Source organism: Pseudoroseicyclus sp. H15 (assembly GCF_054353345.1).
On the sequence record NZ_JBTHJE010000006.1, the window covers coordinates 1 to 112366 of the forward strand.

At 68.1% G+C, this 112366-nt stretch carries 103 protein-coding genes, 2 tRNA genes and 1 pseudogene (1 of these 106 cut by a window edge); 54 read left to right on the forward strand and 52 right to left on the reverse strand.

The window, feature by feature from the left end; all coding sequences use genetic code 11:
• Positions 1-330 (forward strand): LysR substrate-binding domain-containing protein (locus ACXN5S_RS13925; protein WP_458606063.1); only part of this gene is annotated, 330 nt, incomplete at its 5' end.
• Positions 331-474: 144 nt separating this feature from the next.
• On the opposite strand, the gene ACXN5S_RS13930 is transcribed toward ACXN5S_RS13925, so the two are convergent.
• From ACXN5S_RS13930 to ACXN5S_RS13985, 12 genes are all read right to left on the reverse strand, one after another.
• The gene (locus ACXN5S_RS13930; RefSeq protein ID WP_458606064.1) at positions 475-687 is read right to left on the reverse strand and encodes a cyanase; all 213 of its coding nucleotides are present in this window, start codon (positions 685-687) and stop codon (positions 475-477) included.
• Between the two features lie 19 nt (positions 688-706).
• On the reverse strand, positions 707-1051 hold the full coding sequence (locus ACXN5S_RS13935) for an SAM-dependent methyltransferase (protein WP_458606539.1): 345 nt from the start codon (positions 1049-1051) through the stop codon (positions 707-709).
• Between the two features lie 30 nt (positions 1052-1081).
• A complete protein-coding gene (gene mmsB / locus ACXN5S_RS13940) occupies positions 1082-2314 on the reverse strand; it encodes a multiple monosaccharide ABC transporter permease (protein ID WP_458606065.1) in 1233 nt (410 codons plus the stop codon).
• 18 nt (positions 2315-2332) lie between these two features.
• Positions 2333-3850, reverse strand: coding sequence for a multiple monosaccharide ABC transporter ATP-binding protein (gene mmsA, locus ACXN5S_RS13945; protein WP_458606066.1), 1518 nt, complete (start codon positions 3848-3850; stop codon positions 2333-2335).
• A gap of 55 nt (positions 3851-3905) precedes the next feature.
• Positions 3906-4946 carry a multiple monosaccharide ABC transporter substrate-binding protein gene (gene chvE, locus ACXN5S_RS13950; protein ID WP_458606540.1) on the reverse strand — a complete coding sequence of 347 codons (1041 nt, stop codon included), beginning with the start codon at positions 4944-4946 and terminating at the stop codon, positions 3906-3908.
• A gap of 539 nt (positions 4947-5485) precedes the next feature.
• A complete protein-coding gene (locus ACXN5S_RS13955; RefSeq protein ID WP_458606067.1) occupies positions 5486-6430 on the reverse strand; it encodes a nucleoside hydrolase in 945 nt (314 codons plus the stop codon).
• A gap of 23 nt (positions 6431-6453) precedes the next feature.
• Positions 6454-7359: an ABC transporter permease gene (locus ACXN5S_RS13960; protein ID WP_458606068.1), complete on the reverse strand. Its 906-nt coding sequence runs from the start codon at positions 7357-7359 to the stop codon at positions 6454-6456.
• A complete protein-coding gene (locus ACXN5S_RS13965; protein WP_458606069.1) occupies positions 7356-8396 on the reverse strand; it encodes an ABC transporter permease in 1041 nt (346 codons plus the stop codon). Before ACXN5S_RS13965 ends, ACXN5S_RS13960 begins: the two co-directional genes overlap by 4 nt.
• On the reverse strand, positions 8396-9907 hold the full coding sequence (locus ACXN5S_RS13970) for an ABC transporter ATP-binding protein (RefSeq protein ID WP_458606070.1): 1512 nt from the start codon (positions 9905-9907) through the stop codon (positions 8396-8398). The genes ACXN5S_RS13965 and ACXN5S_RS13970 overlap by 1 nt, the downstream gene beginning before the upstream one ends.
• A 6-nt stretch (positions 9908-9913) precedes the next feature.
• Complete coding sequence (locus tag ACXN5S_RS13975; protein WP_458606071.1) at positions 9914-10915, reverse strand: BMP family ABC transporter substrate-binding protein; 1002 nt, start codon at positions 10913-10915, stop codon at positions 9914-9916.
• A 36-nt stretch (positions 10916-10951) separates the two neighbouring features.
• Positions 10952-11776: an SDR family NAD(P)-dependent oxidoreductase gene (locus ACXN5S_RS13980; protein ID WP_458606072.1), complete on the reverse strand. Its 825-nt coding sequence runs from the start codon at positions 11774-11776 to the stop codon at positions 10952-10954.
• Between the two features lie 613 nt (positions 11777-12389).
• A tRNA-Ser gene (locus ACXN5S_RS13985) sits at positions 12390-12479 on the reverse strand.
• Positions 12480-12783: 304 nt separating this feature from the next.
• Here ACXN5S_RS13985 and ACXN5S_RS13990 point away from each other — a divergent pair.
• The 7 genes from ACXN5S_RS13990 to ACXN5S_RS14020 all read left to right on the forward strand — a co-directional run bounded on the left by ACXN5S_RS13990 (position 12784) and on the right by ACXN5S_RS14020 (position 19390).
• Positions 12784-13617 carry an SPOR domain-containing protein gene (locus tag ACXN5S_RS13990; RefSeq protein WP_458606073.1) on the forward strand — a complete coding sequence of 278 codons (834 nt, stop codon included), beginning with the start codon at positions 12784-12786 and terminating at the stop codon, positions 13615-13617.
• 116 nt (positions 13618-13733) lie between these two features.
• Positions 13734-15008: a D-alanyl-D-alanine carboxypeptidase family protein gene (locus ACXN5S_RS13995; protein WP_458606541.1), complete on the forward strand. Its 1275-nt coding sequence runs from the start codon at positions 13734-13736 to the stop codon at positions 15006-15008.
• Positions 15009-15013: 5 nt separating this feature from the next.
• A complete protein-coding gene (tmk, locus tag ACXN5S_RS14000) occupies positions 15014-15658 on the forward strand; it encodes a dTMP kinase (RefSeq protein ID WP_458606075.1) in 645 nt (214 codons plus the stop codon).
• 89 nt (positions 15659-15747) lie between these two features.
• Positions 15748-16860, forward strand: a complete 1113-nt coding sequence (locus ACXN5S_RS14005; protein ID WP_458606076.1) for a DNA polymerase III subunit delta' — start codon at positions 15748-15750, stop codon at positions 16858-16860.
• A gap of 27 nt (positions 16861-16887) precedes the next feature.
• Positions 16888-17661 carry a TatD family hydrolase gene (locus tag ACXN5S_RS14010; protein ID WP_458606077.1) on the forward strand — a complete coding sequence of 258 codons (774 nt, stop codon included), beginning with the start codon at positions 16888-16890 and terminating at the stop codon, positions 17659-17661.
• Positions 17661-18464, forward strand: coding sequence for an MBL fold metallo-hydrolase (locus ACXN5S_RS14015; protein ID WP_458606078.1), 804 nt, complete (start codon positions 17661-17663; stop codon positions 18462-18464). Before ACXN5S_RS14010 ends, ACXN5S_RS14015 begins: the two co-directional genes overlap by 1 nt.
• On the forward strand, positions 18461-19390 hold the full coding sequence (locus ACXN5S_RS14020; RefSeq protein WP_458606079.1) for an AEC family transporter: 930 nt from the start codon (positions 18461-18463) through the stop codon (positions 19388-19390). The genes ACXN5S_RS14015 and ACXN5S_RS14020 overlap by 4 nt, the downstream gene beginning before the upstream one ends.
• A 258-nt stretch (positions 19391-19648) precedes the next feature.
• Here the strand turns inward: ACXN5S_RS14020 and ACXN5S_RS14025 are convergent.
• The 12 genes and pseudogenes from ACXN5S_RS14025 to ACXN5S_RS14080 form a co-directional block, all read right to left on the reverse strand.
• Positions 19649-20473, reverse strand: a pseudogene (locus tag ACXN5S_RS14025) (ABC transporter permease); the annotation flags it as partial.
• 79 nt (positions 20474-20552) lie between these two features.
• Positions 20553-22061, reverse strand: a complete 1509-nt coding sequence (locus tag ACXN5S_RS14030) for an ABC transporter permease (RefSeq protein ID WP_458606542.1) — start codon at positions 22059-22061, stop codon at positions 20553-20555.
• A 194-nt stretch (positions 22062-22255) separates the two neighbouring features.
• The gene (locus ACXN5S_RS14035; RefSeq protein WP_458606543.1) at positions 22256-23356 is read right to left on the reverse strand and encodes an extracellular solute-binding protein; all 1101 of its coding nucleotides are present in this window, start codon (positions 23354-23356) and stop codon (positions 22256-22258) included.
• Positions 23357-23452: 96 nt separating this feature from the next.
• Positions 23453-24553 carry an ABC transporter ATP-binding protein gene (locus ACXN5S_RS14040; protein WP_458606080.1) on the reverse strand — a complete coding sequence of 367 codons (1101 nt, stop codon included), beginning with the start codon at positions 24551-24553 and terminating at the stop codon, positions 23453-23455.
• Between the two features lie 182 nt (positions 24554-24735).
• On the reverse strand, positions 24736-26169 hold the full coding sequence (locus tag ACXN5S_RS14045; RefSeq protein ID WP_458606081.1) for a calcium-binding protein: 1434 nt from the start codon (positions 26167-26169) through the stop codon (positions 24736-24738).
• A gap of 180 nt (positions 26170-26349) precedes the next feature.
• The gene (locus ACXN5S_RS14050; RefSeq protein ID WP_458606082.1) at positions 26350-27501 is read right to left on the reverse strand and encodes a calcium-binding protein; all 1152 of its coding nucleotides are present in this window, start codon (positions 27499-27501) and stop codon (positions 26350-26352) included.
• A gap of 93 nt (positions 27502-27594) precedes the next feature.
• Positions 27595-27975: a Na+/H+ antiporter subunit G gene (locus ACXN5S_RS14055; protein WP_458606083.1), complete on the reverse strand. Its 381-nt coding sequence runs from the start codon at positions 27973-27975 to the stop codon at positions 27595-27597.
• A 7-nt stretch (positions 27976-27982) separates the two neighbouring features.
• Complete coding sequence (locus tag ACXN5S_RS14060; RefSeq protein ID WP_458606084.1) at positions 27983-28252, reverse strand: K+/H+ antiporter subunit F; 270 nt, start codon at positions 28250-28252, stop codon at positions 27983-27985.
• On the reverse strand, positions 28249-28740 hold the full coding sequence (locus tag ACXN5S_RS14065) for a Na+/H+ antiporter subunit E (RefSeq protein WP_458606085.1): 492 nt from the start codon (positions 28738-28740) through the stop codon (positions 28249-28251). Before ACXN5S_RS14065 ends, ACXN5S_RS14060 begins: the two co-directional genes overlap by 4 nt.
• Positions 28737-30413 (reverse strand): monovalent cation/H+ antiporter subunit D, encoded by a 1677-nt coding sequence (locus tag ACXN5S_RS14070; RefSeq protein WP_458606086.1) that lies wholly within the window; start codon positions 30411-30413, stop codon positions 28737-28739. The genes ACXN5S_RS14065 and ACXN5S_RS14070 overlap by 4 nt, the downstream gene beginning before the upstream one ends.
• On the reverse strand, positions 30410-30838 hold the full coding sequence (locus tag ACXN5S_RS14075) for a Na+/H+ antiporter subunit C (RefSeq protein WP_458606087.1): 429 nt from the start codon (positions 30836-30838) through the stop codon (positions 30410-30412). Before ACXN5S_RS14075 ends, ACXN5S_RS14070 begins: the two co-directional genes overlap by 4 nt.
• Before the next feature lies 1 nt (position 30839).
• A complete protein-coding gene (locus ACXN5S_RS14080) occupies positions 30840-33725 on the reverse strand; it encodes a monovalent cation/H+ antiporter subunit A (RefSeq protein WP_458606088.1) in 2886 nt (961 codons plus the stop codon).
• Between the two features lie 223 nt (positions 33726-33948).
• On the opposite strand from ACXN5S_RS14080, the gene ACXN5S_RS14085 reads away from it, so the two are divergent.
• A complete protein-coding gene (locus ACXN5S_RS14085) occupies positions 33949-34866 on the forward strand; it encodes a hypothetical protein (protein WP_458606089.1) in 918 nt (305 codons plus the stop codon).
• Between the two features lie 50 nt (positions 34867-34916).
• On the opposite strand, the gene ACXN5S_RS14090 is transcribed toward ACXN5S_RS14085, so the two are convergent.
• A tRNA-Leu gene (locus tag ACXN5S_RS14090) sits at positions 34917-35003 on the reverse strand.
• A gap of 205 nt (positions 35004-35208) precedes the next feature.
• Here ACXN5S_RS14090 and ACXN5S_RS14095 point away from each other — a divergent pair.
• The 4 genes from ACXN5S_RS14095 (at position 35209) to ACXN5S_RS14110 (ending at position 39149) form a co-directional block, all read left to right on the forward strand.
• A complete protein-coding gene (locus ACXN5S_RS14095; protein WP_458606090.1) occupies positions 35209-36018 on the forward strand; it encodes a LytTR family DNA-binding domain-containing protein in 810 nt (269 codons plus the stop codon).
• Positions 36011-36670, forward strand: coding sequence for a lipoyl(octanoyl) transferase LipB (lipB, locus tag ACXN5S_RS14100; RefSeq protein WP_458606091.1), 660 nt, complete (start codon positions 36011-36013; stop codon positions 36668-36670). The genes ACXN5S_RS14095 and lipB overlap by 8 nt, the downstream gene beginning before the upstream one ends.
• A gap of 207 nt (positions 36671-36877) precedes the next feature.
• The gene (gene ctaD, locus ACXN5S_RS14105; RefSeq protein WP_458606092.1) at positions 36878-38554 is read left to right on the forward strand and encodes a cytochrome c oxidase subunit I; all 1677 of its coding nucleotides are present in this window, start codon (positions 36878-36880) and stop codon (positions 38552-38554) included.
• A 7-nt stretch (positions 38555-38561) separates the two neighbouring features.
• Positions 38562-39149: a DUF2244 domain-containing protein gene (locus tag ACXN5S_RS14110; RefSeq protein WP_458606093.1), complete on the forward strand. Its 588-nt coding sequence runs from the start codon at positions 38562-38564 to the stop codon at positions 39147-39149.
• Positions 39150-39242: 93 nt separating this feature from the next.
• Here the strand turns inward: ACXN5S_RS14110 and ACXN5S_RS14115 are convergent, their stop codons facing one another.
• A complete protein-coding gene (locus ACXN5S_RS14115) occupies positions 39243-39701 on the reverse strand; it encodes a GatB/YqeY domain-containing protein (RefSeq protein ID WP_458606094.1) in 459 nt (152 codons plus the stop codon).
• A 210-nt stretch (positions 39702-39911) separates the two neighbouring features.
• Between ACXN5S_RS14115 and carA the strand changes: the two genes are divergently transcribed.
• Together carA and ACXN5S_RS14125 are read left to right on the forward strand one after the other, a co-directional pair.
• A complete protein-coding gene (gene carA / locus ACXN5S_RS14120; protein ID WP_458606095.1) occupies positions 39912-41093 on the forward strand; it encodes a glutamine-hydrolyzing carbamoyl-phosphate synthase small subunit in 1182 nt (393 codons plus the stop codon).
• Positions 41094-41162: 69 nt separating this feature from the next.
• Positions 41163-42941, forward strand: coding sequence for a glycosyltransferase family 2 protein (locus ACXN5S_RS14125; RefSeq protein ID WP_458606096.1), 1779 nt, complete (start codon positions 41163-41165; stop codon positions 42939-42941).
• Here the strand turns inward: ACXN5S_RS14125 and ACXN5S_RS14130 are convergent.
• A complete protein-coding gene (locus tag ACXN5S_RS14130; protein WP_458606097.1) occupies positions 42892-43548 on the reverse strand; it encodes a GntR family transcriptional regulator in 657 nt (218 codons plus the stop codon). The two genes, ACXN5S_RS14125 and ACXN5S_RS14130, sit on opposite strands and share 50 nt — an antisense overlap.
• A gap of 93 nt (positions 43549-43641) precedes the next feature.
• On the opposite strand from ACXN5S_RS14130, the gene ACXN5S_RS14135 reads away from it, so the two are divergent.
• The 5 genes from ACXN5S_RS14135 (at position 43642) to pdeM (ending at position 50322) form a co-directional block, all read left to right on the forward strand.
• Complete coding sequence (locus tag ACXN5S_RS14135) at positions 43642-44304, forward strand: pyrimidine 5'-nucleotidase (protein ID WP_458606098.1); 663 nt, start codon at positions 43642-43644, stop codon at positions 44302-44304.
• 9 nt (positions 44305-44313) lie between these two features.
• On the forward strand, positions 44314-45492 hold the full coding sequence (locus tag ACXN5S_RS14140) for an FAD-dependent oxidoreductase (RefSeq protein ID WP_458606099.1): 1179 nt from the start codon (positions 44314-44316) through the stop codon (positions 45490-45492).
• 211 nt (positions 45493-45703) lie between these two features.
• Positions 45704-47017, forward strand: a complete 1314-nt coding sequence (locus ACXN5S_RS14145) for an ATPase (protein ID WP_458606100.1) — start codon at positions 45704-45706, stop codon at positions 47015-47017.
• A gap of 178 nt (positions 47018-47195) precedes the next feature.
• A complete protein-coding gene (locus ACXN5S_RS14150; RefSeq protein ID WP_458606101.1) occupies positions 47196-49580 on the forward strand; it encodes a ligase-associated DNA damage response DEXH box helicase in 2385 nt (794 codons plus the stop codon).
• A 46-nt stretch (positions 49581-49626) separates the two neighbouring features.
• Positions 49627-50322, forward strand: a complete 696-nt coding sequence (gene pdeM / locus ACXN5S_RS14155) for a ligase-associated DNA damage response endonuclease PdeM (RefSeq protein ID WP_458606102.1) — start codon at positions 49627-49629, stop codon at positions 50320-50322.
• Positions 50323-50324: 2 nt separating this feature from the next.
• Here pdeM and ACXN5S_RS14160 read toward each other — a convergent pair whose 3' ends face one another.
• From ACXN5S_RS14160 to ACXN5S_RS14175, 4 genes are all read right to left on the reverse strand, one after another.
• Positions 50325-51221, reverse strand: coding sequence for a LytTR family DNA-binding domain-containing protein (locus tag ACXN5S_RS14160; protein ID WP_458606103.1), 897 nt, complete (start codon positions 51219-51221; stop codon positions 50325-50327).
• A gap of 105 nt (positions 51222-51326) precedes the next feature.
• Complete coding sequence (gene folD / locus ACXN5S_RS14165) at positions 51327-52220, reverse strand: bifunctional methylenetetrahydrofolate dehydrogenase/methenyltetrahydrofolate cyclohydrolase FolD (protein ID WP_458606104.1); 894 nt, start codon at positions 52218-52220, stop codon at positions 51327-51329.
• On the reverse strand, positions 52220-53893 hold the full coding sequence (locus tag ACXN5S_RS14170) for a formate--tetrahydrofolate ligase (protein ID WP_458606105.1): 1674 nt from the start codon (positions 53891-53893) through the stop codon (positions 52220-52222). The genes folD and ACXN5S_RS14170 overlap by 1 nt, the downstream gene beginning before the upstream one ends.
• A 175-nt stretch (positions 53894-54068) precedes the next feature.
• The gene (locus ACXN5S_RS14175) at positions 54069-54653 is read right to left on the reverse strand and encodes an MOSC domain-containing protein (RefSeq protein WP_458606106.1); all 585 of its coding nucleotides are present in this window, start codon (positions 54651-54653) and stop codon (positions 54069-54071) included.
• Positions 54654-54859: 206 nt separating this feature from the next.
• Here ACXN5S_RS14175 and ACXN5S_RS14180 point away from each other — a divergent pair, with 206 nt between their 5' ends.
• The 5 genes from ACXN5S_RS14180 to cyoD are packed head-to-tail and all read left to right on the forward strand — an operon-like array spanning position 54860 to position 61099.
• Positions 54860-57157, forward strand: a complete 2298-nt coding sequence (locus ACXN5S_RS14180; protein ID WP_458606107.1) for an FdhF/YdeP family oxidoreductase — start codon at positions 54860-54862, stop codon at positions 57155-57157.
• A gap of 30 nt (positions 57158-57187) precedes the next feature.
• Positions 57188-58045 carry a cytochrome ubiquinol oxidase subunit II family protein gene (locus ACXN5S_RS14185; RefSeq protein ID WP_458606108.1) on the forward strand — a complete coding sequence of 286 codons (858 nt, stop codon included), beginning with the start codon at positions 57188-57190 and terminating at the stop codon, positions 58043-58045.
• A complete protein-coding gene (locus ACXN5S_RS14190; protein ID WP_458606109.1) occupies positions 58042-60153 on the forward strand; it encodes a cbb3-type cytochrome c oxidase subunit I in 2112 nt (703 codons plus the stop codon). Before ACXN5S_RS14185 ends, ACXN5S_RS14190 begins: the two co-directional genes overlap by 4 nt.
• A complete protein-coding gene (locus ACXN5S_RS14195; RefSeq protein ID WP_458606110.1) occupies positions 60150-60761 on the forward strand; it encodes a cytochrome c oxidase subunit 3 in 612 nt (203 codons plus the stop codon). Before ACXN5S_RS14190 ends, ACXN5S_RS14195 begins: the two co-directional genes overlap by 4 nt.
• Positions 60758-61099, forward strand: coding sequence for a cytochrome o ubiquinol oxidase subunit IV (cyoD, locus tag ACXN5S_RS14200; RefSeq protein WP_458606111.1), 342 nt, complete (start codon positions 60758-60760; stop codon positions 61097-61099). Before ACXN5S_RS14195 ends, cyoD begins: the two co-directional genes overlap by 4 nt.
• On the opposite strand, the gene ACXN5S_RS14205 is transcribed toward cyoD, so the two are convergent.
• Positions 61065-62066 carry a LysR family transcriptional regulator gene (locus ACXN5S_RS14205; protein ID WP_458606112.1) on the reverse strand — a complete coding sequence of 334 codons (1002 nt, stop codon included), beginning with the start codon at positions 62064-62066 and terminating at the stop codon, positions 61065-61067. The genes cyoD and ACXN5S_RS14205 overlap by 35 nt on opposite strands.
• A gap of 123 nt (positions 62067-62189) precedes the next feature.
• Between ACXN5S_RS14205 and ACXN5S_RS14210 the strand changes: the two genes are divergently transcribed.
• The 5 genes from ACXN5S_RS14210 to ACXN5S_RS14230 all read left to right on the forward strand — a co-directional run bounded on the left by ACXN5S_RS14210 (position 62190) and on the right by ACXN5S_RS14230 (position 68018).
• Complete coding sequence (locus ACXN5S_RS14210; RefSeq protein ID WP_458606113.1) at positions 62190-62660, forward strand: TRAP transporter small permease; 471 nt, start codon at positions 62190-62192, stop codon at positions 62658-62660.
• Positions 62657-63952, forward strand: a complete 1296-nt coding sequence (locus ACXN5S_RS14215) for a TRAP transporter large permease (protein WP_458606114.1) — start codon at positions 62657-62659, stop codon at positions 63950-63952. Before ACXN5S_RS14210 ends, ACXN5S_RS14215 begins: the two co-directional genes overlap by 4 nt.
• A gap of 41 nt (positions 63953-63993) precedes the next feature.
• A complete protein-coding gene (locus tag ACXN5S_RS14220) occupies positions 63994-65025 on the forward strand; it encodes a type 2 periplasmic-binding domain-containing protein (protein ID WP_458606115.1) in 1032 nt (343 codons plus the stop codon).
• A 37-nt stretch (positions 65026-65062) separates the two neighbouring features.
• Positions 65063-66694: an alkaline phosphatase family protein gene (locus ACXN5S_RS14225; protein WP_458606116.1), complete on the forward strand. Its 1632-nt coding sequence runs from the start codon at positions 65063-65065 to the stop codon at positions 66692-66694.
• A 220-nt stretch (positions 66695-66914) separates the two neighbouring features.
• Positions 66915-68018 (forward strand): serine hydrolase domain-containing protein, encoded by a 1104-nt coding sequence (locus ACXN5S_RS14230; protein WP_458606117.1) that lies wholly within the window; start codon positions 66915-66917, stop codon positions 68016-68018.
• Positions 68019-68071: 53 nt separating this feature from the next.
• Here the strand turns inward: ACXN5S_RS14230 and ACXN5S_RS14235 are convergent, their stop codons facing one another.
• From ACXN5S_RS14235 to ACXN5S_RS14250, 4 genes are all read right to left on the reverse strand, one after another.
• The gene (locus ACXN5S_RS14235) at positions 68072-69826 is read right to left on the reverse strand and encodes a SulP family inorganic anion transporter (RefSeq protein WP_458606118.1); all 1755 of its coding nucleotides are present in this window, start codon (positions 69824-69826) and stop codon (positions 68072-68074) included.
• A gap of 64 nt (positions 69827-69890) precedes the next feature.
• Complete coding sequence (locus ACXN5S_RS14240; protein WP_458606119.1) at positions 69891-70808, reverse strand: MBL fold metallo-hydrolase; 918 nt, start codon at positions 70806-70808, stop codon at positions 69891-69893.
• A complete protein-coding gene (locus tag ACXN5S_RS14245) occupies positions 70805-71245 on the reverse strand; it encodes a DUF6691 family protein (RefSeq protein WP_458606120.1) in 441 nt (146 codons plus the stop codon). The genes ACXN5S_RS14240 and ACXN5S_RS14245 overlap by 4 nt, the downstream gene beginning before the upstream one ends.
• A gap of 11 nt (positions 71246-71256) precedes the next feature.
• Positions 71257-71685 carry a YeeE/YedE family protein gene (locus tag ACXN5S_RS14250; RefSeq protein WP_458606121.1) on the reverse strand — a complete coding sequence of 143 codons (429 nt, stop codon included), beginning with the start codon at positions 71683-71685 and terminating at the stop codon, positions 71257-71259.
• A 96-nt stretch (positions 71686-71781) separates the two neighbouring features.
• On the opposite strand from ACXN5S_RS14250, the gene ACXN5S_RS14255 reads away from it, so the two are divergent.
• Complete coding sequence (locus ACXN5S_RS14255) at positions 71782-72081, forward strand: ArsR/SmtB family transcription factor (RefSeq protein ID WP_458606123.1); 300 nt, start codon at positions 71782-71784, stop codon at positions 72079-72081.
• Between the two features lie 42 nt (positions 72082-72123).
• Here the strand turns inward: ACXN5S_RS14255 and ACXN5S_RS14260 are convergent, their stop codons facing one another.
• The 3 genes from ACXN5S_RS14260 to ACXN5S_RS14270 are packed head-to-tail and all read right to left on the reverse strand — an operon-like array spanning position 72124 to position 75076.
• Positions 72124-73365, reverse strand: coding sequence for a hydroxysqualene dehydroxylase (locus ACXN5S_RS14260; RefSeq protein WP_458606124.1), 1242 nt, complete (start codon positions 73363-73365; stop codon positions 72124-72126).
• The gene (locus ACXN5S_RS14265) at positions 73362-74204 is read right to left on the reverse strand and encodes a squalene/phytoene synthase family protein (RefSeq protein ID WP_458606125.1); all 843 of its coding nucleotides are present in this window, start codon (positions 74202-74204) and stop codon (positions 73362-73364) included. The genes ACXN5S_RS14260 and ACXN5S_RS14265 overlap by 4 nt, the downstream gene beginning before the upstream one ends.
• A complete protein-coding gene (locus tag ACXN5S_RS14270) occupies positions 74204-75076 on the reverse strand; it encodes a squalene/phytoene synthase family protein (protein ID WP_458606126.1) in 873 nt (290 codons plus the stop codon). Before ACXN5S_RS14270 ends, ACXN5S_RS14265 begins: the two co-directional genes overlap by 1 nt.
• A 130-nt stretch (positions 75077-75206) precedes the next feature.
• On the opposite strand from ACXN5S_RS14270, the gene crtI reads away from it, so the two are divergent.
• From crtI to ACXN5S_RS14290, 4 genes are read left to right on the forward strand one after another with little or no spacing between them, the layout of a single operon-like run.
• Positions 75207-76781 (forward strand): phytoene desaturase family protein, encoded by a 1575-nt coding sequence (gene crtI / locus ACXN5S_RS14275; RefSeq protein WP_458606127.1) that lies wholly within the window; start codon positions 75207-75209, stop codon positions 76779-76781.
• Positions 76778-78307, forward strand: coding sequence for a phytoene desaturase family protein (locus tag ACXN5S_RS14280; RefSeq protein ID WP_458606129.1), 1530 nt, complete (start codon positions 76778-76780; stop codon positions 78305-78307). The genes crtI and ACXN5S_RS14280 overlap by 4 nt, the downstream gene beginning before the upstream one ends.
• Entirely contained in the window at positions 78291-79088 is a 798-nt protein-coding gene (locus tag ACXN5S_RS14285; protein ID WP_458606130.1) for a lysophospholipid acyltransferase family protein, read from the forward strand. The genes ACXN5S_RS14280 and ACXN5S_RS14285 overlap by 17 nt, the downstream gene beginning before the upstream one ends.
• The gene (locus tag ACXN5S_RS14290) at positions 79085-80221 is read left to right on the forward strand and encodes a glycosyltransferase family 2 protein (protein ID WP_458606132.1); all 1137 of its coding nucleotides are present in this window, start codon (positions 79085-79087) and stop codon (positions 80219-80221) included. Before ACXN5S_RS14285 ends, ACXN5S_RS14290 begins: the two co-directional genes overlap by 4 nt.
• Here the strand turns inward: ACXN5S_RS14290 and ACXN5S_RS14295 are convergent.
• From ACXN5S_RS14295 to ACXN5S_RS14340, 10 genes are all read right to left on the reverse strand, one after another.
• Entirely contained in the window at positions 80218-81576 is a 1359-nt protein-coding gene (locus tag ACXN5S_RS14295) for an aldehyde dehydrogenase family protein (RefSeq protein WP_458606133.1), read from the reverse strand. The two genes, ACXN5S_RS14290 and ACXN5S_RS14295, sit on opposite strands and share 4 nt — an antisense overlap.
• Complete coding sequence (idi, locus tag ACXN5S_RS14300; protein ID WP_458606135.1) at positions 81573-82085, reverse strand: isopentenyl-diphosphate Delta-isomerase; 513 nt, start codon at positions 82083-82085, stop codon at positions 81573-81575. Before idi ends, ACXN5S_RS14295 begins: the two co-directional genes overlap by 4 nt.
• The gene (locus ACXN5S_RS14305) at positions 82082-82846 is read right to left on the reverse strand and encodes a hypothetical protein (protein ID WP_458606137.1); all 765 of its coding nucleotides are present in this window, start codon (positions 82844-82846) and stop codon (positions 82082-82084) included. The genes idi and ACXN5S_RS14305 overlap by 4 nt, the downstream gene beginning before the upstream one ends.
• 346 nt (positions 82847-83192) lie before the next feature.
• Positions 83193-84080 (reverse strand): DUF6282 family protein, encoded by an 888-nt coding sequence (locus ACXN5S_RS14310; protein WP_458606138.1) that lies wholly within the window; start codon positions 84078-84080, stop codon positions 83193-83195.
• Positions 84073-84984, reverse strand: coding sequence for a hypothetical protein (locus ACXN5S_RS14315; RefSeq protein ID WP_458606139.1), 912 nt, complete (start codon positions 84982-84984; stop codon positions 84073-84075). The genes ACXN5S_RS14310 and ACXN5S_RS14315 overlap by 8 nt, the downstream gene beginning before the upstream one ends.
• A gap of 16 nt (positions 84985-85000) precedes the next feature.
• The gene (locus ACXN5S_RS14320) at positions 85001-85765 is read right to left on the reverse strand and encodes an HpcH/HpaI aldolase family protein (RefSeq protein ID WP_458606140.1); all 765 of its coding nucleotides are present in this window, start codon (positions 85763-85765) and stop codon (positions 85001-85003) included.
• 106 nt (positions 85766-85871) lie between these two features.
• Positions 85872-86312 (reverse strand): PaaI family thioesterase, encoded by a 441-nt coding sequence (locus tag ACXN5S_RS14325; RefSeq protein WP_458606141.1) that lies wholly within the window; start codon positions 86310-86312, stop codon positions 85872-85874.
• Positions 86309-87220: a beta-keto acid cleavage family enzyme gene (locus ACXN5S_RS14330; RefSeq protein WP_458606142.1), complete on the reverse strand. Its 912-nt coding sequence runs from the start codon at positions 87218-87220 to the stop codon at positions 86309-86311. The genes ACXN5S_RS14325 and ACXN5S_RS14330 overlap by 4 nt, the downstream gene beginning before the upstream one ends.
• Positions 87217-88095 (reverse strand): helix-turn-helix domain-containing protein, encoded by an 879-nt coding sequence (locus ACXN5S_RS14335; protein WP_458606143.1) that lies wholly within the window; start codon positions 88093-88095, stop codon positions 87217-87219. The genes ACXN5S_RS14330 and ACXN5S_RS14335 overlap by 4 nt, the downstream gene beginning before the upstream one ends.
• A 123-nt stretch (positions 88096-88218) precedes the next feature.
• On the reverse strand, positions 88219-89427 hold the full coding sequence (locus tag ACXN5S_RS14340; RefSeq protein WP_458606144.1) for an MFS transporter: 1209 nt from the start codon (positions 89425-89427) through the stop codon (positions 88219-88221).
• Positions 89428-89662: 235 nt separating this feature from the next.
• Between ACXN5S_RS14340 and ACXN5S_RS14345 the strand changes: the two genes are divergently transcribed.
• Together ACXN5S_RS14345 and ACXN5S_RS14350 are read left to right on the forward strand one after the other, a co-directional pair.
• Complete coding sequence (locus ACXN5S_RS14345; protein WP_458606145.1) at positions 89663-90481, forward strand: amidohydrolase family protein; 819 nt, start codon at positions 89663-89665, stop codon at positions 90479-90481.
• Between the two features lie 14 nt (positions 90482-90495).
• Entirely contained in the window at positions 90496-90978 is a 483-nt protein-coding gene (locus ACXN5S_RS14350) for a nuclear transport factor 2 family protein (protein ID WP_458606146.1), read from the forward strand.
• 61 nt (positions 90979-91039) lie between these two features.
• Here the strand turns inward: ACXN5S_RS14350 and ACXN5S_RS14355 are convergent, their stop codons facing one another.
• Positions 91040-92041 carry a dienelactone hydrolase family protein gene (locus ACXN5S_RS14355; protein WP_458606147.1) on the reverse strand — a complete coding sequence of 334 codons (1002 nt, stop codon included), beginning with the start codon at positions 92039-92041 and terminating at the stop codon, positions 91040-91042.
• Between the two features lie 227 nt (positions 92042-92268).
• On the opposite strand from ACXN5S_RS14355, the gene ACXN5S_RS14360 reads away from it, so the two are divergent.
• From ACXN5S_RS14360 to ACXN5S_RS14375, 4 genes are all read left to right on the forward strand, one after another.
• Positions 92269-93246: a tripartite tricarboxylate transporter substrate binding protein gene (locus tag ACXN5S_RS14360; RefSeq protein ID WP_458606148.1), complete on the forward strand. Its 978-nt coding sequence runs from the start codon at positions 92269-92271 to the stop codon at positions 93244-93246.
• Between the two features lie 67 nt (positions 93247-93313).
• Positions 93314-93766, forward strand: coding sequence for a tripartite tricarboxylate transporter TctB family protein (locus ACXN5S_RS14365; RefSeq protein ID WP_458606149.1), 453 nt, complete (start codon positions 93314-93316; stop codon positions 93764-93766).
• A 28-nt stretch (positions 93767-93794) separates the two neighbouring features.
• The gene (locus ACXN5S_RS14370; RefSeq protein ID WP_458606150.1) at positions 93795-95318 is read left to right on the forward strand and encodes a tripartite tricarboxylate transporter permease; all 1524 of its coding nucleotides are present in this window, start codon (positions 93795-93797) and stop codon (positions 95316-95318) included.
• A 129-nt stretch (positions 95319-95447) separates the two neighbouring features.
• On the forward strand, positions 95448-96485 hold the full coding sequence (locus ACXN5S_RS14375) for a zinc-dependent alcohol dehydrogenase family protein (RefSeq protein ID WP_458606151.1): 1038 nt from the start codon (positions 95448-95450) through the stop codon (positions 96483-96485).
• 10 nt (positions 96486-96495) lie between these two features.
• Here ACXN5S_RS14375 and ACXN5S_RS14380 read toward each other — a convergent pair whose 3' ends face one another.
• Positions 96496-97428, reverse strand: coding sequence for a lysylphosphatidylglycerol synthase transmembrane domain-containing protein (locus ACXN5S_RS14380; protein WP_458606152.1), 933 nt, complete (start codon positions 97426-97428; stop codon positions 96496-96498).
• Between the two features lie 80 nt (positions 97429-97508).
• Between ACXN5S_RS14380 and ACXN5S_RS14385 the strand changes: the two genes are divergently transcribed.
• Positions 97509-98264: an endonuclease/exonuclease/phosphatase family protein gene (locus ACXN5S_RS14385; protein ID WP_458606153.1), complete on the forward strand. Its 756-nt coding sequence runs from the start codon at positions 97509-97511 to the stop codon at positions 98262-98264.
• On the opposite strand, the gene ACXN5S_RS14390 is transcribed toward ACXN5S_RS14385, so the two are convergent.
• Positions 98261-98827 (reverse strand): cytochrome b, encoded by a 567-nt coding sequence (locus ACXN5S_RS14390; protein WP_458606154.1) that lies wholly within the window; start codon positions 98825-98827, stop codon positions 98261-98263. The two genes, ACXN5S_RS14385 and ACXN5S_RS14390, sit on opposite strands and share 4 nt — an antisense overlap.
• 101 nt (positions 98828-98928) lie before the next feature.
• Between ACXN5S_RS14390 and ACXN5S_RS14395 the strand changes: the two genes are divergently transcribed.
• From ACXN5S_RS14395 to ACXN5S_RS14450, 12 genes are all read left to right on the forward strand, one after another.
• Entirely contained in the window at positions 98929-99708 is a 780-nt protein-coding gene (locus ACXN5S_RS14395; RefSeq protein ID WP_458606155.1) for a CDP-alcohol phosphatidyltransferase family protein, read from the forward strand.
• Positions 99705-101333 (forward strand): alkaline phosphatase family protein, encoded by a 1629-nt coding sequence (locus ACXN5S_RS14400; protein WP_458606156.1) that lies wholly within the window; start codon positions 99705-99707, stop codon positions 101331-101333. The genes ACXN5S_RS14395 and ACXN5S_RS14400 overlap by 4 nt, the downstream gene beginning before the upstream one ends.
• Positions 101334-101560: 227 nt before the next feature.
• Positions 101561-103153 (forward strand): glucan biosynthesis protein, encoded by a 1593-nt coding sequence (locus tag ACXN5S_RS14405; protein WP_458606157.1) that lies wholly within the window; start codon positions 101561-101563, stop codon positions 103151-103153.
• Complete coding sequence (locus tag ACXN5S_RS14410; RefSeq protein ID WP_458606158.1) at positions 103150-103326, forward strand: hypothetical protein; 177 nt, start codon at positions 103150-103152, stop codon at positions 103324-103326. The genes ACXN5S_RS14405 and ACXN5S_RS14410 overlap by 4 nt, the downstream gene beginning before the upstream one ends.
• Entirely contained in the window at positions 103319-105106 is a 1788-nt protein-coding gene (gene mdoH, locus ACXN5S_RS14415; protein ID WP_458606159.1) for a glucans biosynthesis glucosyltransferase MdoH, read from the forward strand. The genes ACXN5S_RS14410 and mdoH overlap by 8 nt, the downstream gene beginning before the upstream one ends.
• Positions 105093-106307: an OpgC family protein gene (locus ACXN5S_RS14420; RefSeq protein ID WP_458606160.1), complete on the forward strand. Its 1215-nt coding sequence runs from the start codon at positions 105093-105095 to the stop codon at positions 106305-106307. The genes mdoH and ACXN5S_RS14420 overlap by 14 nt, the downstream gene beginning before the upstream one ends.
• 184 nt (positions 106308-106491) lie before the next feature.
• Positions 106492-107121: a helix-turn-helix domain-containing protein gene (locus ACXN5S_RS14425; protein ID WP_458606161.1), complete on the forward strand. Its 630-nt coding sequence runs from the start codon at positions 106492-106494 to the stop codon at positions 107119-107121.
• Entirely contained in the window at positions 107114-108067 is a 954-nt protein-coding gene (locus ACXN5S_RS14430) for an ABC transporter permease (protein WP_458606162.1), read from the forward strand. Before ACXN5S_RS14425 ends, ACXN5S_RS14430 begins: the two co-directional genes overlap by 8 nt.
• Positions 108064-109257: an ABC transporter permease gene (locus ACXN5S_RS14435; protein WP_458606163.1), complete on the forward strand. Its 1194-nt coding sequence runs from the start codon at positions 108064-108066 to the stop codon at positions 109255-109257. The genes ACXN5S_RS14430 and ACXN5S_RS14435 overlap by 4 nt, the downstream gene beginning before the upstream one ends.
• Positions 109254-110267, forward strand: a complete 1014-nt coding sequence (locus ACXN5S_RS14440; protein ID WP_458606164.1) for an ABC transporter ATP-binding protein — start codon at positions 109254-109256, stop codon at positions 110265-110267. The genes ACXN5S_RS14435 and ACXN5S_RS14440 overlap by 4 nt, the downstream gene beginning before the upstream one ends.
• Positions 110264-111271: an ABC transporter ATP-binding protein gene (locus tag ACXN5S_RS14445; RefSeq protein WP_458606165.1), complete on the forward strand. Its 1008-nt coding sequence runs from the start codon at positions 110264-110266 to the stop codon at positions 111269-111271. The genes ACXN5S_RS14440 and ACXN5S_RS14445 overlap by 4 nt, the downstream gene beginning before the upstream one ends.
• A 4-nt stretch (positions 111272-111275) precedes the next feature.
• Positions 111276-112366, forward strand: the 5' portion of a protein-coding gene (locus ACXN5S_RS14450) for a peptide ABC transporter substrate-binding protein (protein WP_458606166.1). It continues 472 nt past the right edge of the window; the window shows 1091 of its 1563 coding nt (coding positions 1-1091); its start codon is at positions 111276-111278; its stop codon lies off the right edge, out of view.

Sequence of the window (112366 nt, forward strand, 5' to 3'; positions counted from 1 at the left end):
CCATTCCGGATCGGAGATCGCGAGAGCGAGCTGATGCTGTCCGCTGGCATCACGGTCGATGCGAGCGAGGCGCTGGTGGCGTCGGTCGTGGCCGGAGGCGGCATAGGGATGCTCTCGACCTTCGTCGCGGCGCCGTTCGTGAAACGAGGGGAGTTGGCGCCGGTTCTCTCCGAGTTTGCCGTTGAGCGCAGCAACATCACGGCTCTCTGGCCCGAGAGCCGGCGAGCCAACCCGGCCGTGCGCGCTTTTCTTGCCATGTTGCAGGGCTTGCCTGCCGGAGAACCGCCGTCTGGATCTCGCGCTATCCGTTCGGCCCACGCGGGGCTGTAACCGTCGGGCCCGCATCCAACCTGACCCATGACCTTCGCTTGAGGCGCGGACCTGCCGGGCTTTGCGCAGTCTCGACAGACCGACGCCTGAAAACTGGTTCTCACAAGGGGGCACGCCTTTCGGCCCCCTTGTGACTGGCGGCCATTACCAGCTGTTGTAGCCTAGGTACTTCCCGGACATCTCGATCTTGACCCGGTCGCCCTTGGGGTTCTCGACCCGGGTCACGGACATGTCGAAGTCGATCGCCGACATGATGCCGTCGCCGAACTTTTCATGAACCAGCGCCTTGATCGTCGGGGCGTAGACGCCGACGACTTCGTAAAGGCAGTGCAGCGCGCGGGCGAGCGCGGCATTCATCCAGTCGCGAACGCCCGAGTCATAGCCCCGCGACGGGCGATAGGTCAGCCGGCGCTGATCGGCGCGCGAGCGGATGCGGGCAACATCGGCGCCGTAGGGCAGACGGCCGGTGAGCAGGTCGTAGACGACCGCCGCCAGCGCGTACTGATCGGACCGCCATTGGCATATCGGTGTCTCCCCTCTCGGTCAGGGTCCGCATCAGGCTGGAGGCGGCGGTGATGCCCGGCACGATCTCGACCTCGATCCCCGCCGCGCGCGCGGCCGCGACCTCTTCGGCGGCGCGTCCGAAGATCGACGGATCGCCCGACTTGAGCCGCACCACGCGCTTGCCCTCCCGCGCGGCGGCGACGATCAGGCGGTCGATATGCTCCTGCGGCCAGCCAAGGGCCCGGCCCTACTTGTTCTTGTTGTAGACGTCGAAGATCACGGCGGCGAGCAGCACGAGGCCCTTGATCACCTGCTGGTAATCGATGCCGATGCCGAGGATCGACATGCCGTTGTTCATCACCCCCATGATGAAGGCGCCCACCACGGCCCCCACGATCCGCCCGACACCGCCCGACATCGAGGCCCCGCCGATGAAGACGGCGGCGATGACGTCGAGCTCGAAGGCGTTGCCGGCCTTGGGCGTCGCCGTGTTTAGGCGGGCCGCGAAGATCAGCCCCGCCAGCGCCGCCAGCATCCCCATGTTGACGAAGGTCAGGAAGGTCAGCCGCTCGGCCTTGATGCCCGAGAGCTTGGAGGCCTTGAGGTTGCCCCCCACCGCATAGATGCGCCGGCCCAGCGTCGTGTTCTCCGTCATGAAGGCGTAGAGCACGATCAGCACGCCCATGGTGATGAGCACGTTGGGCAGTCCGCGGAACGTCGCCAGCTTCCACGCGATGAAGACGATGGCGCCGGCCACCAGCACGTTGCGCAGCGCGAAGAAGGCCATCGGCTCGATATCCATGCCGTAGCGCGCCGATTGCCGGCGGGTGCGCAGGCCGCTGAGCACCAGCGCCGCGGCGAGGACGACCCCGACGACGACGGCGAAGCCGTTGAGCCGCTCCATGCCGAGGAATGTCTTCACGAAGGGCAGGAAATCCGGGATGAACCCGGTGGAGAGCGACTGGAAGGACCGCTCGAACGGGCCGACGGACTGCCCCTCCAAGAGCCAGAGCGAGGCGCCGCGGAAGACGAGCATCCCCGCCAGCGTCACGATGAAGGAGGGGATGCGCCAGTAGGCCACCCAGTAGCCCTGCGCCGCGCCGATGGCGGCGCCGACGAGCAGGCAGGCGGGGATGGTCATCCAGACCGCCCAGTCCCAGCTGACCATCATCACCGCTGCCAGCGCCCCGACGAAGCCGACGACGGAGCCGACCGACAGGTCGATATGCCCGGCCACGATGACCAGCAGCATGCCCAGCGCCATGATGATGATGTAGCTGTTCTGCAGGAAGAGGTTGGTGATGTTCACCGGCTTCAAGAGCGTGCCGTCGGTGGCGATCTGGAAGAAGGCCATGATCGCGATGAGGGCGAAGAGCATCCCGTATTCGCGCAGGTGGCTGCCGAGGAAGGCGCCGATGCCGCTGGGATGCTCGGCGGGGCGCTCGTCGGCCACGCCGGTATTGGGTTCGCTGGTGCTCATGTCTTGCCTATTGCCCCCTCATTCATCGGCCAGGATGCGGCCCATGATCGCCTCCTGACTCGCCTCGGACGCGGCGAGCTCGCCCACGATCCGGCCCTGGTTCATCACGTAGATGCGGTCGCACATGCCGAGCAGCTCGGGCATCTCGGAGGAGATCATGACGACCCCCCTGCCCTGCGCCGCGAGGTCGTTCATGATGCCGTAGATCTCGAACTTCGCGCCCACGTCGATGCCGCGCGTCGGCTCGTCGAGGATCAGCACCTCCGGCTCGGCGAAGAGCCATTTCGACAGCACCACCTTCTGCTGGTTGCCGCCGGAGAGGTTCACCACCTTCTGGTGCACGTTGGGCGTGCGGATGTTCATCGCGCCCCGGTAGCGCTCCGCCACCTGCTGCTCCTCGCCGCTGCTGAGGACGCCGCCGTTCGAGACGCCGGCGAGGTTGGCGAGCGTGATGTTGCGCACGATGGGCTCTTCGAGGATGAGGCCCAGCTCCTTGCGGTCCTCCGTCACGTAGGCGAGCCCGGCCTGGATGGCGCGCGGCACCGTCGAGGTATCGACGGGCTGGCCCTTCATGCGGACGTCGCCGCTGATGTTGGTGCCGTAGGAGCGGCCGAAGATGCTCATCGCCAGCTCGGTGCGGCCGGCGCCCATCAGCCCGGCGATGCCGACGATCTCCCCGGCGCGGACGGTCAGGTCCGCCCCGTCGATCACCTTGCGGTCGGCCTGCTCGGGGTGCCAGACCGTCCAGTCCTTCACCTCCATCAGCGTCTCGCCGATCTTCGGCGTGCGCTGCGGGTAGCGATGCGCCATATCGCGGCCGACCATGTCGCGGATGATCCGGTCCTCGGTGAGGTCGGCGTTGGGCATCGTGCCCACCGTGGCGCCGTCGCGCAGGACGGTCACCCGGTCGGCGACCTTGCGCACCTCGTTGAGCTTGTGGCTGATGATGATGGAGGTGACGCCCTGCGCCTTCAGCTCCAGGATGAGATCGAGCAGCTTGGCGCTGTCCTGCTCCTGCAGGGCCGCCGTCGGCTCGTCGAGGATGAGCAGGCGCACGTCCTTGGCGAGCGCCTTGGCGATCTCCACCAGCTGCTGCTTGCCGACGCCGATCTTGCCGACCAGCCGCGTCGGCGGGTCGCTGAGGCCGACCTTGGCGAGCAGCTCCTCCGTGCGCCGGTAGGTGGCCGGCCAGTTCACCACGCCGCCGCGGGCCTGCTCGTTGCCGAGAAACAGGTTCTCGGCGATCGACAGGAGCGGCACCAGCGCCAGCTCCTGGTGGATGATGACGATCCCCGCCGCCTCGCTGTCGGCGATGTCGCGGAAGCGCGCCTCGGCGCCGTCGTAGAGGATCTGCCCCTCGTAGCTGCCATGCGGGTAGACCCCCGACAGCACCTTCATGAGGGTGGACTTGCCGGCGCCGTTCTCGCCCACAAGCGCGTGGACCTCGCCCTCCTCGACGGTGAAACTCACCTCGTCGAGCGCGCGGACCCCCGGAAATGTCTTGGTGATCGCCTGCATCTCCAGCAGTGCGGCCATGTGCGTGCCCCCCTGTCGCGCGGCGGGGCCCCGGCTCGGGGGCCCCGCCATTGGCTCACTGCAGCTGGTCTTCGGTGTAGTAGCCGGACCCGAGGAGCACGTCCTCGTAGTTCGAGCTGTCCACCGACACCGGCTCGAGCAGGTAGGACGGCACGACCATCACGCCGTTGTCGTAGGTCTCGGTGTCGTTGATCTCCGGCTCGCCGCCTTCCAGCAGCGCCTGCACCATGCCGACGGTGACCCGCGCCAGCTCGCGCGTATCCTTGAAGACGGTGGAGTACTGCTCCCCGGCCTGCATCGACTTCACGGAGGGGATCTCGGCGTCCTGCCCGGTGACGATCGGCATGGGCATGTCGCCCGAGCCGTAGCCCACGCCCTTGAGCGAGGAGAGGATGCCGATGGACAGCCCGTCGTAGGGCGACAGCACGCCGTGGACCTGCTGGTCGCCGTAGTTGGCGGAGAGCAGGTTATCCATGCGCGACTGCGCCACCGCGCCGTCCCAGCGCAGCGTGCCGACGACGTCCATCCCCGACTGGCCGGAGACAACGTTGACGCTGCCGTCGTCGATGAGCGGCTGCAGCACGCTCATGGCGCCGTCGTAGAAGAAGTAGGCGTTGTTGTCGTCCGGGCTGCCGCCGAAGAGCTCGACGTTCCACGGCTCGACATCGGGGAAGCGCTCCTCGAGGCCGGCGACGAGGCTTTCCGCCTGCTGCACGCCGACCTGGAAGTTGTCGAAGGTGGCGTAGTAGTTGACGTTGGCGCTGTCGCGGATCAGCCGGTCATAGGCGATGACCGGGATGCCGCTGGCGGCGGCGTTTTCCAGCGCGTTCGACAGCGTGGTGCCGTCGATGGCGGCGATCACCAGCGCGTCGACGCCCTGGGTGATCATGTTCTCGACCTGCGCGAGCTGCGTCGGGATGTCGTCCTCGGCATATTGCAGGATCGTGTCGTATCCGGCTTCCTCGAATTGCTCGACCATCGAGTTGCCGTCGGAAATCCAGCGGGACGAGGATTGCGTGGGCATCGCGATTCCGATGGTGCCCATGTCCTGCGCGAAGGCTGGAACGGCGGCGAGGGTGGCGGTGGCCAGGCTCATGGCCAGGGCCGCACGGCGGGTCAGTCTCACGTGATCGTCCTCCTTAGACGTGTCGGCGCACGGGGCGGCGCCGTTCCTCCCTTGTCCGACACGGGGGGTCATGACCCTCTGCCGGAGGCATGATCGACCCTTGCGAGCCGACTGCCCGAGATAAGTAATATAGTATGCCTTTTATCGCGCAAGCCTGATTGAATGGGCGCGGCAAAGCAGCCAGCGTCTTCCAGCTGGAAGCGGATCTGTTGCACAAAGCTGTTGAGGGATTCATTTCGCGAATCCAGCGGGGTAGCTGGGATGCACGAGCAGGCTCACATCCCCGAGCTAAACGACCAAGAACTGGCCGGCATACCCGTCACGGAGCCGCGGGATAAGTCCGTTCGGGAAGAGAGGAGCTCTGGCGAGCACCCGAATAAAGCAACAGAGCCTCGGCGGGAGATACGTGCGCAGGACGGAATGGCTTGATGGGCCATGATCGCAACCCGCTCAGCTTCCCTGTTTGAAGCTGAGCGGCCTGGCTCCTTCGCCACCCCGGCGCGGGCGGCTCACATCAGCATCGTCTCGTGGAACATCGCTTCGAAGCGCGGCGCATCCACCCCCATCGCCACCTCGCAGTTGGCGCGCTCCAGCCCCATCGGCCTGCGGTCGGGGATGGCCTGGCCGCGCGTGAGGGCGCCGGAGAGCTCGATGTCGATGCGCAGGCGCTCGCGGGTCAGAAGGGCCGGCGCGTGGCAGGCGGCGACGGCGAGCGGGTCGTGCAGGGGGCAGCCTTTGATGCCGGGGTGCATCTGCTCGTAGGAGCGCACGTAGAACTCGGTGATCTCCATCAGCACCCGCCCCGCCTCGGTGCCGTTGGCGCGGATATCGTCCATCATGTCGCGCGACATCAGCGTCGTCATCGTGGCGTCCATGCCGACGAGCGTGATCGGCGCGCCCGATTGCATGAGGATGTGGGCGGCCTCGGGGTCGTTGTGGAAGTTCGCATCCACCATCGGGCGGGCCACGCCGTGGATGCCGGGATGGGCGAGGGTCGAGCCCATGACCACGATCTCCTTGACCAGGCCCGCGATCTCGGGCGCCTTGGCGAGGGCGAGGCCGATGTTCGTCATCGGGCCAACGGGGCAGAGCGCGATCTCGCCGGGGCTTTCCTTCACCATGCGGATGATGAAATCGGCGGCGTGCTCGCCTGTCGCCTTGGCGGCCGGCTCCGGCAGCTCGATGTCGCCGAGACCGTTGGACCCGTGCACGTAATCGGCCTCGCGCGTGTAGGGCCAGAGGAGCGAGCGGGCCGCGCCCATGGCGACGGGCAGCTCGGGGCGGCCGGCAAGCTCGAGGATGCGCAGCGTGTTGACCGTGGCGATATCGACATCGGTATTGCCGAAGACGCAGGTGAAGCCGACCGGCTCCAGCTCGGGGTGGCGGAGCGCGTAGTAGATGGCGAGCGCGTCGTCGATGCCGGTGTCGACATCCAGCAGGATCTTCTGGGGCATGGGTCTTCTTCTTGAACGGGGGTCTAGACGGGGGCCATCCGGCGGCGGCGGCCCCGCAGGGCGCCGATGACGAGGGCGACGAGGGTGATCACGTAAGGCACCGCGTCGGTCAGCTGGTTGGGCAGGCCCTGCGCCTGAAGCTGCACCGAGAAGGTATCGGCGATGGCGAAGAGCAGGCAGACGGCGGCGGCCCAGATCGGGTTGTCGCGCGCCAGCATGACTGCGACGACGGCGATCCAGCCGCGCCCGGCGCTCATGCCCTCGGCGAAGATGCCCACCGTGCCGATGGAGAGCTGCGCCCCGGCCAGCCCGCAGAGCGCGCCGGCGGCGATCACCGTCCAGCGCCGGGTGCGGCCGACGTCGATGCCGAGCGTGGTGGCGGCCTCGGGGTTCTGCCCGATGCCGCGCATCCGAAGGCCAAGGGGCGTGCGGAAGAGCACGATGGCCACGACGATGACGAGCAGCCACGACAGATAGGTGATCGGCGTCTGCCGCGAGAAGATCCAGCCGAGCCAGGGCACCGTGTTGATCGCGGGGATGACGATGCGGTCGACCTCGGCGATCGCGGGGTCGGAGAAGACCCCCGCCTGCCCGAAGATCTGGCGGAGCAGATAGGCAGTGAGGCCCGAGGCGAGCAGGTTCATCCCGATGCACAGCACGATGCTGTCGCCGCGAAACCGCGTGACGCCATAGGCGAGGATCGTCGAGAACAGCATCGTCGCCAGCACACCGCAGAGGACGCCGCCAAGGGCGGAGCCGGTGAAATAGCTGCCGACGATAGCGAAGAAGGCGCCGATGAGGATCTTGCCCTCCAGCGCGATGTTGAAGACGGCGACCCGCCCGCAGAGCACGCCCGCGAGCGCGGCGAGCAGGATGGGGGTCATGCCGCCGATGGTGGCGTTGACCGTGTAGGCGTTGAGCATGTTCATGGCCGGTCCTTCGGCCCCCGGCCGCCTCCCACCCCGTAGCGCAGCGAGACGAAGAGGATGATGATCGCCTGCAGCACCATCGACAGCACGCGCGGCACCTGTATCTCGCGCTGCATGGCGAAGCCGCCGGTCTGCAGCGCAGCGAAGAAGAAGCCCGCGAGCACGGCCCGCGCCGGGTTGCCGCCGGCCAGCAGCGCCGCCATCAGCCCCGACCACGTGTAGCTCGGCGAGACCAGCGCGCCGTTCTGGAAGCGGTGATGCACCTCCAGCACCACGATGGCGCCGACGAGCCCGGCGATGGCGCCGCTGGCGAACATCGCGCCCAGCGCCTGCCGCTCGGTGCGCACGCCGCCGTATTCGGCGAAGCGCCGGTTGAGGCCGCGCATCCGCAGCTCGTAGCCGGGCACGGTGCGCCGGTCGACATAGATGACGGCGGCGACGACGATGGTCATCAGGACGAGGCCCATCGTCACCGGCCCGAAGAGCTCCGGCAGTTCCGCCCCCGGCGGCACCGGGCGCGTCTGGGTGAGGCCGGTGGAGGTATCGCGGAGGGGAAAGCCCGTCGCCCACGAGGTGAGGCCGATGGCGGGGTAGCTGAGGAGCAGCGAGGAGATCAGCATCGGGATGCCGAGCCGCGTCTCTCCCAGCGCCGCGAGGGCCGCCCAGAGGCCCGCGGCGAGCATGGCGGCGAGTATGGCGATGGTGGCGAGCAGGAACCCGGGCAGCGGCAGCGCGTCGGCGAGGTAGACGGGCACCACGGCGGCGACGAAGCCGCCGATGACGATCTGCCCGTCGCCCCCGAGGTTCACCATGCCGCCCCGCAGCGGGATGGCGGCGGCGAGCGACATGCCGACGAGCGGGATCGCCCAGCTCAAGGTATTGGGCCAGTTGCGGGGGGCGAAGGCGCCCTCGACGATCTCGCGGTAGGCGACGAGGGGATTGTCGCCCGATATCAGCAGCATCAGCGCCCCAATGACGAGGCCGGAGAGGATGGCGAGCGGCACGGGGCCGGGGCGGAGGAACTTCAGGCGCTCCATCACGCGGCCTCGCTGGTGCGGCCGGCCATGAGCAGGCCGAGCTGCGCTTCCGTCGCCTCGCTGGCCGGCAGCTCGGCAAGGATACGGCCCTCGTACATCACGAGAATGCGGTCGGAGAGGCCGAGGATCTCGGACATCTCGGCAGAGACGAGCAGCACGGCGCGCCCGGCATCGCGCTCGGCCACGATGCGGGCGTGAATGGCCTCGATGGCGCCCACGTCGACACCGCGCGTGGGCTGCTCGGCGATGAGCAGCGGCGCCTCGTGATCGAGCTCGCGGGCGATGACGACCTTCTGCAGGTTGCCGCCCGAGAGAGTGCCGACCTTCGCCCGCTCGGAGGAGATGCGGATGTCGTTCTGCGCGATCAGGCGGCGTGCCCGCTCGGAAATGGCGGGAAGGTTGAGGAGCCCGCCGCGCGCCAGCGCCGCGTCGCCCTGCCGGCCCATCAGCAGCGTCTCGGCGGCGGTCGCGCCGGCGGCGGTACCGGTGGCGGCGCGGTCCTCGGGGATATAGGCGAGACCCGCCTCGCGGCGCTCGGCCACGCGGAGGGAGGCGATGTCCCTGCCCTTCAGCGTGACCCGGCCCGAGGCGGGGCGCAGGCCCGCGATGGCCTCGATCAGCTCGCTCTGCCCGTTGCCCGCCACCCCGGCGATGCCGACGATCTCGCCGGCCCGCACGGTGAGGGAGACATCGGCGACGGCGGGCTTCGGCCCCTGCCCCACCGTGAGGCCCGCCACCTCCAGCACCGTCTCGCCGGGCGTCGCCGGGCCCTTGGCCACGTCGAGGCTGACGGAGCGGCCGGTCATGGCGGTGATGATGGCCTCGGGCGTGCTCTCCTTCGTCGCCATCCGCTCGGTCACCCGGCCTTGCCGCAGGACGGTGACGGTGTCGGTGATCTCCATCACCTCGTGCAGCTTGTGGGTGACGAAGAGGATCGTGCGACCGTCGTCGCGCAGTGCGCGGATCACGGCAAAGAGCCCGTCGCGCTCCTGCGGGGTGAGCACGGCCGTCGGCTCGTCGAGAATGAGGATCTGCGCGTCGCGGTAGAGCGCCTTGAGGATTTCGACCCGCTGGCGGATGCCGACGGAGAGATCGCGCACCCGCTGTGTCACGTCAACCTTGAGGTCATAGCGCTCGGCGAGCCCAGCGACGGATGCGATGGCCCGGCGCCGATCGAGAAAGCCGCGGGGGGCCGGCTCGGCGCCCATCACGATGTTCTCCCAGACCGTCAGCTCCTCGAAGAGCTGGAACGCCTGGTGGACCATGCCGAGCCCGTGGCCGATGGCATCGAGGGCGGAGGTGAAATGCACCTGCCGCCCCGCGATGAGGATTTCGCCGTCATCCGGCTGGAGGAGCCCGTAGAGCATCGACATCAGGGTGGATTTCCCCGCGCCGTTCTCTCCCATCACGGCATGGACCTCGCCCTTCTTCACGCGCAGGTCCACGCCCTCGTTGGCGGTGACCGGGCCGAAGCGCTTGGTCACGCCGATGGTTTCGAGCTCCCATTGCATTCCGGCTTACTCGGCCATCTGCATCGGGTCGGCGACCTCCAGCTCGCCCGCGACGATCTGGTCGCGGAGCGCGGCGACCTGCTCGATCACCTCGGGGTAGTCGGCGATGAGGCACTCGCTGTCCTCGACGCCGGGCTTGAGGCTGGTGAGCGTCATGCCCTCGTCGGCAAGGCCCAGCGCCACGACGGCGGGCTGGGTGCCCTCGATGATGCCGCGCACGCCCATCTCGACCACGATGTCGGTGTTCTTCTCGACGTTGTCCATCACCACGCCCGGCGCCTGCAGGCACTGGTTGATGTCCACCCCGAAGCCCGCCGCGCCGGGGAAATCCTCCAGCGCGCGGAAGACGCCGCCATTGGTGCCCGAGGCCGCCGTCAGGATGCGGTCGGCGCCGCCCGAGGCCATGATCGTGGCCCGCTGCTGGCCGCGCGCCGGGTCGGCGAAGGGGTTGTCGCCGCCGATCCAGAGCGTCGGCGCCACCTCGATCTCGGGCATGACATGCTCGGCGCCGGCGATGAAGGCGTCGGTGTAGCGGTGGATGAATGGGATATCGAGCGCGCCGATGGCGCCGATCGTGCCCGTCTCGGAGGTCAGCGCCGCCACGGCGCCGGCGAGGAAGGCCGTCTCGTATTCGCGGAAGACCGAGCAATGCACGTTCTCGGGCGCATCGGGCGTGCAGCTGTCGACCTGCAGGAACTGCGTTTCGGGGTAGTCACGCGCCACGTCGGCGAGGATCTCGTCGAACTCGAAGGTGATGGCGACGACGATGTCGGCTTCCTGCGCGGCGGCCTCGAGGTTCTGCAGCTTCACCGTGGGGTCGGAGCTTTCGAAGATCTTCGCCTCGAGCCCCATCTCCTCGGCGATGCGCATCGTGCCGTCGGCGCCGAGCTGCAGGAAGTCGTTGATGCCCACCGGGTTGGGCGAGACGTAGATGATCGACTGGTACTCCTGCGCGGCGAGGGGCGCGGAGAGGGCGAGGAGGGAGGCGGCAGCGAGGGGGAATTTCATCAGGGGTATCCTTGTCGAGTGAGCCTTGGGGAGGGGTCAGTAGGGCGTGTCGCCGGCATCGGCGTTGATGGCCTGCCCGCGCACGAGCATGGCGTCGTCCGTCAGCAGGAAGGAGATGACGGCGGCCACCTCGGCGGGCGCGATGTGGCGGCCGAGTTGGGGCATGGTCATCTGCGAGAAGACGGCCTCGGGGTCCTCCCCTGTGACCTTGCTGTAATCCTCCGCCACCTGCCGCAGCATGGGCGTCGCGACTCCGCCGGGGCAGACGCAATTGACGTTGATGTCATGCGGCGCCAGCCGGGCGGCGAGGATGCGCGTCCACGAGATGACGGCGGCCTTGGAGCTGGAATAGGCGAGGCTGTCGAGATGGCCCTTCTTGCCCGCCTCGGAGGCAAGGGTGACGATGGCGCCGGGCTTGCCGGCGTCGATCATCATCTTGGCGGCGGCGACGGCCATGTCGTAGGCGCCGAAGACGTTGACCCTGTATTGCAGCTCCCAATCCTCGCGCGGGATCTCCAGCGGGTCGGTATGGCGCACGATGGCGGCGCAGTTCACGAGGCCGTCGAGGGGGCCGAGCTTGGCGGCCACCTCGGCCATGGCCGTCGCGATCGCGTCGGGATCGGCCACGTCGCAGGCGACGGCTTGCGCGCCGATCTCCTCGGCGGTGCCGGTCAGGCGGTCGGAGGGCAGGTCGGCGATCATGACGCTGGCTCCCTCGGCGACCAGTCTCTCGGCCACGGCGCGCCCGATGCCGCTGGCGCCGCCGGTGACCAGCAGGGCCCGGCCTGAGTGACGCTGGGGAACGGGGGCGGCCCGCTCCGCCAGTCGGTGGTCGGATCGGAGTGTCTTGTATTCGCCCATGAATTCGTCCTGCAGCAGATCTGTCCGTCGGTGGTAGACGCCACGCCTACAGCCGCGCGCGGTCAAGGCGAGGCGGGGGCGCGGGCCGGCGGTTTGAGTGCCAAAGAGGCGAAATCGGGCGATTAGGCTGACTTTTAGGCAGTGTGAATCCGCGGTTGCCGGGATGCTCGGTTCAGGGACTCTCGGAAGGCCAGCCGCGCCGTCGCGAAGGGCCGACTCTGCCGAGGCCAGCACTTCCGAGCCTCCCCTGCCGTCGCCCGCTACATATCGGGTTCGGGCACGGGCACGGGCACGGAGGAGAGGCTGGTGGCGGGGGCCGGTGATCCGGCCTAGGCTGATCTAGACGCCTAGAAGAGCGGTTTCTCTGTTCCTTTACTTAGGGAATCTCTCTGTAAGTCATTGTTATTTTATGCCTTTCCGCACGCCAACTTCGCGCGCAATTCGCCGGTGCAAAAACCGCGCCGAGGCCATCAGCGATTTGAGACTTGGAGGAGGATCGGGGGGCCTAGACGGCCGCAGATCCGGTCTCTTAATTGGCTACGCGCCGCAAGAGCCCCGAAATCTGGGAAGATTTCAGCCATAAAGCGGCAGATCACAAACTGTGCGGGGCAGGTGGCGGAGGAGGTGGGATTCGAACCCACGGTACGCTCTCACGCACGCCGGTTTTCAAGACCGGTGCATTCAACCGCTCTGCCACTCCTCCGGCGGGGCTGCTTATCGCGCTCCGCCCCGCCCGCTGCAAGTCGCAAGCGTCAGCGGAAACAGGCAGGCGGCGCGTGGGTGGCCTTTCATTGCGCAGGCGGCGCCGCTATGCTCTGCGCCAAAGGCCGGGCCGTCCGCAGCGGGCGGGCCGGGTAAGAGGGGCGAGCAGGCCCGCCAGATCGCATAGGCCGGCAGCATGGCCGCCGGCAGAGCCGGCCAAGCGGGGCGCGACGATCCTCGCGGGCAGGCTGGCGACAGGGCCAAGGCAGGCAGGGCGGAACGACGTGAGGGGATCGATGACAGGCATGGCCGAACGCCGCAGGGTGTGGCTGGCGCTGGCCATGATGGCCGGGCTTGCGGGATGCGAAGAGGGTCTGCAGATGCCGGCCTTCCTGACCTCGCAGGAGGGCGCCGCTGCAGCCCCCGCCGCGGGCGGCACCACAGAGCTTGTCGACATCGATGTCGAGGCGCCAGAGGTTTTTCAGGTCACCGAAGAAGGCCTCTGGGACGGCCGGCCGAGCCTCGGCGGCGTCTGGGTGGCCCATCCTGACGTGAGCGATCCCGAGCGGGTCATCATCCGGAATACCGAAAACGGCCAGTTCGTCATCGGGGCCCTGTTCCGCCGCGAACGCGAGAGTGTCGGGCCGGCGCTGCAGGTCTCTTCCGATGCCGCCGATGCGCTTGGCATGCTCGCCGGCGCGCCGGCGATGCTGAACGTCACCGCTCTGCGGCGCGAGGCGGCCTCTGAGCCCGCGCCCACCGATGCGACGGCGCCCGAGGCGCTGCTCGACGAGGCCGAGGGCGAGATCACCACCGCCGAGCTCGATGGCGCGCTGGCGGCCCCTGCCCCGGCGCCCGCCGCCGCCGTGCCTTCCCCCATGGCCGCGCCCGCGGCGAGCTCCAGCCTCGACCGGCCCTATATCCAGATCGGCATCTTCTCGGTCGAGGCGAATGCCGGCAACGCTGCCACCGCGATGCGCTCGAACGGGCTGGAGGCGCGGGTCGTCGAGCAATCGAGCCAGGGCACGACTTTCTGGCGGGTCATCGTCGGCCCCGCGGCCAGCGAGAGCGAGCGCGCCGCCGATCTCGAAACGGTGAAGGGGCTCGGCTTTACCGACGCCTATTTCACCCGCAATTGACGCCCGGGCCGCGGGGCGCCCGACGCCCCGCCCCCTGCAGGCCGACATGGCCGCGACTTGAGAGGGAAGATGCGATGAGACGCCCGATAGCCGCTGCAATCACCTTTGGCCGCCGGATGCGCCCGGCCCGCTTGCTGCGCGGGACGCTGGCCGGTGGCCTGGCCGCCACGCTCGGCCTCAGCGCCGCGCCGGCGCTGGCCCAGGCGTTCGACACGCCGGCCCGCGCCGCCTGGGTCTATGACCAGACCTCCGAGACGGTGCTGCTGTCGAAGGATGCCGACACGCCGATCCCGCCGGCTTCGATGTCGAAGCTGATGACGCTCTATCTCGCCTTCGAAGCCATCGGCGCCGGGCGCCTGTCGGTCACCGAAGAGCTGCTCGTGTCGGAGCATTGCTCGGCCTACGACGGCTCGTCGATGTTCCTGCGCTCCGGCGAGCGCGCCAAGGTGGAAGACCTGCTTCGCGGCGTGATCGTCCTTTCCGGCAACGACGCCTCCTGCGTGCTGGCCGAAGCGCTCAGCCCCGATGGGTCAGAGGCCGGTTTCGCGCGGATGATGACAGAGCGGGCGCCCGATCTTGGCATGACCGGCTCAACCTTCGCCAATTCCAACGGCTGGCCTGCCGTGGGCCACCGGATGACGGCGCATGACCTTGGCCGCCTTGCCGACCATATCATCCGCGACTTTCCCACCTTCTACCCGCTCTTCGCCGAGCAGGAATTCCTGTTCGACGGGCGCGTCCCCTCCAACAGCCAGAACCGCAACCCGATCCTCGGGCTGGGCATCGGGGCCGACGGGTTGAAGACCGGCCATACCTCCGAGGCGGGCTACGGGCTTGTCGGCTCTGCCAAGCAGGGCGACCGGCGCATCATCTTCGTGATCACCGGGCTCGACACGCAGGAGCAGCGCCGGGAAGAGGCTGAGCGCATCACCAACTGGGCCTTCCGGCAATTCTCCGAAGCGTCGCTGGCCGAGGCCGGCACCCGCATCGCCGCCGCCAGCGTCTGGATGGGCGCGCAGTCCGAAGTCGGGCTGGTGCTGGAGGACGATCTGACCCTGCTGATGCCGGTGACCGGCGGCGGCGAGGCCGAGATCGAGGCGATCTGGCAGCAGCCGGTCGAGGCGCCGATCACCGAGGGCCAGGTCTTGGGCGAGCTGGTCGTCACCCGCGAGGGCCTGAGCGAGGTGCGCCTGCCGCTGGTGGCCGAGCGCGCCGTGGCGCGCGGCGGCTTCGGCGAGCGGCTGCGCATCGCGGGGCTCGTGCTGCTCAACCGCTTCGCCCCGCAGGCGGCGGCGGAGCTGGAGCCGGCCTTCGGCAATGGCGCCTCTCTCGAGGTGCCGTACAGCGACGAGACAGCTGCCGCCGCGCCTGCCCCGGCCGACGGCGCCTGAGGGCCATGGCAGCCGGCACGCGCGCCCCGGGGCGCTTCTTCACCTTCGAGGGCATCGACGGCTCGGGCAAATCCACCCAGGCGCGGCGTCTGGCTGCCGCGCTGGCAGCCGAGGGCCACGAGCCGGTGCTGACGCGCGAGCCGGGCGGCGCGCCGGGCGCCGAGGCGATCCGAGAGCTGGTGCTGACCGGTGCGCAGGATCGCTGGTCACCCGAGACCGAGATCCTGCTCTTCACCGCCGCCCGCCGCGACCATCTGGAGCGGCTGATCCGCCCTTCGCTGGAGGAGGGCAAACTGGTGATCTGCGACCGCTTCGCCGATTCCACCCGCGTCTATCAGGGGCTGACGCGCGGAGACCTTATCGCCAAGGTCGACGCCCTCCACGATCTGATGATCGGGATCGAGCCGCATGTGACCTTCCTTCTAGACGCCGACCCCGCCACCTCGCTGGCCCGCGGCCTGAAGCGCGGCGGCGAGCTGCGCTTCGAGGGGTTCGGTCTCGAGATGCAGGAGCGGGCGCGGGCGGGCTTCCTGGCCCTCGCCGATGCTGCGCCAGAGCGCTTTCGGGTGATCGACGCGAACCGGCCCGAAGAGGCGATCGCGGCGGATGTGCTCAGCGCGGCGAAGGCGGCTCTGGCGATGGCGGGCTGAAGCCCGCCCTACGAGGCGCTCCCCGCCTTTCCCACCGCCCGGTTTCCCCATACGCTCCCCCACGCGCCCCGCCCTGCCGAAAGCCGCCCATGCCCGACCCCGCCGATCTGCCAGACCCGACCCAGGTGGAGGGCGCCGCCCACCCCCGTGAGGCGACGGCTCTGCACGGCCATGCCGAGGCCGAGGCGGCGGTCGCCGGGGCCATCGCCTCTGGCCGGCTGCATTCCGGCTGGCTGATCACGGGGGCGGAGGGCATCGGCAAGGCCACCTTCGCCTACCGGATGGCGGGCACCCTGCTCTCCGGCGAGACGCCCAAGGCAGGCCTTTTCGGCGAGGACCCTGCCCTCGGCCTGCCCGCTGACCACCCCGATGCCCGCCTGATCCGCGCCGCTGCCCACCCGCGGCTTGCCGTCGTCAAGCGCGGCCCGAACGACAAGGGCGACCGGCTGTCGGCCGAGATCCGCGCGCAGGACGTGCGCAAGCTCAAGAGCTTCTTCCACCTCTCCAGCACCGATGGCGGGCGCCGGGTGGTGATCGTCGATGCGGCCGACGACATGAACGTCACCGCCGCCAATGCCGTGCTGAAGGAGCTGGAGGAGCCGCCGGCCCGCACCACCCTGCTGCTGATCTCGCACCAGCCCGCCCGCCTTCTGCCCACCATCCGCTCGCGCTGCCGCATGCTGCGGCTGGAGCCGCTCGGCGCCGAGGATCTGGCCGCCGTCCTCGCCGAACAGGGCGTCACCACCGATGCGCCCGAGGCCCTGGCGGTGCTTGCAGGCGGCTCGGCTGGCCGGGCCGTGCGCCTTGTCGCCGACGATGGCCTGCAGCTCTATGCCGAGATCGTGCGCCTGTTCGAGGGCATACCCGGTTTCGACCGCGCCGCCGCCATCGCCTTCGCCGAGAAGGTCGGCGCGCGCGGGGCCGAGGGGCGCTTCGAGCTGGCGCTCGGCCTGATCGACCTGTTCCTCGCCCGCGCCGCCCGCGCCGGCCTGGTCGGCGAGCCCGAAACGCAGGGCGCACCGGGCGAGGCGAGGCTGCTCGCCCGCCTGTCGCCGCATGACCGGGCGGCGCGCGGATGGGCCGACCTCGGCCAGCATCTGAGCGCCCGCGTCCGCGCCGCGCGGGCGGTCAACCTTGACCCTCCCTCGCTGATCCTCGATATGCTTTTCAGGATCGAAGAGGCGGCGCGCGCCGCGGCCTGAAACTCACGCTCCAGCCATCGGATCTTCATGCTCGTCGACGCTCATTGCCATCTCGACTTTCCCGATTTCGAGGGTGAGGTCGAAGACCTCCTCGCGCGGGCACGGGATGCCGGCGTGGGCAAACTCGTGACGATCTGTACCCGGCTCGACCGTGAACCCGCCGTGCGCGCCATCGCCGAGGCGAATGACACCGTCTATTACGCCGCCGGCACCCACCCGATGAGTGCCCATGAGGTGCCGCTGGTCAGCGTGGACGAGCTGGTCGAGCTGGCCCGCCACCCCAAGTTCGTCGGCATCGGCGAGACGGGGCTCGATTATCACTACACCGCCGAGAGCGCCGAGGTGCAGAAGACCTCGCTGCGCATCCATATCGAGGCCGCGCAGGAAACCCAGCTGCCGCTCATCATCCATGCTCGCGACGCCGATAGCGACATGGCCGCGATCCTGGAAGAGGGCTTTGCCCGCGCCCCCTACCCCTTGATGATGCATTGCTTCTCCTCCAGCCCCGAGCTGGCGGAGCGGGCGCTGGCGATCGGCGGCTATCTCTCGATGTCGGGCATCGCGGCCTTCCCGCGCAGCAAGGATCTGCGCGAGATTTTCGCCAAGGCGCCGCTTGAGCGCATCCTGGTAGAAACCGACAGCCCCTATCTCGCCCCGCCGCCCCATCGCGGCAAGCGCAATGAGCCGGCCTTCGTGGCCGAGACCGCTAAGGTGGGCGCCGAGGTCTTCGGCCTGAGCCCCGAAGATTTCGCCGCGCAGACGACCGAGAACTTCCACCGCATCTTCGCGAAAGCCGCCTGATGGCGCGGCTGACGGTACGCATCCTCGGTTGCGGCTCGTCCGGCGGGGTGCCGCGGCTCGGTGGCCATTGGGGCGATTGCGACCCCGAAAACCCCAAGAACACCCGCAGCCGCTGCTCGATCCTGCTGACGCGCGAGGATGAGGGCGGCGTAACCCGCGTGCTGATCGACACCTCGCCCGACATGCGGGCGCAGCTGCTGGCTGCCGGCGTGGGCGCGCTGGATGCGGTGGTCTACACTCACCCGCATGCCGACCATGTGCATGGCATCGACGATCTGCGCATGATCGTCTTCAACACCCGGCGGCGCATGCAGGTCTGGGCCGACGGGCAGACCTCCGACATGCTGCTCGAGCGCTTCTCCTATGTCTTCGCGACGCCCGAGGGCTCGTCCTATCCGCCAATCTGCGATCTGAACCTGATCGAGGCGCCCTTCACGGTGAGTGGCGCGGGCGGGACCCTCAGCTTCGAGCCGCTGCGCGTGCAGCACGGCGACATCACCGCTCTTGGCTTCCGCATCGGTGGGCTGGTCTATCTGCCGGATGTGAACGGCATCCCCGAGCGCGTCTGGCCGCGCCTCTCAGGCCTCGACTGCCTGATCGTCGATGCCCTCCGCCGCAAGCCCCACCCCAGCCATGCCCATCTGGAGCAAACGCTGGAATGGATCGCGCGCGCCAAACCTCAGAGAGCGGTGCTGACCAACATGCATGTCGATCTCGACCATGCGGCGCTGGAGGCGGAGACGCCCGACCATATCTCGGCCGCCTATGACGGGTTGGAGCTGGAGCTGGACGCCGGCCCATGATGACCTCGCTGCCGGTCATCCTGCCGGTCTTCATCGTGCTGGCGTTCGGATGGGTGGCACGTTGGCGCGGGTTTCTGAACGACGACCATATCGACGGGCTGATGCGCTTCGCTCAGGGCTTCGCCATCCCCTGCCTGCTGTTCCGCGGCATCTCCACGCTCGACCTTTCGGCGCATTTCGAAGCGCCGATGCTGATCGCCTTCTATGCCGGCGCGCTCACCAGCTTCGCGCTGGGGCTGCTCGGCGCGCGGCTGATCTTCAAGCGGAACTGGGAAGACGCGGTGGCCATCGGCTTCGTCGCGCTCTTCTCCAACTCGCTGCTCCTCGGCCTGCCGATCACCGAGCGCGCCTATGGCCCCGATGCGCTGCAGGCAAACCTCGCCATCATCTCGATCCACGCGCCCTCGCTCTATGCCATCGGCATCACGGCGATGGAGCTGGCCAAGGCGCGGGGCGAGAGCCTGGCGCGGCTGCCAGCGAAGGTTCTGCGCGCGATGTTCCGCAATGCGCTGGTGGTGGGCATTCTTCTGGGGCTGGCCGTGAACCTCTCGGGCCTGACGCTGCCGACGATCCTCGCCGACGCGCTCGACCTGATGGTGCGTGCAGCGTTGCCGGCGGCTTTGTTCGGGCTTGGCGGGGTGCTGTTCCGCTACCGGCCCGAGGGCGACATGCGGACGATCCTCTATGTCTCGGCCCTGTCGCTGATCGTGCATCCGGCGGTAACCTTCGGGCTGGGCCGCTGGTTCGGGCTGGATGTCGAGGCCTACCGCTCGGCAGTGGTGACGGCGGCGATGGCACCGGGGGTGAACGCCTATCTCTTCGCGAACATGTATGGTGCCGCGCGGAGGGTGGCGGCCTCGTCGGTGCTGATCGCGACTGGTCTGTCGATCTTCACCGCATCGGCCTGGTTGCAACTGTTGCCGTAGGCGGCAAGACCGCCCGCCTCAGGCAGCAACCTCGCACGCCGGCCCATGGGGTGGCGCCCCTCTCTACCCGCTACAGCGCCTTATGCCGGCCACGCCCCTACCAGCGGAGAGCTCGGCACCGCCTTCACCAAAGCGCCAGCCCGCCGGGACGGGCCGGCGCTCGCGCGTCGGCCTGAAGGCCTTCATTCCGCGCCCGGCAAAGAGCGGTGACGTTGGGGGCAGGACGGACAGGCTACATACCCACCCGTCCCCTCAATCTCAGCCCGGGCTTAGCCCGCGCAGGCGCTCCGACCGGCGCCGCAGGATCTCCAGCGTGGCCAGCAGCAGCACCGAGATCGTGATCAGCACCGTCGCCGCCGCCAGGATCGTCGGCGAGATCTGCTCGCGCAGGCCCGTGAACATCTGCCATGGCAGCGTCTTCTGGCTGGCGGAGCCGACGAACAGCACCACGACCACCTCGTCGAACGAGGTGATGAAGGCGAAGAGACCACCCGAGATCACGCCGGGCAGGATCAGCGGCATCTGCACCTTGAAGAAGGTCGTCACCGGATTGGCGCCCAGATTGGCCGAAGCCCGCGTCAGCGAATTGTCGAAGCCTACCAGCGTCGCCGTCACCGTGATGATGACGAAGGGAATGCCGAGCGCGGCGTGGGCCAGAACGACGCCTACATAGGTGCCCTGCAGGCCGATGCGCGAATAGAAGAAGTACATGCCGGCGGCCGAGATGATCAGCGGCACGATCATCGGCGAGATCAGCATCGCCATGATCGCCCGGCGGAACGGCACATGCGGCTGGCTGAGGCCGATGGCCGCCAGCGTGCCCAGCGACACCGACAGCAGCGTCGCCGCCGGGGCGATCTTCAGCGAGTTCCAGAGCGGGCCCTGCCAGTTCGGGTTCGTGAAGAAGTCCTGGTAGTGCTTCAGCGAATAGCCTTCGGGGTCGAGGCGCAGCATCTCCGGCGTGAAGGTGAAGAAGTTCTCCGCATTGAAAGACAGCGGCACGATCACCATGATCGGCGCGATCAGGAAGAAGAACACCAGCCCGCAGATGACACGAAAGCCGTAGTGCCAGACCCTCTGGCCCGTGGAGGCATAGGGGGGAATAGCGCTCATGTCCGTCCTCCATTGAGAAGCTGAAATTGCGTGTGATCCATCATGGCACTCATCCCAGCTTCACATTGTCGATGCCGACCAGCCGGTCGTAGACCCAGTACAGCGCCAGCACGACGACCAGCAGGATGGTCCCCAGCGCCGCGGCCAGGCCCCAGTTCAGCGAGGTCGAGATGTGGTAGGCGATCCGGTTCGAGATGAAGACACCTTTGGTGCCACCCACGATTTCCGGCGTGATGTAGTAGCCGATCGACATGATGAAGACGAGGATCGAGCCCGCGCCAATGCCCGGCACAGAGAGCGGGAACCACACGCGCCAGAAGGCTGTCCAGTCCTTCGCGCCAAGGCTGCGCGCGGCGCGCATGTAGCTGGGCGGGATGGTCTTCATCACCGAATATAGCGGCAGGATCATGAAGGGCAGCAGGATATGCGTCATGGCGATGATCGTGCCGGTGGCATTGTTGATCAGCGCCAATCGGTTGGCATCCGAGACGATGCCTATCCAGACCAGCACGTCATTGATAACCCCCTGGTTCTGCAACAGCACCTTCCAGGCCGAGGTTCGCACCAAAAGCGATGTCCAGAACGGCAGCAGCACGAGGATCATCAGAAGGTTCGCGTGCCTCGCCGGCAGCGTGGCCAGCAGGAACGAGACCGGATAGGCCAGCAGGATGCAGGAGAAGGTGATGACGAGGCTCATCCAGAGCGTCCGCACGAACAGCGTCATGTAGACACGCTGGCTTTCGGGGCGCATCTCGACACCGTCGCCGGTGTCCTGCAGGTCCACGGCGTTCAGGAAATAGCCCTCGGTATAGCGCGGGCTGTAGGCCAGAATGGTCGACCAGACTTCGGGGTCGGCCCAATCCTCGTCTTCCTCGATGAAGAGCTCGCGGATCGAGACGGTCTCGAAGCCGGACACATCCACCTGCGGGAAAGGCGCGGGCGGCGTCGCGCCAGCCGCGAGGTCGCGATAGAGCGCGGTGTAGACGACGTCTGCGGGGTCTTCCTCTGCCGGGACGTCCTCATCCACGGTCACCGTGATGTCGGCCCAAGTGTCGTAGGCATCGGCCGTCAGGGGCAGGGCGTCGCGGATCGCGCTGTCGTCCATCCACGAGGCCCAGGCGGCCGGGTCTTCGAAGGCGGCATCGGCCTCTTCGAACTGGTCGGTATAGATGTCGGTGTCGAAGCGCCCCACAGAGCGGCCGGTGCCGCGGAAGAGCGAGGACAGGCCCGACATCTCGTAGTTGAGGCGGCTGCCGAGGCGCGTGTGTTCTTTGCGTTCTTCGGCGGCCCAAAGGTCTGTGTAGAATTGCGCGAAGGTCTCCTCGGTGGGGACCCCGTCTTCAAGCGGGTCGTTGCTCAGCGCCACCACAGTGCGCGGCAGCGTATCGGCAACGATATCGTTCTGAACCGAGCGGAAGAGCATATCCACGATCGGTGCGGCGAAGCTGACGATGATGAACACCAGCAGCGGCGCAATCAGCATCAGCGCCCTCAGCTTCTCGCGGCGGAGCGCACGGGACAGGCTCACCTTCAGCGGCTTGCCGTCAGCGGCCAGCATCGGGCCGTCACTCTCCCGGTCGGTCACCTCGCCCCCTGGCACGGCTGCGACGGGGGTTTGAGGGCTTTCAGGGCGCCCGGATGCCGTCTGGTCGCTCATAATCTCTCCCGTTTCGGCGGTGGCGGGCGGGGCCGAGGGGCTCCGCCCGCCGCTTTGCTAGGTCAGGTCACGGCCGGATGGCCGCGAAGCCTCGCTTATTGCGCGAGCCAGGCCTGGAACTTGGCGTCGATGTCGTCGCGGTAGTCAGCCCACCAGGTGTAGGCGTAGACGAAGGAGTTCGACGCGTTCTCCGGGTTGGTCGGCATGTGCGGCGCCATCTCGATGCCGAGATCGGCGTGCGTGCTGACCAGCGGCGCCGAAGAGGCACGGGCCGGACCGTAGGAGATGTACTGGGCCTGATCGGCCAGACGCTGCGTATCCGTAGCGAAGTACAGGAAGTCCTTCACGCGGGCGAGCGTGGCGTCGTCGAGACCCTCGGGGATGATCCAGCCGTCGAGGTCATACATCTGGGCGTCCCAGAGCATGGCGACGGGCTGGTCCTGCTCTTCGATCAGGCTGAACAGACGACCGTTGTAGGTCGAGCCGATCACCACTTCGCCGTCGGCGAGAAGCTGCGGCGTGTCGGCGCCGGCCGTCCACCAGACGACATCGTCCTTGATGGTGTCGAGCTTGGCGAAGGCGCGCTCCTGGCCTTCATCGGTCTCGAGCATGTCGTAGACGTCTTCCATCGCGACACCGTCGCAATAGAGGGCCCATTCCATGTTGCCGATCGGGCGCTGCTCGAGGCTGCGCTGGCCGGGGAACGTTTCGGTATCGAACACGTCGCAGATTTCGGTCGGCACTTCGCCGCCCCATTCTTCCACGTCGGTGCGGTAGCCGAAGGTCGTCGAGTAGGCGATCTGCGGAATGAAGCAATCGCTCACCAGCATGTCGCCGAAGTCATCCTCGGGCGAGGAGCCATCGTCGCCGGGGGCCAGGACTTCGTCGAAGTCCACTTCCATCGCCAGGCCTTCGTCGCACAGACGCATGGCGTCGGCGGCGGTCACGTCGACCAGGTCCCAGGTGATGTTGCCGGCTTCGTCCATGGCGCGCAGGTTGGCCACGGCCTCGCCCGAGCGCTCGTCCCAGGTCACGTCCACTTCGGGATGCATCTCGAGATAGGGCTCGACGTAAGCGCGGAGCTGGCTTTCCTGGTAGGCACCGCCCCAGCTGACGATCGTCATCTCGTTGGACATCTCTTGCGCCACGGCGGTCGTGCCAAGAGCGGCAACGGCGGTGGCGGACATCATAAGCATCTTTTTCATCGGTAAATCTCCCTGTATTTCAGGTTCCGGCCTCGGGGTATGTCTGTTGAGGGCGCCGCCGGGGGGCACCCTCACCCTGTCCGGCGCTCAGGCTTCGAGCGCTCGGCAATCTTCCGGCATCCACCCGATCTCGATCTGCTGGCCGGGTTTGAGCCGGGGCTGATCGGGGGCGTTGCGGGTTTTCATAACGAAGTCTTCGTGGCCGGCGACGCGCAGGCGGGTGCGATAGATGTCACCCATGTAGATGAACTCCAGCACCTCGGCCTTGAGGGTAAAGGCACCCTCCTGCAGGCGGTCCATGTTCATCTCGACCCGCTCAGGGCGGATCGATACGCGGGTACGCTCCCCGACTTCACTCACATTCACCGGCTTGGCGAGGATCAGCTCGCCGCTCTCCAGACGCACCTTGCAGGTATCGCCCTGGATCTCCTCGACCTTGCCGAGCAGCGTGTTGTTCTCGCCGATGAACTGGGCGACGAAGGTATTCTCGGGCTCTTCATAGAGCTTGTCTGGCGGGGCCAGCTGCTGGATGCGGCCATCGTCGAACACGGCGACGCGGTCAGACATCGTCAGCGCCTCCGTCTGGTCGTGCGTGACGTAGACGGTGGTGATGCCAAGCTGGTGCGCCAGGCGCGTGATCTCGAACTGCATGTGCTCGCGCAGCTGCTTATCGAGCGCGCCGAGGGGTTCGTCCATCAGCACGAGTTCGGGCTCGAACACCAGCGCGCGGGCCAGCGCGATGCGCTGCTGCTGACCGCCGGAAAGCTGGCCGGGCCGGCGGCCGCCGAACTCGCCCATCTGCACCATGTCGAGCGCGCGCTTGACCTTGGCCTCGCGGTCGCTCTTGCCGATCTTGCGCACTTCGAGCGGGAACGAGAGGTTCTCGGCCACGCTCATATGCGGGAAGAGGGCGTAATTCTGGAAGACCATGCCGATGCCGCGCTTGTGCGGCGGGATGTTGTTGATCGACTGGCCGTCGAGTTTGATCTCGCCGTGGGTGGCGGTCTCGAAGCCGGCCAGCATCATCAGGCAGGTCGTCTTGCCCGAGCCCGACGGGCCGAGCATGGTGAGAAACTCTCCACGCGGCATCGACAGGTTGAGGTCTTTGACCACAAGCGTGTCGCCGTCGTAGCTCTTCTGCACACGCTCAAAAGCTACAAATGCGTCTGCGCTTCCTGTTCCGTCCAAGGCGATCTCCCCGTGTTATCCGTTGAGAAGGCCGAGCGAACCCAGCCCTGCCGCTTTCCGCAGCAATTGCCCATAACATTCCAAAGCGCTTCGAGTATTGCAACCGGGTCACCCGGAGAAATGCCGAAGAAGCGGGCCAAAGCCCTTGGAACAGGCAGGATTCGGGGGGTGCTTACGCTAAGTCAGACGAAGAGCAGCTGCGCCAAAGCCGTGTCGATATCGTCGTAGCCATAGAGCGTCAGACGATTGCCGTCGCCGAAGTTGAAGCTGACGAAATCGCCGGCCTGATCGGTGCCTTCGTAGCTGCCGAGCGGCGTCAGTTTCACGCGCACGGTCTCGTGCCCGGCCCAAAGGTCGGTGATCGCCATGTCGCCGCCTTTATAGAAGAATTCGTCGATCCCGCCCTGCCCCGAGACGGTGGATTTGCCGTAGAGCGAGGTGAAACTGTCGTCTTCCCCGCCGCCCACGGCGACCAGCCCATCGGCGGCGCGGATGATGAAGGTGTCCTCGCCGCGGCCGCCCTGAACGCGCGAATAACCGCCGCTCTTCACCTCGAACCAGTCGTCGCCGCCGTTGCCGTAAACGTTCGAAGCGCCGTTTGTTCGTAAAATAAAGGTATCGGCGCCGGAATTGCCCTGAACGCGGCTGTCAAGCCCCCCATCCAGGAAGATTCGGTCGTCTCCATAGCCGCCGTAGACGTCGGCCTTGTCGCTGACGAAGATGGTGTCGTCGCCATTGCCACCCATCATGGATTCGCCGTTGCGCATGATGTCGTCGCCATCGTTGCCGAACATCTTGTCGCGCCCGGAGCCGCCGTCGATGCTGTCGTCGCCGTTGGTGCCCTTCATGAAGTCGTTGCCGCCACCGCCATAGAGCGTATCGGCATTCAGGCCGCCATAGATCCGGTCATCGCCGCGGTCGCCGTACAGGATGTCGCCACCGGCATTGCCGCTGATCTTGTCGTTGCCGTTACCGCCGTAGATCACGTCGTTGCCATCGCCGCCGCCGAGCGTGTCGTTGCCGTCAGCCCCGTAGATCGTGTCTTTCTGGGCGGCGCCGTTGATATCGTCAGAGCCCGAGCCGCCGAACAGCATGTCGCGCCCGTCACCACCGCGGATGACGTTCTTGCCGGCATCGACGCCGATCCAGTCGTCGCCATCGTCACCGAAGAAGGTGTTGTTCCCTTCGGTACCGTAGTCCTGCAGCCAGTCGTTGCCGCCGCCGAGATGCACGTAATCGGAGCCGCCGGCATCGAATACGGAATCGTCGTTGTAGCCGGCGTCGACCAGGTCATCGCCCGGCCCCATGTAGATCTTGTCGTTGCCGGCGCCGCCGAAGAGCGTGTCGCCCTGCCCGTCGTCGATCGCGTCGGTATCGGTATAGGCGTTGTTGCCGACGATGGTGTCGTTGCCGTCGTCGCCGCTCAGCCGGTCAGAGCCGCCGCCGCCATAGACGGTATCGTCGCCGCCCAGCATGTCGATGACGTCGTCGCCGGGTGTGCCGTTGATGCTGTCGTCGCCCTCGGTGGGCGTGGCGGAAATGCCGGCATAGGCCGGGCCCGCGAGGGCGCCCACCAGGGCGGGATCGACGAGGATGGACGACTTGCGCATGGTCATGACCTGCTGCTCCTTGTTAACGGCGGCCGCCCCCTGGCCGGATGTGCCTTGTGCTGGCATCCTTGGTTAAAAGCAGCGCTACTGGCCAGCCCGCGACCGGTCAACAAAGCGATAGATGGCAATCGAATGGCCGCGCCCGCGCTGGCGCTTTTGCAACGGCAGGCTGGCGCAGGGCACGGCTCAGAGGAAGTAGAAGGTGATGTCCCTCACATCCTCCATGTCGAGCCCCACAAGCAGGATCTTGTTGCCCAGCCCCAGCTCGAACTGAACGCCATCAGGCACGTCCCGCGCCAAATCTCGTATCTCACTCGCAGTCCGGTCGCCGCCGCCCCAGGCAGAGCGGAAGATCACGAGCATGTCCTCGCTGGTGTCGAAATCCTCGATCTGGTCGACGCCGATCACGAAGGCGAAGAAGTCGCCATCGGCGCCGCCGGTCATCGTGTCGTTGCCGGCATCGCCAAGCAAAATGTCCCTGCCCGCCCCGCCGTAGAACGTGTCCTGCGATGCGCCGCCCTCGATGTAGTCGTTGCCGGCATCGCCATAGAGCTCGTCACGCTCATCGCCGCCATAGAGTTCGTCGATCCCGGCGCCGCCGTACATCGTGTCGTCGTCGTTGCCGCCATACATCGTGTCGAGCCCATCGCCGCCGAAGGCAAAGTCGCGGCCGTTATCGGCGCTGATGTCGTCGTCGCCATCGCCGCCCGCGATCTGGTCGGTGCCGTCGCCGCCGCTGAAGGTATCGTTCCCCGCGCCGCCGTAGAGCTCGTCGTCGCCCGAATGGCCGAGCACCTCGTCGTCACCGTCGCCGCCATAGGCCTCATCGTCACCGCCGAGGCTTGAGAGCCTGTCATTGCCGGTGCCGCCGTAAAGAAAGTCGCCACCGCGATCGCCGATGAGCGTGTCGCGATCGGCGCCGCCGATCAGCGTGTCAGTGCCATCGCCGCCGCTGAGGATATCGGTGCCGTCGCCGCCGTCGAGGTAGTCGAAGCCGTCGCCGCCGAGCAGGTAATCCAGCGCCTCGCCGCCATAGAGCGTGTCGTCGCCATCTTCCCCCACCAGCATGTCCATCGCACCGTCGCCCGACAGATAATCCCCGTCGGCGCCGCCATAGAGGATATCGATATCGTGGCCGCCGTAGAGAGTGTCAGAGCCCAGGCCGCCGTAGAGCATGTCGAAACCGGCAAGCCCGTAGATCAGGTCGTTGCCGGCGAGGCCTGTATAGATGTCATTTTCCGCCGTACCGTCGAAGGTGTCATCACCCTCGCTGCCCGTCTCTTCGATGGACAGGGCGCGCGCGACCACGCGGTGCGGGCGCAATCCGTAAATCGCCATGCGTCTCGTTCCTCAAGACCATCCGACCCACGCGCCCCGCGGCCAGACTAGCCTTGCGCCTCCCCCTTCGGCACCCGCCGAAAATGGGGAGGCTCAGAGATCTGCCGGGTCTTTCGGCGGGTCGTGATAGATCGCCCAGCCGTATTTGGTGCCCGTCGGCGGCAGATCGCTCTCTTCGACGCGGTGCACGAGATAGGCCTTGGCGATGAAATTCGCTGTCAGCGGCGCGGTGAGGAACAGGAAGATGGTGATCAAGAGCTCGTGGAACGACACCTGATCGTCGGAGAAGCCGAAGTAGATCATCGAGGCAATCAGCACCCCGCCGATGCCCAGGGTGGTGGCCTTGGTCGGCGCGTGCAGGCGCTGCATGCATTCACGCAGCCGCACCAGCCCGAAGCTGCCGACCAGCGCGAAGAGCCCGCCGACGACGAGGAAGAACGAGACGAGGATTTCGACGATCAGGTCCAGGTCCATCAGAGCCTCACTCGATGATGTCGCCGCGCAGCAGGAAGCGGCAATAGGCGACGGTGGAGACGAAGCCGACCATGGCGATCAGCATGGCAGCCTCGAAATAGACCTGCTGGCCGATGAAGATGCCGTAGATCACCAGAAGGCCGATGGAATTGATGACCATCGTGTCGAGCGCGAGGATTCGGTCGGCCGAATGCGGGCCCCGGATGACGCGCCAGAGTGTGAAGAGCAGGCCCACGCCGAAGCAGGCGAAAGCGAACCAGAGGGCGTAGTCGATCATGCGAACAGCTCCTTCAACCGGCGCTCGTAGCGGTGTTTGATGGCGTCGCGCACGCCATCGGGGTCATCCGTGTGCAGGCAATGCACCAACAGACAGCTCGCATCGGCCGAAAGCATGGCCGTCACGGTGCCGGGCGTCAGCGTGATGGTGCCGGCGAGCACGGTGATCGCCTCGGGCGAAGTCAGCTCCAGCGGCACCGTCACCCATTGCGAGTGGATCTTGTCGCGAGGCTTGAACAGCACGATCAGCGCCACCTCGACATTGGCGATGACGATATCCCACAGCACGATGAGCACATAGGTGACGCCCAGCATGGGGCGGCTCAGCCGGGCACGGTTGGGCCAGTAGGGCTCCGTCACCGCTGGCACGATGAACGACAGAAGCACGCCGAGCACGAAGTTGCCGGGCGTGATCTTGTTGACCAGCAGGAACCAGATCACCACCAGCATCAGGCTCAGCAGCGGGTGGGGGAAGAGGCGCTTCATCATTCCTGCGCCTCCTCGATGGTGCCGAGCGCCGGCTCATCGCCCAGCTCCAGTGTTACATCTTCATGCGCCGCTTCCTCTGCCTCGCCGGCGGTGGCCGGGTCGACAGAGCGATCACCGTCTTCAGGCGGGGCGAGCACAGCGGCGATGTAGCCTTCGCGGTCGTAAAGCTGGGCGACGGCCACGCCAAGGTAGCGCGTCACCGGCCCGGCAAGGGCCGCGAGCAGCGCCATCATCAAAATGCAGATCGCCGCGGGCGTCAGCGCAAGAGCGGTGGCGGGGCGCGTCGTCTCATCCTCTTCGGGCAGCTCGTCCTCGCGGTCTTCGGCCTCTTCCACCGGCAACTCGGTCGACTTCCAGAACAGCACCGAGCCTGCGCGCGCGAAGCCGACGATGGTGAAGAGCGAGCCGAGCAGGATGAAGACCCAGGCGATCTCCATATGCTCCCATGGCATCAGCGCCTTGAGGATCACCAGCTTGCCAAGGAAGCCCGACAGCGGCGGCAGCGCCGCCATGCCGATGGCGGCGGCGAAGAACATCGCGGCGAAGAGGCCGTTCTGCACGGTCGGCGGTGCCGCCTTCAGCAGATCGCCCGAGGGCCGTCGCGAAAGGATGTGACAGGCCAGCAGGAACAGCGCCGCCGCCGCGAAGGTGGAATGCAGCAGGTAATAGAGCGCCGCCAGCGTCGCTTCCGGCGTGAAGGCGCTGACGGCCATCATCAGCGTGCCCATCGAACCGACGACGGAGAAGGCGATGGTCGACATCAGCCTTCGAGAGCCAATCACCCCGACCGCGCCAACGGCGATGGTCACCACCGAGCTGGCGAAGAGCCATTTCTCCGGCAAGGTGCCGGTGGCGGCGACATCGGGGCCGAAGACGATGATGAAGACCCGCAGGATCGCATAGGCCCCCACCTTGGTCATTACCGCGAAGAGCGCGGCGACGGGCGCGGGCGCGTTGGAATAGGTGCCGGGCAGCCAGAACTGCACGGGGAATAGCGACGCCTTGATGGCGAAGACGATGAGCAGCAGCATCGCCGCCACGCGCACGAGTGCTGCATCCTCCGGCGGGATCTCCCGCACCTTCACCGCGAGGTCGGCAAAGTTGAGCGTGCCGACCGAGGCATAGAGCGTGCCGAGCGCGAAGAGGAACAGCGCCGAGCCGGCGAGGTTCATCACCACGTATTGCAGGCCCGCCTGCATCCGCACGCGGCCGCCGCCATGGATCATCAGCCCGTAGCTGGCGATCAGTAGGATCTCGAAGAAAACGAAGAGGTTGAAAGCGTCGCCCGTCAGGAACGCGCCGCAGATGCCCATGAGCTGGAACTGGAAGAGCGCGTGGAAATGCCGCCCCCGCTTGTCCCAGCCCGTCGCCACCGCATGGATCAGCACGATCAGCCCCAGCACCGTGGTGAGCAGCACCATGGCGGCGGAGAGGTGATCGAGCACCAGCGTGATGCCGAAGGGCGCCGGCCAGTCGCCGAGGCGATACACCTGCTCGCCCGAGCCGGCAGCGAGGTTGAGCAGGCCTATGGCGATGGCCACCAGCGCCCCTGCCCCAGCCAGCGAGGCCGAGCGGGCGAGCACGATGTCATGCCGCATCACCCAAGCCAGCAGCGGCGCCAGCATGGCCGGCAGCACGACGGGCGCGATGATCCAGTGCGTCGCGGCGATCATGGCTCGAACCTCACGGGTTCATTCTCATCGAAATCGTCATCCGGTTGCGGCGTTTGCGTGTCGCGGCCCTCGACCCCCTCCATCTCGCCCTCGGGCAAGGCGTTGCGCATGTCGATGTGATCGTCGCCGATGTCGAGATAGGCGCCGAGCGCGATCATCACGAGCACGGCCGTCATCCCGAAGGAGATGACGATGGCCGTCAGCACCAGCGCCTGCGGCAGGGGATCGGTGTAGTGGCCGATGCCGTGATCTTCGAGGATCGGCGCGGCGTTGATCGAAAGACCGCCTGTCGAGAACAGGAAGACATTCACCGCGTAAGAGAGCAGCGCCAGACCCAGGATCACCGGGAAGACGCGCAGGCGCAGCATCAGATAAACGCCCGCCGCCGTCAGCATGCCCACCGAGCTGGCCACAACGATTTCCATCTCAGCTCTCCTCTTTCGCGGGCCGGCTGCTGCCGGTGGCCGGTTGCGGAGGCTTCTGCGACGGGTCGTAATCCATCGGCTCTAGGTTCACCGTCTCGCCGGCATAGCGGGCCATGCGGCTGAGCGAGTAAAGCATCAGCATCACCGCGCCGAGCACGGCGAGGAAGACGCCGATGTCGAAAGCCATGGCAGTGGCCCATTCGAACTCTTCGATCCACGGCCAGTCGATATAGCCATAGGCCGAGGTCAGGAACGGGCGCCCGGCGATCCAGCTTCCCATGCCGGTGAGGCCGGCGATGATGACGCCCCAGCCGATCAGGGAGTGATATTCCCAGCGCTGGCGATCCATCGTCCACGAGAAGCCCGAGGCCATGTACTGCATGAGCAGCGCGATGGAGAAGACGAGCCCCGCGACGAAGCCGCCGCCCGGATTGTTGTGGCCGCGCAGCAGAATGTAGATGCCGACGAGCAGCGCGATGGGCAGCATCACGCGGGTGCCGACCACCATCATCAGCGGGTGGCGGTCATGGCTGCGGTCATCGGAGAAGGCCCAGTTGCGCAGGCGCCGCCCGGCCCGGCCGCGCAGAAGCTGCTCCATCAGCGCGAAGATGATCACGCCTGCAATGCCAAGCACGATGATCTCGCCGTAGGTGTCATAACCCCGGAAGTCGACGAGGATGACGTTGACGACGTTGTGCCCGCCGCCGCCCTTATAGGCATTGGCGAGGAAGTAATCCGAGATCGAGCTCACGTCGCGCCGCATGAAGGTATAGGCCAGCGCCCCTACCCCCGCGCCCGCGGCGATGCCGATGATGCCGTCGCGAACGCGCAGGCCGACACTGCTGTCGGCGGGCGTCGTCTTCGGCAGATAATGCAGCGCGAGCAGCAGCAGCAGGATCGTCACCGTCTCGACCGTGATCTGCGTCAGCGCGAGGTCGGGGGCAGAGAGATAGACGAAGCCGATGGAGACCATGAGCCCGCAGATCGAAATGACGATCAGCGCCAGGAAGCGCCGGCGGTGCAGCAGCACCACACCCAGCGTCGCCGCCAGCATAAGCACCCAGCCCACGCCCGCCAGCAGCGGGATCGGCAGCATCGGCCGGCTGACAGGCGCCAGCCCCCTCCCGAAGAAGGCGATGAGCGCCGAGCCCAAAGTCGCCACCACGAAGACGGCGAGATAGCGCGAGATCGAGCCGTTATGCGTGCCCTCGGCGATGGCGCGTGAGCCGCGCACGGTGGCCGACATCAGCCGGTCGAAGATCGCCTTGGCCTCGGGCCGGCGCATGGCGAGCCAGACTCGGTCGAGCGGGGCAAAGAGCGCCAGCAGGATCAGGCCGCCCACGATGGCGATGATCGACATGATCAGCGCAGGCGTGACGCCGTGCCAGATGGCCAGATGCGTATGCACTTCGGTCTGCGTGACGGCGGACGAGGCCATATCCACCAGCGGGCCCGCCACGAAGGCCGGGAACAGGCCGGAGGCGACGACCAGCGCCGTCAGAATAGCCGGCGGCAGCCACATGCCGAAGGGCGGGTCATGCGGATGGTCGATGGTGGTGTCGCGCTGCTTGCCGAAGAAAGTTTGCACGATGAAGCGGAAGGAATAGGCCACCGAGAGCAGCGCCCCCAGCGTCGCCAGCACCGGAACGATCCAGGTGTTGTCCCACCAGACGGTGTGCGACGCCTCTTCCAGCATCAGCTCTTTCGACAGGAAGCCGTTGAAGAGCGGAATGCCCGCCATAGACAGGCCCGCCAGCAGCCCGATCACCCCGGTGATCGGCATCAGCATCATCAGCCCGCCGAGCCGCTTGATGTCGCGCGTATGGGTGGCGTGATCAACGATGCCGGCCACCATGAAGAGCGAGGCCTTGAACGTCAGGTGGTTGAAAATGTGAAAGACCGCCGCAATCGCCGCTGCCTTGGTGCCGAAGCCCAGAAGCAGCGTGAGCAGGCCGAGATGGCTGACGGTCGAGAAAGCCAGCAGCGCTTTCAGGTCGTCTTTGAACAAGGCGATGAGCGCGCCCAGCACCATCGTCACCATGCCGACGCTGGCCACGATGTAAAACCACGTCTCGGTCCCCGCCAGCACCGGCCAGAGCCGCGCCATCAGGAAGATGCCGGCCTTCACCATGGTGGCCGAGTGCAGATAGGCGGAAACGGGCGTTGGCGCCGCCATCGCGTGCGGCAGCCAGAAGTGGAAGGGGAACTGGGCGCTCTTGGTAAACGCGCCGCCGAGGATGAGCAGCAGCGCCGGCAGGTAGAGGGGGCTGGCCTTGATGGCATCGCCGGCCTTCAGAATGTCGGTCAGCTCGTAGCTGCCTGCGATATCGCCGAGGATCAGCATCCCCCCGATCATCGCCAGCCCGCCCGCGCCTGTGACAGTCAGCGCCATGCGCGCGCCCTGCCGACCCTCGGGCAGATGCGTCCAATAGCCGATCAGCAGGAAGGAGGTGAGCGAGGTCAGCTCCCAGAAGATCAGCAACATCAGGATGTTGTCGGACAGAACGATGCCCAGCATCGCGCCCTGGAAGAGCAGCAGGTAGGTGAAGAACTGACCCGCCGGGTCCTCGTTCGACAGGTAAAAGCGGGCGTAGAGCGTAATCAGCAGCCCGACGCCGAGGATCATCATGGCGAACATCAGGCCGAGCCCGTCGAGCATGAAACTCGCGCGCAGGCCGAGCGCCGGGAACCAGGCGAAGCTCTTCTGGATCACCACGCCGTCGAACACCTGCGGCGCCAGCGTCAGCAGCATCAGCAGGGCCAGAGCCGTGGGAATTGCCGTAAAGGTGGCCGCGGCATTGCGCCCGGCACGCACCATCACCCCCGGGACAAGTGCCCCGAGGAACGGAAGGATCGCTATGATCGGAAGGAGGCCCGCGCCGCCCATGCCTACCTCTCGGTCGAATCGTTCCGATCTGTTCTAACGGCTGGAACGAGGGGTGAAAATGACAACCGGTGCTCAGCAGTGCGACCAATCCGCCGCACCGCTGTGCGACGGGTAGCAGGCCACTCACAGATCGCCGGTCAGCCGGCCAATTTCGTGACAATTGCGCCAGCCGGGCGCAAAGCGACTATAAGGCAACAGCACCAGCCGACCGGAGAACTCCCCGATGCCGAAATCGCTGATCATGGGCTTCGCCACCAATCAGGAGCCGGCGGCGCTTGAGGTGTTTCTAAAATCTGCACGCCGCGTCTATGCACCCGATGAGTGCGACATCGCCCTGATCACCAATTCTGTCAGCGGGATAGAGGGCATTCTTGCCGAAACCGGGGCAAAGGCGATCAATACGCCCAGCGTTTATTCCAACCGGCAGAGCCGCCTAGCCAAGGTCTACAACCGGCTGTTCCTGCAAAGCCTTCGCGCGCTCTCCCGCGCTGGTCTGCTGGCGGGGGCACCCGAGATCACCGCCGGCTACCACCAGTTGCTGGAGACCTGGCACCACCCTCATTTCGCCCGTTGGTTCGCCTACAAGCGCGTGATGCAGACATTTCCCGCCTACGACCGCATCCTGCTGGCCGACACGAAGGACGTCCTGTTCCAGGCCCCGGTCTTCGGCGAGGTCGGCCCCGGCCGGGTGACGCTTTTCGAGGATGGCGAGAGCTTCGCCCCCGAGGGCTGGAACGCCCGCTGGGTGATCGACGCCTACGGCCAAAAGACCTTTGAGACGATGGCGAACCGCCAGCCCATCTGCATCGGCGTTCTGGCCGGCGAGACGGCGGCGCTGCGCGGGTTTCTCGATGAGCTCTGCGCGGCCATCGCCCGCCACCCCTTCGGCCGCATCGAGCAGGCAATCTTCAACAAGATGTACTTCGGCGGCGAGTTCCAGACCGAGTTCACCGTCGTGCGAAACGCCGAGGGCGCTGTTCTCACCATGGCAGGCGAGGGGCTGGACGGGCTGATGGAAGAGCGGGAAGGCGAAATCCGCGACAAGCGAAGCGGCGCCCTCTACCCCGTCGTGCATATGTACGACCGGCAAGAACCGATCCGCGCGGCCGCGCGGGCCCGATACGCAGGCGGTCTGCAGTAAGGGGAAGGAGGCCCGCCCCGCTCGGGGGGCGCCGGGCCTTACCTGCCAGATGGTGCGGTCGAGAAGACTCGAACTTCCACGGGAGTTACCCCACAGCGACCTCAACGCTGCGCGTCTACCAATTCCGCCACGACCGCACTGTCTTGGCTGGTGCGCGGCTCTCTAGCCAAGCTGCGGAGCGATGTGAAGAGGGAAAGCACCGGCTTGCGAGATTTCCTTCGCCGCCCCCTCCCGGGACGCCGCCGGCCAGCCTCATCTTAACGTGAAATCGCGTTGGGGGATTGCGAACCCTGCCCCGGGGTTTCTAGGTTCAACAGCCTAGAGAGCTGCAATGAGGCGCCGGTGACGATCAGCACCATGCAATTCGCGCATCGTGAGAGGGTTGGCTCCCTCATCACGCCGCGCCGCATCGCGATTGTCCTTGGGCTGACGACCGTGCTGGCGATTGTGGGGCCTTACGAGACTCACGAGCTGCTAACGCCGCTGCAGCGCTTCGTCTTCTGGCTGCTCGTCATCTGCCTGTCGTGGCTGGTGGGGCGGGCCACGCCCCTTCTCATCCGCCGGATGCTCCCCGACCTTTCGCTGCCCTTTCATGTCACGCTCGTGGCGCTCGGCACCGCCACCGCGATGCTGCTCCTCGTTTTGATCATCAACGCCATCTGTTTCGGCGTCAGGCCGGGCGAGCCGGGCTACATGCGGATGATGATGTTCACCGTCTTCGGGGTGACATTCATCCTCAGCTTCCTGCTCTACTGGCATGAACAGACACATCTTCCCGCCGCCACGGCCGATTCAGCGCCACCCGTCGACACCGTGCCCGCCGAGCCGCCGCGCTTGCTGGAGCGGCTCGACGAAGCGCTGCGCGGCGAGCTCATTTCCATCTCGGTTGCCGATCACTATGTGAACGTCACCACAACGAAGGGGACGGGGGCGATCCTGATGCGGCTGAGCGATGCTATGCTGGAAACCGGCGATGTGTGCGGGCTGCAGATTCACCGCTCGCATTGGGTGGCGCTCGGCCATGTCACCAAGGTGCAGCGCGAGCGCGCCCGGGCCGTTCTGACAGTGAGCGACGGGCGCGAGCTGCCCGCCAGCCGCACCTATCTGCCCGCGCTTCGTGAAGCGGGCCTGCTGCCGGCGCATCATGGTTGAATGGCGCACATCGACCGGCCTTGTTGCCTATGACGAGGCTCTCGCATTCATGGAAGCGCGGGTGGATGCCATTGCAGCCGGCGAGGCCGACGAGCTGATCTGGCTGCTCGAACACCCGCCGCTCTACACCGCCGGCACCTCGGCCCGCGACGAAGACCTGCTCGACGCCCGATTCCCGGTGCATCAGGCCCGGCGCGGCGGCCAGTACACCTATCACGGGCCGGGGCAGCGGGTGATCTACGTGATGCTCGATGTGGGCAAGCGCGGGCATGACGTGCGCCGCTTCGTGCAGGAGCTTGAGGCCTGGGTGATCGCGGCCCTCGCCGAGTTCAACGTCACCGGCGCGGTGCGCGAGGGGCGCGTCGGTGTATGGGTCGAGCGGCCCGAGAAGCCCCCCCTGCCCGACGGCGCCCCGCGAGAGGACAAGATCGCCGCCATCGGCATCCGCCTGCGCAAGTGGATCTCGTTCCACGGCATTTCGATCAACGTCGAGCCGGATTTGTCGCATTTCTCGGGCATCGTGCCCTGCGGAATCAGCGGCCATGGCGTGACCTCGCTCGTCGACCTCGGCCTGCCGGTCACGATGGACGATCTCGACCTCGCCCTGCGCCGCAGCTTCGCCGAGGTCTTCGAGGCCGGGCTGCCCGCCTGACCGCGGCGATTCGAGCCCGCCGACCCTCTAAGCCTCCTGCCGCGACGACTGGCCGCGCCCGATACACCGCGTAACCCCTTGTTCACCCGGACAGGGCAGGGTCACGATCAAAGTCGCAATATTGCCCTTCGGTCGCCATCCCCTTAGAAGGCGACCAAGAGACCGGCGCATCAACCGCGCCCGCCCCATGTTTTGCAGGAGACCCTCATGGCAGACGCGGCCATCCACGGTTCGGAGCACCACGACGAACGCGGGTTCTTCACCCGTTGGTTCATGTCCACCAACCACAAGGACATCGGCATTCTTTATCTGCTGGTGTCTGGCGCGGCGGGCTTCATCGCCGTGCTCTTCACCGTGTACATGCGCCTCGAGCTCATGAACCCCGGCGTGCAGTACATGTGCATGGAAGGGGCGCGCCTCTTCTCTGCCGCTGATCCGGGCGAATGCACCCCGAACGGCCACCTGTGGAACGTGCTGATCACCTACCACGGCGTGCTGATGATGTTCTTCGTCGTCATCCCCGCGCTCTTCGGCGGCTTTGGCAACTACCTGATGCCGCTGCAGATCGGCGCGCCCGACATGGCATTCCCGCGGATGAACAACCTCTCGTTCTGGATGTACGTGGCCGGCCTGTCGCTGGGTGTCGCCTCGCTCTTCGCCCCCGGTGGCGACGGTCAGCTCGGCTCGGGCGTGGGCTGGGTGCTCTACCCGCCGCTGTCGACCTCCGAACCTGGCATGTCGATGGATCTCGCGATCTTCGCGGTGCACCTGTCGGGCGCCTCGTCGATCCTCGGTGCGATCAACATGATCACCACCTTCCTCAACATGCGCGCTCCGGGCATGACGCTGCACAAGGTGCCGCTCTTCGCCTGGTCCATCTTCGTCACCGCATGGCTGATCCTTCTGGCCCTGCCCGTACTGGCCGGCGCCATCACCATGCTGCTGACCGACCGGAACTTCGGCACCACCTTCTTCCAGCCCGATGGCGGCGGTGACCCGATCCTCTACCAGCACATCCTGTGGTTCTTCGGCCACCCGGAAGTCTACATCATCATCGTGCCGGGCTTCGGCATCATCTCCCACGTCATCGCGACCTTCTCGAAGAAGCCGATCTTCGGCTACCTGCCGATGGTCTACGCCATGGTCGCCATCGGCGTGCTGGGCTTCGTCGTCTGGGCGCACCACATGTACACGGTGGGCATGAGCCTGTCGCAGCAGAGCTACTTCATGCTGGCGACGATGGTCATCGCCGTGCCGACGGGGGTGAAGGTCTTCAGCTGGATCGCCACGATGTGGGGCGGCTCGGTTGAGTTCAAATCGCCGATGCTCTGGGCCTTCGGCTTCCTCTTCCTCTTCACCGTGGGCGGCGTTACCGGCGTCGTGCTTTCCCAGGCCGCCGTCGACCGCGCCTATCACGACACCTACTACGTCGTGGCGCACTTCCACTACGTGATGAGCCTCGGCGCCGTCTTCGCGATCTTCGCGGGCATCTACTTCTACTTCCCCAAGTTCACCGGCAAGATGCTGCCTGAGTGGGCCGGCAAGCTGCACTTCTGGGCCATGTTCATCGGTGCGAACCTGACCTTCTTCCCGCAGCACTTCCTCGGCCGTCAGGGCATGCCGCGCCGCTACATCGACTACCCCGAAGCCTTCGCGCTCTGGAACAAGGTCTCGTCGATCGGCGCCTTCATCGCCTTCGCCTCGTTCGTGTTCTTCATCATCGTGGTGTTCTACACCCTGTTCGCCGGTCGCCGGATCACCGTGAACAACCCGTGGAACGAGTATGCGGACACGCTGGAGTGGACGCTGCCCTGCCCGCCCCCCGAGCACACGTTCGAGATCCTTCCCGAGCAGAAGGACTGGGACAAGAGCCACGCTCACTGAGGACCTTATGCCCTACAGTTGGGTCAAGGATTTCGACACGGCCCCGGAGAGTGACTCCGGGGCCGTTTCGCATCGCAGCGCAGCCGCCGGCGATGAGCCATGGTGCGAGCTGCGCATCTGGGCGAACAACTCGCTGGCGCCCTCGGGCTTTGTCACCTTCGTCGCCGCCACCGCCGTGCTGATGGCGCTGCCGCTGCTGGCCCTGCTCGGCAAGCCGGTGCTCTGGGTGGTGCTGCTGTTCCTGGCGCTCGCCCTCGCGGCCACGTGGTGGGCGATCCGCTACAACCAGTCGAGCCGCGAGCGCACGGTCGAGCGGCTGTGGCTGTGGGAAGACAAACTCCGCCTCAACCGGCAAAACCCGACGGGCGACGACCGTCTCTTCGAGGCGAACCCCTACTGGCTGCGCGTGACGATCCACAAAGAGGACGGGCCGGTCGAGGACTACCTGACACTGCAGGGCGGCCCCCGCGTCGTCGAGCTGGGCGCGTTTCTGGTGCCGGAAGAGCGCCGAAGGCTCGCGGGCGACCTCGAGCTGCGCCTCGCCCGGCTCCGCCACGTCACGGGCGATTACGGCAAGCTGCCGCCCGAAAGCTGATCGCCGCTGCGGGGGTGCCCCGCCCGACAAGGCCAGCCCCGGCGCACGGGTTGGGTGGGCGGGAGCGGGCCGGGGCTGGCCGGCCCGGGGAGGCTAGCCCAGGCGGGCTTTCACCTTGGATCCGGCCTTGCCGAAATCCATGCGGCCGGCGAAGCGGCTCTTCAGCTCGGCCATCACCTTGCCCATGTCTCGGATGTTGTCGGCGCCCACTTCGGCAATGGCGTCGTCGACGGCCTTGTCGGCCTCGGCATCCGAAAGCGGCTTGGGCAGGAATTCCTCGATCACCTTGATCTCGGCCTCTTCCTTGGCGGCCAGCTCGACGCGGCCGGCCTCGGCATAGGCGCGGGTGCTTTCCTGCCGCTGCTTGACCATCTTGCTGAGGATGGCCGTGATCTCGCTGTCGGGCACACCGCCATCGTCGCCTTCGCCGCGTGCGGCGATGTCGCGATCCTTGATGGCGGCGTTGATCAGGCGCAGGGTCGACAGGCGGTCCGCCTCTCTGGCCCGCATGGCATCCTTGAGCGCCCCATTGATGCGGCTGCGCAAATCCATTGGTTCGATCCCCTGATGCTGTTGGGCCGCCCGAGCTTGGCGCGGGCAATACGACAAGACGCCGGTTTAACGATTTACGCGCCCGCCCACAACCGTGCAGCGGCGCGGCCCGGCCGCCCGTGCCGCACCGTCCTGCCGCTGCTTGACGCCCCCCCGGCCCCTCCTTAGATGTCCGCCCCAAGCCCACATCACCGCACCAGGAGCCGCCCGATGACTCACGCCGCCCCGGCCCGCCCGACCGCCTGCCTGGCCCTCGCCGATGGCACGATCTTCTATGGCAAGGGCTTCGGCGCCACGGGCAAAGCGGTGGCGGAGCTCTGCTTCAACACCGCGATGACCGGCTACCAGGAGATCATGACCGATCCGTCCTACGCCGGGCAGATCGTCACCTTCACCTTCCCCCATATCGGCAACACCGGCACCAACCCCGACGATGACGAGACGGGTGAGCCCGTCGCCGCCGGCCTGGTGGTGAAGTGGGACCCGACGGAGCCCTCGAACTGGCGCGCCGTCCAGCCGCTCGGCGACTGGCTCGCCAGCCGCGGCCGGGTGGGCATCGGTGGCATCGATACGCGGCGGCTGACCCGCGCGATCCGCCAGCAGGGCTCGCCCCATGCAGCGCTGGCGCATAATCCTTCCGGCGAGTTCGACATTGCCGAGCTGGTGGCCGAGGCGCGCCGCTTCCCCGGCCTCGTCGGGCTCGATCTGGCGCGCGACGTCACCACCCGGCAGCTCTACCGCTGGGACGAGATGCGCTGGGCCTGGCCGCAGGGCTACGAGCGGCAGGAGAACCCCAAGCACCGCGTCGTGGCCATCGACTACGGCGCCAAGCGCAACATCCTGCGCAGCCTCGCCTCCGCCGGCTGCGATGTCACAGTACTGCCCGCAACAGCGACGGCGGCGGATGTGCTGGCGCATGAGCCGGATGGCGTATTCCTGACCAACGGCCCGGGCGATCCGGCGGCGACCGGCGAATATGCCGTGCCGGCGATCCGCGAGCTGGTTGAGAAGACCGATCTGCCGATGTTCGGCATCTGCCTCGGCCACCAGATGCTCGCCCTCGCCCTCGGCGCCCGCACCGTGAAGATGAACCACGGCCACCACGGCGCCAACCATCCGGTGAAGGATATCGAGACCGGCAAGGTCGAGATCACCTCGATGAACCATGGCTTCACAGTGGACAGCCAGACCCTGCCCGCCGGCGTGAAGGAGACCCATGTCTCCCTCTTCGACGGCAGCAACTGCGGTATCCGCGTCGAAGGCGGCCGCCCGATCTATTCGGTGCAATATCACCCCGAGGCGAGCCCCGGCCCGCAGGACAGCTACTACCTGTTCGAGCGCTTCGCCGACGCCATGGCCGCGAAGGCCGGCGAGACCGCCCCCGCGGTGTAAGGACTCACCGCGCCCATTCACCACCTGTTAACCACGCGCACCTAGCCTCCCCCGCAAGGGAGGGTGCGTGTGGCTGAACCTCTGTTGATCGAGATCAGGGCGCCGGCGCCGCCTCGCCAGCCATCCCGCAGACGAGCGCGCCCCCGCGCCGACCCGCGTGGCCGGCTCCGTGTCGATCCCGTATCCGATCCTGCCGATCCCCGCCTCATCGCCCGTCTCGGGGCAGAGACCTGCCTGACCGATCAGGTGCTCCCCTGGCGGCGCCGGGGCGGCGCGACCATCCTGCTCGCCGCCGACATCCCCGCCATCCGCCACCGCCTGAAAGCCTATGAGCTGGTGCTGGGCCCCGTGCGCCTGGCCAGCGCGCACCCCGCCCGCCTGGCCGAAGCGCTGACCCGCGACGCCGGCCCGGCCCTTGCGGCGCAGGCAGAACATCAGGTGCCTGCCTCCATGTCGTGCCGCAGCCTGGCCGGGCGCGCCGCGAAAGGCCCCCGCCGGCTCGCCCTTGTCCTGCTGGCGCCGCTGGCAGCCCTGCTCGCCGCACCCGGCCCCGTCTTCCTTTGCCTCTGCTTCTTCACGGCGGCCCTCGGCGCGGCCTTCACCCTCCTGCGCCTCGCCGCACTCTTCGCCACGCGCCGCCGGATCGCTCTCCCGACCCCGCCGACGCAGGAGACGGAGCTTCTCCCCCGCATGACCCTGCTCGTGCCGCTTTACCGCGAGCGCGAGATCGCGGGCGCTCTGCTACAGCGCCTGGGCCAGCTCGACTACCCGCATGACCGGCTCGACCTCTGCCTGATCCTCGAGGCCGACGATCCGCAAACAGAGGCCGCCCTCGCGGCGGCCGCCCTGCCGCCCCATGCCCGCGTCATCCGCGTGCCGCCCGGCGGCCTGCGCACCAAGCCCCGCGCGCTCAACTACGCGCTTGGCATGGCGCGCGGCCGCATCATCGGCATCTACGACGCCGAAGACGCGCCAGCGCCCGACCAGCTCCGCCGCGTCGCCGCCCGCTTTGCCACCGCGCCGCCAGAGGTCGCCTGCCTGCAGGGCGCGCTCGATTTCTACAATGCGGGCGCCAATTGGGTCTCGCGGTGCTTCGCGCTGGAGTATGCCGAGTGGTTCCGCGTCATCCTGCCCGGCCTCGCCGCGATGGGCCTGCCCGTGCCTCTCGGCGGCACGACGCTGTTCATCCGCCGCGACGTGCTGATCTCCCTCGGCGGGTGGGATGCGCATAACGTCACCGAGGATGCCGATCTCGGCCTGCGCCTGCACCGCGCTGGCTGGCGCACCGAGCTGATCGAGACGGTCACCCGCGAAGAGGCCGGCACGCGGCCCCTGCCGTGGATTCGCCAGCGCTCCCGGTGGCTGAAGGGCTACGCGATGACCTGGGCCAGCCACATGCGCGACCCGGGAGCCCTGCAGCGCGACCTCGGCTGGCGCGGCTTCTGCGCGGTGCAACTGCTCTTTCTCGGCACGCTGCTGCAATTCCTGCTCGCCCCGCTGGCGTGGAGCTTTTGGGCCCTGGCGCTGGGCTTCCCCCATGCGCTGCAGGCGCTGCCGGGCTGGGGCGTGCTGGCGCTGATGGGCGTGCAGCTCACGGGCCTGGCCGTCAGCGCCGCCACCTTCGCCGTCGCCGCCTTTCGTGCCGGCCGGCCCCGGCTGGTGATGAGCTATCCCATGACCTGGCTCTATTTTCCGATGGCCACGGTCGCCCTCGCCAAGGCGCTGAGCGAGCTCGCCCTGTCTCCTTACTACTGGGACAAAACGGCGCACGGCCAGTCGCTGCCCGAGCCGCACCCGGCTACGGGCGCGCCGCCTCGACCTTCTGCGCGTCCAGCTTCAGCCGGGTGATGAAGGCGCGGCTGATATGCTCGCGCACCGCCTCGCAGGCCGCCTCGCCATCGCTCGCCTCGATGGCCGCCACGATGGTTTCGTGCTCGTCGAGCGTGCGTGCTCCCCGCCCCTCGGCGGCAATCGAGGTGCTGGCCAGCAACGCCATCGAGCGATGAACAAGATCGAGCTGGCGCACAAGGAAACGGTTGTGTGAGGCCAGATGGATCTGCTTGTGAAAGCGCCGGTTGGCCCGCGCCATCGCCGCCGGGTCTCCCACCAGCGCCCGGTCGGCCTCGAGCATGTCGCGCAGCACGCGGATCTCTTCCGGCGTGGCATTGCGGGCCGCCAGCCGCGCCGCCAGCCCCTCCAGCTCGCCCCGCACGACGTAGAGCTCCGCCAGCTGGTTGTGATCGAGGCTCGCCACGATCATCGAGCGGCCGTCGCGGGTGAGGATGGCCTGCGTCTCCAGCCGCTGCAGCGCCTCGCGGATCGGGGTGCGCGACACACCGAAGCGCTCGGCCAGCTCGCTCTCGACCAGCCGGTCGCCGGGCCGGTAGCTGCCGGCGTCGATCGCATCGAGGATGAGGCGATAGGCGTCCTTCTGCGGGGTCTTGTGGCTACTCATGGGCGTCTCCGAAGGGCCGGTCGAGCCTAGGCCTGCCGGTGGGGCCATTCAAGTGGCTTGCACCCCGCCAGCGGGCGCGGCAACAGAAGGCCCATGGTCGCCGCGTCATTCTCTCACGTCAAAGTCTGGGTCTTCGACCTCGACAACACGCTCTATCCGCCCGAGGCGCAGCTGTTCGCCCTGATGGAGCCGCGCATCAACGCCTACATCATGCGCGAGCTCGGCGCCGACCCCATCGAGGCCGAGCGCCTGCGTACGGCCTATTGGCGCGACCACGGCACCACGCTGGCGGGGCTCGTTGCCATGCACGGCATCGACCCGCAGCCGTTTCTCGATGAAGTGCACGACATCGAGTTCTCCTCCCTCGTGCCCGACCCGGCCCTTGCCGATGCCATCGGCGCCCTGCCCGGCCGGCGGATCGTCTATACCAACGGCGCGCGCCCCTATGCCGAGAAGGTGCTCTCTGCCCGCGGCCTCGGCGGCCTGTTCGACGCGGTCTACGGCATCGAGCACGCCGGTTTCCGCCCCAAGCCCGAGCAGGCCGCCTTCGAGGCGATCTTCGCGCTCGACGGCCTGACGCCGGCGGAGGGCGCAATGTTCGAGGACGACGCGCGCAATCTCGCCGTGCCCCATGCGATGGGTATGCGCACCGTGCATGTGGGGCCGCAGCCACTGCCGGCGCCGCATATCCACCACCATACCGATGACCTCACGGCGTTTCTCGCGGCCCTCGCCCCCGCCGCCGGAGCGGCCTAAGTAAGGGGCATGGACAGCGATATTCTCATCGCCGGCGGCGGCATTGCCGGCCTCACCGCAGCGGCCACTCTCGGCGCCGCCGGCTTTTCCGTGATTCTGGTCGATCCGGCCCCGGCGGATGCGCCGACCGACCACCGCTCCACCGCCTTCCTGCAGCCCGCCCGCGCCCTGATGGAGGAGGCAGGCATCTGGCAGCACCTGGCCCCACATGCGACGCCCCTGCGGATCATGCGCCTGGTCGATGCCGGCGGCCCGGCGCCCGAGCCGCGGGTGACCGCCGATTTCGACAGTGCCGAGTTCGGGGGGGCCAAGAGCGACCCTTTCGGCTGGAACATCCCCAACCGGCTGATCCGCAGCGCCCTGCTGGAGCGGCTGGAGGAGCTGGAGAACGTCACCCTCCGCCAGGGCACCGGTTTCGCCTCGGTCACGCCGCGCGATGCCGAGGCGCTGGTGCGGCTCACCGATGGCGCGCGCCTCTCCACCCGCCTGCTGATCGGCGCCGACGGGCGCAATTCCGCGGTGCGGCAGGCCTATGGCATCGGCACGCATGTGCTGCGCTACGGGCAGAAGGCGCTGGTCTTCACCGTCACGCATGACCAGGCGCATGACGATATCTCGACAGAGGTGCACCGCACCGGTGGCCCCTTCACCCTGGTGCCGCTGCCCGATCACGATGGCCGCCCCGCCTCTGCCGTCGTCTGGATGGACAAGGCCGACGAGGTGCTCCGCCTCGCCACGCTGGACGAAGCCGCCTTTTCCGCCGCCGCCACCGAGCGGTCGGCTGGCCTGCTCGGCCCGCTCACCCTTGTTGGCCCGCGCCAGGCCTGGCCGATCATCTCGCAGCGCGCCGAAGCGCTGGTGGAGAAGCGCATGGCCCTGATGGCAGAGGCCGCGCATGTGGTGCCGCCAATCGGCGCGCAGGGGCTGAACATGTCGCTGGCCGATCTGCGCGCCCTGCTCGATCTGGCCACCCCCGAAAGCCTCGGCACCCCTCAGATGCTCAGCGCCTATGCCCGCCGCCGCGAGCCCGACGTGCGCGCGCGCGTCCTCGGCATCGACGCCCTCAACCGCGCGGCCATCGCCGGCGCCCCGGCCCTGCGCGATCTGCGCGCCTTCGGCCTCAGCGCCCTGCACGGCACACCGCCGGTGCGCCACTCGCTCATGCGTCTGGGTCTCGGCGCCCGCTAGCCTGTCCGGACCAGACAGACCGTTCTGTCTGCCTGTCTTTGCTCTAGAAAATCCCGGGGGTCGCCATTGCTTGCGCCATTGGTTCGAGCACCAATGGCGACGGGCTGGCCCCCGGACGTATCCGCCTCGCGCCAACGCCTGCCCTCTCTCCTCCATCCTTTCGCCACCATTTTCCGTCATCCCCGCGTCAGCAGCTCAGGAGCCCTGGCCGATGAACATGGAAAACCCCGCCGTCTTCGCCCCGCCGGCGCCGCGCCAGCTGTCGCAGATGCGCCTGCCGCTCATCATGATGCGCGACATCCTTCTGAAGACGATGTTCCGCAGCAATGTCACCGAGGTGACCGAGATCGCCCGCGCCATCTGCCTGCCGCGCCCCGTCACGCAGGAGCTGGTCGATCTCGCCCGCGAGCAGTTGCTGCTGGAGGCGACAGGCGTCATGTCCGCCAGTCGTAGCAGCAGCGAGATGGGCTATCGGCTGACCGAGACCGGCAAGGCGCGCGCCATGGATGCGCTGGCGCAATCGGAATATTTCGGCGCAATGCCCGTGCCGCTGGAGCTTTACGCCGAGCAGGTGGATCGGCAATCGATCCGCAACATTCAGCTGTCGCGCGACCAGCTGACCGGCGCCATGGGCCACCTCGTCCTGCCGCCGACGCTGCTCGACCAGCTCGGCCCCGCCGTCACCTCGGGCCGCTCGATCCTGATGTACGGGCCCCCCGGCAACGGCAAGAGCTCCATCTCCAACGGCATCCGCGACGCGCTGGGCGACAAGATCTACATCCCCCGCGCCATCGAATATGCGGGCCAGGTCATCACCGTCTACGACCCCATCGTGCATTCGGCGGCGGAGGAAGACGTCGACGACCCCAATTCGCTGCGCCGCACCTCGGGCCGTTTCGACACGCGCTATGTGCGCTGCGAGCGGCCGACTGTGATCACCGGCGGCGAGCTGACGCTGCCGATGCTCGATCTGGTCTTCAACCCGGTCGCCCGCACCTATCAGGCGCCGTTGCAGCTGAAATCCACCGGCGGCATCTTCATCGTCGACGACCTCGGGCGCCAGTCCGACCCGCCGCAGAAGCTGGTGAACCGCTGGATCGTGCCGCTGGAAGAGGGGCGCGACATCCTGGCCCTGCAATCGGGCGAGAAGTTCGAGGTGCCGTTCGACACGCTGGTGATCTTCTCGACCAACTTCCACCCGGGCAAGATCTTCGACCAGGCCGCGCTGCGGCGGATCTTCTACAAGATCAAGATCGACGGGCCGAGCCGCGCCGACTTTCTGAAGATCTTCGCCATGGTCGCCCGCAAGCGGGGTATGCCGCTGAACGAAGAGGCGCTGATCCACCTGATCGAGAAAAAGTATCCGACGATCGACAACGTGTTCGCCAATTACCAGCCGATCTTCCTGATCGACCAGATCATCGCGATCTGCAAATTCGAGGGCATCCCGAACCAGATGACGCCGGAGCTCGTCGACCGCGCCTGGGCGAACCTCTTCGTCAAGGACGAGGAGATCGTCCGCTAGGCACTGCTGCCGGCGGCGCGAAGGGTGGGGAGGCCGTGGGGCCAGCCCCCCGGACCCCCCGGGATATTTGGAAGTCGAAGTTTGCAGGGGACGTGCCCCGGGTGAGACGTCGGGTGCGGGATCAGCGCAGGGGTCGGGGCGGATTGCCGCGCCCGGGCGGCGAGCCTACATCAGGCGCATGACCGCCCTGCCCGCTGCGCTCGATGCCTTCTTCACCCGCCGGGGCTGGTCGCTCCATCCCCATCAGCAGGAGATGCTGGCCCGGGCTGAAGAGCCGTCGCTGCTGCTCATCGCGCCAACTGGCGGAGGCAAGACGCTGGCGGGCTTTCTGCCGACGCTCGCCGAGCTGGCCGAGGCGCCGCGCGAGGGGCTGCACACGCTCTACATCTCGCCGCTGAAGGCGCTGGCCGCCGATATCAGGCGCAACCTCACCCGCCCGGTGGAAGAGGCCGGCCTGCCGATCCGCATCGAGGACAGGACCGGCGACACCTCCTACGCCAAGCGCCGCCGCCAGCGCGCCGACCCGCCGCAGATCCTGCTGACGACGCCGGAGAGCCTCGCGCTGCTGCTCTCCTACGAGGACGCGCCGCGCATCTTTGCCGGGCTGCAGCGGGTGGTGGTGGACGAGATCCATGCCCTCGCCGAATCCAAGCGCGGCGACCAGCTGCTGCTCTCGCTCACCCGGCTGGAGACGCTCAGCCCCGGCCTGCGCCGCGTCTTCCTCTCCGCCACCGTGGAAGACCCGCACGCGCTCGCCGCCCTCGTCAGCCAACCGCCCGCCCCCATCCTGCAGGCCGATCCGGGGCCGGCACCGGATATCGGCATGCTGGAGACGGAGGAGCGCCCGCCCTGGGCCGGCGGCGGCGGGGCCTATGCGATCCCCGCGGTGCTGGAGCAGGTGCGCAAGCACAAGACCACGCTCATCTTCCATAACACCCGCGCGCAGGCGGAAATCTTCTTTCACAACCTCTGGCTGGCAAACGAGGAGAACCTGCCGATCGGAATCCACCATGGCTCGCTCGCCCGCGCCCAGCGCGAGAGGGTCGAGGCGGCGATGGTGGCGGGTGAGCTGCGGGCCATCGTCTGCACCGGCACGCTCGATCTCGGCATCGACTGGGGGGATGTCGACCTGATCATCCAGGTGGGCGCGCCGAAGAACGTCAAGCGGCTGATCCAGCGGATCGGACGGGCCAATCACCGCTACAACGCGCCGTCGAAAGCGCGGCTCGTGCCGGCGAACCGCTTCGAGATCATCGAATGCATGGCGGCGCTGGATGCCGCGCGAGAGAACGACCTCGACGGCGATCCGCGCGGCCCCGGCCCGCGCGACGTGCTCTGCCAGCACATCCTCATCCGCGCCTGCGCCGGGCCCTTCGACGAGGCCGAACTCTACCGTGAGGTGAAGTCCTGCGGCGCCTACCAGGGCCTGACCCGCGCGCAATTCGACGAGGCGCTCGATTTCTGCGCGACCGGGGGCTACGGCCTTGGCGCCTATGACCGCTGGCAGCGGCTGATGCTGCGCGAGGGCAAATGGACGCTGCGCGACCCGCGCTCGGCGCAGCGCATCCGCATGAACATCGGCACCATTCAGGACAGCGACAAGCTGAAGGTGCGGATGAGGGGCCAGGGCACGCCGCTCGGCGAGATCGAGGAAGGCTTCGCGGCGACGCTGACAGCGGGCGATACCTTCCTCTTCGGCGGCAAGATCGTGCGCTTCGAGGGGCTGAAGGAGATGAGCGTCGAGGTGAGCCGTGAGCGTGGCCGCAAGCCGAAGATCGCCGTCTACGGGGGCACGAAGTTCGCCACCTCCACCCAGCTCTCCGAGCGCATCCTGCGCATGTTCGCCGCGCGCGATTTCGCCCGCCTGCCGGAGCACACTCGCAGCTGGCTGGCGCATCAGGAAGAGGTCTCGCGCCTGCCGGGGCCGGGCGAGCTGCTGGTAGAGAGCTTTCCGCACGAGGGCCGCCACTACGCCTGCTTCTACGGCTTCGCCGGGCGCAACGCGCAGCAGACGCTGGGGCTGCTGCTGACGCGGCGGATGGAGGATGCGCGGCTGGCGCCGCTGGGCTTCGTCTCCACCGACTACGCCACGCTGATCTGGTCGCTGGAGCCGGTGGAAGACCCGGGGCCCCTGCTCGCCGCCGCGCCGCTGCGCGAGGAATTCGAGACCTGGCTGCAGGGCAATGCCGTGATGAAGCGGACCTTCCGCTCCTCCGCCACCATCGCAGGGCTGATCGAGCGCAACCAGGCGGGCGGGCGGAAGACGGGGCGGCAGGCGACCTTCTCCTCCGACATCCTCTACGACACGCTGGTGAAATACGCGCCCGAGCACATCCTGATGGGCATCACGCGGGAGGAGGCCATGCGCGGCCTCGTCGATTTCGGCCGGATCGAAGAGATGCTCTCGCGCACGCATGGCAGCTGGGATTTCCGCCAGCTCCCGGGGCTGACGCCGCTGGCCGCGCCGCTGTTCCTGGAGCATGGCCGCGTGCCGGTTGACGGTGAGGCGGGCGAGCGGCTGATGGTCGAGGCGGCTGAGGCGCTGCTGGCGGAAACGGAGTAGCGTCACCGTCTTGCGGACCGCTCCGGCAGACGCCATAGAACACATCATGAACGCCTGCCTCATCCCCCTTGCCGGAACCGAGCTGCTCGCCCTGCCTTCCGGCGCGCTCTATCTGCCCGGTGAGGCGATGCTCGTCGTGTCCGATCTGCATCTCGGCCGGTCCGAGCGGGTGGCGCGAGAGGCCGGGCCGCTGCTGCCACCCTTCGAGGCAGAGGAGACACTGGGCCGGCTGGAAAGCGACGTGGCGGCGACGGATGCTCGCGCCATCGTCTGCCTCGGCGACAGTTTCGACGATCCTGCGGCGGCGGCCGCGCTGGGTGAGACCATAAAGGCGCGGTTGCTGACGCTGCAGGCCGGGCGGCGCTGGCTTTGGATTGAGGGCAACCACGATCCGGGGCCCATTGGCCTCGGCGGCACGCATCTGGCCGAGCTGGAGCTGGGGGCGCTGACCTTTCGGCATATCGCTGAGGCTGGCGCATTCGGCGAGATATCAGGGCATTACCACCCGAAGCTCTCGCTACCAGGTGCCGGGCGGGCGCGGCCCTGTTTTGTCTACGATGCGCGGCGGCTGATCATGCCGGCCTACGGGGCCTATACCGGCGGGCTTTCTGCCCTGTCGCCGGTGCTGACGCAGCTCTTCGAGCCGCCCGCTCATGCGGTGCTGACCGGTAAGCGCGCGCTGAAGGTGCCGCTGGCGGCCAAGCGCACGGCGCGGCGCCGCCCGCCGCTGACGGTTCGCTAGCTTCAGCGGCGCTGGCGTGTGCGGCGGGTGAGGCCGCTGTCGAGCGACATGGCGGGCTGCGGGCGGCCATCCTCGGTGGCCGGCTCTGCCGCGCCCTTGGCCCCCGCGTCGCTCGCCGGTCGCGGCTCCAGCAGGCCGAGCTCGACCAGCCCCTCACGATAGGTCCGGCTCACCGGAAGCCGCGAGCCGTTACGTAGCACCACGACATCCTTGCCGCCCTCGCGCCGCGCCTCGCGGATCGCGTCGCGCGCCACCCAATGCGAGCGGTGCACGAGCAGGCCCTCTGCCGTGTCCATCTCGGCCACGGCATCGGAGAGGCGCATGAGCAGCCGCTCCTCGACCCGGCCGTCGATCAGGACGGAAACGTAGTGATCGTCGGCCGACAGGCGCCAGATGCGCGCCCCCTCATGGCCCGAGAGGCGCGCCAACAGGCGCGGCGGCGGCGCTTTGATCCAGGGCTGCGCACTGCGAAACAGCATCTGCGCGCCGAAGATCGCCAGCCCGATGAAGAAGGTCTTGAGCGTGATGGTCAGCAGGCCCGGCGCCGGGCCGAGCATCCATGGCTCGAACATCGCAAAGAGGCCGATCGTGAGTGGCACGACCAGGACCGAGAAGAGCAGCGTGCGCAGGCCCCAGATCACGGACCAATGCAGCCGAGCCGCCAGGCTGCTCGTGGCCCAGGTGAGGCCCCAGGCCACCGGGGCAACAGCGATGATGGAGAGCTTGTAGAACAGCAGGCGCGGCACCAGCGGCAGCAGGCTGTAGGTGCCGAACGGGCCTGACACGCCGAGGATCGCTGAAAGCAGCAACAGCAGCGGCAGCCAGATGCCCCACGCGAACGTCCTGAGGCGGCCGTCCCAGTAGAGAGAGCGAAGGAAATTTTCGACAATTGGCGTCATTTCGACGCCTCTTTTGGCGGCGGCAGACCATAGCGTCAATAACCGCGCCAGAACCGCGCCCCAGCGTCAGCCTTGGGCAACGGCTCCGGCGCGGCGGCGCAGGCGCTAACCCAGAAGCTGCGGCTCGGGCAGATCGTTGGCCCGGCAGCAGGCGGTGAGCGTGTTGGCCAGCAGGCAGGCGATGGTCATCGGCCCCACACCGCCCGGCACCGGGGTGATGGCCCCCGCCACCTCGGAGGCACTGGCATAATCGACATCGCCGACCAGCCGGTGACCCTCGCCATCGTCCTTCGGCACACGGTTGATGCCGACGTCGATCACCGTGGCGCCCGGCTTGATCCAGTCGCCCGGCACCATCTTCGGCCGGCCCACCGCGGCAACGACGATATCGGCGCGCCGCACCGTCTCTGCCAGATCCTTGGTGCGCGAATGCGCGATGGTCACCGTGCAGCTCTCGCCCAGCAACAGCTGCGCCATCGGCTTGCCGACGATATTGCTGCGCCCGATCACCACGGCCTCCATGCCCGAAAGGGAGCCGTGGTGGGCCTTCAGCATCATGAGGCAGCCGAGCGGCGTGCAGGGCACGAGGCTCTTCTGGCCGGTGGCGAGCAGGCCGACGTTCTGGATGTGGAAGCCATCGACGTCCTTGGCGACGTCGATGGAGTTGATGACGAGGTCGCTATCCAGATGATCCGGCAGCGGTAGCTGCACGAGAATGCCATGCACCGCCGGGTCGTCATTGAGCTCGCGCACCTTGGCGAGCAGGTCGGCCTCGGAGGTGTCGGCCGGCATCTTGTGCTCGAAGCTCTGCATCCCGGCTTCCACCGTCTGCTTGCCCTTGGAGCGCACATAGACCTGGCTGGCGGGGTCTTCCCCCACCAGCACCACGGCGAGGCCCGGGGTGATGCCGTGATCGGCCTTCAGGGTCGCCACCTCCTCGGCAATGCGCCCCCGCAGGTTGGCCGAGAAAGCCTTGCCGTCGATCACCTCTGCCGTCATCAGAACAGGCCCTCTATCTGCAAATCGTCGTTGAGGCGGATACTCTCCGCCGAAGGCACCCGCGGCAAGCCGGGCATCGTCATGATCTGTCCGCAGACCACCACCACGAAGCCGGCGCCGGCGGAAAGCCGCACCTCGCGCACGGGCACCGAATGGCCGGTGGGCGCGCCGCGCAGGTTGGGATCGGTCGAGAAGGAATACTGCGTCTTGGCCATGCAGACCGGCAGGTGGTCGTAGCCATCCTTCTCCCACTGGTGCAGCTGATCGCGGATCGACTTGTCGGCCAGCACCTCGTCGGCATGGTAGATGCGCTTGGCAACGGTTTCGATCTTCTCGAACAGGGGCATCTCGTCGGGGTAGAGCGGCGAGAAGTTCGATGTGTGCTCGGCGAGCTCGACGACCTTGTACGCCAGATCCTCGATGCCCGCGGAGCCGTTTGCCCAGTGCTTGCAGAGCACCGCTTCGGCGCCCTGCCCGGCCACGTAATCCTTCACCGCCTGCACCTCGGCATCGGTATCGGTGACGAAGTGGTTGATAGCCACCACGACCGGCACGCCGAAGCTCTTCACGTTGGAGATATGGCGGCCGAGGTTGGCGCAGCCCTTCTTGATGGCCTCGACATTCTCGGTGCCGAGGTCGCCCTTGGCGACACCGCCGTTCATCTTCATGGCGCGGCAGGTGGCGACGAGCACCACGGCATCGGGCGCAAGACCGGCCTTGCGGCACTTGATGTTCATGAACTTCTCGGCGCCGAGATCGGCGCCGAAGCCGGCTTCCGTCACCACGTAATCGGCGAGCCGCAGCGCCGTGGTGGTAGCGATGACGGAGTTGCAGCCGTGGGCGATATTGGCGAACGGGCCGCCGTGCACGAAGGCGGGGTTGTTCTCCAGCGTCTGCACGAGGTTGGGCTGCATCGCGTCTTTCAGCAGCACCGTCATGGCGCCATCGGCCTTGAGGTCGCGGCAATAGACCGGCGTCTTGTCGCGGCGATAGGCCACGATCATGTCGCCGAGGCGCTTTTCGAGGTCCTTCAGATCCTTGGCGAGGCAGAGGATCGCCATGACCTCGGAGGCGACGGTGATGTCGAAGCCGGCCTCCCGCGGGAAGCCGTTGGCCACGCCGCCGAGCGAGGCGGTGATCTGGCGCAGCGCCCGGTCGTTCATGTCGACCACCCGGCGCCAGACGACGCGGCGGGTGTCGATCTCCAGCTCGTTGCCCCAGTAGATATGGTTGTCGATCATCGCAGAGAGGAGCGAATGGGCGCTGGTGATGGCGTGGAAGTCGCCGGTGAAATGAAGGTTCATGTCCTCCATCGGCACGACCTGGGCATAGCCGCCGCCCGCGGCGCCGCCCTTCATGCCGAAGTTCGGGCCGAGCGAGGCCTCGCGGATGCAGATCGCCGCTTTCTTGCCGATGCGGTTGAGCCCGTCACCGAGGCCGACGGTTGTCGTGGTCTTGCCCTCGCCCGCCGGGGTCGGGTTGATCGCGGTCACGAGGATGAGCTTGCCCTTGGGCTTGTCCTGCACCGACTGGATGAAATCCTGCGCCACCTTGGCCTTGTCATGCCCGTAGGGCAGCAGGCTTTCGGAGGGGATGCCGAGCTTGGCGCCGATCTCCTGAATGGGTTTCTTGCTGGCCTCGCGGGCGATTTCGATGTCGGTCTTGTGGCTCATGGCTCTCCCCTGCCCTCTCCCTGCCGCGGCCAGTGCCGGGCGTTGCGCCGAGGGATAACCGGGCAAGGCGCGGTGGAGAACGGCAATTCCGACACTTTCAGCGCTGGAATCGGCGGGGCCGGAGGCGCCAGGTTTCCGATGGGAACGACGCGGCGCCGGTAGGGGCGCCGGCCGCTCAGCTGGGTGCCCAGGCCCGCTGGCCCGGCACATGCAGGCGCAGCTGCTCGCCGAGCTGCAGCGTGCCTTCGCGCTCGACCCAGGCGGTGACACCGCGCTTGCCGGTGGCGGCGCGCTTGAACCCCTTGCCGTGGCCAGGGCGCGCATCCTCGATGGTGCGCGAGACGATGTTGCAGGGCTGGTTCTCCATATCCACCGTCAGCGTGGCGCCGCCCTCCTCGCCCTGCAGCCGGCTGTTCGGCGGCAGATGGGTGAAATCCGGCAGGCCGGAGACGACGATCGAGGCGCCGAGCCAGGCCGGGTCAATCTCGTCGAGCTCCAGCACCGCCGCGATCTCGGCCAGCTCCTCGGCGGAGACGATGCTGATCTGCCGCACGTTGCGGATCTCGGTGCCGCGCAGATATTGCGAGACCACCCGGCTGCAGGAGGGGCGCGTCAGCCCCGCATGCGCCTCGCCGGAGAGGCCGGCAAAGGTGAGCCGCATCTCCTCCAGCGCCTCGCAGACCAGCGCGCCGTCGCGATGCGGCACCCGGCCAAGCCAGGTGATGCGCCCGTAATTATCGGTTGGCACGAGTGCGGGCATGGGGGTCTCCTTGGCGGTGCGGATTGGCTCGGCGGCGACCTTAGGGGCGCCGCCGCGAAGCCTCAAGCAAGGCCGGTCCCGCAAACGTGAGCCGCCGGGCTGGGCCGCGCAGCGCGCCGGCCTAGATACGGCCTCAGGCCCCCCGGTGAGGCGCTGCCCCGGGGCCGGTGTCAGCGACATCTGCACCCCGGCGCCAGGAGCGGCCCATGACCTCCGAGACTGACAATCACCACCATCCCGACCGCCACGATGCCGACACGCCGGAATACGGCGGCGCCGCCGGCGGCTGGGGCTCGATGCAGGGCATCGCCAGCCTGATGGGGCAGGATCGCCCCTCGGCCGACGCGCTGCAGGCCCTCTCGCGGCAGAACAAGCCGGGCGGCGTGATGTGCACCGGCTGCGCCTGGGCCAAGCCCGCCAAGCCGCATGTGGCCGAATTCTGCGAGAATGGCGCCAAGGCCACGCTTTGGGAGCTGACGCACAACCGCTGCACGCCCGAGGTGATGGCCAGCCACACGCTTGCCGAGCTCCGCACCTGGCCCGACCACGATCTGGAACGCCTCGGCCGCCTCACCCATCCCATGCGCTATGACCCCGAGGCCGACACGTATGTGCCTGTCGCCTGGGAGGAGGCGTTCGCCGCCATCGGGCAGGAACTGCAGGCCCTCGACCCCAAATCGACTGTCTTCTATTCCTCCGGCCATGCCGGGCTGGAGGCTTCGTATCTCTACGCCCTGTTCGCCCGGCTCTACGGGCACAACAACCTGCCGCAATCCTCGAACATGTGCCACGAAACCACGAGCGTCGGCCTGAGCGAGATCATCGGCACGCCGGTGGGCACCTGCACACTCGACGATTTCGAGGAATGCGAAGCGATCTTCTTCTTCGGCCAGAACACCGGCTCGAACAGCCCGCGCTTTCTGCACCCGTTGAAGGAGGCGGTGGAGCGCGGCTGCAAGATCGTCACCTTCAACCCGGTGCGCGAGAAGGGGCTGCTGGAATTCGTAGACCCGCAGAACCCGCTGCAGATGACCGTGGGCAAGCCCACCCCGATCTCGACCCATTACTTCCAGGTCCGCCCGGGCGGGGACATCGCCGTGCTGATCGGCATGATCAAGCTGGTGCTCGAAGCCGAGGGCAAGGCGCCCGGCAGCGTGCTCGACAGCGCCTTCATCGAGAGCGAGACCAGCGGCTTTGCCGAGATGAAGGCCGCCGTGCAGGCCGTCGGCTGGGATGAGATCGAGCATACCTCGGGCCTCAGCCGCGAGATGATCGGCAAGGCAGCCGACATCTACCTCGGCGCCGAGAAGGTGATCGGCATCTACGGCATGGGGCTAACGCAGCATGTCCACGGCTTCCAGAACCTCGCCATGCTGGTCAACCTGCTGCTTCTGCGGGGCAATATCGGCCGCCCCGGCGCCGGCATCAGCCCGGTGCGCGGCCATTCCAACGTGCAGGGCCAGCGCACCGTCGGCATTGCCGAAAAGCCCAAGCTCGTGCCGGTCGAGAAGCTGGAGGAGCTCTTCGGCTTCGACTGCCCGCGCGACGAGGGGATGAACGCCGTGCATGCCTGCGAGGGCATCTTGGATGGCTCGGTCAAAGCGATGATCCTGCTCGGCGGAAACCTCGTGCGCGCCCTGCCCGACCGCGAACGGATGGAGGCGGCATGGCCCAACATGCGCCTCACCGTCTACATCGGCACCAAGCTCAACCGCAGCCATCTGACGCCGGGCCAGGTGAGCTACCTGCTGCCCTGCCTCGGCCGGCTCGATGAAGACATGCAGGCCAGCGGGCCACAGGCGATCAGCATCGAATGCTCGTTCAGCCATATCTATGGCTCTATCGGCAAGGCGACGCCGGCGTCGGAGCATCTGCTCTCTGAGACGGCCATCGTGGCAGGGCTGGCGAAGGCGACGCTGCCGCCCAACCCAAAGGTCAAATGGGACGAATGGACCGGCGACTACAGCCTGATCCGCGATCTGGTCGAGCAGAGCTACCCCAGCGATTTTCGCGATTTCAACGGCCGAATGTTCGAGCCCGGCGGCTTCTACCGCGGCAACGCGGCGCGCGAGCGCAAGTGGAACACCGAAAGCGGCAAGGCCGATTTTACCGCGCCCACCGTGATCTCCGCCCTCGGTGCAGAAGAGGCGGAGGGCCGGCTGACGCTGGTGACCCTCCGCTCCAACGATCAGTTCAACACCACGATCTACGGCTATTCCGACAGGCTGCGCGGGCTGAAGGGCTCGCGCGAGATCGTGCTGATCAACCGTGACGAGATGCGCCGCCTCGGCCTGACAGAGGGTCAGAAGGTGACGCTCGCCTCGGATTTCGACGATGACGTCACGCGACAGGTGCCGGGGCTCACGGTGACGGCATTCGATCTTCCAGACGGCTGCGTGGCGGGCTATTACCCTGAATTAAATGTTCTCGTTCCCCTGTCCTATCATGACATCAAGTCGCAGACCCCTGGTTCGAAAGGCGCCCCTGTTCGTATCCGGGCGTGACCCCCGCACCCTTTGTGGGAGCGACGCCGCGTGAGGCGTGTGCTCCCCTTCCTCATGCTCGCGGCCCTGCTGCCGCTGGCGGGATGCGGGGCGGTGCACATCAGCTTTCTCGACCCACAGGGGCCGGTCGCAGCGCAGCAGCGCGGGCATTTCCTGCTGATCATCGGCGTGATGATGATCATCGTGCTGCCGGTGCTAGTGCTCACGCCCTGGCTCGCCTGGCGCTATGCCTACGGCAAGCACAACGATTACCGGCCCGATTGGCACTTCAACTGGGGGTGGGAGCTGGCGCTTTGGGGCGTGCCCTTCGTGATCGCCGGGGTGCTCGGTGTCTTCCTGTGGCAGAACACCACCACGCTCGACCCCTATGACGAGCTGGCCATGCCCGGCGAGCCGCTGCAGGTGCAGGCCATCGGCTATGACTGGAAGTGGCTGTTCGTCTACCCCGAGCTTGGCATCGCCAGCATCGGCGAGCTGGCTTTCCCCGCCGACCGGCAGCTGGCGATCGAGCTGACCTCGGCCACGGTTATGCAGTCATTCTCCATCCCCGCGCTCGGCAGCCAGATCTATGCGATGGGCGGCATGGTCACCCGCCTGCACCTCGCTGCCGACGAGCCCGGCCGCTTCCTTGGCCGCAACACGCAATACAACGGCACGGATTTCTCCGATCAGCGGTTCGAGGCGGTGGCTATGAGCAGCGAAGATTTCGCCGCCTGGGTGGCAGAGGCGCAGGCCGCCCCGCCGCTCAGCCCCGAAGCGCAAGCTCTGGTCGCCGACCGGAGCGCGCCGGGTGACCTCGCCGAAAGCCTCGGCCGGTCGCTGCCGCTGACGTTCAGCCAGGCCTCGCCGGACATGTTCTCCACTATCGTGCACGAGGCCATGCAATGACGCTCGACGGTTTCATCGACGCCGCTCTTGGCCGCCTGCGGTGGGATGCCCTGCCCTTCTGGCCGATCGTCGAGCAGCCGCATGACGGGCAGGTCGTGCTCAACGCGCTGATCGCCAGCGGCGCCGCCTCGCTCGTCGTCTTCGGCGGGCTGGCGCTGCTGATCGTGCTCACACGCTACCGTCTTTGGGGGCCGCTCTGGCGCGACTGGCTGACCAGCGTCGATCACAAGAAGATCGGCATCATGTATGTCGTGCTCGCCCTCGTCATGATGGCGCGCGGGCTGGTCGAGGCCTTCATCATGCGGGCGCATCAGGCCAGCGCACTCAACGGCGGCTTTCTGACGCCGGAGCATTTTGGCCAGTTCTTCTCGACGCATGGCACGATCATGGTCTTCTTCGTGGCGATGCCGTTCCTCACCGGCCTGATCAACTACGTCATGCCGCTGCAGATCGGGGCGCGCGACGTCTCCTTCCCCGTCCTCAACTCCATCAGCCTCGGCCTGACGGCGGCGGGCGCGGCGCTGGTGATGGCGGCGCTGGTGCTGCTGCCCTTCTCCACCGGCGGCTGGACGGGCTACCCGCCCTATACAGAGAAGTCGTTCAGCCCCGGCGCGGGACCGGATTACTGGATCTGGGCGGTGACGCTCTCCTCCCTCGGCACCACACTCAGCGGCATCAACTTCGCCGTGACGATCTACAAGGAGCGGGCCGAGGGCATGACCTTCATGCGCATGCCGCTCTTCTGCTGGACGGTCGTGTGCACCTCGATCCTGATGATCTTCGCAATGCCGCCGCTGACCGTGGCGACGCTGCTGCTGGCGCTCGACCGCTATGCCGATTTCCACTTCTTCACGAACGATCTCGGCGGCAACATGATGAACTATGCCAACCTCTTCTGGCTGTTCGGCCACCCGGAGGTCTACATCCTCATCCTGCCCGCCTTCGGCATCTATTCGGAAGTCTTCACCACCTTCTCGGGCAAGACGCTCTACGGCTACGGCAGCCTTGTGATTGCGACGATGGCCATCGCGGTGCTCAGTTTCACCGTCTGGGTGCACCACTTCTTCACGATGGGGCAGTCGGCTGAGCTGAATGCCATCTTCGGCATCGCCACGATGCTGATCGGCATCCCCACCGGCGTGAAGATCTTCGACTGGATGCTCACCATGTACCGCGGCCAGCTGCGGCTGACGGTGCCGGTGATCTATTCGCTCGGCTTCATCATGCTCTTCGTCATCGGCGGCTCGACGGGCATCGTGCTGGCCAACCCCAGCGTCGATTACCAGGTGCACAACACGCTGTTCCTCGTCGCCCATTTCCACAACATGCTGATCCCCGGCACGCTCTTCGGCCTGCTGGCGGGCTACAGCATGTGGTTCCCCAAGGCCTTCGGCTTCCGCCTGAACGAGGCGTGGGGCCGCCGCGCCGCCTGGTGCTGGATCGGCGGGTTCATCCTGGCGTTCTTCCCGCTCTACGGGCTGGGCCTGCTCGGCATGCCGCGCCGCGCCTATGCCTATTTCGAGCCGGCCTATCTGCCCTTCACGCTGGTCGCCCTCGTCGGCGCCGCGCTGGTGCTCACCGCCTTCACGTGCCTCTGCATCCAGCTCGTCGTCAGCATCCGCCAGCGCGATGAGGCGCGGGTGACCGCCGGCGATCCATGGGACGGGCGGACGCTGGAATGGGCGACCTCGGCCCCACCGCCAGAATACAACTTCGCCGTCATCCCCGAGGTGGAGAGCCGCGATCCATTCGCCCAGGCCAAGATCAACGAGACCGCCTATCAGATCCCGAACGAGTGGGAGGATATCGAGATTCCGAGGAACGCCGCGCTCGGCGCCCTGCTCGGGCTCGCCGGCTTTGCCTGCGCCTTCGGCCTCGTCTGGTACATGTGGTGGCTGGTGGCGCTGGGCGCGCTCGGCGGCCTCGCCTCGATCATCGCCCGCAGCTTCGTGCGCGACACGAAAGAGACCATACCCGCCGCGCGCCTGAAGGCCGAGCATATCGCCTGGGTCGAGGCGGTGCGGGCGACGCCGCTGGCCACGCGCGACCGTGAGACCAGCCATCTGAACTTCGGCCGCGCCGTGCCGCTGGCGAGAGAGGGCGCATGAGTGGCCATCCCGGAATAAACCTCGGCGAGAGCCACGGCGCCGCCAACGACCAGGCCGAAGTGCTGCTCTTCGGCTTCTGGGTGTTCATGATGAGCGATGCCGTGATCTTCGGCCTGCTCTTCGCAACCTATGTGGTGATGCTGAACGGCATGGCCGGCGGCCCCGGCCCGCAAGAGCTGTTCGAGCTGCGCCCCGCCTTCATCGAGACGATGATCCTGCTCACATCCAGCCTCACCATGGGGATGGCGTCGCTGGCCATGAAAGAAGGCCGCAGCAACGCCGTGCTCCTCGTCTGGCTCGGCGTGACACTGGCGCTCGGCCTCGCCTTCCTCGGCTTCGAGCTGAGCGATTTCGTCTCGATGGTGCAGAAGGGCGGCGTGCCGACACGCTCGGGCTGGCTGTCGTCCTTCTGGGCGCTCGTGCCGCTGCACGGGCTGCATGTCACCGCGGCCTCGCTCTGGCTGATCGTCATCGGCGCCCAGGTGCTCATCTACGGTCAGGATGCGGCGATGAAGACGGCCATGCTGCGCCTCGGCGTGCTCTGGCACTTTCTCGATATCGTCTGGATCGGCATCTTCTCGGTCGTCTACCTCGGAGGGCTGGCATGAGCGCAGAGATCCGCGAAGACGAAAGCGGCAGCCGCCCCGAGAGCGCCGCGCGCGAACGGCGCATCTATCTGCTCGGCTATGCCCTGGCGCTGGTGCTGACGCTGGTGCCGTTCGCGCTGGTCGCATGGGACCTCGCCGACCGGGGGACGATCCTCATCGGCATCGGCATCGCCGCCCTGCTGCAGGTCGTCGTGCATTTCCGCTGCTTCCTGCACATCCGCTTTCAGGGCCAGTCGCGCGAGGATCTGCAGCTGATCCTCTTCACCACGCTGATCCTCGTGATCATGATCGGCGGCACGATCTTCATCCTGGCGAACCAGGCGGCGCGGATGATGTGAGCGCCGGCCCCACAGCCCGGCGCCGTTCGGCCAGATACTGCCCCGCCTCGGCCTGCATGGCGTTGAAGCGGGCTGCCACGAAATCCTCGAAATCGAGGAGCAGCGGGCTGCCGGCAGAGGCGTGGTGGGTGACGGTGCCGAGGGCGACAACCGGCAGATCCTCGGGCGCGCCGAGCACCTTCAACTCGCCCTCCCGCAGCTCGCTCAGTGCGGCGATGACCGGCAGGATGGCGAAGGATTCCACCATTCGCAGCATGTTCAGCAGCGCCTTGCCCGATTCGCTGGAGGCGAAGCTGCGCATATGCATCACCCCCATCCGCGCCAGCACCCGTTCGGCATAGCCATGCATGATCGACCGGTCGGCATGGCCGATCCACAGGCCGGATTCCAGGATTTCAACCAGCGACAGCGCCGGGTCCGGCTCGTAAGCAGCGCGCACGAAGATGGCGTGCTCGGCATCGATGAGCCGGCGCTGGATCAGGCCGACGCTGCCGTCGGCGCTTTCCATCGGCACCAGCGCGATGTCGAGCCGCCGCTCAGTCACCCTGTCGCGCAGCTCGGGGCCGTAGGCCGCGCAGAGTTCGAACCGCACACCCGGGCTCAGGAGGTGATACTCGGCGACGATGCGGGCCATGACATCTTCGCAGAAGAACGGCGGCGCGCCGACGCGGATGGTGCCGACCTGCCCGTCGGCCATCTGCTCCGCCGCCTGCCCCGCCTCGCGGATGATGGCGCGCAGCTGCGTGCCGCGCAGCGCCAGCTCGCGCCCAAGCTCCGTCGGCTCCAGCGGCTGGCGGCGGCGGGAGAGCAGGCTTTGCCCCACCCGCCCTTCCAGCTGCGCCACCGCCTTGCTCAAAGCCGGCTGCGCCATGCCCAGCGCCTCGGCGGCGCGGGTAAACGAGCGCTCCTCGACCACGCGGGAGAACAGCATCAGGCTGCGCGGATCGAGCTGCAGGACCTTGGCCATGGCGCCACCTTTATGCCTTCAGGGAATGAACACGTGCCAAGACATTATTTGAAAGCAAGAAGCAAGCAAGGCAAGCTTCGCCCAAGCCTCGGGGAGGAGGCACAGCAGGGCTGGGAGGGCTCTATGCAACGCCGCACCGCGCTGGTGCCGGGGGATCTTTGGGCCCTCCGCGCAATCACAGCGCTCTTGCTCTTTGCCATGATGGCCCTGACCTTCGTCGACGTGCTCGGGCGCTATCTCTTCAACGCGCCGGTCTATGGCGCGGCGGAGATGATTCAGATCCTGCTCGCCGCCACCATCTTCTCCGGCCTCGGCCTCGTCTCTGATGCCGACACCCATATCACCGTCGATCTGTTCGAGGCGCCGCTCGCCAAGGCCTTTGGCCGGCCGCGGCGCATTCTGATCGGACTCGTCTCGGCCGCCGGGCTGCTGCTGATCGGCTATGAGCTGGCGCGCACCGGCCAGAAGGCCATCGAGACGGCGCGCGAGACGCTGGTGCTGGAATGGCCGCAGGCCTGGCTGTCGCTGCCGGGTGCCATCTTCTGCGTCATTGCCGCGGCGCTTCAGCTCAACCGGAGCCTTCGCAAGTCATGATCGCCGCCCTCATCGCCTTCGCCATCGTCCTCGCGCTCTGCTTCTTCGGCATCCGCATCGGCTTCGCTACGCTCTTCGTCGGCTTCATCGGCTTCGCGCTGGAGCGCGGGGTCGGCCCCGCCTTCTCGCTGATGGGCGGGCAGGTGCTAGAGACAGCGACGAGCTACTCGCTCTCCGTCATCCCGCTTTTCGTGCTGATGGGCGTGTTTATCTACCGCTCCGACATCTCGGGCGATCTCTACCGCGCTGCCCACGCCCGGCTGGGCCATTACCGGGGCGGGCTGGCGCATTCGACCGTGCTCGCCTGCGCCGGCTTCTCGGCCGTCTGCGGCTCGTCGCTCGCCACCGCCGCCACGATGACACGGGTCGCCCTGCCGCCCATGCGGGCGCATAACTACTCCGACCGTCTCGCCACGGGCACCATCGCAGCCGGCGGCACGCTCGGCATCATGATCCCGCCCTCCGTTCCCCTGATGATCTACGGCATCATCGCCGAGCAGGACATCGGGCGCCTCTTCATCGCCGGCATCCTGCCCGGTGCGATCCTCGTGCTCTCCTTCATGGCGGCCATTGTCGTCTGGGCGAGCCTGAAGCCTGACATGGCCCCGCCCGGCGAGAAGCTGGAGCGCAAGGAGGGGGCCAGCGCCGTGCGCGCGGTGCTGCCGGTGCTGGCGCTCTTCATCCTCGTCCTCGGCGGCATCTACGGGCGCATCTTCACGCCGACGGAGGCCGCTGGCATCGGCGCCACCGGCGCCGCGCTCATCGCCATGACCCGCGGGCATCTCTGGAGCTTCCGCGAATGGGTCGAGGCGCTGGTGGAAGCCTCGATGACCACCGCCTCGCTCTTCATGGTCGTTTTCGGCACCATGGTCTTCGCGCAATACATCAACCTCTCGGGCATGCCGTTCGATCTGATGTTCATGCTGCAGGACATGCAGCTGTCGCCCACCGGGCTGGTTGTCGGCATCTGCGTGATCGCCCTGCTGCTCGGCATGGTGTTCGAGTCGCTCGGCATCCTGCTGCTGCTCGTGCCGGTCTTCATGCCGGCGCTCCTGTCGGCGCAGGTCGATCTCATCTGGTTCGGCATCGTCATCGTGCTGGTGACAGAGCTGGGACTCATCACCCCGCCCATCGGCATGAACGTCTTCGTCGTGCGCGGCGTGGTCGACGATGTGCGCATGGCCGACATCTTCGCGGGCGTTCTGCCCTTCGCATTGGCGATGCTGGCAGTGCTGGCCCTCATCCTGGCGCTGCCGGGCATCGCAACGTGGCTTCCCGGGCTGTCCGGGTGAACCGGGCCGGCGGGGAGGCCGGCCCAAAAGGGAGGACTTTCATGAGCTATCAATTCAAGGCCGCACTGGCCGCAACCGGCCTGGCGCTGACCATCGGCGCCCCGGCCAGCGCCGATACCCGTGTGCTGGTGAACTGCTTCTTTCCGCCCCAGCATTTCGTCTGCACCGATGTGCTGGGCGGCTGGGCCGAGGATGTGAACGCCGCCACCGAAGGCCGCGTGCAGGTCGCCATCCTGCCGAGCAACATGGCGCCGCCGCCCGAACAGCTGAACTCCACCCGTGACGGCGTGTTCGACGCCGCCCTTCAGATGAACGTGTTCATCGCCAACGAAGTCACCGGCATTCAGCTTGGCATGCTGCCCTTCACCGGCACGTCGGATTCCCGCGCCAACTCGCTGGCGCTCTGGAACACCTACGAGCAGTACTTCGCCGAGGCCGACGAATACGACGGCGTCGAGCTGCTGTCTGTCTATGTCGCCCCGGGCGCCGATTTCTACTCGCTCGACAGCACGCCGATCCTGTCGGTGCAGGATCTGGCCGACAAGAAGATGTGGGCCGCCGCCGGCCTTGTCGCCGAAGAGCTGAAAGATCTCGGCTCTCCCGTCGTCTCCGGCCCCGCAGTGCAGATGACCGAGCTGATCCAGCGCGGCGTGGTCGACGGCTTCGTCGGCATCCCTGCTACCGATGCGAAGGTCTTCAACGTGCTGCCGCCCGCGCAGTCTATGACGGTGACCGATCGCAAGATCTCCACCCCCGCCTTCTCGTTCTTCATCAATTCCGATGTGTGGGACACGATCTCGCCCGAGGACCAGCAGGCTATCCGCGACCTCTCTGGCGCCGCCTGGGCCGAGACGGTGGGCACGATCTTCACCGAGGTCGAGATGGGCGTGCATGAAGAGATCGCCGGTATGATGGAGGTGAATCAGGCCTCGCCGGAGTTCGAGCAGGCGCTCATCGACGCCGCGCAGCCCTATGTCGACGCCTGGATCGAAGAGGCGAATGCCAAGGGCATCGACGGCCAGGGCGCGCTCGATTTCTACATGGCCGAAATCCAGCGGCTGTCGGCCGAATGATCAGGCGGCCAGGCGGACGGAACGAAGGGAGAGCAGCATGAGCAAGCCGAAGAACGTGCTCTGGATCATGGCCGATCAGCTGAGGTTCGATTACCTCAGCTGCTACGGCCATCCCCACCTGCACACCCCCAATATCGACCGCCTGGCCGCGCGCGGCGTGCGCTTCACCAACGCCTACGTCCAGTCGCCGATCTGCGGCCCCTCCCGGATGTCGAGCTACACCGGCCGCTACACCCGCTCCCACGGCGCCACGTGGAACGGCTTCCCCCTCCGCGTCGGCGAGCCGACCCTCGGCGACCACCTCCGCGAGATCGGCGTGCGCCCGGTGATCGTCGGCAAGACCCACATGGTCGCCGACACCAAGGGGATGGAATGGCTGGGCATCGACCCCGGTTCGACCATCGGCATCTCCATCTCCGAATGCGGCTTCGAGCCCTACGAGCGCGACGACGGGATGCACCCCTATGGCCCCTACGACCCCGACCCGGAGTACAACCGCGCGCTCAAGGAGTCCGGCGTCGAGGGCGACAACCCGTGGGAAGAGCACGCCAATTCCGGCCTCGGCGACGATGGCGAGCGCCTCTCCGGCTGGCTTCTGAAATACGCCAACCTGCCGGCCGATGTGCCGGAGGAGCTGTCAGAGACCCCCTACATGACCCGCCGGGCCATGCAGTTCATGGAAGAGGCCGGCGACGAACCCTGGCTCTGCCACCTCTCCTTCATCAAGCCGCACTGGCCCTATATCGTCCCCGCGCCCTACCACGACATGTACGGGCCGGATGACATCCTGCCCCCCGTGCGCGCCGAAGCCGAGAAGGAGACGGACCACCCCGTCTTCCGAGCCTTCATCGAAAGCCGCATCTGCCGCAGCTTCGCCCGTGACGAAGTCCGCGAGCGGGTGATCCCCGCCTACATGGGCCTCATCAAGCAGATCGACGACCAGATGGGCGTGCTGTTCGACTGGATGGAAGAGCGCGGGCTGTTCGAGAACACCATGATCGTCTTCACCTCCGACCATGGCGACTACCTCGGCGACCACTGGATGGGCGAGAAGGACCTCTTCCACGAACCCTCCGTGAAGGTGCCGCTGATCGTCTATGACCCCCGGGAGGAGGCGGACGCCACCCGCGGCAAGGTGCGCGGCGAGCTGGTCGAGGCCATCGACCTCGCCCCCACCTTCCTCAGTTATTTCGGCGGCACGGCGAAGCCCCATGTGCTGGAGGGCCGCGGGCTTGAGCCGCTGCTCCACAACCGCGCCAAGCCCGCCGAGTGGCGCCAATACGCGGTGTCGGAATACGATTACGCCACCCGCCCCGCCCGTCAGGCCATCGGCAATGCGCAGGAGGATGCGCGGCTGGTGATGCTGCGCGACGGGCGGTGGAAATACATCCACGCCGAGGGTTTCCGCCCGATGCTCTTCGATCTGCAGACCGACCCCGACGAGCTGGAGGATCTCGGCGCCAGCCGCGCGCCGGAACATGCCGCCGTGCGCGCCCGCATGATGGTCGCCCTCGGCCGCTGGTCGCGCCGCCACCACAACCGCATCACCCTCTCGCCCGAACAGATCGAGGCGATGACCGGCAAGGAGCCGCCCGGCATCCTCATCGGCTTCTGGGACGAGGCGGAATACGAGGCCGAATTCGGCAAACCCTTCGCAGAGCGTCCCTGAGCGGCTGAGGCGGGGCCAGCGGCCCGGCCGCCCTGCCCCGCGGAGCGGTTATTCACTCCGAGAGCGTGGCTGATTATCGGTCACGGAAAAGGCGCATGAGCGCCTGAGGCCGCAGGCAACCACAAAGGTCGCCACGCGACGCTTGTAAAGCTCAAGCGCCCGCCCCAATGTTAATGCCATTAACATTGACCTCTCTTCCCAGCATATCGGAGACCGACCCATGCGTACAAGCGTCCTTCCCCTTTGTCTGGCGGCCCTCGCCATACCGGCCGCGCTCTCGGCAGAGCCCGACCTGCGCGCCTCCCTCGACCAGCTCGCCCCCGAGCTGCTGGCGCGAGAGGACGTCCCGGCCCTCGCCGTGGGCTACATCGCCGACGGCGAGGTCCAGTGGACGGCCATCTACGGCGAGCAGGCCCCCGGCCAGCCGGCGACGGAGGAGACGCTCTTCAACGTCGCCTCGCTGACCAAGCCCATCGTGTCCGAGCTCGCCCTCTCGCTGGCCTCCGAGGGCGAGATCGACCTCACGGCCCCGATGGCTCCCGCCTGGACGGACGGCGACTTGGCGGATGACCCGCGCGCCGCGCTGATCACGCCGGAGATGGCGCTGAGCCACCGGACGGGCTTTCTGCGCAACTGGCGCGAAGACATGCCGGGCGGACAGCTGACCATCGAGGCCGAGCCGGGCACCGTCTCCGCCTATTCGGGCGAGAACTTCTCGGCGCTCGGCAAGTTCATCGTCGGCTCGGTGAGCCCGGATTTCCCCGGTCTCGTGCAGGCCCATGTCTTCGGCCCGGCCGGGATGACCGACACCTTCTTCAGCCCCGATCCTTCGTGGGAGGGCCGGGTCGCCATGGTGCGGGGGCCGGACGGGGAGCTCGCCCTCCCGTCGTTCAGCGAAGGCGGCAGCGCCGCCGACGACCTGCACAGCACCATCGGCGACTACTCCCGCTTCACCGCCTGGGCGATGGCCGGCGAGCACCTGACGGAGGAGCTGCGCGAAGCCCGCGGCAGCATCACCATCGACGATACGGCGGCGGCCTGCCCCGAAGGGATCATCCCGCAGGACATGTGCCCCGCCGCCTCCGGCTACGGGCTGGGCTGGATGGTCTATGACAGCGGCGACCACAACTTCCTTCTGCACAACGGCAAGGGCTGGGGCGAGCGGACCATCGCGCTCTTCGCCCCCGAGGAAGACTTTGGCGTCGTCGTGTTCACCTCCGGCGCGAACGGCCGCACGGTCATCAGCGAGGTTCTGCAGCTCCTCGTGCCCGACGACCGGCTCAACACCCTCGTCGCGGCAGAGGCGGCGTACGAAATGCGGTAGGAACGCCGCTCTGGGGCGCTGGGAGGGGCATGTGCCCCGCTCCGGCGCCCCGCTCAGGCGGTCTCGCCCGCCGCTCCTGCCCCGCCCGCGGGCACACCGGCGAGTTTGCACGTCGCCGCATGCTGGCTGAGGAAGACCTCGCCGCTCAACGCCTCCAGCAGGTGGCTGCGCTTCAGCCGGTCCATCACCGGGCCCTTCACCTCGCTCAGATGCAGCCGGATGCCGGCATCGAAGAGGCGCGCATTGATCGCCTCCAGCGATTCCAGGGCTGACAGGTCGATCTCGTTGACGGCAGAGAACATCAGCACCACGTCGGTCAGCTCCGGCTTCTCGGCGGCAAGCTCGGCGAGCCGGTCTTCAAGGTAGCGGGCGTTGAGGAAGAACAGGCTCTCGTCGACCCTCAGCGACAGCACATGCGGCTGCGTCTCGACATCGTGGCGCCGGACGTTGCGAAAATGCTCCGTGCCCCGCACCTGGCCCACCACCGCCATATGCGGGCGCGAGGTCTTGTAGAGATGCACGAGGATCGAGGTCACCACGCCCGAGATCACCCCCAGCTCGACGCCCGCCCCCAGCGTCAGCAGGATCGTCACCGAAACGGCGGCGAAATCGGCGCGGCTGAACACCCAGGCCCGGCGCAGGATCGACAGATCGACGAGGCTGAGCACCGCGACGATTATGGTGGCCGCCAATGTCGCCTTGGGCAGATAGTGGATCAGCGGTGTCAGCAGCATCGCGGCCAGCGCCAGGCCGAGCGCGGTGAAGGCGCCGGCGGCCGGAGTTTCGGCGCCGGCATCGTAGTTGACGACCGAGCGCGCGAAGCCCCCCGTGACCGGGAAGCCGCCGGTGAACGCCGCGCCGAGGTTCGCGGCGCCGAGGCCGATGAGCTCCTGGTTGGGGTCGATGCGCTGGCGTTTTCGGGCGGCCAGCGTCTGCGCGACCGAGACGGACTCGACAAAGCCGATGACCGAGATGAGCAGCGCCGGCACCATGAGCTGCGAGACCAGATCGAGGGCGAGCGGTGGCATCGTCAGCGGCGGCAGGCTCTGCGGCACCTCGCCGACAATGGCGACGCCCTGGCCCGCAAGGTTGAAAAGCCAGACAGCCAGCGTCGTCACCACGATGGCCAGCACCGGGCCCGTCTTGGCGACCAGATCGGCCATCCGGGGCCCCAGCCCCATGCGCCGCAGCAGCGGCTTCAGCCCCCGGCGCACCCAGAAGAGGAAGGCGGTGGCCGATAGGCCGATCACGAGGGTGAGGACGTTGATGTTGCCGAGATGCGCCCAGAGGCTGGCGACGATCTCGATCAGATTGTCGCCCTCGGCCTCGATGCCGAGGATATGGCGCAGCTGGCTGGCGGCGATCAGCAGGCCGGAGGCGGTGATGAAGCCCGCAATCACCGGGTGCGACAGAAGGTTGGCCAGAAAGCCCAGCCGGAACAGGCCCATGGCCAGCAGCATGCCCCCCGACATCAGCGCCAGCGTCAACGCCGCCGCCGCGTAGCCGGCGGTTCCGCTCTCGGCCACGCTGCCCACCGCCGTGGCCGTCATCAACGAGACGACGGCGACGGGGCCGACGGCCAGCGCCCGTGAGGTGCCGAAGATTGCATAGAGCAGGATCGGTGCGATCGAGGCGTAGATCCCGGCCTCCGGCGGCAGCCCCGCCAGCAGCGCATAGGCCAGCGATTGCGGGATCAGCATGATCGTCACGATCACCGCCGCCACCGCATCGCCGGTGAAGGCGGCCCGGTCGTAGCGCCGGCCCCAGTCTAGGATCGGCAGGTATCGCGAGAGCGGCGGCAGGGACATGGGATTGATCCGTTCGGCAGGCGGGCATTGGGGTCGGGCGGCCGCAGGGGCCGCCCGGGGAGTGTCACTCGAAGCGGTTCACGGGCAGTTTCAGGTATTGATGCCCGTCATCCTCCACCGGGGGCAGCCGCCCGCCGCGCAGGTTGATCTGCAGCGCCGCGAGGATGCGGTTCGGCAGCGCCAGCGTCGCATCCCGTTCCTGCCGGCGCTTGATATAGGCGTCGCGCTCGGTGCCGTCCTTCACATGCCGGTTCTGCGCCTTGTGCTCGGCCACCGTCGCCTCCCATTGCGGCTCATCGCGGCCCTCCGCGCCGTAATCATGGCCGACGTAGAGCCGCGTCTCGGGTGGCAGGGCGAGGATAGCCTGGATCGAGTCCCAAAGCTCAGAGGTTTTGCCGCCCGGAAAGTCGGACCGCGATGTGCCGACATCGGGCTGCATCAGCGTGTCGTGCACGAAGGCCGCGTCGCCGCAGACATAGGTGATCGAGCCAAGCGTATGGCCGGGCGAGAGCATGACGCTCATCTCCAGCTCACCGAGCTTGAAGGTCTCGCCCTCTTCGAACAGGTGGTCGAAATCGCGGGTCGGGTCGAAGGCGCCGGGCAGGTTGTAGAGGCCGGCCCAGATCTCGGCGATCTTCGGCACCAGCGCCCCGATGGCATTCGGCGCGCCCGTCCGCTCCTTGAGATGGGCCGAGGCCATGACGTGGTCGGCATGCGGGTGGGTGTCGAGCACCCATTCCACCGTCAGCCCCTGCTCGGCGACCAGATCGAGCACCTGATCCATGCTCTCGGTCGACAGGCGGTAGTTCTTCGGGTCGAAATTCCACGCCACGTCGATCAGCGCGGCCTTCTTCGTGGCCGGGTCGGCGCAGATATACTGGATCGAGCCGGTATCGGGCTCGTAGATGCCCCAGACATCGGGGCTGCCAGCGCCCGTCGAGGGAGAGTGGCGGACCACGCGGGAGTTGAGTGCGTCGGTCATCGTGTTGCTCCTTTGGCAATCAGGCGGAAATCAGGAATGTTGCGGGCCGCCCAGATGCCGACCAGCATGAAGGGCACGAAGATCAGCGTGCCGCTGGCGGCGATGGGCAGCGAGGTCAGCGCCGGGCCGGGGCAAAAGCCGCCAAGGCCCCAGCCGATGCCGAAGATCGCGGCGCCCGTGATGAGCCGCGGCTCAAGATCGCGCTTTGTCGGGATATGGAACTGGTCGGCGAAGAGCGGCTGATAGCGCAGCCGGGCGAGCAAGGCATAGCCGGGCGCGGTGACAAGGATGGCGCCGCCCATGACGAAGGCGAGGCTCGGGTCCCAGGTGCCGAAGATATCAAGGAAGTTCAGCACCTTGGCCGGGTCTGACATGCCGGAGACGATGAGCCCCAGCCCGAAGAGCAGGCCGGAGAGAAGGGCGAAGAGATGTTTCATGGCTAAGCCCCTCAGATCAGGTGGCGGGTGACGAGGACGGTGAGGATCGCCGTCGTCATGAAGGTGATTGTCGCTACGATAGAGCGGGTGGCGCCGCGAGAGATACCGCAGACACCGTGGCCCGAGGTGCAGCCGCCGCCGAGGATGGCGCCGAAGCCGACGAGCAGGCCGGCCCCTGCCATCAGCAGCGGGTCGGACGGCACCCATTGCTCCGGCCAGCCGCCCGAGACGACCCACCACAGCGGCGCCGCCAGCAGCAGGCCGAGGACGAACAGCGCCGAGACGCCGCGCGCCTCACTGTCCGCGTAGCGCTGGAAAATGCGCGAGGTCAGGCCGCTGATGCCGGCGATGCGCCCGCTGGTGGCCATCAGCAGCACGGCAGACGCGCCGATCATCATTCCGCCCCCGAGGGACACCCAGGGGGTGAAAGCGGTTTCCATAGCGTCACTCCGTGTTAACAACTTGGGGTCAAGGCTCTTGCCCTGTTCGATGATGCCGATATATACACTCAAACGAATATGCAATAGGCCGCATACATGGAAGTCGAAGATTTTCTGAAGGGGGACATCACGGGCGCCGCGGCGCTTATGGGGATGCTCGCCTCCGAGACGCGGTTGCGCATTCTGTGCCGGCTGCTCGAAGGTGAGCGCTCGGTCGGCGAGCTGGCGCGCGAGTGCAGCCTGCCCCAGCCGACGATGTCGCAGCAGCTGAAGCGCCTGAAGGAAGCCGGGCTGATCGAGGGTCGGCGCGAGGCGCAGACGATCTACTACCGGCTGATCGGCGACGAGGTGACCGCCGTGCTCAACACGCTCTACGGGCTTTACTGCCATCGCTGAGGCGGCGGCGCCTTCCCCTACGCCATGGCGCTAGCGGGCGCCCTACCCCTGCGCGAGCACAACCCGGGCGGCGGCGTGGCCGGAGCGCAGGGCGCCCTCCAGCGTCGACGGCAAAGGCGCCGCGACATGATCTCCCGCCAGAAGAACGTTCCCCATGTTGCTCTGCGGGGCGAGGCGGCAGGCGAGGCTCTCCGGCGTGGCCGCGAATGTCGCCCCCTTCTCGCGCAGCAGGCGCGCCGCGTCGGGGCGCTCGGTCGTGCCGAGAGCGCGCGCGACATCGGCCCAGAGGAGATCTAGCAGGTCTGGCGGATCGGGCGGAGGCGGCGCTGCCGAGACGGTGACGGAGATGACGTCGCCCCGGGTGAAGGCCCATTGCGCGCGTCCTGAAAGCAGCCCCAGAAGGCGCGGCGCACGCCCGGCGAGCTCCGGCGACACCCGGTAGTGCGCGTTGAGAATAGCAGGGCCGGCCAGCGGCGCAGGCTGCCCGAGCAGGCGCCCCGCCGCCTCGGCCGGCACGGCGAGGATCACCGCATCCTGCAGCCCGAGCGGCACCTCGTGCCCATCGAACACCAGCGCCGACGCCCGGTCGCCCTCCCGGGCAACCTCGCGCAGGGGCGACCGGAAAGACAATGCAACGCCAAGCTCGGACAGGCGCCGGAGTGCCGGATCTACCAGCGTCGGGCCCAGGCCCTGCGGCATCGTCACAGGGCGGCAGGCGCGGCCGCCCTTGAGCAGGCTGAGGCGCAGGACCGCCACCAGGGGCCGCGCCGCCCCCTCCTCCGGCGCCGCATTTAGAACGGCGAGGCTGAGCGGCTCCCACAGCCGCTGCCAGGCCGCGCCGCGCCGGGGGATCGCCGCGGCGACAGTGCGGTCGGGGCCGGCGAGCAACAGGCGGATCATGTCGGCCCCTGCCACGGCGCCCACGCCGGGGGGCAGCGCTACGCGACCGCGCAGCAGCTCGGCAGGGCCGTCGGGGATGCGCAGCGTCCAGGAGGCGCCGTCCGCGAGGTCGTGAAAGGGCAGCTCGGCCGTTGGCGCGATGTCCAGCAAGTCGAACGTGCCGATCCGCCGGCAGTGGTCCATGACCGCGGCATTCCCGGAGAGAACAAGGTGGTTGCCGTTGTCGATTAGCCGGTCGAGACGGCTGTCGTGGAAGCTCCAGCAGCGCCCGCCCGCGCGGGCCGTCGCCTCGTACAGATGCACCTCCATGTCGCCCCCCTCAGCCAGGTCGAGCGCGGCGGCAAGGCCGGCGAGGCCTGAGCCGACGACGTGAACACGCCTCACCCGCGCCCGCGGGCGACGCAGCGAACCCCGTCCCAGACCTTGCCGAGGCGGCCCCTGTCTGCCGGGCGGCGGGACGGGTCCTGCTCGATCTGTCGCAGGATGCGCTCGTAGGGGCCCATCATCAGCAGGGCCGGCGCCAGGCGGCGGCGCGAATGTGCCGGCACCTCGGCCTCTGCCGCCGTGAAGGCCGCCCGGGCCTCGGCAGCGAGCCGGGCGCGCACCTGCGGCAGATGCGGGTCATCCGACAGGCGCTCGGGGTCGGCGGTGGCGCCAGCATCGCGCAGCAGGTCCTCCGGCAGGTAGATCCGGCCCATCCCTGCGTCTTCCTCGACATCGCGCAGGATATTGGTGAGCTGCAGCGCCCGCGCCAGCGACAGGGCGAAGCGGCGCGAGAGCTCGCCTTGCCACGCGCCGAAGACATGCATGCAGAGCAGCCCCACCGAGCCGGCAACCCGGCGGACATAGGCATCCAGCGTTGCGCGATCGGGGGCGACGACACCGTCGATGTCCATGCGCATCCCCTCGATCATCAGATCGAACTCTTCGACAGGCAGCTCATAGCGGCGGATCGCCCAGCTCAGCTCAATGCCCACGGGCGTCGTCGCCTCGCCGGTGCAGGCGCGATCGACCTCGCGCTGCCAGGCGTTGAGGCCGGCGGTACGGTCCATCGGGCTGGCGTCGCCATCGGCGATATCGTCCACCGCGCGGCAGAAGGCATAGATGGCGTAGATCGCCCGCCGCCGCTCTTTCGGCAAAAGCCGCATGGCGGCGGCGAAGGAGCTGCCCGCCTCCTCCACGATGGCCTCTGGCGGGCGCTGCATATCCGTATCGAGCGCCATCAGCCGCGCAGCCCCGCCAGCCGCGCCATCCCGGCGACTGCCGCACGCGCCGCATCGCCGCGGGTTGGGGCGATGCGGCGGGCCAGGGGGTCGCCCCGGCGAAGGCGGGCATTCAGAGCCCGGGCGAGGCTCAGGATCGCGGCGGTCTCGGCGGCCAGGCGGCGCGAGCGCAGCAGACCGGGCAAGGTGCCCGCGCGTGTCAGCAGCTCGTCCGTCTGATCCAGCGCCCGGTCCACCGCCTGCCGCAGCGCGGGCGTGAGGCACGGGCCATCGAGATCGCCCAGCGCGCCGCCGGCCTCCTCTATCCAGTCCACCGGCAGGTAGACGCGGCCCAGCGCCCGCCGGTCTTCACCCAGATCCTGCAGGTGGTTGAGAACCTGCAAAGCCGAGCAGAGCGCGTCGGAGGCCTCCAGCCCCGCGCCCCCTTCTCCATGCAGCTCCAGCAGGAACCGCCCCACCGGGTCAGCCGTGCCCTGGCACGAGGCGATGAGATCGTCCCACGTGCGGCAAGGCGCCGCGGCCATCTCATGGCGGAAGGCCTCGACCATCCGCAGCGCATGCCGCTCGGCGCCGGGGCGGCCCACCTTTTGCAGCTCCAACACGAGGTGAAGCCCGCGTTCATCGCCCTGCTCCTGCCCCCGCAGCCCGGCCTCCATCCAGTCCAACTGGCGGGTCTTTTCGTCTGGCGGCAGGTGCGGATCGTCTGCAGAGTCATCCGCAGCGCGCACGACGTCGTAGAATGCTCTGACAGCGGGGCGCAACGCGGCGGGCAGCAACAGCGACGCCACCGGAAAGTTCTCGCCGTCGCGCCGAGGGGAGCGCACCACCGCGCCGGCCCCGGGCGCTGCGGGCTGGTTCAGGCCGGTGGGCATTGCGGCGCTAGTGCCGAGCCTGCGCATGACGGCATGGCAGGGGCGTGGTGGAAGAGCTAAGGTTAAGGACGGACGTGACGATGACATTTCTCCAGACGGCGCGCGCCACAATGGGGCAGGAACGACGGACATGAAAGACGGCTCGCCTGCGCCCCTCGACCGCCCCCGCCCCACCCGCGCCCCGAAGCGCGTGCTTGTCATAGGGGCCGGGCCCGGCGGGCTGGCCTCGGCGATGCTGCTGCGGGCCGCCGGCGCCGAGGTGACCCTGCTCGAGAAGGAGGCCGCGCCCGGCGGCCGGACGGGGGCGATCAGGCGTGACGGATTCACCTTCGACATCGGGCCGACTTTCTTTCTCTATCCCGAGATCCCTCGCGAGATCTTCTCTGCCTGCGGATACGATTTCGATGCCGAAGTGGATCTCATCCGGCTCGATCCGATGTACCGGCTGCAGTTCGAAGACGGCCGCCGCATCGATGCCACCGCCGATGTCGAGCGCCTCGTCGAGCAGGTCGCCCGGATCGATGCGGCCGATGCCGAGAAGGTGCCGGCCTACCTGGAAGAGAACCGCCGCAAGTTCGATGCCTTCCGCCCGATCCTGCAGCGGCCCTTCCTCTCCCCCGCCGATCTGGTGCGCCCCGACATGCTGCGCGCCCTGCCCAAGCTGCGCCCCTGGGCGACGGTGGATACGGAGCTCAACCGCTGGTTCCAGCACCCCGATGTGCGCGTCGCCTTCTCCTTCCAGAGCAAGTACCTCGGCATGTCGCCGTTCAAGTGCCCGTCGCTCTACACGATCATCGCGCATATCGAGTACGGCTTTGGCGTCTGGCATCCGCGGGGCGGCTGCAATGCGATCACCGCCGCGATGGCGCGCGTCGCAGGGGAGATGGGCGTCGACATCCGCCTCAGCGAGCCGGTGGAGCGCCTGGTGCTCGACGGGCGCCGCGCCACCGGCGCGCTGACGGCGCAGGGGCAGTACGACGCCGACGCGGTGGTGATGAACGCCGATTTCGCCCATGCGATGACGACGCTCGTCCCCGACAGCGCCCGCAAGAAGTGGACGGACAAGAAGCTCGCCGCCAAGAGCTACTCCTGCTCGACCTTCATGCTCTACCTCGGCATCGAGGGGAGCCTGCCGGACATGGCCCACCACACCATCGCCTTCTCGGGCGACTACGCCCGCAACGTCGAGGAGATCGACGCGGGCCAGGCCCCCGAGGACCCGACGATCTACATCCAGAACGGCAGCGCGACCGACCCGACGCTCGCCCCCGAGGGGCATTCGGCGCTCTACGTGCTGGCCCCGGTGGGGAACCTCACCGGCGGGGTGGACTGGCAGGCCATCGCCCCCGCCTTCCGCGAGAAGATGCTGAACCGGGTGAGCAAGCTCGCGGGCCGCGACATCCGCCCCGATATCCGCACGGAGGTGATGTTCACCCCCGACGACTGGCAATCGAAGATGGCCGTCTACGAGGGCGCCACCTTCAACCTTGCGCATAACCTCGGGCAGATGCTCAACTTCCGCCCGCGCAACCGGTTCGAGGATATCGACGGCGTGTACCTGACGGGCGGCGGCACGCACCCGGGCTCGGGCCTGCCGACCATCTTCGAGAGCGCGCGCATCGCCAGCCGGCTCTGCGCCGAAGACCTTCACCTCGCCGGAACGGACGAGCTGACCACCAGAATGCCGAAGGAGGCTGCCGAATGAGCGTGACAGCAGTTATCGGGGGCGGCCTCGGCGGGCTCGCCTCGGCCTGCACCCTGGCCGCGCGGGGCCACAAGGTCATCCTCTTCGAGAAGAACGACTGGCTCGGCGGCAAGGCCGCGGTGCTGGAGGAAGGCGGCTACCGCTTCGACATGGGGCCGACCATCCTGACCATGCCCCGCGTCTTGGAGCGCATCTTCGGCGAGGCCGGGCGCGACCTGCACGCCGAGCTCGACCTCCGCCGGCTCGACCCGCAGTGGCGCTGCTTCTACGACGACGGCTCGGTGCTTGACCTGCGCGACGACCCCAAGCTGGCGGGCGAGGAGATCGCCAAGCTCTCGCCGCAGGACAAGGAGGGCTTCGAGAAGTTCATGGCCGTCGCGCGCCGCCTCTCCGACGTGTCCGACAAGTTCTTCTTCTGGAAATCGGTCGAGGATCTGCGCGACACGATGGACATGAAGGCCAACATGAGCCTCTCCACCCTTTCGGACGTGCTTGCCCTTCGGATGCACCGCACCGTCGCCGGCGAGATCAAGCGCAACGTGCGCGACAAGCGCGTCACGCAGATGCTGGAGCATTTCATCCAGTATGTCGGCTCCTCCCCCCTCGCCTCGCCCGCCGTCCTTTGCGGCATCGCGCAGATGCAGCAGGGCGAAGGCGTCTGGTACCCGATGGGCGGCACCCGCGCCGTGCCCGTGGCGCTGGAGAAGCTGGCCGGAGAGCTGGGCGTCGAGATCCGCACCGGCTGCGGCATCTCGAAGATCGAGCTGGAGAAGGGCCGCGCCAGCGCCGTGGTGACGGAAGCCGGTGAGCGCGTCGCGGTGGACCGCGTCGTCTCCAACATGGACAGCGTGCGCACCTACCGCGAGCTGGTCGGCGGCGAGGTGTGGGAGCAGTTCCGCAAGTCCCGCAAACGCGAGGCCGCCTGCTCGGGCGTGGTGCTCTATCTCGGCCTGAAAAAGGCCTACGATCACATCGCGCACCACAATTTCGTCTTCTCCCGCGACCCCGAGGAGGAGTTCAACGCGATCTACGACCGGGGCATCCCCGCGCCCGACCCCACCGCCTATCTCGCCGCGCCCGCGCGGACAGAGCCGGGCGTGGCGCCCGAGGGCGGCGAGGCGCTCTACGTGCTCGTGCACACGCCCTACCTCCGCGAGGGGCAGGACTGGTCGCAGATGCTGCCCGGCTACCGGCAGACCATCCTCGACAAGCTGGGGCGCACGGCGGGGATGGAGGATATCGAGGAGCGCATCGAGGTCGAGCGCACGCTCACCCCGCAGGACATCCACGACCGCTACCGCGTGCTCAACGGCGCCATCTACGGCCTTGCCAGCCACGGCAAGGTGCTGGGCGCCTTCAAGCCGGGCAACCGCTCGCGGCAGGTGCCGGGGCTCTACCTCGCCGGCGGCTCCGCCCATCCGGGGCCGGGGATGCCCATGGCGCTGATGTCGGGCTGGATCGCCGCGGATACGCTCGATCAGGATGCCGGCGGCGAGACGCGGAAGCCGGATGTCGCCGCGGAGTAACGCCGGCCCCGAGGCGCTGCGCTCGGAGCACGCCGTCCGCTTCTTCATGCGGGTGATGCGGCGCCAGCTGGCGGGCAACTTCCGCGCGGTGCGGCTCGCCCGGCCCGGCCTGCCGGAGCTGCCGGAGGGGCGCCCGGTGATGATCTACGCCAACCATCCCTCGTGGTGGGACCCGGCGCTGTTCATCGCGCTGCAGGGCGCGCTCTTCCCCGGCCGCATCGGCTTCGGCCCGATCGACAGCGCGATGCTGGAGCGCTACCCCTTCATGGCGCGCATCGGCCTCTTCGGCGTGGCGCAGGACAGCCGGCGCGGCGCGGCGGAGTTCCTCGCCCAGGCGCGGGGCATCGTGGCCAAGCCCGACCGCATCCTCTGGATCACCGCGCAGGGCCGCTTCGCCGATGTCAGGGAGCGCCCGCTCGCGCTCCGCCCCGGCGCGGCGCATCTGATGGCGCGGGGGCCGGGGCTGATCGCGCTGCCGATGGCCATCGAATATCCCTTCTGGTCGGAGAAGAAGCCCGAGGCACTCGTGCGCTTCGGTGCCCCCCTCGAGGCCACCCCCGGCGAGCGCCCCGACAGCCTCGCCCCCCGCATGGAAGCCGCGCTGACGGAGACCGCCGACGCGCTGGCGGCGCTGGCCATCGCCCGCGACCCGGCGCCGTTCGAGACGCTCATCGGCGGCGCGCGCGGCACCGGCGGCCTCTACGGGCTCTGGCAGCGGGGCCGCGCGGCGCTGAGGGGCGAGCGCTTCTCGCCCGACCATGCGCCGGAGGCGGAGCGGTGATCCTCGCGCTCAGCCTGATCGGCCTCGCCCTCGCCGCGCTCTTTGCCGGCATGGTCTTCGCCAACCTGCGCGTGCTGCAGCCCCCCGCGCCGGCGGAGGGCCCCCTGCCCGCCGTCTCGCTGCTGATCCCCGCCCGCGACGAGGCGGAGAACATCTCCGCCGCGCTCGACAGGGCCCTCGCGCAGGAGGGCGTGGAGATCGAGGTGGTCGTTCTGGACGATGGCTCGACCGATGGCACGGGCGAAATCGTCGCCGCACGCGCCGCTGCCGACCCGCGGGTGCGGCTCATCGTGGGCGCGCCGATGCCGGACGGCTGGATCGGCAAGACCCACGCCTGCTGGCAACTCGGGCAGGCCGCGCGGCACCCGATCCTCCTCTTCGTCGATGCCGATGTGCGCCTCGCCCCCGATGCCGCCGCCCGGCTCGCGGGCCAGATGGAGCGCGCGGGCCTCGCCTGCCTCTCCGGCTTTCCCCGCCAGATCACCGGCACTCTGGCGGAGAAGATCGTCATCCCGCAGATCTTCACCACGCTGCTGGGCTACCTGCCCCTGCCCGTGGCGCGCCGCTCGCCCGAGCCCTCCTTCGGCGCCGGCTGCGGGCAGCTCATGGCCGTGCGGCGCGCGGCCTATGACGCCGCGGGCGGGCACGAAGCCTTCGCCGGCCGAATGCATGACGGCCTGCTCATCCCGCGCAATGTGCGCAAGGCGGGCTTCCTGTCGGACCTCACCGATGCCACGCCGCTGGCCACCTGCCGTATGTACGACACGCCCGGCGACATCTGGCGCGGCTTTTCCAAGAACGCGACCGAGGGCATGGCCACGCCCCGCGCCCTGCCCGTATGGACCACGCTGCTCTTCGGCGGCCATGTCCTGCCGCTGCTAACGCTGCTCGCCGCGCTGATCGCGGGCGCGCCGTGGTCCGCGGGGCTCTCCGCCCTCGGCGTCGCGCTCGTCTATGCCGCCCGCGCCGCGATGGCGGTGCGGCTGGGGCAATCGTGGCTGTCGGTTCTGCTGCACCCGCTCGGGGTGCTGGTGGTGCTGGCGATCCAGGTCTCCGCCCTCGTCTCCGCCCGGCGCGGCGGGCAGACGGAGTGGCGGGGGCGCAGCTACGGCCCGGCGGGCCCCGACGCCTAGCGCATCAGCGAGGCGAGGATGCCCTCCATCGTCTTGCCATAGGGCGGGCGGACCATGCGGGCGAGCGAGGGGCGCGCGGTGACGATGCTGCGGGCCTGCGTCAGCGCCCGGAACCCCTCATCGCCATGATAGGCGCCAAGGCCCGAGGCGCCGGCCCCGCCGAAGGGCAGCGATTGCACGGCGACATGCTGGACCGCCTCGTTGATCATCGCCCCGCCGGAGCGGATCGCGCGTACCTCGTCCATCGCCGCCCGCCGGTCGCCCCCGTAGACATAGAGCGCCAGCGGCGTCGACCGGTCGTTGACATAGGCGCGCGCGGCCTCGGCGCTGTCATAGGGCACGAGCGGTAGGATGGGGCCAAAGATCTCCTCGCTCAAGCTCGGGTGACCCGCCGGCGGGTCCAGCAGCGCATGGGCGCCGAGCTTCGGCGCCTGCGGGGCGGTGGCCATCAGCGGCACCGCCTCGGCACCTTCCAGCATGGCCGTCAGCCGCGCCCTGTCGGCCTCGCGCAGAATGGCGGCGTAATCGTTGCCTAATGGGTCGGGGTAGAGTTCCGCCGTCGCCGCTTTCAGCGCGGCCAAGAGCGGCGCCATCCGGGCGCGCGGCACCAGCACGTAATCGGGCGCGATGCAGGTCTGCCCGGCGTTGAGCAGCTTGCCCGCGATGATCGAGCGGGCGGTCTCGGTGAGGTCGGCATCCGCCAGCACCAGCGCGGGGGACTTGCCGCCGAGCTCCAGCACCACCGGCACGAGGTGCTCCGCCGCCGCCGCCATGACCTTGCGGCCCGTGCCCGTCGAGCCCGTGAAGAACAGCCCGTCGAGCGGCGCGGCGGAAAGCGCCTGCGCCACCTCCGGCCCGCCCGTCACCACGCGCGCCCGGTCCGGCACCGCGGCCTCCACCAGCCGCTTCAAGAGCGCCGCCGTGCGCGGCACATGTTCCGACGGGTGCAGGATCACCCGGTTGCCGCCGGCGAGCGCGGCGACCAGTGGGATGAGCGCGAGCTGCACGGGGTAGTTCCACGGCGCATGGATGCCGACGAGGCCCAGGGGCTCGCGCACCACCCGCGCGCGGGAGGGCCACAGATGCACCGGCAGCGGCGGGCGCAGCGGGCGCATCCAGCGGCGCAGGTTGCGCCGCGCGTGGCGGGCCGATTGCAGCACCATGGCCACCTCGGTCAGCAGCGTCTCGGGGCGCGGCCGGTGGCCGAAATCTTCGCTGACCGTGGCCGCGATCTCCTCCGCCGCCGCCTTCACCTCGCGGGCCAGCGCCGCCAGATGCGCGTCGCGTTCGGCACGGGAAGGCGCGGGCCGGTAGCCGCCCAGCGCCTGCAGCGCCTCGTCCAGCGGCCCGCTCATCCCGTCAGCAGCCCGCGATGTTCGGCGAGGTAGATGCGCAGCCAGGGCACGAAGCGCTCCGGCGCCGCCGCGATCTCCCGCTCCAGCGCCTCCCACGAGACCCACCGCGTCTCGGCGACTTCGTTCGGGTCGGGCCGGGGCGTGGCGCCGGGCATCTCGGTGGTGAAGATCTCCACCACCTCATGCTCAGTAAGCCCGCCGCCCACATCGGCCCGGTAGGTCACCTGCCCCCGGTGGCGGAGCGGGCCGGAGGTGAGGCCCAGCTCCTCGCCGAGGCGGCGTCGGGCACAGTCCTCGGGCGCCTCGCCCCAGCGCGGATGGGTGCAGCAGGCATTCGCCCAGAGGCCCGGCGTGTGGTATTTGCCCTCGGCGCGGCGCTGCAGAAGCGTCTCGTCTCCGCGGCCCACGAAGACGGAGATCGCGAGGTGCCGCAGCCCCTCTTCATGCACACGCAGTTTCTCGACGGGCTCAAGCGTACCGTCTCGCCAGGCGGGGATCATCTGGTTCACGTCGTCTCCATCAGGGCCGAGTCCGCCCGGGCCGCATCGGGCCGGGCGGGATCTGTCTTGGCGCCGGGCTGTCTGGCGCCGGCTGTCTTGAAGGGTACGCCCGGCCAGGCGCCGTAGATCACCGGATTGCGCTCGCAGAACGCCACCAGCAGCCCCGACAGCGGCAGGCGGAAGCCGCGGCGGAGGACGAGCGCCCCCGCGAGGGCGCCGTAGGTGGCGCCGACCAGGTTGGTCGCCACGTCGCCCATGGTGTCGGGCAGGCCGGAGCGCTGCGCATTGGTGCCGAAGATCGCGTCGATGGAGAACTCAAGAAGCTCCCATGCGCCGCCCACCATGGCAGCGAAGCCCACGGCGAGCGTGCCGCCGATCCAGAGGCCGGTGCGGGGCGGCGCGCCTTCGGTATTGAGCAGGACGAGCGCCATGCCGACGAGCGCGAGAACGGCGGAGGAGACGAGGTGCAGGGCGATGTCCCACCAGAAGGTGGCGGTGTAGCCGCCGGCATATTCGCCGAGCACGAAAGCGGCGAGCGAGAAGCCCAGCACGCCGCTCGTCAGCCCGGGCGGCACCGCGATGCCGGAGATGCGGGTGTAGCCGGGCAGCAGCAGCGCGAGCGCCACCGCTCCGGCCCCGCCGACGAAGAGCAGCGTCTCGCCGGTGACAAGGCCCCGCAGGATGACGCCGGCCGCCGAGAGCCAGATCGCGAGCGCCACGGCCCGCCCGAGCTGGGTGGCGGGTCTGCGCGTGGGGTTCGGTTTCGGCATGACAGCGAAGATAGGGGCTTCGGGCCTGATGTCACGGGACAATGCTTGTGGCGGGGCGCTGCCTGTGGCGGCGGCGCGGAATAAGTGCTGTGACGGGCGATCCCGCGGTGGCACCATCCATGCCGCTCTTTCCCCCTCGCGGTATCAAAGCCGTCAGGCCGCCGCGCGAGCGCGCGCCCGTCCCGGCGGGCGTCGGGGTCGCCTCGGGAGGGTCGTTTCCAGAAACGGAGGTCGACCGCGAATTCATCCCGTTGGCTGGGCACTCCGCAACCGCGCCCGGGCCGGACCCCCACCGCTCAGACCCTGTCACCCAACACCGGGCGCACACATTCCGAGAGGCCCCGCCCTAGAGCAGCGACGCCGCCCCATCACCGGTGAGCTGCCGGATCTCGGATTCCGAAAAACCGTCATCCAGCAGAATGCCGATCACCTCGCGGAAGCCCTCCACCGGTTGCGGCATGCCCACCAGCCCGAGGTCGGAGCCGAGGAAGGACTGCTCCACCCCCACCGCGCGAATGAGGCCCGTATAGAATTCCGGCGGCTTCTTGCGGGCCCGGCAATCGATCATGGTGCAGACGGCGTGCTCCATGAACACGCCTATCTTCGCCAGCTCGCGCATGTCGTCTTCGCTGCAGCCGATGATGTAACTGGGGTGGTTCACCAGCATCTTGCGCACGCCGCGACGCTTCGCCTCGGGATAGAGCACCATCAGCTCCGAGACATGCAGATGGCCGCTGGCGAGGATGATGTCCCCGTCGGCGATGATGTCGAGCACCTGCTGCGCCGCCTCGGTCAGTTTGCCGTCCTCGCCCAGCACCGAGAGCGGCGTCTGCTCCAGCCGGGGCGTGTCGCTCTTGGGGTAGTTCTTCAGCGAGGTCTTCGATTGCTCGATATGGTTGGCGGCCGAGAAGGTGGGCATCCAGACGATCTTGCCGCCGAGCTTGACGACGTGATCGACCGCGAAGGGGTTGATGCCGCCCATGGCGTTGTTGAGCACGACGCCGGAATAGGCGCGCACCTGCGCCTCGGGGTTCAGCGTCTGCAGGAGGGCCGCATGCGCCATGCCGGGGTAGAAGTGATCCTTGGTCACGAAGGCCCGGAAGCCCGCGGCCTCGGCCTGCGCGAACGCCTCGGCATGATCGAGCGAGCGGGGGAAGGCCGAGGGGCCGGAGTGGCAATGAAGGTCGACCGCTCCGCGCAGGAGCTCGGCGATCTGGGCGTCGCGATCAGGCATCGGGCGTCTCCGGGGCGGGATAGTCATCGGCATTGAGAACCCAGCCGGGCTTGGCGGCCAGATCGAAGCGCGGCGGGCAGAAGATATCGACGAGCATGTTGCCCGCGGGGTTCATGCTTTGCGAGGTATGGATCGCCGGCGGCGGGATCACCGCGACCGAGGGCGCACCGCAATCCTCCGCCTCGTCGGGGCGCCAATCGGCGAGATTGGTTGTCCAGGGATAGCGCAGGTAGTGGATGTAATTGCCGGCGAGGCAGAGCGAATATTGCTCGAAATCGGCGTGGTGATGCGGCGAGAGGCGCGTGGTGTCGCGCGGCTGCGCCGATTTGAAGATGTTGACCATGACGGTCGAACCGCGGAACAGCCGTCCGAAACGCCCCGACTCATCGGGCACGTCTGTGCTGTAGGTCCGGATGCGCGGCGGCCCGGGCGGCGCGGGCCACGGTGCGAAGGGGGCGACGTTGGCATCCGGCTCGTCGTAATGGGAGGCGTTGCTGCATTTGGCCGCGACGTCGGGGTTCTGCGTGGTGATCATGCGCACGACGATGCCATCGGTCAGCAGCGTCACCGTGCTCTCGCCGGGGGGCACGAAGGCGACGGTCTCGGGGCCGATGCAGGCCTCCTCTCCGCCCGCTTCGATCAGCAGCTGTGCCCCGCCCAGCTCCGGCGATAGCAATGCGTATTCATCGCATTGCTGGGAGCGGGCGAGAACCAGCCCGGCCTTCCCGGCCGTGTAGGCCACCACGAGGTTCTGGCCCCGCGCATACCACGTATCGCCCTGGGGCGAGCTCTCCTGAGGAGGCTCGGCGTAGAAGCGGGCGTAGCTGGCCGCCTTGGTGGACACGGCCTTGGGCGCGGCCCCGGCGGGGGCGAGGCTGGCGCGCGGATCGTTGGCTGGGAACATGGGTCCTCCGGGGGGGCTAGGGGCGCAGGGGCTGGAAATCGGCCGCGAGATTGAGCGCGGCAGAGCGCATCAGCCCCTGATCGTTCGAGATGACGAAGGCGCTGGCTCCCCTGGGGATCAGCGCCTCGGCCCCGGCGGCATCGCGCACCATGATGGCCACCGGGCAGCCGGCGGATTTCGCGGCGGCCAGCACCTTGTCGACCGCCGAGCGCACCTCGGGGGCGGCGCTGTTCGGCGCGCCCAGCGAGACGGTGAGGTCGCCCTGCCCGATGAAGATGCCGTCGAGCCCCGGCACGGCGAGGATGTCGTCGATCACGTCGATGGCGGAGGCATCCTCGATCATGGCGAGGGTCAGCACGCCGGAATCCTGCGCGGCGATATGATCGGCCATGCCGGTGCCGCCGTAGGCGCCCGCCCTGTTGGTGTTGGAAAAGCCCCGCTCGCCGCCGCGATACCGCGCCCCGGCAACCAGCGCGCGGGCGCGCTCGGGGGTGGAGACATGCGGCACCAGCACACCGGCCGCGCCGCAATCGAGAGCCGATTGCAGGGCCGAGGGCTCGGGCGACGGCACGCGCACCAGTCCGGCCAGGCCCGAGACGCGGCAGCCGAGCAGCATCTGATCGAGGGCGACGCGGCCGATGGGGGCGTGTTCCTGATCGATGATGGCGAAGTCGAAGCCGGCGGCGCCGAGGATCTCGCAATTATGCGAGGTCGGCGTCTTGACGAAGGTGCCAAGGAGCGGCTCGCCCGCCCGGAACTTTGTTGCGAAATCTGTGGTCATCTGGCCCCTCCGCCAGCGTGTCGCTGGCCGGGTGACGATGGCAGCTTGGGGGGTGGCAGCGAAGCGGGCGATGGCCCCGTTTCGCTGCCTGAAACCCGGGGGCGGCCTAGCCGGTGGGGGCAGCCGGCTTCAGCAGCTTGAAGACGCCCTGCATCATGGCGACGGTCTGGTCCCCCACGATCAGCTCGCCTGAGATGAAGGTCATGCTGCGCGTGGCGCGGCTCACCTCTGCCCGACTGTAGACAAAGGCGCCCATCGGCACGGCGCCGGAGAAGCTGACGTTGAGCTGAACGGTGACAGACCGCCCTTCTGCCCCACGCTGGTGCCGCACCATGAAGCCCAGCCCCATATCGGCGAGCGTGGAGATCATGCCGCCGTGCATGACGCCGGAGCTATTCTCATGTTCAGGCGAACAGAACAGCCCTACGGCAGGCCCGTCCGGGCCGATCCTCTCCCACACCGGGCCGAGGTTGGCCGGGAAGCGCGCTGCCATCCGCAGGGTCCAGCCATGCTCGGCCGGGTCGAAATCGCGTTCGGGGTAGCTCATGCCGGCTCCAGCGCGCCGGCCTGCGCGGCGTCGATGGAGAGCATGTCACGGGCCTCGGCGGGGGTCGCAAGATCGCAGCCGAGCGAGCGGATGATCGTGGCGGCGCGCTCGACCAGCGGGGCGTTCCCCTCTGCCAGCACGCCGCGTTCGAGATAGAGGTTATCCTCCAGCCCCACGCGGCAATGACCACCGAGGATCACCGATTGCGCCACCATCGGCATCTGCGCCCGGCCAATGCCGAAGGCCGACCAGATGGCATCCTCCGGCAGCATCGAGCGCATCATGATCATGCCCTGCGGTGTGGCCGGCGCCCCGCCGGGGATGCCCAGTACGAACTGGTAGAAGGGCGGCGCCGGCAGCTCGCCCTTGGCCACCATCCGGGCCGCCAGTTCGGCATGGCCGAGGTCGAAGACCTCCAGCTCCGGCTTCACGCCGGCCTCGCGGATCGCCTGGCCCATGGCGCGCAGATGCGCCGGCGTGTTGACGATGGTGTTGGGCCCGAAGCTCATGGTGGCAACGTCGAGCGTGCAGATCTCCGGCCGGAGGTTCACCACGTGGCGCACCCGCTCGTCCGGCGACATCACCGAAGTGATCGGCGGCGCGCCCGGCTCCAGCCCGGGCTCGTAGCGCGCGCCGACACCGGTGGTGAGGTTGATGAGCACGTCCTGCCCGCTGTCGCGGATGCGCGAGACGACCTCGGCGTAGAGCGCCTGCTCCATGCTCGTCTTGCCCGTCTCGGGGTCGCGCACGTGGATATGCACCGAGGCTGCGCCTGCCTTTGCCGCGGCAATCGCCTCGTCCGCGATCTGGGCGGGGGTGATCGGCACGTAGCGGCTGTTCGGCCCGATCTCGCCGCCGCCGGTCACCGCGCAGGTCACGATGACCTTTCTCTTGCCGCTGGAGCTCATGTCGCTTTTTCCTTCTGCGATGCTGCGAGGATGGTGCCGCGCACGCGGGTGACTTCGGCGCTGATGGCGCGGGCCGCCTCGGCGACCGGCCCCACGATGCGCTCTTCGATCTCGCTGGCCGGGATGGCGCGGCGGTAAAAGCCCGTGCCCAGCGCGCCCAGGCAGCGCGGGCCGTCCATGATGGGCACCGCGACGAACTGAAAGCGCCGCACCTCCCACGAGACATCGGGCAGCGCGTAGCCGGCTGCCTGGATACTCTCGACCGCGTCGAGCGCGCGGCGGATGTCCATCGTGCGGCCGGCGCGCAGCCAGCTCTGGCCATGGGTGCGCACGAGGGCCTCGCGCTCGTCCTTGCCGCAGAAGGCGAAGTAGCAGCGCCCGAAGGCCGAGAAGAGGATCGACAGCCGCGTGTGCAGCACAGGGAACGGGAAGGAATAGGGCACGATCGAGCTGGTGGAGAATTGCACCTCCATCTCGCCCGCATCCGCCGTGGCGATGCTTACCGGCCACTTAAACGTGCGGCTGAGCTCGACGGCGGCGTCACGCGCAGCCTCGATCAGCAGCGGCGTGGAATCGAAGCCCGACGACAGCGCCGTCACCTGAGAGGTCACGCGATAGCCGCCCTGCAGCGTGTCGCGCACCACGTAGCCCTCGGCGATCAGCGTCTCGAGCATCCGCACGATGGTGGGTTTGCAGATGCCGCTGGCGCGGTGGATGTCGCCCACGCTGGCGGTGCGCAGCGTATTGAGATGGCGCAGGATGATCAGCGCGCGCCGCACCGCCTCGACCGGCGCGTAAGACATGGTGGCGCCGCGTGTCAGCGGCGGCTGGGGCACAGGCGCTTCGGCCTGTGCCGTGCTCAGGGCTATCGTCATTTCTCGCTCCTCTCGGCCCGTTTCCGGGCCTTCTCCCGCTGCTCAGTAAAGCAGCGACGCAGGATGCCGGCAGAGCATCGAGCGGCCCTCGTTTCACCAGATGAAACGGTGGGAGCGGCGATGTCATCCATTTTGTTCGGTGGGGAACGCCCGCCATTTGAGGAGTGCGACGCCGGCCATCAGCAGGGCGGCCACAAGGAACAGCGCCGGAAAGGCCACCCAGGTCGCGAAGAGCCCGAGGAGAAAGCCGCCCAGCGCCGGCCCGCCCCGCACGATGGCGCTGTAGCTGCCCATCACCCGCCCGAGCATTCCCGGCGAGGCGACGCGGTTGACGGTGGACTGGATCTGCACGCCCGCCTGCGTCATCGCGAAGGCGGCGACGAAGATCAACAAGACCGCCATCCAGTAGCTCGGCGCCACCGCCAGCCCGAAGAGGGCCGCACCCGAGAGCAGCATGCAGACGGGGATGGGAAAGAGCGCCAGCCGCTTGCTGGAGAGCGACAGAAGCGTGATGCCCGAGGCGACGGAGCCGAAGGCCGAGGCCAGCAGCAGCTCGACGAAGCCATCCACCCCGCGCCCATAGGTCCGGTCGGCGAGTGCCGGCAGCACCTGGTTCAACCCGCCGATGGTCATGCCGAATGTGACCTGCACCAGCATCGTGTCGCGCAGCAGCCGGCTCTGCAGCAGGTAGCGAAAGCCCTCTGTCGCGCCGGAGAGGAACGAGCCCGCCTGCGCCTCTGGCCCGACCGCCTCGCTGCGGATCGAGAGGAGCGCGGCGAGAAACAGCGCCAGCGCCAGCCCGGCGGCCAGAAAGCTCAGCCCCGCCCCTCCCGCCGACAGCGTCAGGCCGGCGAGCAAGGGCCCGACGAAGCGCGCGAGGTTGAAGCTGAGCGCGTTGAAGGTGATGGCCGAGGGCAGAAGCACCGGCGGCACCAGATCGCGCAGCATCGACAGACGCGCGGGCTGGTCGACGCTGTTGGCCACGCCCAGCGCCAGCGACAAGCCGAAGAGTGCGCCGATGGTGATCGTATCGGTCAGCACCAGCACCGCCAGCAGCAGCGATTGCGCCACGGCCGCCGCCTGCGCGAAGCGCATCAGGGTCAGCTTGTCGAACCGGTCGGCCAGCGTGCCGGAGAGGGCCGAGAGCAGCACCGCCGGCACAAGGTCTGCCGCCGTCACCAGCCCCAGCCAGGTCGTGGAATGCGTCAGCTCCCAGGCGAGCCAGCCGCTGGTGACCTTCTGCATCCAGACGCCCAGCATCGAGACGGCATTGCCCAGCGCCACAACCCGGTAGCTTCGCACGCGCAAAGCCTCGAAGATCAGCGCAGACATGGCGCCCCCGCTGGTGGCAGGTGATCTTGAGCGAGGCGGCGAGTGGTGTGACGCATGTGAGACCCTTCGCCCCCACCGGCCCCAGCCGCCCGGCGATGACCAGCGCTCGGCAAAGGCGTTTCGCGCGATGAAACGCAGGCGCCGGGGTGCAGACGAAGCGGTCCGAAGCCGCGCAACATCCATCGCGACGGGCCATTGCGCCCGGACGCTACCCTGAAGGACGCCAGGCCCGGCCATGACAGACGAGACCCAGCCGAAAGAGCCGCCGCTGGTGGACAGCCATTTCCATATCTACACGACCGATCTGCCGCTGGCCGAAGACGCCTGGCACCGCCCGCCCGAGGATGCCGGCACCGACCGGCTGATCCGTACGCTCGATGAGCATGGCGTGATGTTCGGCGTGGTGGCCGCGGCCTCGCTGCACGGCACTTACAATGATCATGTGCGCGATGCGCTGCGCCAGCACCGGCGCCTGCGCGCCACGGCTGTGGTCGACCCCGACATCTCGCAGGCCGAGCTCCAGGGCATGGACGCTGACGGCTTCGTCGGCATCCGCTTCGTCTGGTCGGTCAAGGAGAACCCGCCCGACATCACCTCGGCCCCCTACCGGCGGCTTCTGCGCCGCGTGGCGGATCTCGGGTGGCATGTCCATTTCATCGAGCGCCCCGCCCGCATGGCCGGCATGATCGCCGCCATCGAAGAGGCCGGAGCGACGGCGGTGGTCGATCACATGGGGCTGCCGAAGGCCGAGAACGGCATGGACGATCCGGCCTTCAAGACGCTGCTGGAAGCGGTCGACCGCGGCCGCACCTGGGTGAAACTCTCTGCGGCCTACCGCTTCAAGCCGCCGGCCTCGGGCATCGATTACGCGCGGGCGCTGATCGAGCGCACCGGCGGCGAGCGCCTCGTCTGGGCCAGCGACTGGCCCTTCGCGGCGCATGAGACAACGATGACCTATGCGCGGGCGCTGCAGGATTTCCACGATCAGGTGCTCGACCCGGAGCTGCGCCGCCGCATTGGCGGGCGCAATCCCCTTGCCCTCTACTTCGCGTAACCCAGGAGCCGGCCATGACCCAATTCGACGCTGCTGCCAGCAAGGCAGCCATCGCCGAGCGCGTGCTCGACTACTGGCACGACGTCGACACCAACTGGGGTGCCACCGCCCATGAGTTCTTCGCCGAAGACGGCGTGTTCGCCGGGCGGACGGAGATGGTGGGCCGGCGCGAGATCAAGGGCTTCTACGACTGGCGCGTCAGCCGCGGCGCCCGCGTCGTGCGCCACATCGTGACCAACCTGCGCGTCACCCCCACGGGGCCCGAGACGGCGACCGCGCGCTACATCATGACGATCTGGGCGCGCGACGGTGAGGGCGTGCAGGAGGTCAGCGAGCCGAACGCCATCTCGCAGGTGACCGAGAGCTTCGTCCGGCAGGCCGGCCAATGGATGGTCAAGCGGAAGGAATTCGAACTTCTGATGAAGGGCAGCGTGCCGACGACGGCGATGCCCGAGGCAGAGCTGGAGCGCCTGCGGGCGGAAGGCCCGCCCGGCTGACAACGCCCGGCTGACAACGCGCGGAAGGCCCGCCCGGCTGAAGCGGGGCGGCGTCCCGGCCTTACGCCAGGAACGCCTGCATCTCGTCCAGAAGCGCGGTGCGCCCGCGCTCGGGCCGGTCGAGGATCAGGTAATGCGTGGTGCCCGGCGGGTTGTAGTGCACGACGCTCTCGGCATTCACGAGGTCTTCGATGAGCGCCTCCATGTCGGAGTTCTGGCACATCGTATCCAGCTCGGGATTGACGATCATCACCTTGCAATAAACCTGGTTGGCGTTCAGCAGCTTGTTACCGCAGGCCATGTAGAACAGATCCTCCAGCATCCCGTTGGGGCTGCGATAGGCGGGCGGTTCGTGGGTGTAGCTCTCGGGGTCGCCGTCGAGCAGGGCCTTGCTGAAGGCCGCCACCATCGCAGGGTCGCGCCAGGCATCCTTGTCGTCGATAGGCACCTGCTTGTCCCAGTGCTCTTCGAGCAGGTCGATGTGGTTCAGCGCGTAATTGCCGAAGACGGGCTTGTTGAACCGGCCGGGATGGGCCGGGTCCTCCCATTTCGAGCCGTGCCCCATGCGGTAGGTGCCGCCGCCGCCATAGATCGCGTCATAGGGGAAGACATGCGAGGTCTTCTCGGGGTGCAGGGCCGCATACATCAGGATGCAGGTGCCGCCCACGCCCCAGCCGAAGAAGGCCACCTTCTCGACCCCGAGGTCGGCGATGATGTGATCGGCCGCGGCATCGAGATCGCGCGTGATCTCGATCGTTCGCACCAGCGAGCGGGCGCCGGGCACGGGCGGCTCGTCCATCTCCGCCGGCCTGTCGGAGCGGCCGAAGCCGCGGGCGTCGATCACATAGGCCGGGTGGCCGCGCTCGGCGAGCGACTGGGCGAAGGAGCCGTCGGGCACCTCGAGATCGAATTCCGACAGGCCGGGCACCCGTGTGCCGTGCAGCAGGATGAGCGGCACCTTGCCCGCCTCGAGGCTACGGTCGGCGGGGCGGACCTCGCGCAGGGCGATGTTGACGCCATCGACAGTCCTGACGTGAAAATCGCGGCGGGTGACGTCGGGCATGGGATTCTCCTGCAGGGTCATGGGCGCTGATCGGCCCGCGGGGCGGGCTCTGCGCAGGCTAGGAACGGCGGGACGCCATGCGATTCAATGAGGTGCTCAGGCTGTTTCACTGGCAGAAACGGGGGCAGTGGCCGCTGTGCCGACGAGAATTGCTGTGCATGGCTATAGCACAGGAAGCGCGCCAACCCGGCTTTCAGACCGGACGGCGCGACAGGGAGGAGATTTCGATGACATTCATGACAGGACCCATGCGCATCAGCGCGCTGGCACTGGCAGCCGCCAGTGCCCTTGCCGCCCCCGCGGCCCGGGCCGCCGATTGCCCCGAGGGTTTCCCCGGCGGCCCGATCGAGTTCTGGGTCGGCTATGCCGCCGGCGGCGGGACCGACCTGATCTCGCGCCAGCTCGCTGCCATCCTTGAGGAAGAGCAGGGCTGGACGGTTTCCGTCTCCAACCGCCCCGGCGCCGGATCGAGCGTGATGATGACCCAGCTTGCGGTGCAGCCGCCGGATGGCCGGACCATCGGCATCACCAGCACCGGCTCGGTCACCAAGGTGCCCAACCGCAACCCGGACAGCCCCTACGATTACCATGACTTCACCTATCTCGGCACCGCGCAGGTGACGCCCGTGGGTGTGGCCAGCCTGACCTCGATGCCCTTCACCACCTATGAAGAGATGATGGACTACGGCCGCGAGAAGGGCATCCTCACCATCGCCTCGCCGACCAACGATTCCGATATCTTCTTCGACGCGATTAGCGAGCGCGAGGGCGTCAACATCGTGACGGTCCCGTCGGAAGGCACCTCTGGCTCGCTCGCCCAGGTGCTCGGGGGCCATGTCGACGCGGTGCTGCTCGGCAACGGGCATGTTCAGCAGCTCCGCTCAGGCGAGATGCAGCAACTCTTCACCTTGGGCGAAGTGCCGGCGGCTTTCGCGCCGGATGCGCCCACCAGCGTGGATCTTGGCTACGATTTCGTCGGCGCCGTCAGCTACGTGCTGGTCGCCGCCCCGGCCAATATGGACCCGGCGATCCAGACCTGCCTTGAGACAGCGCTCGACGAAGCGGTCAACACCCCCGCCTTCGCCGACTTCCAGGCGCTCAACGACCAGACCGCCTACAATGCGGGTCATGACGGCATCACCGCCATGATCGAGAAGGACTCGGCCTATTTCGCCGAGTTCTACGCCGACGAGGCGAACCAGTAAGCTGAAGGGCGACAGGGCGAGGAGGCACGCGCGCCATCGGGGCGCGCGTGACGCCCGGGGGGATTTCATGGCAGCAGACGTTGAAACGAAGGGCTCGCCCCGGCTGGACAGGGTTCTGGGCGGGCTCATCGCCCTCTTCGGCCTTTACCTGCTGATCTGGGGGATACCGGCCAATGTGGCGGTGCATGGCGACAAGCACCCTAGCCCCCGGCTCTTTCCGCAGATCGGGGCGTGGATCATGCTGCTCGGCGGCGTGGCGCAGGCGATCTTTGCCAGCGGCACCTCCAGCCTGCCCCCGGCGCGAGAGGTCGGGCGCTTCGCACTCGTCTCGGTGCTGACGCTCGGCATGGTCGTGCTGATGGAGATGTTCGGCTACCTCGTCGGCGCCATCGCACTGATCGCCATCCTGATGTTCGTGGTCAACGAGCGCCGCCCGCTCTGGATCTTCGTGGCCGTCGTTGCTGTGCCCGTCGGCGTCTGGCTCTTCTTCGAGAAGCTGCTCGACCGCCCGCTTCCCTGACCGCCGCCCTGCCCTACTGGAGCTTCACATGCCCGATCTCGCGACGATCCTTGCCGGCCTCAGCGATGCGTTCAGCCTTGTCACGGTGTTCTACATCATCATCGGCGTTCTGATCGGCCAGATCATCGCGGCCATCCCCGGGCTCGGCACGGTGATGGCGCTCTCCATCGCCATCCCGTTCACCCTGTCGATGGACACGCTCTCTGCCGTGGCCTTTCTGATCTCGATCTCGAAGGGCGGCACCGTTGGCGGCGCCGTCTCGGCGATCCTGCTCAACACGCCGGGCTCGGCAGAGGCAGCGGCGACCACCTTCGACGGCCATCCGATGGCCAAGCAGGGCAAGGCGGGCAAGGCGATGCGCTATTCGCTCTACTATTCCGTCTTCGGTGATGTCTCGTCAGACATCGTGCTGATCCTCGTCGCGGCGCCGCTGGCTCTCGTGGCCCTCAAGATGGGCCCGGTGGAGATCTGCGCGCTGATGGTGCTGGCCTTCACGGTGATCTCGGGCCTCGTCGGCAATTCGATGATCAAGGGCTTTATTGCCGTGGGCCTGGGCTTTCTGCTCGGCTCCGTCGGGCTCGACCCGGGCTATGCCACGCCGCGCTTCACCTTCGGCTCCTACGAGCTTTATGACGGCATTCCCCTTGGCCCCCTGGCACTGGGCATGCTCGCCGTCGCCGTGATCGTGCGCGACCTTGCCAAGATCGAGCGCCACGGCGGTGGCACCACGAAGCTCGATGTTTCGGAAAAGGGCGATCAGCGCGTCAGCTTCAAGGAGCTCTGGGTCAACCGGCTCGTCGCCTTCCGGGCTTTCGTGATCGGCACGGTCATCGGGGCGATCCCGGGGCTCGGCTCGTCTACGGCGGGGATGATCTCCTATTCCGTCACCAAGCAGCTCGCCAAAGATCCCGAGAAGTTCGGTACCGGCGACCCGCGCGGCATCGCCGCCTCGGAGACGGCCAACAGCGCCGTGGTGGGGGCCAACCTGATCCCGCTGCTGACGCTCGGCATCCCCGGCAACATCGGCGCGGCGCTTCTGGTGGGCGCGCTGGTGATCCACGGCGTGCAGCCGGGGCCGTTCCTCTTTCAGAACCAGGGGCGGCTGGTCTACGGGCTCTTCGGGGCGATGCTGCTGGCCAACCTCGCCAACCTGCTCGTCGGCCAGTTCGGCATGCGGCTCTGGGCCAAGGTCATCTCGGCGCCGTCGACGGTGGTCTTCCCCTCTGCGCTCGTGATCTGCGCCACCGGCATGTACCTGATCACCGGCAGTCCGATGGGGGTGGTCTTCATGACCGGCGCCTCGATCTGCGGCTATGCAATGGTGAGCTTCGGCTACCCGTTCATTGCCTTCATCGTGGCCTTCATCCTGACCCCACAGCTCGAGGCGAGCATCGTGCAGACGGTGCGGATCGCGAATGGCGACTGGTTCATCGTCTTCCGCCACCCCATCGCGATCCTGCTGCTGATCCTCTCCGGCTTCCTCGTCTGGTACTTGCTGCCCAAGCGCCGCCACGCCTCTGGCCCCAACCCGTCGAGCGACCTGCTGTCCTGAGGGGCGTCGTCAGCCGACCTGTCGGAACCGGTTGGTCACCAGCACCAAGAGGCACAGCCAAGCAAATTCCGAGTGGACCGCTCTGCCGGCGTCCGGCCATAGTCGCAGGCAGAACGGAAAGGCCCCACCATGAAAGCTGTCCTCTACGAGCACTTCCGCGAAGAGCCGAGGCTTGCCACGGTGGACGACCCCAGCCCGGCCCCGCATGGCGTTGTCCTGAAGGTCGCCGCCACCGGCGTCTGCCGCAGCGACTGGCATGGCTGGATGGGGCACGACAGCGACATCGAGCTGCCGCATGTTCCGGGGCACGAGCTGGCCGGCATCGTCGAGGCCGTCGGCAAGGACGTGACCAATTGGAAGGCCGGCGACAAGGTGACCGTTCCGTTCATCTGCGGCTGCGGCAGTTGCAGGGAGTGCCAGGCCGGGCAGCAGCAGGTCTGCCTGCATCAGGAGCAACCGGGCTTCACCCACTGGGGCTCCTTCGCCGAATACGTCGCCATCCACCAAGCCGACCTGAACCTCGTGGCCCTGCCCGAGGCCATGGACTTCGCCACCGCGGCCAGCCTCGGCTGCCGGTTTGCGACGTCGTTTCGGGCGGTCATCGATCAGGGCAAGGTCCGCGCGGGGCAATGGGTGGCGGTACATGGCTGTGGCGGCGTCGGCCTCTCGGCCGTCATGATCGCCGCGGCGGCGGGCGCGAATGTCATCGGGGTGGATCTCGACCCCGCCAAGCTGGCGCTGGCGCGGGAGCTGGGGGCGGTGGCCGTGATCGACGGGCGGGAGGGTGACGTGCCCGAGGTCATCCACGAAATTACCCGCGGCGGCGCGCATGTCTCGCTCGATGCGCTGGGGCATACGGTAACGATGACCAATTCGATCCTGTGCCTGAGGCCACGCGGCAAGCACATTCAGGTAGGCCTGATGCTCGGCGAACATGCCGCCCCCGCCGTGCCGATGCCGCGGATCGTCGGGCAGGAGATCGAGCTTCTCGGCTCGCACGGGATGCAGGCGCACCGCTATGGCGCGATGCTCGACATGGTCGCCAGCGGCAAGCTCGACCCGGCGCGCCTCGTCGGCAACCAGATCTCCCTCACGGAGGCGCCGGGGGCCCTGATGGCGATGGACAGCTTCCGCTCCGTCGGCGCCACGGTCATCACCCGGTTCTGAAGGGGCTGCCCTAAGCGCGCGCCCGCGGCGCGGGCGCCAGCAACACCAGCACACCGGGCAGCGAGCCCAGCAGGATCACCATCCCCAGCGCGACCGAGGCGGCGATGCCCGCCTCGGCACTTTCGCCGAGCACCGGCCAGAGGGCCGCCGCCGCACCCTCCCGCACGCCCCAGCCGGCGACCGAGATGGGGATCACCATGGTGGCGAGGATGAGCGGCAGGATGGTCACGATTGCCAGCGGCGGCAGCGTGGTGCCGGTCGCGGCGCCGCAGAGCGCAAAGGCACCGAGGTTGCAGGCGACAATGGCCAGGCTGACCCCGGCCTGCCACGGCCAGGCCCGGCGCGCGAGCACCGCCGCTTGCACGCCTCCCACGAACCCCGCCACCGCGCGCCCTACCCGCCCGTGGAGCCGGGCGAGGAGGACGAGGGCGAGCACCACCCCGACGATACCGCCCGCGATGGCCAGTGCCAGTGGCGGCACCCAATGGGGCCAGCGCCCGGCGCCGCCCGTCAGGCCAACGACTGAGAGGCCCACGAGCAGCACGGCGAAAAGCGCGACCTGCCCGACCATCCGGTCGATGACCACTGCCTGCCCCGCCTTCACCAGCCCCACCCCCTCTCGCGCCCGCACCGCGCGGCCGGCATCGCCGAGCACGCCCGCGGGCAGCGTCATGTTGAGGAACTGCGACAGGAAGTACTCCGTCACCGCCCGCCTGCGCGCGATGAGCTGGCCCAGCCGCGCCGCCGTGAACCGCCAGCGCAGCGCCGATAGCGTGTTCTGGATGAGGATGGCAGCGACCGCGAAGGCCAGCAGCAGAGGGTCCGCCGCGCGCAGAAGGCTCAGCACCTCGCGCCCGTCGGTCGCGTGCCAAAGCCAGACGAGCAGCGCCACCGGCAGAAGAAGCCGGGCGATGCGGCCGAGACGTTGCAAGGAAGGAGCCATTCCCGGCACTATCGACGCGGGCGTCGCCGGGGCAAGCGCAATCCTTGTGTCCCTTGCCCGCAAGCAGGAAGGTCCCAAGCGTGACGGCAGACGGAGCAGCAAAGCCGGCAGCCCTCAGGGCCGTCTCCTGGAACGTGCACCGGGGGCGCGGCGGCGATGGGCGCGTCGATCCGGGCCGTATCCTGCGCACCTTAGCCGATGAGGTCTGCCCGACGGGCAGCGCCGACATCCTCGGGTTGCAGGAGGCCGACGACGAAGTGCCGCCGCACGGGCGCATCCTCGACATCCCGGCCATCGAGGCGGCCACCGGGCTGCGCTCTGTCCACGACCGGCCCAGCCTGCGCTGGGGGGCAGAGAGCGACGGTTTTCTCGGCTCGATCCTCTTCCTGCCGCCGGGCTGGCGGATCACACATGCCGACGTCATCGACCTGCCCGGTCATTGTCACCGCGGCGCCATCGCGGTGGAGGCGGAGGCGCCGGACGGCCTCCTGCGTATCCTCTGTACCCATCTGTCACTGGGCCAGGCCCTTCGGATCGTTCAGATGCGCACGCTGGTGCAATACATCTTCCGCCGCCCGCGCATGCCGAGCGTGCTGATGGGCGATCTCAACGAATGGCGGCCCTGGGGCGGGCTGGCCTTCTCGCCGCGCGTCACCGGTTGCCGCCTGACCGGCCCCTCGGCGCCGAGCTTCCCCGTGCGTCGCCCCATCCTGCCGCTCGACCGCATTCTCTGCGACGTGCCCGGCGCGGTCAGCGGGCTCGAGGTGCTCGACGGCCCGGGCATCCGAGCAGCGTCCGACCATCGCCCCATCCGGGCCCGCATCGCACCGTTCTAGCGGCGGCCGGGCCACATGCGCTGGAAGACGCCGTCTTTGCGGACAATCAGGTGATAGAGCGCCGCGCCGATATGCATCAGGATCAGCAGGACGAGCGCATATCGCACGGTGAGGTGCACCGCCTGCGCCGTCTCGGCAAGGTCATCGCTGCGCGGCACCAGCGAGGGCACGCCCAGCGCATCGAGCATCTCGATGGGGAAGCCGCCTGCCTTGACGCGGATATAGCCCGAGATCGTCATCACCAGCACCAGCGCGTAGAGCAGCCAGTGCGTGGCGATGGCGACCAGCTCCTGCAGCCGCGGCAGGCTGGCGGGCAGCGGCGGGGCGGGATGCATCGCCCGGTAGATCAGCCGCGCCACCACGAGCAGGAAGATCACCACGCCGGCATTCTTGTGCCAGAGGTAAAGGGCGTCCTGCGTCGAGCGGCTGATGCCCTCCTCGACCATAATGATGCCCGCCGGAATGGTGGAGAGGATCAGCAGCGCCGTCAGCCAGTGCAGCGCCTGTGCAGGCCCGCGATAGCGCCCTGCCCCGCGGTTCTCGATGGTCGCCCTGTCGGTCATGTCGCCCCCTGATCGCTGCCCCGAGCGTAGGCGCGGCTCGCCGGGGCATCAATGCCGGGCTTGACTTCGCACCCGCGGCGTTAACTTTATTTCTGATGGCGATGTCCGGGCGATCCACAGAGCTGACGCGGCGGAGCCGGCCTGTGGTGCCGGGCCCGATGGCCGGAATGCTCGGCATGTCCGCCGTCCATCTCGCCCTCGTCGCCGCTGGTATACAGGCCTTCGACGCCCTCCGCCCCGCGCTGGAGGCCGGGCGCCTGCTGGTGCTGCTGATGGCCGCGGCGATGGCGGCAACCATCGGGGCGCTGCTCTGGGCGACCGGTCGGCAGAGCTTCGGGCACGAGCGGTTCGGTGCCTGCAATTGCGTCACCTATCTGCGCGGCAGCCTCACCTGCATCATCGCCCTGCCGCTGGCCGCCCCCGCCACCCTCGCCGACCCGACCGTAAGCTGGGCTGTCTTCGCGACCGGCCTGTTGGCCCTGTCGCTCGACGGGGTGGATGGCTGGCTCGCCCGGCGCGACGGCCTCGCCTCCGCCTTCGGGGCACGGTTCGATATGGAGATCGACTCCCTTCTCGCGCTCGTGCTGGCGTTGCTGGCCTGGCTGGGTGACGCCGCGGGGCCGTTCGTGCTGGTGCTGGGTCTCGCGCGCTATGCCTTCCTCGTCGCGAGCTGGGTGCTGCCGTGGCTGGCCGCCCCGCTGCCGCCGAGCCTGATGCGCAAGACGATCTGCGTCATCCAGCTGGGCACGCTGATCGCGCTGCACGCGCCGATCCTGCCCGACGCGCTGGGCTACATCGCGGCCACGGTCGCGGCGGCGCTGCTGGCGTTCTCCTTCGGGCGCGACATCGTCTGGCTCTACAAGCAGGCCCATTCAGCGTGATCTTGACCCCTCTGCGCCTTGCCCTCGCAGCCGGCGTACTCTTCCTCGTGCTGATCCAGCCCAACCACCCAGGTGCGATGACATGGGGCGCGCTGCGGCTCTTCCCGCTGGAGCTGCCGGCGATCTTGCTGGGCCTGGTCGTGCTGCCGTCGCAAGCGACAATCACGCGGGTGATCCGCGTGGCGCTGGTGGCGGTGCTCGCGTTTCTCGCCGTCCTGAAGGGTACCGATTACGCGACGCAGCTGGCCTACGGGCGCAGCTTCAACCCGATGGTCGATATGTACCTGCTGCCAGCGGCCTGGCGGCTCGGCTCGGGCGCGGTGGGCATCCCGGTTGCTGCTGCCGCCGTCCTCGGCGCGCTGGCTGTCATCGCCCTCGTCACCTGGCTGCTCTGGTGGGCGACGGGCGTGTGGTCGCGCGTCACCATCCCCGGCGTGCCGCTCAAGCTGGCCGGCGCGCTCGCCGCCGTCGCCGCCACGGTGCTCGTCATCGCAGAGGTGGGCGACAAGCGCCGGCACTGGGAGCTGCCGTTCGACCCGCCGGGCACCGCCTTCACCGCCCGGGTGGCGATGGAGCGCATCGCGCAGGCGCGGCGCACCGGCACGCAGCTCGCCGAATTCGCCGCCGCCGCGCGGAGCGATCGCTATGGCGACGGCGAGGGCCTGTTCGACCGGCTCGCCGGGCGCGACGTGCTGATCCTCTATGTCGAGAGCTACGGTCGGGCGAGCATCGACGTGCCCTACCACGCCGAGGTGCATGTCCCCACGATGCAGGCCGCCGCCGAGCGCATGGCCGGCGATGGCCTCGCCATGCGCTCCGGCTGGCTGACGGCGCCAATGCGCGGCGGGCAGAGCTGGCTGGCCCATGCCTCGATCTCCTCCGGCCTCTGGACGCCCGACCAGACCCGCTACCGCGCCATGCTCGCCAGCCCGCGCCGCACGCTCTTTCATCTCGCCCGCGAGGCGGGGTTTCACACGGCGGCGGTGATGCCGGCGATCAGCTATGACTGGCCCGAGGGCGAGCTGATGGGCTTCGACTCCATCCGCAATTCCACCCAGCTCGGCTACCAGGGCCCGCCTTTCAACTGGGTGACGATGCCCGACCAGTTCACGCTCACCGCCTTCGACCGCATCTTCCGCACCGAGCCGGTGGAAGAGCGGCGCCCGCTCTTCGCCCAGATCGCCCTCATCTCCTCTCACGCGCCCTTCACGCCGATCCCCGAGATGATCCCGTGGGAGGATGTCGGCGACGGCAGCGTCTATGCGCCCTATGACGGCGCGGGGGATACGCCGGCGGTGGTCTGGCGTGACCGCGACCGGGTGCGCGAGCAATACCGCAAGGCCATCGACTACGCGCTCAATGCTGCCTTCTCCTATGCCGAGCGCACTGCGCCGGAGGGGCCGCTCATCATCATCCTCGGCGACCATCAGACGGCGGACTGGATTTCGCTGAGCGACAGCTACGACGTGCCTATGCACATCATCGGCCCGCCGGAGGCGCTGGCGCCGCTGGAGGGCTGGGGATGGACCGAGGGTCTCGTGCCCGCCGATGATCTTGAGCCCTGGCGGATGGACGAATTCCGCAACCGCTTCATCGCCGCCTATACGAGCGGCGCCGAGGAGTGATCGCCCGATCAGGCCGCCGCCACCCGGTCGCGATGCCGAGGCTTCGCATTCTCGGCCTGCCGGTTTCTTAGTCACTTGCCCCTTCCGGTGCAGGGGCCGAGCACCCGCTAACCCACCGTGAAGCGCGAAATTTCGCCGGTGCGGCATCGGCGGACTTACGTTTTTTCTGCAGATGCACAATTTGGAGGAGAACGGATGCCTCCGATTCTCGAAACGAAAGACCTTCCATGAAAAATCTGCGCCTTGGCAACGGGTTCACGACACTTCCCCTGTCGCGGCGACAGTCCATCGGCCTCATGGCGGGGGCTCTTGCCGGTGCCGGGCTGGGCCCGGCCTTCGCGCAAGACGGGGCCGCCGGAGAGGCGTTCTCTTTCGACATCTTGACCGACCGGATGCGCACGAAAAGCCGCAGCGCCTACCGCGCGCCAGAGATCCCCGACCCCGGCCTCGGCGAGCTCGATTACGATTCCTACCGCCTCATCCAGTTCGACCCAGCCCAGGCCCGCTGGAAGGGCGAGGATGCCCCGTTCGAGCTGCATGCCTACCACCTCGGCTGGCTCTTCGCCGAGCCGGTGGAGCTCTATGAGGTCACGGACGGCAGCGCCCGACCGATCACCTTCACCTATGCCGATTTCCAGTATCGCGGCGACCTCGCCGAGGCGGTGCCGGAGGATGCCACCCAGCCCCTGCCCGGTGTCGCCGGCTTCCGCATCAACGCGCCCTTCAACACGCCCGGCCATTACGATGAGCTCGTCTCCTTCCTCGGCGCGAGCTACTTCCGCGCTCTGGGGAAGGACAACGTCTTCGGCATTTCCGCCCGGGGCCTGGCGATCAACACGGCGATGGGCCGCGACGAGGAATTCCCCCGTTTCAGCGCCTTCTGGGTCGAGCGCCCGGCTGACAACGCTGACCGCGTGGTGATCTACGCTTCGCTCGACAGCCCCTCCGTTACCGGCGCTTACCGCTTCGTGCTGCGCCCCGGCGAGACGACGCAGATGGAGGTGACCGCCCGCCTGTTCTTCCGCGAGGCGGTCGACCAGATCGGCGTCGCGCCGCTGACCTCGATGTATCTCTTCGGGCCCGGCGACGAGGGCGAGTTCGACGATTTCCGCGCCGCCGTGCATGACAGCGAAGTGTTGCTGCTCGAGACGGACGCCGAGGACTTCCTGCGCCCGCTGAACAACCCGCCGCATCTCGCGAATTCCTTCATCGGCGCCTACAACCCGCGCGGCTTCGGCCTGTATCAACGCCAGCGCGATTTCGGCGACTACCTCGATTCAGGCGCCTTCTACGAGCGGCGCCCCAGCTTGCGGGTCGAACCCATCGGCGATTGGGGCCAGGGCTTTGTGCGCCTGATCGAGCTGCCCTCGACGCTGGAAGCCAATGACAACATCGTCGCCTTCTGGGTGCCCGAGGCCGGCGCCGCCGCGGGGGACGAGCGCGAGTTCGCCTACCGCCTGCACTGGGGGATGGAACCCGGCCCAGATCGTTCGCAAACCGCCCAAATCGTGCGCACGCTTTCCGGCCACGGCGGTTTTGCCGGCGTTGAGCCCCTGACCGACCGGCGAAAGTTCGTGATCGACTTCGAAGGCGGCCGGCTGGCTGAACTCGATGGCGGGTCGGGCGTTGAGGCCGATGTGACCGCAGGGGGAGGGCAGATTTTGGAAAGCGCGCTGTTCCCCGTTCGCGGCACCGGTCTCTGGCGCCTCGTGATCGAGGTGCAGGGGCCGGAAGGCGGCATTGTCGAGCTGCGCGCGGCGCTCACGCTCGACGACGAGCCGCTGTCCGAGACCTGGCTTTACCAGTGGATGCAGCCATGACCATGAATACGCCCGCCTCCCTCACCTTCATCGCCGCCGAGCTGCCCACTGGCGAGAGCGCCCTCTGGGCGCCGCCCGATGCGCCGATCGACATGCCGCGCCAGGTGCTCGAGCCGGCCCGCCGGGGCTGGTCACTCCGCCGTCTGTGGCCGGTGCGGGATGTGAATGCGTAGCAATACCGCCGCCGCCTCTCCCGGCGCGCAGCCGGTCCTCGCCCGCAGCTTGGCGCTCGGCTTTGCCGGCATCTGCGGGCTGGGGGCGGCGCTGATCCTCGCGCAAGCCTCGGCGGCAGACCACTTTTCGGTCTGGGACGGCATCCGTGTGGCCCTGATCCTGCTCACCACCGCCTGGCTCGCCTGGGGCGCGGCGCAGGTGCTCGTGGGCCTGCCGCGCCACCGCAGCGCCCCGCCCCGCACCGCCGCAGAGCCCGCCGGGCGCACCGTGCTGCTCCTTCCGATCTGCCACGAAGACCCGGGGCCGGTCTTCGCCCGCATCGCCGCGATGGATGCCTCCGCCCGCGAGGCCGGGCTCGACCTCGACATCGCCGTCCTCTCCGACACGCGCGATGGCCCCGCCGCCGCGCAGGAAATGGCGGCCTTCGCGCTGCTGCTGGAGCGGACGGGCGGCGTGGGCCGCATCTTCTACCGTCGCCGCAGCGACAACCGGGGCCGCAAGGCCGGCAATGTTGAGGATTTCATCCGCCGCTCCGGCGCCGCCTATGACTACGCGCTGATCCTCGACGCCGACAGCCTGATGGAGGGCGCGACGATCCGCCAGATGATCCTGCGGATGGATGCCGACCCGCGCCTCGGCCTGCTGCAGACGCTGCCGCGCATCATCGGCGCCCGCTCGATCTTCGGGCGGGCCATGCAGTTCTCCGCCGGCTTCTACTCGCCCGTTTTCGCCCGCGGCCTTGCGCGGATGCAGGCCGGCGCCGGCCCGTTCTGGGGCCACAACGCCATCGTCCGCGTGCGCGCCATGGCAGAATGCTGCGGCCTGCCGGTGCTGAGCGGGCGCCCCCCCTTCGGCGGCACCATCCTCAGCCACGATTACGTCGAGGCGGCCCTCCTCGCACGCGGCGGCTGGCGGGTGGAAGTGGATGACCGGCTCGATGGCTCCTACGAGGAGGGCCCAGAGGATATCGTCGCCTACGCCCGCCGCGACCGGCGCTGGTGCCAGGGCAATCTGCAGCACATCCGCCTGCTCTTCGCGCCCGGCCTGCGCCCGTGGAGCCGCTTCGTCTTCCTCCAAGGCATCATCGCTTATCTCGTCGCCATCTTCTGGGGCGCCTTCCTTGCCGCCTCTGTTCTCGCGACGATCACCACGCCCTCGCCCGACTACTTCCCCGAGGCCTACAACCTCTTCCCGGCGTTCCCCGACGACCGCACCAGCCAGATCGTCGGCCTCGCCGCGGGCATCGGCGGGCTGCTCTTTCTGCCCAAGATCGCCATCTGCGCCGGCGCCGCCCTCTCTCGCCGCGCCCGCGGTTTTGGTGGTGCGTTGCGTGCGCTTCTGTCGATGCTTGCCGAGATATTCCTCTCAACGCTGATCGCCCCCCTGATGCTCGTCTATCAGTCGCGCGCGGTGGGCGAGGTGCTGGCCGGGCATGACGGCGGCTGGCCCGCGACGACGCGCGACGGCGCGCGTATGTCGCTGGCCGAGGGCTGGGTCGCCGGGCGCCGCATCACGGCCTGGGGCGTCGCGCTCATCGTCGCCGCCTTCCACCTGGCCCCGACGCTGGCGCCCTGGCTGCTGCCGGTGGCGCTGCCGATGATCGCGGCGCCGCTGCTCATCGCCGGCAGCTCTGCCCCCGGCCCCCGCTGGCTGTTCCGCGTGCCCGAAGAGGTGAGCCTGCCCCCCGTCGTCGCCCGCTACCGGGCCTATCTGGATCGCTGGAGCTGGACGCCGGCCCCGGGCCATGCGGCGGAGGCGGGCAGCCATGCGGCGATCTAAGCCGGCGCGGACAAGCGCCCCAGCCTCGCCGCTGCCGCGCGGCGAGCGTAACCCGCGCATCGACGCGTTCCGCGGCCTGGCGCTGGTGATGATCCTCATCGACCACATGCCCGGCAATCCCTACGAAGCCGGCACCATCCGCAACTTCGGCTTCTCCGACGCGGCGGAAGCGTTCTTCGTCATGTCCGGTATCGCCGCCGGCCTCGCCTATTCCGGCGGTTTCGAGCGGGCGAGGCGCGGCGAGGCCTCACTCTGGCGCGCCGTCGCCCCGCTCTGGTTGCGGGCGTGGACGCTCTACCTCGTGCAGATCTTCCTGACCGTCTTCGCGCTCGCGGCCTTCGCCTGGGCCGCCGGCACCTTCTGGCGGGCGGAGTTCAACACGATCCATAACACGGGGCTTATCTATAGCGCGCCCCGCGAGGCGCTGCAGGGGCTACTGATTCTGAGCTACCAGATCGGCTATGTGAACATCCTGCCGGCCTATATCGTGCTGCTGCTCGGCGCGCCCCTGGCGCTCTGGGCCGGGCTGCGCTGGCCCTGGGCGGTGATCGCCGTGTCGCTCTTGCTTTGGTATTTCGCCGGGCTCTGGCGCTGGAACCTGCCCAACTGGCCGGGCGGCGGCGGCTGGTTCTTCTCGCCGATGACTTGGCAATGCATCTTCGTCATCGGCCTGATGATCGGCATCCGCCAGCGGCAGGGCCGCCCCCTACTGCGCGCCAACCCCGTGCTGCTGGTGCTCGCTGCGGCCTTCCTCCTCTTCACCCTCGCCTGGCGTCTGGTCCCCGGCCTCGGCGAAGCCATGAACCACCGCATGTGGCAGCTGGGTGAGCTGGGCGTGCCGCCGAACATGGTGACGCACACGAAGACCTACCTCGGCTTCCCGCGCCTGCTGCATATCCTCGCGCTGGTCTACGTGCTCTCCTGCCTGTCCATCGTGCGCCGCGCCGCCGCCACTTGGGTTGCCGCGCCGCTGCGCCTGCTCGGCCGGCAGGGCCTGCTCGTTTTCGCCGCCGGCACCGCGCTGGCGCTCTTGGGCCAGATCGTTATGCGGGTCGAACCCGATGAGACCTGGCCCGCCTGGGCGCTGCCGCCCCTCGCCCTCGCGATCAGCTTCGTGCTCGCCTGGGTAAAGGATCTCGGCCGCTCGGGGGCAGGATCGGCCCGGGCGGCCCGGCAAGCAGGCGCTGCTCCGCCTCCCTGAGCCGGGGCCGTCTCCCGCCGCCTGCATATTTCCCCATCGCCGCCGCGAGCCCGCCCATCAGGGCGGGCCGAGCGCACTCACACCCAAAACCTAAAACCTTTTTCTTGAATCTAACTTTTTTAGATGCCAGCCTGATGACAGATCGGTGACCGCTCGCGGCGCCCGCCAGAGTTCGAGGCTGCCCTTGTCAGACGTCACCGCCCCGCCGGACCTTACCCACGATGTCTCCAGCGTCCCGGCGCGCCCCAAGATCGGCGCGCTCGTCCGCGCTGTCCGCCGACGCCAGAACCTGACTTTGCAGGCGCTCGGCGACGCCTCTGGCCTCTCTGTCGGCTATCTCAGCCAGATCGAGCGTGACATCGCCACCCCCTCGCTCTCCTCCCTCACCCGCATCGCCCATGCGCTCGGTGTCGAGGTCGGCCAGTTCATGCCCGTCCCCCACGGCTCGGGCATCGTAAACCGCGCCGAGAATCGCGAGACGACGTGGATCAACGACGGCGGCATGACCTATCAGCGCCTCCACGGCGACTTCCCCGGCGCCACCTTCTCCGCCTTCCGCATCACCCTGCCCCCCGGCTTCGTGGGCGAGATCGACCGCCATGACGGCGAGGAATTCGTGCAGCTGGAGACCGGCGAGGTCCGCTTCGAGATCGAGGGCCAGCCCCACGCGCTGACCCCCGGCGACACGCTGCACTTCCGCTCCGACATGCGGCACCAGGCCTTCAACACTTCCGCCACCGAGGCGGCGGTGATCTTCTGGCTCGGCACCTCTCCGGTGCTGCGCCTGCGGCAGGAGGACACTCCCCGTGGCTAACGGCGCCCTCTCCCGCCTGCCGCTGGCCTACGTGGGCCAGCGCCTCGTCCTGATGCTCGTGACGCTCTGGGCCGTCATCACGCTGACCTTCTTCCTCATGCATGCCGTCCCCGGCGGGCCCTTCGTCTCGGAAAAGATGCTGGCGCCGGAGATCGAGGCGGCGCTTAACGCCAAGTACGGGCTCGATGAGCCCATCTGGCGGCAGTATCTGAACTACCTCGGCAGCGTGATCACTTTCGATCTCGGCCCGTCGTTCAAGTACCCGGGCATGAGCGTCAACGAGATGATCGCCGAGGGCCTGCCCGTCACCGCGCAGACCGGCCTCCTCGCCGTCCTTTGCGTCGTCGCGCTCGGCGTGCCGCTCGGCGTCGCCGCCGCGCTCAACCGCAACCGCTGGCCGGACACCGCGGTGATGACCATCGCCACCATCGGCGCGGCCATCCCCTCCTACGTCATCGCCACGGTCTGCCTTTACATCTTCGCGCTCCGCCTCGGTTGGGTGCCGGCCTTCGGGCTCGATGACTGGCGCGGCTATTTCCTGCCCGTCTTCGCGCTCTCGGGCTTTTGGCTGAGCTTCATCGCCCGGCTCACCCGCTCGTCGCTCTTGGAGACGCTCGATCAGGATTACATGACGACGGCGCGGGCCAAGGGGCTGAAGCGCCGCAAGATCCTCATCAAGCACGGGCTGCGCAATTCGCTGATCCCCGTCGTCACCATCATGGGGCCGGTCATCGCCAACCTGCTGACGGGTTCGTTCGTGATCGAACAGATCTTCGCCCTGCCCGGCATCGGGCGGCATTTCGTGCTGTCGATCACCAACCGCGATTACACCGCCATAATGGGCATCACCATCTTCTACGCGGCGTTCCTGATGCTGATGATCTTCATCGTCGACATGCTCTACGTCTGGCTCGACCCGCGCATCGACTACCGGAGGCGGGCATGACCGAGCTGACCCCCACCCTCGCGCCTCTCGACGACCCCCGCTGGGCCCTGCTCGAGCGCGAGGACGACGCCGCCGAGATCATCGCCGCCCCGGTGCGAACCTACTGGCAGGACGTGCGCGCGCGCCTCGCGCAGAACAAGCCGGCCATGGCGGGGCTGATCTTCATCATCTTGCTCGTGCTGGCCGCGATCTTCGGGCCGATGCTCTCGCCCCATTCCTACCGGGCGCAGAACCTCTCGCTCGCCAACCTGCCGCCCATCCTGAAAACGCAGGAGGTCGGCGGCGCCGAAGAGCGGCAGCTCGTTTTCGTCAACACCGGCAACCTCAACCTCTACAGCGTCGATGAGGATGGCCATGTCACCGGCCTCCTGCCCGGCGGGCGCAAGGACATGATCAACCGGCAGACGGTCTGGCAGGTCGGCGGCGCCGAGGTGGTGCTCGACTATTCCTCCCTGCCCCCCGTCCTGCAGCAGGAGGGCGGCCCCGGCCTCTCCCCCGGGCCGACCAAGTGGAACCGCACCTATCTTTTCGGCACCGATCAGCTCGGCCGCGACGTGCTGGTGCGCCAGCTTTACGGCGCGCGCATCTCGCTGATGGTGGCCTTCGTCGCGACGCTGGTGAACTTCGTCATCGGCGTCACCTATGGCGGGCTCTCAGGCTATCTCGGCGGCAAGGTCGACCTCGTGATGATGCGCATCGTCGAGATCATCTCGACCATTCCGCTCACGCTCTACGTCATCCTGATGATGGTGGTCCTGCAATCGGGCCTCATCTCGGTGATGCTGGCCATCGGCACCGTCTTCTGGGTGGATATGGCGCGTATCGTGCGCGGCCAGATCCTCACCCTCAAGAGCCAGGATTACGTCGCCGCCGCCCGCACCATGGGCGCACCGACGCGGTGGATCATGGCCAAGCACCTGCTACCCAACACCATCGGCCCGATCCTCGTGACGGCGACGATGCTGATCCCCTCGGCGATCTTCATCGAGAGCTTCATGAGCTTCATCGGCCTCGGCGTGACGCCGCCGCAGGCGAGCTGGGGCACGCTCACCTCCGACGCGGTGGAGACTTTGCGCCGCTACCCGCACCAGCTCTTCTTCCCCGCCACCGCCATCTCGCTGACCATGTTCGCCTTCAACTTCCTAGGCGATGGCCTGCGCGATGCGCTCGACCCGAGGCTGCGCCAATGACCGAGCTTCTGAACGTCACCGGCCTCACGACCTCGTTCCACACCTCGCGCGGGCGGGTGCAGGCGGTGCGGGGCGTGGACTTGACCGTGAAGCCCGGCGAGATCCTCGGCATCGTGGGCGAAAGCGGCTCGGGCAAGTCGGTCACCTGCATGTCCATCCTGCGGCTTTTGAAGCGCGCGGGCCGCATCGAGGGGGGCAGCGCCTTTTTTGCCGGGCGCGACCTGATGGAGCTGGATGAAGACGCGCTGACCGATCTCAGAGGCAACGAGATCGGCGTGATCTTCCAGGACCCGATGTCGTCGCTCAACCCCACGCTGACCGTGGGCGAGCAGGTGATGGAGACGATCCTGCGGCACCGCAAGATCGGCAAAAAGGCCGCCCGCGCCCGCGCCGTCGAGCTCTTCGAGATGGTGCGCATCCCCTCCGCCGCCACCCGCGTCGATGCCTATCCGCACGAGTTCTCCGGCGGCATGCGCCAGCGCGTCATGATCGCGATTGCCCTCGCCTGCGAGCCGAAGCTGCTGATTGCCGACGAGCCAACCACGGCGCTCGACGTCACCATCCAGCGGCAGATCCTGAGCCTGATCAAGGAGTTGCAGGGCCGGCTCGGCATGGCGGTGATCCTCATCACCCACGACCTTGGCGTGATCGCCGAGACCGCCGACCGCGTCATGGTCATGTATGGCGGCATGGTGATGGAGGAGGCGCCGGTCGCCGAGATCTTCGCCCTGCCCCGCCACCCCTACACGCGCGGCCTCATGGCCTCGATCCCCGATCCGCGCACGGCGGGAGAGGGCCGCCTCTCCCCCATCCCCGGCACGCCGCCCGACATGAGCGACCCGCCGAAGGGCTGCCCCTTCGCGCCGCGCTGCCCGGTGGCGATGCGCATCTGCGCCGAAGAGATGCCCCGGCTCTACGAGGCAGGCGGCCCGGCCCACCGCTCGCGCTGCTGGCTGATGGACGAGGCGGCCCCCGCCCGCGCGCCCTACAACACGGAGGACGCCGCATGAGCCTTCTGCAGCTCGAGGGCCTCGCCCAGCATTTCAACGTCGGCGGCGGCCTCTTCTCCAAGCCCGCCAAGCTGCGCGCCGTCGATGGCGTCACCGTCTCGATCCAGAAGGGCGAGACGCTGGGCCTCGTCGGCGAGTCGGGCTGCGGCAAGTCGACCCTCGCCCGCTCGATCATCCGCCTCTACGAGCCGACCGGCGGGCGGGTGATCTTCGACGGCACCGACATCACGCACCTCAGCGAAGCCGAGCTGCGCCCCTTCCGCCGCCGCATCCAGATGATCTTTCAGGACCCGCTCGCCTCTCTCGACGGGCGCATGAGCGTGCGCGAGCTGATCACCGAGCCGCTCGATATCCTCAAGATCGGCACCCCGGCCCAGCGCCGCGAGCGGGCCAACGAGCTTCTGGAGACCGTCGGCCTCTCCGCCGCCCATGCCGGGCGCTACCCGCACGAGTTCTCCGGCGGCCAGCGCCAGCGCATCGGCATCGCGCGGGCCATCGCGCTCGACCCCGATCTGGTGATCTGCGACGAGCCGATCTCGGCGCTCGACGTCTCGATCCAGGCGCAGGTCGTGAACATGCTGGAGGATCTGCAGGCCAAGCTTGGCCTGACCTACCTCTTCATCACGCATGACCTCTCCATGGTGCGCCACATCGCCGACCGCATCGGCGTGATGTATCTCGGCAAGCTGGTGGAGCTGGCGCCCGCCGCCGAGCTCTATGCCCGACCCCGCCACCCCTACACGCGGCTCCTCCTCTCGGCCATTCCCGTGCCCGACCCCGCCGTCCGCAAGGATGCGCCCCCGGCGACCGACGAGGTGCCGAGCCCGCTCGACCTGCCCTCGGGCTGCCGCTTCCGCACCCGCTGCCCGCTGGCCAGCGAGATCTGCGCGAAGGTCGAGCCCGAGCCGCGCGACTTTGGCGGGGGCCATCTGGCCGCCTGCCACCATGCCGATGCGTCGGCACCCACCACTCCCATCACCAACCCGGAGAGAGAGAATGCGTAACCTCATGCTCCCCCTCGCCTTCGCGGCCGCCTTTGGCGCGCCCGCTATGGCGGCAGGGGATCTGACCTACGTGGTCAACAACGAAAGCGCCACCTACGACCCCGGCCTGACGTCGGAGACCTTCGCGGCGCCGATCATCGGCAACACCTTCGAAGGCCTCGTGCGCTTCAACGAAGCCGGCGAGATCGAGCCCGCGATGGCCGAAAGCTGGGAGGTCTCCGAGGACGGGCTGACCTACACCTTCCACCTGCGCGACGCCAACTGGTCCGACGGCCAGCCCGTCACGGCGCAGGATTTCGTCTATGCCTGGACCCGCGTGCTCGACCCGGCCGCCGGCGCCATGAACCCGGCGATGTTCTACCTCATCGACGGTGCCGAGGCCTACTACGCCAACGGTGCCACCGGCGACGTCGCCATCTCGGCGCCCGACGACAAGACCTTCACCTTCACGCTCGCGCAGCGCGTGCCCTACATCATGCAGCTGCTCACCTACACCAACTTCTTCCCCGTCCGGGAAGACATGGTGGAGGCCGATCCCGAAGGCTGGACGCGCTCGCCCGAGACGTTCATCGGCAACGGCCCGTTCAAGGTCTCCGAGTTCAACTTCGGCGAAAGCGTCGTCTTCGAGAAGAACCCCGAGTACTACGATGCGGAGAGCGTCTCGCTCGACACGCTGACCTTCCGCCTCATCCCCGAGCCGACCACGGCGCTGACGGCCTACGAGTCCGGCCAGGTCGACGGGATCGAAGCGGTGCCGGCGCCGGAAATCCCGCGCCTCATGGCGTCGGATGAAGGCTTCATGGTCGTGCCCTCGCTCGGCACCACCTACGCCTTCTTCAACCCCGCCGTCGCCCCGCTCGATGACGTGAAGGTCCGCCAGGCGCTTTCCATGGCGATCGACCGGCAGGAGCTGATCGACTTCGTCATGCAATCCGCCGACGTCCCGGCCCTCGCCCTCGTGCCCTACGGCATGACCATCGACGGCGAAGACTTCCGCGACGGGACCGACACCTTCGGCCTGGCCCCCACGGCCGAGGTCGAGGCCGCGCAGGAGCTGCTGGCCGAGGCCGGCTACCCGGACGGCGAAGGCTTCCC

Excerpts from the sequence above, each read along its gene's own strand:
- ACXN5S_RS14135 (WP_458606098.1), top strand. The coding sequence starts at position 43,642 with ATGGTCGCCGCGTCATTCTCTCACGTCAAAGTCTGGGTCTTCGACCTC.
- ACXN5S_RS14420 (WP_458606160.1), top strand. The coding sequence starts at position 105,093 with ATGCGGCGATCTAAGCCGGCGCGGACAAGCGCCCCAGCCTCGCCGCTG.
- ACXN5S_RS14215 (WP_458606114.1), top strand. The coding sequence starts at position 62,657 with ATGATCGCCGCCCTCATCGCCTTCGCCATCGTCCTCGCGCTCTGCTTC.
- mdoH (WP_458606159.1), top strand. The coding sequence starts at position 103,319 with ATGCGTAGCAATACCGCCGCCGCCTCTCCCGGCGCGCAGCCGGTCCTC.
- ACXN5S_RS14225 (WP_458606116.1), top strand. The coding sequence starts at position 65,063 with ATGAGCAAGCCGAAGAACGTGCTCTGGATCATGGCCGATCAGCTGAGG.
- ACXN5S_RS14010 (WP_458606077.1), top strand. The coding sequence starts at position 16,888 with ATGCTCGTCGACGCTCATTGCCATCTCGACTTTCCCGATTTCGAGGGT.
- ACXN5S_RS14115 (WP_458606094.1), bottom strand. The coding sequence starts at position 39,701 with ATGGATTTGCGCAGCCGCATCAATGGGGCGCTCAAGGATGCCATGCGG.
- ACXN5S_RS14195 (WP_458606110.1), top strand. The coding sequence starts at position 60,150 with ATGAGTGGCCATCCCGGAATAAACCTCGGCGAGAGCCACGGCGCCGCC.
- ACXN5S_RS14315 (WP_458606139.1), bottom strand. The coding sequence starts at position 84,984 with ATGTTCCCAGCCAACGATCCGCGCGCCAGCCTCGCCCCCGCCGGGGCC.
- ACXN5S_RS14375 (WP_458606151.1), top strand. The coding sequence starts at position 95,448 with ATGAAAGCTGTCCTCTACGAGCACTTCCGCGAAGAGCCGAGGCTTGCC.
- ACXN5S_RS13930 (WP_458606064.1), bottom strand. The coding sequence starts at position 687 with ATGAATGCCGCGCTCGCCCGCGCGCTGCACTGCCTTTACGAAGTCGTC.
- ACXN5S_RS14110 (WP_458606093.1), top strand. The coding sequence starts at position 38,562 with ATGCCCTACAGTTGGGTCAAGGATTTCGACACGGCCCCGGAGAGTGAC.
- ACXN5S_RS14005 (WP_458606076.1), top strand. The coding sequence starts at position 15,748 with ATGCCCGACCCCGCCGATCTGCCAGACCCGACCCAGGTGGAGGGCGCC.
- ACXN5S_RS14240 (WP_458606119.1), bottom strand. The coding sequence starts at position 70,808 with ATGACCGACGCACTCAACTCCCGCGTGGTCCGCCACTCTCCCTCGACG.
- ACXN5S_RS14255 (WP_458606123.1), top strand. The coding sequence starts at position 71,782 with ATGGAAGTCGAAGATTTTCTGAAGGGGGACATCACGGGCGCCGCGGCG.
- mmsA (WP_458606066.1), bottom strand. The coding sequence starts at position 3,850 with ATGGCCGCACTGCTGGAGATGCAGGCGATCACCAAGACATTTCCGGGG.
- ACXN5S_RS14055 (WP_458606083.1), bottom strand. The coding sequence starts at position 27,975 with ATGGACCTGGACCTGATCGTCGAAATCCTCGTCTCGTTCTTCCTCGTC.
- ACXN5S_RS14035 (WP_458606543.1), bottom strand. The coding sequence starts at position 23,356 with ATGCTTATGATGTCCGCCACCGCCGTTGCCGCTCTTGGCACGACCGCC.
- ACXN5S_RS14285 (WP_458606130.1), top strand. The coding sequence starts at position 78,291 with ATGTCGCCGCGGAGTAACGCCGGCCCCGAGGCGCTGCGCTCGGAGCAC.
- ACXN5S_RS14150 (WP_458606101.1), top strand. The coding sequence starts at position 47,196 with ATGACCGCCCTGCCCGCTGCGCTCGATGCCTTCTTCACCCGCCGGGGC.
- mmsB (WP_458606065.1), bottom strand. The coding sequence starts at position 2,314 with ATGAGCACCAGCGAACCCAATACCGGCGTGGCCGACGAGCGCCCCGCC.
- ACXN5S_RS14190 (WP_458606109.1), top strand. The coding sequence starts at position 58,042 with ATGACGCTCGACGGTTTCATCGACGCCGCTCTTGGCCGCCTGCGGTGG.
- ACXN5S_RS14250 (WP_458606121.1), bottom strand. The coding sequence starts at position 71,685 with ATGGAAACCGCTTTCACCCCCTGGGTGTCCCTCGGGGGCGGAATGATG.
- ACXN5S_RS14205 (WP_458606112.1), bottom strand. The coding sequence starts at position 62,066 with ATGGCCAAGGTCCTGCAGCTCGATCCGCGCAGCCTGATGCTGTTCTCC.
- ACXN5S_RS13980 (WP_458606072.1), bottom strand. The coding sequence starts at position 11,776 with ATGGGCGAATACAAGACACTCCGATCCGACCACCGACTGGCGGAGCGG.
- cyoD (WP_458606111.1), top strand. The coding sequence starts at position 60,758 with ATGAGCGCAGAGATCCGCGAAGACGAAAGCGGCAGCCGCCCCGAGAGC.
- chvE (WP_458606540.1), bottom strand. The coding sequence starts at position 4,946 with ATGAGCCTGGCCACCGCCACCCTCGCCGCCGTTCCAGCCTTCGCGCAG.
- ACXN5S_RS14440 (WP_458606164.1), top strand. The coding sequence starts at position 109,254 with ATGACCGAGCTTCTGAACGTCACCGGCCTCACGACCTCGTTCCACACC.
- carA (WP_458606095.1), top strand. The coding sequence starts at position 39,912 with ATGACTCACGCCGCCCCGGCCCGCCCGACCGCCTGCCTGGCCCTCGCC.
- crtI (WP_458606127.1), top strand. The coding sequence starts at position 75,207 with ATGAAAGACGGCTCGCCTGCGCCCCTCGACCGCCCCCGCCCCACCCGC.
- ACXN5S_RS14280 (WP_458606129.1), top strand. The coding sequence starts at position 76,778 with ATGAGCGTGACAGCAGTTATCGGGGGCGGCCTCGGCGGGCTCGCCTCG.
- ACXN5S_RS14050 (WP_458606082.1), bottom strand. The coding sequence starts at position 27,501 with ATGGCGATTTACGGATTGCGCCCGCACCGCGTGGTCGCGCGCGCCCTG.
- ACXN5S_RS13995 (WP_458606541.1), top strand. The coding sequence starts at position 13,734 with ATGCGCCCGGCCCGCTTGCTGCGCGGGACGCTGGCCGGTGGCCTGGCC.
- ACXN5S_RS14070 (WP_458606086.1), bottom strand. The coding sequence starts at position 30,413 with ATGATCGCCGCGACGCACTGGATCATCGCGCCCGTCGTGCTGCCGGCC.
- ACXN5S_RS14360 (WP_458606148.1), top strand. The coding sequence starts at position 92,269 with ATGACATTCATGACAGGACCCATGCGCATCAGCGCGCTGGCACTGGCA.
- ACXN5S_RS14445 (WP_458606165.1), top strand. The coding sequence starts at position 110,264 with ATGAGCCTTCTGCAGCTCGAGGGCCTCGCCCAGCATTTCAACGTCGGC.
- ACXN5S_RS14085 (WP_458606089.1), top strand. The coding sequence starts at position 33,949 with ATGCCGAAATCGCTGATCATGGGCTTCGCCACCAATCAGGAGCCGGCG.
- ACXN5S_RS13990 (WP_458606073.1), top strand. The coding sequence starts at position 12,784 with ATGGCCGAACGCCGCAGGGTGTGGCTGGCGCTGGCCATGATGGCCGGG.
- ACXN5S_RS14160 (WP_458606103.1), bottom strand. The coding sequence starts at position 51,221 with ATGACGCCAATTGTCGAAAATTTCCTTCGCTCTCTCTACTGGGACGGC.
- ACXN5S_RS14175 (WP_458606106.1), bottom strand. The coding sequence starts at position 54,653 with ATGCCCGCACTCGTGCCAACCGATAATTACGGGCGCATCACCTGGCTT.
- ACXN5S_RS14365 (WP_458606149.1), top strand. The coding sequence starts at position 93,314 with ATGGCAGCAGACGTTGAAACGAAGGGCTCGCCCCGGCTGGACAGGGTT.
- ACXN5S_RS14305 (WP_458606137.1), bottom strand. The coding sequence starts at position 82,846 with ATGCCGAAACCGAACCCCACGCGCAGACCCGCCACCCAGCTCGGGCGG.
- lipB (WP_458606091.1), top strand. The coding sequence starts at position 36,011 with ATGGTTGAATGGCGCACATCGACCGGCCTTGTTGCCTATGACGAGGCT.
- ACXN5S_RS14065 (WP_458606085.1), bottom strand. The coding sequence starts at position 28,740 with ATGATGAAGCGCCTCTTCCCCCACCCGCTGCTGAGCCTGATGCTGGTG.
- ACXN5S_RS14335 (WP_458606143.1), bottom strand. The coding sequence starts at position 88,095 with ATGACGATAGCCCTGAGCACGGCACAGGCCGAAGCGCCTGTGCCCCAG.
- folD (WP_458606104.1), bottom strand. The coding sequence starts at position 52,220 with ATGACGGCAGAGGTGATCGACGGCAAGGCTTTCTCGGCCAACCTGCGG.
- ACXN5S_RS14330 (WP_458606142.1), bottom strand. The coding sequence starts at position 87,220 with ATGAGCTCCAGCGGCAAGAGAAAGGTCATCGTGACCTGCGCGGTGACC.
- ACXN5S_RS13955 (WP_458606067.1), bottom strand. The coding sequence starts at position 6,430 with ATGCCCCAGAAGATCCTGCTGGATGTCGACACCGGCATCGACGACGCG.
- ACXN5S_RS14345 (WP_458606145.1), top strand. The coding sequence starts at position 89,663 with ATGACAGACGAGACCCAGCCGAAAGAGCCGCCGCTGGTGGACAGCCAT.
- ACXN5S_RS14145 (WP_458606100.1), top strand. The coding sequence starts at position 45,704 with ATGAACATGGAAAACCCCGCCGTCTTCGCCCCGCCGGCGCCGCGCCAG.
- ACXN5S_RS14350 (WP_458606146.1), top strand. The coding sequence starts at position 90,496 with ATGACCCAATTCGACGCTGCTGCCAGCAAGGCAGCCATCGCCGAGCGC.
- ACXN5S_RS14320 (WP_458606140.1), bottom strand. The coding sequence starts at position 85,765 with ATGACCACAGATTTCGCAACAAAGTTCCGGGCGGGCGAGCCGCTCCTT.
- ACXN5S_RS14015 (WP_458606078.1), top strand. The coding sequence starts at position 17,661 with ATGGCGCGGCTGACGGTACGCATCCTCGGTTGCGGCTCGTCCGGCGGG.
- ACXN5S_RS14405 (WP_458606157.1), top strand. The coding sequence starts at position 101,561 with ATGAAAAATCTGCGCCTTGGCAACGGGTTCACGACACTTCCCCTGTCG.
- ctaD (WP_458606092.1), top strand. The coding sequence starts at position 36,878 with ATGGCAGACGCGGCCATCCACGGTTCGGAGCACCACGACGAACGCGGG.
- ACXN5S_RS14140 (WP_458606099.1), top strand. The coding sequence starts at position 44,314 with ATGGACAGCGATATTCTCATCGCCGGCGGCGGCATTGCCGGCCTCACC.
- ACXN5S_RS14220 (WP_458606115.1), top strand. The coding sequence starts at position 63,994 with ATGAGCTATCAATTCAAGGCCGCACTGGCCGCAACCGGCCTGGCGCTG.
- ACXN5S_RS13970 (WP_458606070.1), bottom strand. The coding sequence starts at position 9,907 with ATGCAATGGGAGCTCGAAACCATCGGCGTGACCAAGCGCTTCGGCCCG.
- ACXN5S_RS14230 (WP_458606117.1), top strand. The coding sequence starts at position 66,915 with ATGCGTACAAGCGTCCTTCCCCTTTGTCTGGCGGCCCTCGCCATACCG.
- ACXN5S_RS13965 (WP_458606069.1), bottom strand. The coding sequence starts at position 8,396 with ATGGAGCGCCTGAAGTTCCTCCGCCCCGGCCCCGTGCCGCTCGCCATC.
- ACXN5S_RS14075 (WP_458606087.1), bottom strand. The coding sequence starts at position 30,838 with ATGGAAATCGTTGTGGCCAGCTCGGTGGGCATGCTGACGGCGGCGGGC.
- ACXN5S_RS13960 (WP_458606068.1), bottom strand. The coding sequence starts at position 7,359 with ATGAACATGCTCAACGCCTACACGGTCAACGCCACCATCGGCGGCATG.
- ACXN5S_RS14390 (WP_458606154.1), bottom strand. The coding sequence starts at position 98,827 with ATGACCGACAGGGCGACCATCGAGAACCGCGGGGCAGGGCGCTATCGC.
- ACXN5S_RS14170 (WP_458606105.1), bottom strand. The coding sequence starts at position 53,893 with ATGAGCCACAAGACCGACATCGAAATCGCCCGCGAGGCCAGCAAGAAA.
- ACXN5S_RS14340 (WP_458606144.1), bottom strand. The coding sequence starts at position 89,427 with ATGTCTGCGCTGATCTTCGAGGCTTTGCGCGTGCGAAGCTACCGGGTT.
- pdeM (WP_458606102.1), top strand. The coding sequence starts at position 49,627 with ATGAACGCCTGCCTCATCCCCCTTGCCGGAACCGAGCTGCTCGCCCTG.
- ACXN5S_RS14060 (WP_458606084.1), bottom strand. The coding sequence starts at position 28,252 with ATGATCGACTACGCCCTCTGGTTCGCTTTCGCCTGCTTCGGCGTGGGC.
- ACXN5S_RS14020 (WP_458606079.1), top strand. The coding sequence starts at position 18,461 with ATGATGACCTCGCTGCCGGTCATCCTGCCGGTCTTCATCGTGCTGGCG.
- ACXN5S_RS14355 (WP_458606147.1), bottom strand. The coding sequence starts at position 92,041 with ATGCCCGACGTCACCCGCCGCGATTTTCACGTCAGGACTGTCGATGGC.
- ACXN5S_RS14265 (WP_458606125.1), bottom strand. The coding sequence starts at position 74,204 with ATGGCGCTCGATACGGATATGCAGCGCCCGCCAGAGGCCATCGTGGAG.
- ACXN5S_RS14130 (WP_458606097.1), bottom strand. The coding sequence starts at position 43,548 with ATGAGTAGCCACAAGACCCCGCAGAAGGACGCCTATCGCCTCATCCTC.
- ACXN5S_RS14370 (WP_458606150.1), top strand. The coding sequence starts at position 93,795 with ATGCCCGATCTCGCGACGATCCTTGCCGGCCTCAGCGATGCGTTCAGC.
- ACXN5S_RS13975 (WP_458606071.1), bottom strand. The coding sequence starts at position 10,915 with ATGAAATTCCCCCTCGCTGCCGCCTCCCTCCTCGCCCTCTCCGCGCCC.
- ACXN5S_RS14030 (WP_458606542.1), bottom strand. The coding sequence starts at position 22,061 with ATGCTGGCCGCTGACGGCAAGCCGCTGAAGGTGAGCCTGTCCCGTGCG.
- ACXN5S_RS14435 (WP_458606163.1), top strand. The coding sequence starts at position 108,064 with ATGACCGAGCTGACCCCCACCCTCGCGCCTCTCGACGACCCCCGCTGG.
- ACXN5S_RS14395 (WP_458606155.1), top strand. The coding sequence starts at position 98,929 with ATGTCCGGGCGATCCACAGAGCTGACGCGGCGGAGCCGGCCTGTGGTG.
- ACXN5S_RS14080 (WP_458606088.1), bottom strand. The coding sequence starts at position 33,725 with ATGGGCGGCGCGGGCCTCCTTCCGATCATAGCGATCCTTCCGTTCCTC.
- ACXN5S_RS14295 (WP_458606133.1), bottom strand. The coding sequence starts at position 81,576 with ATGAGCGGGCCGCTGGACGAGGCGCTGCAGGCGCTGGGCGGCTACCGG.
- ACXN5S_RS14310 (WP_458606138.1), bottom strand. The coding sequence starts at position 84,080 with ATGCCTGATCGCGACGCCCAGATCGCCGAGCTCCTGCGCGGAGCGGTC.
- ACXN5S_RS14235 (WP_458606118.1), bottom strand. The coding sequence starts at position 69,826 with ATGTCCCTGCCGCCGCTCTCGCGATACCTGCCGATCCTAGACTGGGGC.
- ACXN5S_RS14210 (WP_458606113.1), top strand. The coding sequence starts at position 62,190 with ATGCAACGCCGCACCGCGCTGGTGCCGGGGGATCTTTGGGCCCTCCGC.
- ACXN5S_RS14245 (WP_458606120.1), bottom strand. The coding sequence starts at position 71,245 with ATGAAACATCTCTTCGCCCTTCTCTCCGGCCTGCTCTTCGGGCTGGGG.
- ACXN5S_RS14180 (WP_458606107.1), top strand. The coding sequence starts at position 54,860 with ATGACCTCCGAGACTGACAATCACCACCATCCCGACCGCCACGATGCC.
- ACXN5S_RS14325 (WP_458606141.1), bottom strand. The coding sequence starts at position 86,312 with ATGAGCTACCCCGAACGCGATTTCGACCCGGCCGAGCATGGCTGGACC.
- tmk (WP_458606075.1), top strand. The coding sequence starts at position 15,014 with ATGGCAGCCGGCACGCGCGCCCCGGGGCGCTTCTTCACCTTCGAGGGC.
- ACXN5S_RS14410 (WP_458606158.1), top strand. The coding sequence starts at position 103,150 with ATGACCATGAATACGCCCGCCTCCCTCACCTTCATCGCCGCCGAGCTG.
- ACXN5S_RS14045 (WP_458606081.1), bottom strand. The coding sequence starts at position 26,169 with ATGACCATGCGCAAGTCGTCCATCCTCGTCGATCCCGCCCTGGTGGGC.
- ACXN5S_RS14380 (WP_458606152.1), bottom strand. The coding sequence starts at position 97,428 with ATGGCTCCTTCCTTGCAACGTCTCGGCCGCATCGCCCGGCTTCTTCTG.
- ACXN5S_RS14270 (WP_458606126.1), bottom strand. The coding sequence starts at position 75,076 with ATGCCCACCGGCCTGAACCAGCCCGCAGCGCCCGGGGCCGGCGCGGTG.